Origin of the sequence: Chryseobacterium sp. JUb7 (genome assembly GCF_024806495.1) — a bacterium.
Lineage (GTDB): Bacteria > Bacteroidota > Bacteroidia > Flavobacteriales > Weeksellaceae > Chryseobacterium.
In genome coordinates, this window is sequence record NZ_JANUFF010000003.1 from 230687 (window position 1) to 346029 (window position 115343).

A 115343-nucleotide genomic window follows, 5' to 3' on the forward strand; every position below is an offset into this window, starting at 1 on the left:
TTATACAGCTGTTTATGACGGAACAACAGGAGAGGAGATATTACAGACGGAAGCCAAAATTTTAGATGAAACTTCTTTTGAAGAATTTAAAGATAAAAAAATAGTATTTGTAGGAGACGGAGCAAAGAAAGCCCGAGAAATTTTACAGCTTTCGGATGCCGGTTTTGATGAAACTGTTTATCCTTCTGCACAGTATTTAATTAAGAAAACCTTGGAGAAAATAGAAAATAATGACTTTGAGGATATAGCTTATTTCGAACCATTTTACCTTAAAGATTTTCATGGAGTAAAGAAAAAGAAATCGTCGGATTCTATCTAATCATAAAATATAAACTACATAAAAAAGCGAAGATTAATCATCTTCGCTTTTTATTTTATTTCGTTTTTGCAGGTGCTGCATTAGGATTTTGCGGTTTCATATCCATTTGGACTCCGTTTTCACCAGGCATTTTAGGTGGTTTTCCGGATTGTGGAGTAGAAGGCTGCGAATTCATATTCCCGTTTGGCTGCTGCTGGTTCATCTGATTTTGTTGAGGCTGTTCCGGTTGGCCGGGTTGTCCCGGAACTGAATTTTGAGGGATGGTATTTCCCTTATTATCAGTGGCCTGGAAACTAAGGTCGCTTTTCAGGTAATTGAGCATTTCCTTAGCCTTTAAGCCTTCCGGTGTTTTAGCATAATTAAGAACGATTTGCTCCAATTGAAGAATCATGACTTCTTTTCCACTCATTTTCCCTGAATTAAAGGCATTTAATAAATAGAATTTGGGAATTAAAGCATCTTTCGGATATTTCTGAATAGCCTGGTCCAATAAATATTTACTCTCCTGAAATTTCTCAGATTCAAATAAAGCATAAGCCTGTTTATATTGATTTTCTACTTCTTCCGAAGACTTTACAAACGTGTTATTCTTAGGATTTCTGGCGAATTCAGCATAAGAGGTGTACGGATAATCTTTGATAAGAATTTGTTTGGCTCTTTCTGCAGCTTGCGGTGTTTTTTCATAGTTCATCGCAAATATTTCATATAAAGCCTGGAGCATTACTTTTTCTTCAGGCTTCACATCGATCAGATCATAAAGCGTTTTTGTGGCTAGGGGAGTGTTAGTGAAATAATTCTGATACATAATTCCCAAGCCCAGAGAAGCAGTATCTCTGTCTTTCTTAAGCTGATCCAGCTTTGAGGCATCACTCGGTATTTGTTCAATATAAAAAGCAGGCTCAAAACGTCTTGGGTTAGGAGCTGTCGTTACTCCCAGCGCTTCATTTTTCATATCTTCCAAAGAAGTCATTTTCTTAGAAAAACGCCAGTTGTCTACCAATGCTCTGTCACCCCATACCTGCTTAAAGGTTGATGTTCCCTTAGCAACAGTATTAGTATTCGCAAAATAAAATCCTTTGGTAGTTGTTCCAAAATCTGCAAAAGAATTTGGACCATTCGCAAAAAGTGAGTTCTGGCTGTAATCACCCGTGTCAAAACCTTTGCTTCTCTCGGCACGTCTTCTTTCCAGCTCTTCTTTTTCTTCTTTCAGTTTTAATTTAGCAATATATTTTGTGAAAAAATCTGTTTTCTGTTCAGGAGTCATCTTTGCTAATGAAAGAATACTGTCATTTTTCTTGATTAAATAGTAGTTTCTTGAGATTTTTTTTATGTTGATAGACTGTTCCTTCAAAAGCTCTTTTGAGGGCTCATAGGTCATCGATACAAGTGCCGAATCATAATAGCTGCCCGCTCCGATATAGTCATTTTTTTCAAGATAGCTGTTCCCAATTTCATAGTATGCCAATCCGCGAACCTGTGGATCAGAAACGTTTTCTTTAAGGGACTTTCTGAAAAACTGTTGTGCTTCCTCTTTTTTGCCAGCTTTATTGGCCATTAAGCCTAATGCATAATAAAACTCGTTCTTTCTTGAGCCGTAAGTTCCTTTTTTACTGATTCCTTCAAGATAATTTTTAGCGCCGTTATAGTCTCCTTTTCCGTTGAAAGTTTTGGCGATTTCTATCTGGGATTTAACCTCAAATTCAAAGTCATTGGCATATTTATATGCAGCAGCAAAGCTTTCTCTCGCTTTTTCATTCTGATTAAGACCTTCTAAAATTTGTCCTCTCAGATAGGCAATTCTGCTTTTCTGTTTTCTGTTGGAATTCAGTTCAAATGCCAGGTCGAGTTCTTTGGCGGCTTCTTCTTTTTTTCCGGCATCCAGATAGGTTTCCGCAGTATAGATACTTAATAATTTGCCGTAAGTCTTACTGACTCCGTCACTTTTAAGCTTTGCGAAAATATCCTGAGCTCTATGATAGTCCTTGATTTTAGCATAAGCAACTCCCTGATAGACTCTTGCCAGAGGAAGTCTTTTATCATCTTTCATATGGGTAAAGACATAATTCAGGGCGTCTAAAGCTTCAAGAGGTTTATTCTGATAAATTCTCGATTGGGCAAGGATAATATACGCGTCAAAGATCTTTTTATTCTGTTCTTCTCCGTGTTTTATCACTGAGTATTTGTTAATAGCCTTTAGTGCCTTAGCTTCAGCGATTTCCAGGGTTGTAGCTCCTTTAGGCTGACTCGGATCTGCAGCGTTGCCGTTTCCTTGTGGATTCTGCTGATTGTTTTGCTGGTTTTCACCTGGCATGCCGGGTGGCATTCCCGGAGCACTTCTTCCGGACGGTTTATTCACCTCTGCCATTTTCAGCGTGTTTTCAGCAAAAGCCGAAGACTGTCCTAGATCACTCCCTAAAGGCTGATCTTCGAAGGTAAGAATAGGGATGTAAGGCGCATAAAAATTGTCTTTATGGGCTTTATCTCTGGTTTCAAACTCCGTGGTCAATGCATCTTTAGCATTAAACAAAGTGTTGTAATATGTGGAAAACCCTTTCATAAACTTGGATCGCTGCTCAGGTCTCTTGGGTTTTGAAACACAAGAAAGCAGGAAACACGCTACTAAAAGGAATAAAATATTCTTTTTCATTTACTCAATATAACTCGCTAATCTACTTTTTATTATCAGTAGTTTGATCATTTTGTAAAAATAATAAAAATTTATATTGAAAAAATTTATATTTCTTTCAAAATTTTGTAAACCAAATGGGTTGGAAGACCCATAATGGTGTAAAAGCTACCATTCATTCTTCTGATTTTTGCCATTCCCAGCCATTCCTGTATTCCGTAGCTTCCGGCTTTGTCAAAAGGTTTGTATTGCTGGATATAATAATCTATTTCGGAATCTGTAATCACATCAAATTCTACATCTGCCACGTCTGTTTCAGTAATAGTTTTGTCTACAGTTTTTATGGTAATTCCTGTATATACCTGATGGGTTTTCCCGGATAAAAGTTTAAGCATGTTTAGAGCATCACGTTTATCTTTAGGTTTTCCAAGGAATTGGTTATCAATGGCTACTACAGTATCAGCCGTAAGTAAAACTTCTCCTTCTTCCAGTTTTCTGAACGCATCAGCTTTCAATTCAGAAAGATAGGCAGCAGAATCACTTACTGTTATATGCTCAGGTACAATTTCTTCACAATCAATTTTCACGACTTCAAATTCAAAGCCTAAACTAGACAAAAGTTCTTTTCGCCTGGGAGATTGAGAGGCTAGTAATATTTTCATTATCAGTTAATTAGATAGATTGTGTGTTGTCGTCATGCCAGTTACCCTGAACCTTCATTACCTGTTCTATAACATCACGTACAGCGCCGCTTCCTCCTTTTACCGGAGAAATATAAGTTGCCACTCCTTTTACTTCAGGAACTGCATTTTCAGGACATGCCGCAATAGCTGAGTTTTCCATGATGTGAATGTCCGGTAAATCGTCTCCCATGGTCAGGATCTCCTCATTTTTAAGATTATATTTGGCTTTAAAATCTTCAAAATCTTCAATTTTGTTATGAGATTTAGGATAATAATCCTGAATTCCGAGATAATTGATCCTGTGTTTTACCATTTCATCATTCCCCCCGGTAATAACTCCGATTAAATAATTGTTTTTAAGTGCTTTAACGACTGCATATCCGTCTAAGACATTCATGACTCTGCACATATTTCCACCAGGCATAAGATAAACGCTTCCATCGGTAAAAACACCGTCTACATCGAATACAAATGCCTTAATATCTTTTAATTTCTCTTTATAACTCATACATTTTTTGAATTGAGTGATTCATTGTTTTGTAAATTTCAAGACTTTCGTCTTTTAATAACTGCTCATGTAATTCGAGAATTCTTCTGTCGTTCCTTACCGCAGGCCCGGTTTGGGCTGCTTTAGGCTCAATCTCATAAATTTTTTGTACCGTTTCATCAATTAACGGTAAAAAATAATCGAACGGAATTTCCTGAGAATCCGAAATTTCTTTGGCCCTTGAAAAAAGATGATTGACAAAGTTGCAGGCAAATACAGCCGTCAGATGGATATATTTTCTTTTTTCATGGGTACTTTCCATGACCTTTTTTGATATTTTAGATGCCAGCTCAAAAAGAATTTTCTTATCACCTTCATTTTCTGTTTCTATAAAAAAAGGAATATTGGCATAATCCAGATCTTTTGATTTTGAAAAAGTCTGTAAAGGATAAAAGCTTGATTTTCTATATTCTCCGGTTAAGATTTCTTTGGGTAAAGAGCCGGAGGTATGAGCCACTAGACAGTCTTTTTTAGTAATTAAAGCAGAAACCTTTTCCACAGAATTGTCACTTACGCAAATGAGATACAGATTTGCGTCTTCCAGCTTTTCCGTTGAATAAGGAACTTTTAATTCTTCAGAAATTTTATTTAATTCTTTTTCATTCCTTCCAAAAATCTGAGCTAAAGAAATATTATTTAAAATAAATGCTTTTGCCAGATGATAGGCTACATTTCCGGAACCGATAATTACAATTTGCATAAAACAAAGATAAGATTTTGTGCTGAGTTCGGAAAGAAAGGCGGATGAGGATGAAAGAAGTTTTTTTTAATTGGGGTATAGCCTTCGAATGGGAAGCTCAGAGCGTAACTATCTGATATTATTTTTAATATTTGGACTGAAAATTGAATAAGTAATTTAACTTTCCATTATTTTTGTAATCCAAAACAATGAAAGCATCTTATGAAGATTAAGGACGCGGAAATTATTACGCTGATGCAAAACCCACGAACTCAGGAGAAAGGAGTTCGTGCTTTGATGGACGCTTATCAAAGCAGACTGTATTGGCATATCAGAAGAATTATTGTGGACGGAGATCTTGCTCAGGACACTTTGCAGGAGACCTTTATAAAAGCTTATCAGAATTTTCATCAGTTTAAAAACGATAGCCAGTTGTATACGTGGCTGTATAGAATTGCTACCAATGAAGCATTACAGCAGGTCAACAAGATGAAGAAAATGCAGAAAACTGATGAAGACCCGGAATATCACATGCAAAATCTGGTGGCAGACAATACGGAAGGAGATGCCGAAGAAATACAGATCTTGCTGCAGAATGCTATACAAAGCCTGCCGGAAAAGCAGAAACTGGTATTTATGATGCGGTATTATGATGATTTGCCCTACGAAGAGATATCAAAAATTGTAGATATGTCTGTAGGTACTTTAAAAACAAATTATCATTATGCCAAACAAAAAATAGAAGAATATATCAAAGAGAATTACGAAAGATAATTTTTGAGAAACAACAACATGAAAGATTTTGATCTAGAAAAATTAGAACGCAAGAACATCTATAAAGTTTCTGAAAACATGTTTGAATGTATTCAGAACAAGGTATTGAGCGAGATAAATGATTTTGATCTGGAAAAATTAGAACGTAAAAATATTTACAAAGTTCCTGATAATTTGTTTGAGAATATTCAGGAAAGAGTAATGAATGATGTAAAAGCTAATAAAAAAGCACCTATATTTAAACTAAATTGGGCATACGCTGCGGCGGCATCATTGGCGTTGATTTTTGGAGCAAATTTTGTTTTCAATTCTACCAACGAATCAACAAAAGACAATGGAAATTCTACGACAGCATATGCCGTGAATAACCAGGAACCGAAGACGGAAAGTGAGAAGGCTTATGAAACATTGAAATCTGATTTAACTTCTGTGGAAAATAATAATCAAACAGTTGGAAATCAAGAAAGTAAATCAGGTGTTTATTCTCAGGTAACTGAAGAAAAAAATACAGAAACTAAACAAGTGGCAAAGCCTGCCTCAAAGAAACAGGAAACTCAAATGAATGAATATTTGGATTCTTTTTCAAACTCTGAAATCGCAGAGTTGGCGAGTAATTCAACACAGGATGTTTATTTGGATTTATACAATTAATAAAGAACGATGAAAAAGATATTATTTACACTTTTTATTATTTATGGTTTTGGCTTAAATGCCCAGCGAACGGATTATGACTGGAAGAAGATGGACCCTAAGCAAAGAAAAGAGGTAATAAACAATCTTTCTCCAGAAGAAAGAAAATCACTTCTTACCAAGTTCAGGAATAATATGGTGATGGATAATCTTGAGATTGATCCTAGTGATAAGGCTGAATTTACAGAGATTTATAACGAATATCTGGAAAGTCAGAAGCATATCAAAAGCCAGTTTAATTCAAACTTTAATCCTGAAACCCTCTCTGAAGACGAGGCGAAGGCCAAGTTGCAACAGAGTTTTGAAGTGGGACAAAAATTGTTAGATAACAGGAAAAAGTATGCTGATAAAATGCAGCAGGTGATTCCCTGTCAAAAAGTTTTGAAGTTATTCCAATCTGAGAAAATGATGAAAGATAAGATGGATGAAAGAAAGCCTCACGGAAATCAAAATACTTCGAGACAAAAACAAAACCCATAATAGTTTATTTTTTTAATGTTGGACGACTCTTACAAATCTTTTTTGTGAGAGTCGTTTAATTTTTAAACTAATCTTATATTTTGTGAGAAATTTCTAAATGATGAAAAAAATATTCCTGTTTCTTTTGTTCGCGGTAGGTTTATCTGCTCAGAAAACTGAAACCATTGAGCTAAAGCAAAATATTAAAGACAGAAATTCGCGTACAAAGTCTCTTACATTAATCGATAACAGGACAGATAAAGAAATAGGAAAGGTATCCGATAAAAAAGAAATTACAGAAGTAAAACTTCCAACCGACGATCTGAATACTTTTGTTCAGAATTGGTTTGCAGATGATAATAAAACAAAAGGCAATAATGATATTGTTCTGGTGCTTGAAGAATTAAAAGTTTATGATGAGCAGGCTCCCAATGATAAATTTATGTTTGGAAAAGCCAAGCTTAAAATATCCAGTTTTATTAAGAGAAAGGATAGATATTATTTCATCAACCGTTTTGACAATGTTATCGTTTGTGATCCGAAGAGAGTCGCCCATGTTTCGAGGTATCTGTCTCAAAATATATCTGATGCTGTTGCACAGTTTGTCAATGCTTCTTATACAAACTCTGTTGTGAGTCAATATATCCCTGAAAATGAGATTAGCAATTATGATTCTTATTTAGGAAAAAATAACAAATCTTTGCAGCAGGAATTAAAAGATGGAGTTTATTTAAATTTCAAAAATTTTTCTGATCAGGAACCCGCCTTTGGATACTATATTGAGAAAAATAAAAAGGGTAGAGTAGTAAGATTAAAACAAAAAGAAGAAACCCTTTCTTTGAGTGAAGTTTTCTGTTATGTAGAGGCCGGAAAAGCGTATCGATTCACACCGGTCGGCTTTCTCGAAATGATAAAAGATGATAAAGGATTTTATATTATTTCGGCGAGAACTGAACTTTTTGCTGAAACTAAATCAGGCGGAATAGTAATTGGAGCTATAGCCGGTGGACTGGTAGGAGCAGCTATCGGAGCAGCTATTGAGTCGGGATCGAATAAAGGTGCGATGAATGGCTTCGGTTTTAGATCATCAACTTACACAAATGTATACATCGATTCTTTAACAGGATCTTTCAATTTTCAACAATAATTTATAAAAAGTAAGTTAATATCTTTTACAAAATTTGTAGGAGGCATTTTATATTGTTCCAAATTCATATTTTTGATTGAAATCTATTAATACATGAAAAAAATACTTCAAATTACATTCATTCTTATATCAATCATATCTTTTGCCCAAGGTCAGGAGATTATTAAAGAAAGAGGAAACCTGTCAAATCCTAAAGGGAATATCTATAAATCATTGGACGTAATTGATCAGAGAGAAGACCAGAAAATAGGCCAAATGCCTTTTGGAGATCAGAAAGAAATGAAAGAGATTGTTTTTCCTACTACGGTAAATAATTTTTTAAGTCAATGGTATACAGATAGCAACCATAAAGGAGGGAAGCATGAAATGGTCTTAGTTTTAAAAAAATTAAAGACTTCAGTTGGAGAAACTGTCGGAAAAGAAACTGAAGCAGATATTGACTTCTCGGCGCAAACTTTTCTAAAAGAAGGGGAGAATTATAGATTTTTATATAAAAAAGATACGGTATTCAGCTTTAAAAATAAGAATATCTCTGATGCAGTCGTTAAAAATATTCCTGTGATCATTGCGATGTTTATGAAGAAGACTTATACGATGAAACCTTCTGAAAATAAAGTGACAATTGAGGCACTTACAGATTATGAAACTTATGTGAAAAATAATTCAGAAGCTTATAAAAATACCCAGTTGAAGGATGGAATTTATTTAAATCATATGTCATTTTTGAACCAGACTCCGGAATCGGGCTACATTTTGGAAAAAAATGAGAAAGGGCAGGTTCTGAAGGCTGTTAAAGAAGAAAACGGAAAGAAAGATAAGATTTCCGCGAACGAAATGTTTGCATATGTTGAAAACGGAAAAGCGTATAAAAAGACCTATTCAGGATTTTTGGAGATCAACAGAAATGAAAATGGATTTTATATTGTCAGTAACAGAGGTTTTATTTTGCCAGTGCGAAACTCAGCAGTATTTGTAAGCGTTGGAGGTGCTCAGGGAGGAATGTATGGAGGTATTGCTGTAGGTTTGGTAGGTATATTTGAGCGGAGTCTCAGACAGAATAAAATGAAGAAAGATGAAATGACTGAGATTTATATTGATCCGCTGACCGGAGAATATGATTTTTCAAATGAATAATAAGACAGCTAAAAAGAGAGACAATTTGTCTCTCTTTTGCTTTATTTTTTATCTGTAGAATAAGAATAAGGAAAGCTTTTTTCGTCCGTTCCCCGACTTTTATTCGGCTTATTATCCATATTGAACTGTAAAGCTGCTCCTTTCATGAGTTCTGCATGGCTGAGCCAATTTTTAGAGTAAGGCTTTCCATTCATGTTTAATGATTTTACATAGCGGTTTTCCTCACTGTTATTATCCGCTTTAATTTCCAGAGTTTTGCCGTTTTCCAGATGAATAATAGCTTTTTTAAATAAAGGTGCCCCCAAAACATATTGATCCGTTGCTGGAGTTACCGGATAGAACCCCAACGCAGAGAAAATATACCATGCGGAAGTCTGTCCGTTATCTTCATCACCGCAATATCCATCCGGAGTAGGCTGATAGAGACGATTCATCGTTTCGCGAACCCAATATTGTGTTTTCCACGGCTCTCCTGAATAATTGTATAAATAAATAATATGCTGTGCCGGCTGATTTCCGTGAGCATATTGTCCCATATTCGCATTCACCATTTCCTGAATTTCATGAATGGTAGAACCATAATATGAATCATCGAAAACAGGCGGCATTTCAAAAATCTGGTCCAGTTTTTTCGAAAATTCTTTCTTTCCGCCCATCATTTTTGCTAATCCGTCAATATCCTGAAATACCGACCAGGTGTAGTGCCACGAATTTCCTTCTGTAAAAGCATCGCCCCATTTAAAAGGATTAAAAGGACTCTGAAAACTTCCGTCCTGATTTCTACCGCGAGCCAATTTAGTCTCAGGATCAATCACTTTTTGGAAATTTTGAGAGCGTCTATAATATTCACCCCATTCGGATTCCGGTTTTCCCAATGCTTTTCCGAGCTGTGCAATGGCAAAATCGTCATAAGCATATTCCAAAGTTCTCGCCGCGTTTTCGTTGATTTTTACATCGTAAGGAACGTAGCCCAATTTTTTATAATATTCAATTCCTAATCTTCCTGTTGCCTGCGGACCTTCATTATTGGCTCCGTGAAGTAAAGCCTGATATAATGTTTCAATATCATAACCTCTCAAACCTTTCATATAAGCGTCGGCAACCACCGAAGCCGAATTATTTCCAATCATAATGTCAGAGTAAGAAGGACTCGACCATTCCGGAAGCCAGCCGCCTTCTTTATAATCATTAATTAATCCTTTCTGCATTTCAACATTGATGCTTGGATAAACTAAATTTAAGAAAGGATAGAGTGCCCTGAAAGTATCCCAAAAACCAGTTCCGGCAAAACGATATCCAACCTCTGTTTTCCCTGAATAAGGACTGTAATGCACAACTTCTCCGGTTTTATTGATCTCATACATTTTATGCGGAAAGCATAACATTCTGTACAATGAAGAGTAAAAAGTTCTCATCTGATCGATTGTTCCTCCCGCAACTTCAACTTTCTTTAATTTTTCATTCCATGCGGATTTTGCTTTCTTAAAAGTGTCATCGAATGAATCTTTATTGAGTTCTCTTTGTAAATTTAATTCGGCCTGTTCTAAGCTGATAAATGAAGAAGCTACTTTTAAATTTACTTTCTCACCTTTTTTAGTGGCAAAACCAACTATAGCACCACAATGATCTCCTGTAATTTCCAAGGCATCTTTTACAAAATCTTTATCCTTCCAGGTAGAATATTTCGTGAAAGGTTTATCAGCATGAATCACAAAATAATTTTTAAATCCTACTAATTTTCCTCTCGAGTATTTTGTTGAATAACCCACAATTTTATTCTGAGAAGGAATGATAGTAATGCTCGAACCTTTATCAAAAGCATCGACCACAAACCAAGAGCTTTCAGAATCCGGATAGGTTAAACGCAACTGAGCAGCTCTTTCAGTAGGAGTAACTTCCGCCGTTACATTATGATCAGCGAGATAAACACTGTAATAATAAGGTTTAGAAACTTCTGATTTATGAGAAAACCAACTCGCTCTTTCTTCTTCATCAAAACGCATTTTTCCCGTCACAGGCATTATGGAAAACATTCCGTAATCGTTCATCCAGGGTGAAGGTTGGTGCGTCTGCTTAATTCCTCGAATTTTATCGGCATCATAAGTATATTGCCATCCGTTTCCGTTTTTTCCTGTTTGGGGCGTCCAGAGATTCATACCATGAGGAACAGCAACTGCTGGATAGGTATTTCCATTGGAAAGGGAAGGTTTTGAAAGTGAGCCGATCAACGGATTCACAAATTCTTCAGGATTTTCGGGTGTCTTTTCAATCCACTGCGATTGGAATTGTGTAAAAGGAATGATGAAAAGGAGTAAAAAAGCTTTTTTCATGACTTAATATAAGTTTTGGCTTCTATAAATTTTTTGATGTGAAAAGGTAAGATTTTATTATGAACTACATGGCACGTATACACAAAGTTTGTCATTCAGAGTGGAACATGGAATCTAGGCAAAATGGTGAATGCAGAAAGCTGAATAGAGCTTCGAAATATTCAAATCAAAAGATGAATGAAAATTAAATTTTTGCACTATAAAATTAAGAATGAGGAATTATGCTGCATTTTGTTATCTTTGCAAATTACAAGGTTCTTAAATGAAAAACATACGAAATTTTTGCATAATCGCCCATATCGACCACGGTAAAAGTACTTTGGCGGATCGTCTTTTGGAGTATACCAATACGGTAACCCAGAGAGAATTACAGTCTCAGACGTTGGATGATATGGATTTGGAGAAAGAACGTGGGATCACGATTAAATCTCACGCAATCCAGATGGATTATGAATATCAAGGAGAAAAATATATTTTAAATCTGATTGATACACCGGGACACGTTGACTTTTCTTATGAAGTTTCCCGTTCAATTGCTGCTTGTGAAGGAGCACTTCTTATTGTAGATGCTGCTCAAAGTATTCAGGCACAAACAATTAGTAATTTATATTTAGCATTGGAAAATGATCTTGAGATCATTCCTATTCTGAATAAAATAGATCTTCCATCTGCAAATCCGGAAGAGGTTACCGATGAGATCATGGGGCTTTTGGGATGTAAATATGAAGATGTTCTTAGAGTTTCCGGGAAAACGGGAGAAGGTGTTCATGATTTGCTTGAGCAGATTGTGAAAAGGGTTCCGCCGCCGGTTGGAGATCCAAATGCGCCACTTCAGGCTTTGATTTTTGATTCTGTGTACAATCCTTTCAGAGGAATTGAAGCATATTTTAAAATCGTAAACGGGAGTATTTCTAAAAATGAGAAAATCAAATTTTTCGCAACAGGAAAAGAATACGGCGCTGATGAGGTAGGAACTCTGAAATTAAAACAGGTTCCGAAGAAAACAATTGAATGTGGGGATGTGGGGTATCTTATTTCCGGGATCAAAGATGCTCGTGAAGTAAAAGTTGGTGATACCATTACTTCTTTCGTAAATCCTGCAGATGCTCCGATTGACGGTTTTGAAGAAGTAAAACCAATGGTTTTTGCCGGTATTTATCCTATTGAATCTGAAGATTTTGAAGAACTTAGATTCTCATTGGAAAAATTAAGACTGAATGATGCTTCCTTGGTTTTCGAGCCGGAAAGTTCTGCAGCACTTGGTTTCGGTTTCCGTTGCGGATTCTTGGGAATGCTTCACATGGAAATCGTACAGGAACGTCTGGAAAGAGAATTTGCAATGAACGTTATTACTACGGTTCCCAACGTTTCTTATCACGGATATTCTAAAAAAGAACCTGAAACTGCAATTTTAATCAACAACCCATCTGAAATGATTGATCCCAATCTTTTAGACCGAGTTGAAGAACCTTATATCAAAGCTTCTATCATTACTAAATCTGATTTTGTGGGTGCTGTAATGACGCTTTGTATCGAAAAAAGAGGTGAAATTGTGAACCAAAGTTATTTAACGGCAGACCGAGTGGAATTAACATTCAATATGCCACTGGCTGAGGTTGTTTTTGACTTTTATGACCGTCTGAAATCTATTTCTAAAGGATATGCGTCTTTTGATTATTCTCCGATCGGAATGCGTTCTTCCAAACTGGTAAAAATGGATATCCTGATCAATGGTGATATGGTAGATGCCTTGTCTTCATTAATTCATGATTCTAACGCTTATTATATTGGTAAAAAAATGTGTGAAAAGCTTCGTGAGCTGATTCCTAGACAGCAGTTTGATATTGCGGTTCAGGCAGCATTGGGAGCAAAAGTTATCGCAAGAGAGACCATTAAAGCATTAAGAAAAGACGTTACCGCAAAATGTTATGGAGGAGATATTTCCAGAAAGAGAAAACTTTTGGAAAAGCAGAAGGAAGGTAAGAAGAAAATGAAGCAGATTGGTCGTGTAGAAGTACCACAGTCAGCGTTTATGGCTGTTTTGAAGCTTAATGATTAAGAAATCAAATGATATAAATGATATAAAATGCCGGAATAGTCCGGCATTTTTCTTTTCCTAAGATGCTCATGGAAAATATATTTAACATAAAATATATTTTTAAAAAGATAGCATTCTTTAGTTTAAATTTGCCCAAAATTAATTTCCATGAAAAAACTTTATGCTCTGGCGGGCTTTCTTATATCTGCCACCTTCTATTCCCAAAGTCTCATGGGAAATGTAAACTCAGGGGGAGTATCCAACCAAGATCTTATGTATACGGTAGGTGAAATCTATGTGATACCCGATGATCCGGATCAGCAGAATTCAGGGACACTCGGAATGCTTTATCAAACGACTTTAAATGTTTTAGGAGCTACAGAGGTTATTGTAAAACAAAATAAAATAAGTGTTTATCCCAATCCTACTGCAGATTATATTACCCTTCAGATTTCTTCAAAAGAAAAACCGCGGGAAGTTTCTGTTTATGACCTTTCCGGAAAACTCGTTATGAAACAAGAAATTAACAACGACCGTGTTGATCTTTCTTCTCTGATTAAAGGGGTGTATCTCCTTACCTTTAAAAATTCAGATTTAAAACCTGTTAAAATCATTAAAAAATAAAACAAACATCATGAAAAGATTATACACTTTTTTACTTGCATTAACGACAGCGGTGGTATTTGCACAGGTTCCTCAGGGATTTACTTATCAGGCTATTGCTTTTAATGCTTCGGGAAATCCTGTGACTAACGGAAATGTCTCTGTGCGAATCAGTATCTTAAATAATGCCGTTTCAGGAGCTAACCTTTATACGGAAACACATACCAAAACCACAAATTCAAAAGGATTAATAAATTTAAACATAGGGCAGGGAACACCGGTTTCAGGAACATTTTCCGGAATCAATTGGGCCGTCAATTCTAAATTTATTAAAGTGGAAATAGACCCGACCGGCGGAACCAATTATACCAGTGTCGGAACCAACCAGCTTATGAGCGTTCCTTATGCAATGACGGCATCTAAAGTTGATATTTCTTCTCCCAGTTCTTCTATCGGGGATGATATCGTTGAAGGGAAAAGTACCAATCATTTTTTTACAGATAAATATGACAGTAAAGTCTATGTTTTGAATTCCAGGACAGGGAATTGGTCTTCTCAGATATATAACGTTGCATATACCAATAATAATATCACTCCTGAAGTAACAGCGAAGAATGGAAATATTATGTTTATAGATAAATATGACGGTAAAGTTTACATATTTAGTTCCAGAGCTGGAGTCTGGTCTTCACAGACGTACAGTGCAGGATATACTAATAATAGCATAATTCCTTCAATATTTGCTTTATCCAATGGAAGTACACTATTTATTGACAAATATGATCACAAAATGTATGTTTTTAATTATGCGAACGGAACGTGGTCGGGGCAGGAATTTAATATAGGCTATACCAATAACAATATAGTACCTACAGCCGTTGCTTCAGGAAGTAACTTTGCATTTGTTGATAAATACGAGCATAAAGTAAATGTTTATAATACTAAAACAATGGAGTGGAAATCACAGACGTTTAATATTGCTTACTACAACAATAATTTAAGTGCTCCTGACGTTACTGCTTCCAACGGAAACTTCATATTTACAGACAGATATGATCACAAAATATATGTTTTTAATTCAAAAACAGGAAACTGGACTTCTCAGGAATATAATGTAGGGTACTTAAATAATAATATTGTCCCTGGCATTGCAGGTTCTGAAACCAACTAAATAAAAAACGCTTCTGATGAAGCGTTTTTTTATTATTGACGAGTACATTGAATACCTGCATAATTTTATGTAAGTTATTAATATGTGTCTGGAAGTATAAATTATTTTTTACGCGTGAACTTTATTTCCATAGTTTTAAATTCTTTTCCGGTTTTAGAATCTGGCCCGTACATTTCCAGTTTTTGGGTATTATCATCAACGAATGTGTAAATTTCTCTTACGTCACAATTTTTTCCGGGTCTTGCCGGATCGGTCATTTTTCCTTTAAACTCGATTGATTTTGTTGAACTATTCCATTCACCTTCCATATTCATAATTCCCGTTCCCATATTGTCGATCCAGTTACTTATGAATTTCTTTTTGGCGTTGTCATAACCTGTAATGCTCATTCCTTCGAAAGGCATTCCCATGAAATTTCCTTTGTGCTCACTTACCTGATAACGTCCTCCAAAAATTGTTTTATTGGTCACTTCCGAAGTGCTTGTCATTGGTTTTCCGCCGTTTTCCATCCACATCGTGTTTTCGCCGGCCCATGCTCCGTCGGATTTCGCCAACATTTTGTGCATTTCTCCCGGAGTTGCAAAATCCATCCAAGCTTTAGTTGTGGTTGCAGAATCTACGGGTTTCCACTCTTCGGATTTTGTTGTTTTTACATCCATTTTCACTTTATCGCAAGCTACCAACAGAAAAACAGTGCAAACTGCAAATAATAAATTTTTCATAATCGTTTAGTTTTAAGTTGATTATAAATTTAATGAAAATAATAAAGCAAAGTTTTTTTATTTTAAATTTGATATTGATGGTTCTAAAGCTTAACTTTGTGTATTCATAACGCAAATTAATACAATGGAGTCTCCAAAAAAATTACAGGATATAAAAGTTGCTGTAGACGCAGTTATTTTCGGCTATTTTGATAAAAAAGATCTGCAGCTTTTGTTGATTCAAAGAAAAATTGAACCTTTCAAAGGAGGTTGGGCGCTTCCGGGTGGACTTGTTCTTGATGATGAAAATCTTGATGATGCTGTAAAAAGAGAACTGCACGAAGAAGCCGGCATAAAACCCGATTTTCTGGAACAACTCTATACTTTTGGGAACGTAGGTCGTGATCCGAGAAACAGGGTTGTTTCGATAGCTTATTTGGGTCTTGTGAATCCGTCTTATCATGAGCTTTTTGCTGATTCCGATGCTGAGGATGCGCAATGGTTCAGCGTCAATCAACTTCCGAAACTGGCTTTTGATCATCAAACAATTATTGATATTGCGTTAAAAAGACTTCGAACAAAAATCCAGTATCAGCCGATTGGCTTTAATCTTCTCAACGACGAATTTGCTTTTTCAGATTTAGAAAATTTATATAAAACGATTATCGGAAAAGAAATCGACCGCCGGAATTTCCGTAAAAAAATCATGAGCTACGGATTGTTGAATGACACAAATACTTTAAAAAAAGAAGGCAGCGGCAGACCCGGCAAATTATTTACTTTCAATGAAGAAAAATATAAAGAATTGGAAGAACAGGGCTTTTATTTTGAAATTAAATAGTTTTATTAAAACAAATTTCGCGAGTTTTTTATAAATTTCTACCAATGGATTGCTTCTCCACTGCCATCCAAAATGAAGTGAAGTGGAATGAAGAATCAATAAATTTAAGTTGAGATTCTTCCTGCTTCGTGAAAACAAAATTATATTTTCATCTAAATTTTAACAATAAATATTTAAGTTCGTATCATTTGTAAAAAACATTTGAGCAATTGATATTTCAGGATAGTAATTTTAGTCACTGTAAATCAAAAGTTTGTAATAATTAGTGTAAAATTAACACAAATATATTTGGATGATAAAACTATAATATTTTACATTTGTGTAATAATAACGCAATCATGAAATACACGATAGAAAATACCATTGCAAGATTTCAGAAAAAAGAAAAGCTAGATTTTTTATTTTTCTGGGGACATACAATGAAAGATGAAATTACAAAGGCATGTTTCAGCCAGTGGTTTCCATTTGAGTTTAAAGAAGATGGAATAAGCTATAAAACTGCCGAGCATTATATGATGGCCGGAAAGGCTAAATTATTTAATGATAACGAAATTTTAGAACGAATTTTAATTGCAGAAACTCCCAACCAGGCAAAAAGTTTAGGAAGAAAAGTCAAAAACTTTGATCCTCAACGTTGGAATGAACATAAATATGAAATCGTAAAACAGGGAAATCTGTTGAAGTTTTCACAACATGAAAAGTTTAGAGAATTTTTGCTTTCAACAAATAATAGAATTTTGATAGAAGCAAGTCCATACGATACAATTTGGGGAATCGGAATGTTGGAAACTGATCCAAGAGCAGAAGATCCATCGCAATGGAACGGAGAAAATCTGTTGGGATTTGCTTTGATGGAAGTTAGGGATGAATTAAGAGGGTAAAAACACAAGACCAAACACAAAATATTAATATTAAAAAGAATCTTAGCTAATCTTTATTATTGAAATTCGAAAAGAATCAAAGCAAAACCATGCAGTTTTTAATTAGCGTAAAAACAACACAAATAAAAATGAATTATGGAAGAAGACTTAAAACCCAGATTCATCGAGTCGTTACAAAGAAATAATGACCAGATAAGAGAAGACCGTGCCCGAATTATCGGAGAAGATGCAGAGCTGATTTACAAGCGGAGAGTAGAAGATATCGAACTGAAAATCAAAAGACTGGAAAGAGAGCAGGAAGGCTTGATCGACATCAGTCCTTTAGACAAAAACAGTTTGACATTCGCTGATTTTCAGCCGGAAGCATTCGTTCAGAGAGACATTGAATTATCATTAATCATCAGAAATTTAAATATTCAATTGGAATTAACAAGAACAAGATTCGAATATTTATTTGGTAAAAAATTTTAAGTTATGGGAGGTACAAGATACGACATGGACGCTCGTTTTGACAGAGCAAAGAAAGCAGGATATGCATCAAAATCTGCAAGTGAAATTTTCACTCAGAATGCAAAAAGAAAGGCACATGAATCTATGAATCCACATGGTATTTCTTTCAGAGAATCAAGAGATTCTGCGGTTCATCCAAATTCAGTTCCTATTATTTTAGGACTGGACGTAACGGGAAGTATGGGACATATTCCTTATGATTTGATTAAAGAAGGTCTTCCAAAATTAATGGGCGGAATTATCCAGGGTGGTGTTCCGGATCCGGCACTTTTATTCTTGGGAATCGGAGATCATGAATGTGACGGTTATCCTTTACAGGTTGGTCAGTTTGAATCGGGAGATGAAGAGCTTGATATGTGGTTAACAAGAACTTACATAGAGTCCGGGGGTGGAGGAAATGCAGGAGAAAGTTATTTATTGGCTTGGTATTTTGCGGCTTTTCACACAAGAACAGATGCTTTTGAAAAGAGAAACCAAAAAGGATTATTGTTCACTGTTGGTGACGAACCTTGTTTGAAAACACTTCCTGCTTCTGCGATCCGAGAATTAATGGGAACGGGTCAACAGACTTTCAAACATACGGAACTGTTGGCGGAAGCTCAGAAGAAATATGAAGTTTTTCACATCAGCGTTTTGCATTCCGGACAAGCGGTGAATGCAGATAAAGGCTGGAAAGATTTACTAGGACAAAACTGTTTATCTATCGAGGATTACAGAGATGTTCCGAAAGTGATTAAAGATGTGGTTTGTAGTAAATTTAAAGATAGCTTTACGAAAACCACAGAGAATTTAGGATTAGATAATATTCAAATGTATTAAAAATGAAAACAGCACAAATAATTATAGGCTTGGGATTTGGGGATGAAGGTAAAGGCATCACAACCGATTTTCTGGCTCAGCAACATCCTGAGTCTGTAGTTATTCGGTTTTCAGGAGGTCAGCAGGCGGCGCATACGGTGATAATTGATGATAAAAAGCACGTTCATTCCAGCTTTGCGAGTGGTGCGCTGCGTGGTTTGCCTTCGTATTTTACAGAACATTGCACGATTCACCCGACGTTTTTATTCAACGAAAGGGAAGAATTAATTCAGAAAAATGGAAATATTGAATTGACAATCCATCCTTTGGCAAAAGTAACGACACCTTTTGATGTTTTATATAACAGAAAAAATATCAAAAATTTAGAACACGGAACATGCGGAAAAGGAGTGGGTGCAACGATGAAGAGAAATGAAAGTCCGTTTAAATTATTTGCCATCGATTTAATTGCTCCAAGAACGATGTTGATTGAAAAATTAAAAGGAATTGCCAATTATTACGGTTTTGAAGAAGGAGAAGAAATTGAAAATGCGTTGCAGGATTTTTTAGAAGCGATTGATGATATTGACTGGAAAATAGAAGGTTATGAGTATTTAAAATCATTTAATCATCTTATTTTTGAAGGCAGCCAAGGAATTTTATTGGATATGGATCACGGGGTTTTTCCAAATGTGACTTTTGCAAATACCACTTCAAAAAATGCCTATGAAATCTGTCAGTTATTAAAAGTTGAAGACATCGAAATGTTTTACGTGACGAGGAGCTACTCAACACGACACGGAAGCGGATGGATGAGCAATGAAAAATCATTAAACCTGAAAAATAATGAAGAAGAAACCTGTACTTTTAATGAATTTCAAAAGGATTTGCGTTTCGGAGAGTTGGATTATGATTTGTTAAACTACGCTTTGAAATTAGATGAAGCTTATGTTGTTACTCAAAAGAAAAATCTGGTGGTAACTTGTCTGGATCAATTGGATGAAACATTTAAAATAGAAAATCTAAAGGTGAAATTTGATTCTGTTTTTGGATCTTATTCACCTTATTCTAAGGATTTTAAAAGAATTAATTGAAATCTAATATCATGAAAACTCTTTGAGATCTTAATTCAGTGAAATCGAAGATTCGACGTAGTCAAACGCCTTTGCGTTAAAAATAAATTGAAAGGCTTTAGCCAAAACTTAAATAAAAAGAATATAAAAAACACAACGATGAAAAAAATATATGTATCTGGAAATGGGAATTTGTCGTGGGAAAATTTTCATCAATTTTATCTCGAACCAATAAAAAAATTAAACCTTTCCGAATGTGAATTTATTATTGGGGATTTTTCAGGAACTGATACTTTAATGATGGAATTTTTAAAGGATAAAACTGAAAACGTAACGATTCTTCATGTCGGAAAAAGACCAAGATATTTTGCTAATGCTTTTAAAACAAAGGCGGAAAAATGGAATGTAATTGGAGGATTTATGACGAATTATGAAAGAGACATGTTCGGAATTGATCTTTGTACTCATTTTTTAGCGATTGATTTTAATACCGATGAAAAAAGAAAAAGCGGAACATTAAAAAACATTGAAAAGTGTCTCAGTTTGGGTAAACTAAAAATCACATAAACATGAAAACGATTAAATATTTAAAAGGCGACGCAACAAATCCGAAAACTGAAGGAAATAAGATCATTACCCATATCTGCAATGATATTGGAGGTTGGGGAAAAGGTTTTGTTTTAGCCATTTCAAATCGATGGAAGAAGCCTGAAAATGAATATAGAAAATGGTTTCAAAACGGTGAAAACTTTAACCTTGGAGAAATTCAAATGGTTAAAGTTGAAGATGATCTTTGGGTTTGTAATATGATCGGTCAGCATAAAACGATTTCTAATTCGAAAGGAATTCCGCCTATCAGATATGAAGAAGTTGAAAAGTGTCTTGAAAAATTAGCAGACGAAGCGTTAAAATTAAATGCAAGTATTCATATGCCGAGAATTGGTTGTGGTTTAGCAGGTGGAAAATGGGAAGAAATTGAACCAATTATCGAAAGAACTTTGCTAACAAATAACTTGGAAGTATATGTTTATGATTTTGAATAAAATAATTACTTGAAATTTGACAACATAAAGAATCCTTTGCGAGCTTCGTTAAGTGAAATCGAAGATTCGACGTAGTCAAACGCCTTTCCGAACTTAAAAATCAACAGAATAATTTACAAAAAACTTTGCGCCCCTTGAGTTAAAAAACAAATTAAAAATATAAAAAAAGCACAACCATGAAAACAAGAACACTATACAGACCCGTCGGAGAAAAAGAAATGCTTTTAATTATAGAAAACAATTTCAAAAAATTTCCTCCAAGATTGGAATGGCAACCCATTTTCTATCCCGTTTTAAATGAAGACTACGCTTCCGAAATCGCAGAAAAATGGAACACGAGAGATGAAGCTGGAAATTATCTCGGTTTTGTAACCAAATTTGAAGTGCTGGAAGATGAAGTGAATAAATATCCTGCCCAAAATGTCGGAGCCAAAAATCACAACGAATTATGGATTCCTTCGGAAGAATTGGATATTTTTAATCAGGCAATTGTAGGAAATATTAAAGTGACAAAAGTATTTATAGGGAAAGATTTTAAAGAACCTGCGAATGCTGATGTAGAAAATTTACTATTAAACATAAAAAAACTAACGATGACCAATAAAGGAATGGCAAAAGATACACTAGAAATCCTTGCCAAGAAATATTATATAAACGAACACAACGAAAAAATAAATATAGAAAACGAACTGGAAATTTCCACAAAAGGAACCATTTTGTTTTCACCGGAGGAACTTTCAAAAATAACAAAAAATGAACTTCCGGAAACCAGTTTTGAAACTCAGTTTGAAGTCTGGAGATGCAGTTCTTTAAAAGCAATTTTACAATTAGCCGAAGAAGAAAATCAGGAGAAATTGATGTGTCTGAATTTCGCATCAGCGAAAAATCCGGGCGGAGGTTTCATCAACGGAGCCGAAGCTCAGGAAGAAAGTTTGGCGAGAACTTCCGGGTTGCATGAAAGCTTGCTTCAGGGTTGGGATTATTACAAAATTCATCGCGAAATGGAATCTTGTTTTTATACAGATACGATGATTTACAGCCCGAAAGTTCCGGTTTTCAGAAAAGATAAAGGCGAATTGTTACCGAAACCTGTTCTATGTAATTTTATAACGTCTCCCGCTGTAAATGCAGGTGTTGTAAAACGTCAGGAACCGGAAAGAGCTCATGAGATTTTCGGGGCAATGGATGTGAGAACAGATAAAATGTTGGCTTTGGCTTTAAATCAGGGAAATGAAACCTTGATTTTAGGAGCTTGGGGATGTGGAGTTTTCAAGAATGATCCGAAAGAAATTGCGGAATTATTTAAAAAACACCTTCACGGAAAATATAAAAATAAATTTAAAAGAGTGGTTTTTGCGATTCTCTCGAAGAAGGAGGAAATGATACAGCCATTCGAAGAAATATAATGGAAGTCAAATTAAAAAAATATAAAGAACAATTACTGGATTGGCCTGAAAAAGGGCATCACATCATGGCGCAATATGATGATGAAAAAATCATTGTTTATCAGTCGTATCGAAAAGAAATTGGTGAATTTGCAGTTAAAAATCAATATTTTGGCGGCGCATTCAGCTTAGGAAGAATGACTTGGATAAAACCAAATTTTCTTTGGATGATATACCGAAATGGTTGGGGAACGAAGGAAGGTCAGGAATATGTTTTGGCAATTCACTTAAAAATAGATGCTTTTAAAAAGTATCTTGAAAATGCTGTTTATTCTTCATACAACGACAGATTGGGAATCTCCAGAGAAGAATGGCAAAATCAGGTGAAAGAATCTTCTGCGAGACTGCAATGGGATCCGGATCACGATCCTTTTGGCGGAAAACTGGAAAGAAGAGCGATTCAGATTGGATTGAGAAATGAATTTACCCGTTCTTTTGCTAAAGATGATTTAATTTTAATTGAAAATATTTCAGATTTTGTAAAAGAACAGCATCAATTTGTATTGAATGATGATTTAGATAGTCTGATGATTCCTGAAGAAAAAGCATTGCTTTTTGATGATGAAGATTTAAATAAGAAATTAAGGTTAAAATAATGAAAGATAAACTCTTACTGCCTTCAATGTCACTTATGGGAATTTCCATAGGCGATGCTTTTGGAGAATGTTTTTTCGGGGAAGAAAGTTTGATGAAATCTTATATTCATCAAAGAATCATTCCTGAAAGTTCTTTAGATTTTACTGACGATACGATTATGGCGATTGCTGTTTTCAAATCTTTGGAAAAATTTGGAGAAATCAATCAGGATTTTTTAGCAGAAGAGTTTACAAGAAATTATTATTTAGATATCAACAGAGGGTATGGACCTTCGATGCATCAATATTTCAGAGCGATAAAAAGTGGAGAAAACTGGAAAGAAGTTTCTTACTCAAAGTTTGAAGGACAAGGTTCGATGGGAAATGGTGGTGCGATGAGAGCTTCGGTGATTGGAGCTTATTTTTATAATGATTTTGATAAGCTTAAATTGAATGCAGAGCTTTCCTGTGAAGTAACTCATGCGAACAGAGAAGCGATCGAAGGAACAAAAGCAATAGCATTGGCTGCAGCTTTTGCCGTTCTGGAGAAATTAGGATTATTAAAACTTAATCAGCAGGATTTTATTCGGAAAATTCAGGATGAATTAATTGATTCTGATATGAAAAGTAAGCTGAACAAAGCCTTATATTTAGATGGAAATCCAAGTATTGAATTATTGGTTAAAACCTTAGGAAACGGAATTAAAATGACCGCTCAGGATACTGTTCCGCTTGTTATCTGGATGCTTTCGAGATACAGAAACAATTTTGAAGAATGTCTTTGGAATACCGTTTCTGCGTTGGGTGACAGAGATACAACCTGTGCGATGGCTGGAGGAATAAGCATTTTATGCTGCGATGAAAATTCAGTTCAGGATTGGACGAAAAATGTTGAACAACCATTTAAAACTAAATATTATGAAAATTGAAGTAACCTTAGGAGACATCACCAAAATTAAAGCAGACGCTATTGTGAACGCTGCGAATTCATCCTTATTGGGTGGCGGCGGAGTGGATGGAGCGATTCACCGAGCGGGTGGTGACGCCATTTTGGAAGAATGCAGAGCGATCAGAAACCGACAGGGAAAATGTAAAACAGGAGAAGCTGTTGTAACCACAGCCGGAAATCTTCCTGCAAAGTATGTCATTCACACCGTCGGTCCGGTTTGGAATGATAATGAAGAAGAAAGCTCCGAATTGTTGGCGAATTGCTATAAAAATTCATTACAACTGGCCGATAGTTTAGAGGTGAAAACAATTTCTTTTCCCGGAATCAGTACCGGAGTTTATGGCTTTCCAAAAGAACTGGCCGCAAAAATTGCTGTTGATGAGGTGCGAAAATTTCAGTCGAACAACATTGAAAAAGTAATTTTTGTCTGTTTTGGAGATGAAAATGAAGAGATTTATAAAAAATTATTGGAATAAATTCAAGTATTTCGATTTTAAATATTTCAAAGATGGATTTAATTTTCAGATTAAAAATCTGCATAATTTGCTAAATCTGCGAGAGATTAAAAATTAAACAAATGAAAAAATTAACCATATTAACCGGCGCAGGAATCAGTGCCGAAAGCGGAATAAAAACATTCAGAGACGGAGATGGTCTTTGGGAAAATCATAGTATAACGGATGTAGCAAGTCCGGAAGGATGGCGAAAAGACAGAGCTTTGGTATTGGAATTTTATAACCAGAGACGTCGCCAGCTTCATGAAGTGGAGCCGAATGATGCGCACAAATTAATTGCCGATTTGGAGAAACATTTCGATGTTCAGATTATCACACAAAATATTGATGATCTGCACGAAAGAGCGGGTTCCACGAATATCATACATGTTCACGGAGAACTGTTCAAATCATGTTCTTGTAATAATAAAGGATTGATTTACGAACAAAAAGGAGATATCAATATCGGTGATAAAGCGGAAGACGGTGCTCAGTTAAGACCTTTCATTGTTTGGTTCGGAGAAGATGTTCCATTAATGAAGGAGGCAACCAAAAAAGCTAAAGAAGCCGATATTTTCTTAGTTATTGGAACCTCTTTGCAGGTATATCCGGCTGCGGGATTGCTTCATGATATTAAAGATGATTGTCTTTTAATTGTCATCAATCCCAACGAAACAGGTTTCGGGTACGGACAAAGAGCGGTTGTGATGAAAGAAACGGCAACAAAAGGAATGAAATTATTGTACGATAAATTGTTAAATCTTGCCTAATGGAAAACATTGTAAAAGCAGGAATCTTCGGAGTTTGTATCGGTGATGCGTTGGGTGTTCCGGTGGAATTCAGAAGTAGAGAACAGTTAAAACGTTCACCTGTTACAAAAATGAGAGCTTTAGGAACCCATCGTCAACCTGCAGGAACGTGGAGTGATGATGGTTCTTTAACATTATGTCTGGCAGATAGTCTTTGCAATGGATATTATCTGGAAGATATGGCTCTGAAATTCCTGCAATGGTATAATGCGGAAATTTGGACACCGCATGGACACGTTTTCGATATTGGAATTGCAACTTCACAAGCGATTCAAAGAATCAGTAAAGGAATTTCTCCGACTTTATGTGGAGGAACTTCGGAATTTGATAATGGAAACGGTTCTCTGATGAGGATTTTGCCTTTATTATTTTACATTAAAGATTTTCCGATTGAAAAACGTTTCGATATTGTAAAAGATGTTTCCAGCATCACCCACGGACATATACGTTCTGTTTTGGCATGTTTTATATATTTGGAATTTGCTTTGGAAATTCTGAAAGGAAAAGATAAATGGGAAGCTTATGAAGTAATGCAGAAAACAGTTCGTGAATTTTTGGATAACAATCCTATCTGTTCCCAAGAGGAAATGGATAAATTCCACAGAATTTTAGAATTAAGAATTGGTGAATATGATTTAGTTCCCTTACATACTTTGGAGGAAGAGGAAATAAGCTCTTCGGGTTACGTTCTTCATAGTCTGGAAGCCTCATTATGGTGTTTTCTAAATTCTGATAGCTATTCTGAAGCTGTGTTGAAAGCTGTCAATTTAGGAGAAGATACCGATACTACCGGAGCGATCACAGGCGGAATTGCCGGAATTTATTATGGGGTTGAAGATATTCCTGAGGAATGGGTTTCCGTGCTTGCTAGAAAAGAAGATATAGAAGAACTCTGTATTATATTAGATAGAAAATTAATGAAATAAAAAAACATAAACCATGAACGAACAACAAAAGAAAAAAATAAGCAAATTTATCAGTTTAGTTCTAAGACATAAACCAGAAATCATCAATCTAAATTTAGATGAAAATGGCTGGACAGATGTTGACGAATTAATCACAAAATCAAAAAGAGATGCCCATCAGGGTCTTACCTTTGAAGAACTCGAAGAAATTGTAGAAACCAACGATAAAAAACGTTTTATTTTTAATGAAGATAAAACAAGGATCAGGGCAAATCAGGGGCATTCAATTGATATTGATCTGGCCTTGAAACCGCAACAACCACCGGAATTTCTCTATCATGGAACGGCTCAAAGTAATATCGATTCCATTTTAGAAAATGGGATTGAAAAAAGAAATCGGCAGCACGTTCATCTAAGTCAGGACAAAGAAACCGCAACCAAAGTCGGAATGCGCCACGGAAAACCAGTTATTCTGATTATTAAAACAAAGGAAATGTCTGAAGACGGAATCGAGTTTTATCTATCAGAAAATAATGTCTGGCTTACCGATTTTGTTGATGCAAAATATATTTCAAATTAAATGAAAAGAACATTCGCAATAGGAGATATTCACGGAGGATTTAAAGCACTGAAACAGGTTTGGGAAAGAGCCAACGTCACTGAAAATGATAAATTAATTTTCCTCGGAGATTATGTCGATGGCTGGAGTGAATCTTCCCAAATCATTCAGTTTTTAATCGAACTTTCCGAAAAACAGGAATGTATTTTCATCAAAGGAAATCATGATGCATGGACGGAAGACTGGCTTTCTTTGGGAACCGCCCCTGATGTCTGGCTTTTTAATGGTGGACAAAGCACAGTTGACAGTTATTCTGATTACAGTTTAGAAGAGTTGGAAACTCATCTGGAGTTTTTTCAACGGATGCAAAACTATTACGTTGATGAAGAAAACCGCTTGTTTATACATGCCGGTTATTCTTCTATGCATGGTCCTGAAAAAGAGGTGTATTCCAGCAATTACCGTTGGGACAGAACTTTATGGGAAACTGCAGTCGCTATGGATAGAAAACTGTCTAAAAACTCCGAATTATATCCGAAAAGATTGCTCTTGTACAAAGAAATTTTCATCGGTCATACACCAACTTTACATTTGGGAATCAAAGAGCCTGTCAACAAAGCCAATGTCTGGAATTTAGATACAGGCGCTGCTTTTATGGGTTCTCTTACGATGATGGATGTTGAAACCAAAGAATTCTGGCAAAGCGACCCGCTTCCGGCTTTGTATCCTGACGAAAAAGGAAGGAATAATTAAATTGAAATAATTTCCACAAATTTCACAGATCTTTATGTTTTAACTGTAAAAATATGCATAATCATCTGTGTAAATCAGTGAAATCTGTGGAAAATAAATTATACATCAAGTTTGTCATTCCGTTAGGGATCCAGGCAGAAAAAATAGCTTAGATTCCACGCTCCACTTTGCTCCGCTCTGAATGACAAACATTGTGTTTATTTTTCTTTGCTAAGTGAAGCGCCTTTGCGAACGAAAAATATGCAGAACAACTTTAAATAAAATCTTTGCCACCTCTGCGTTAAAAAAATTCATTGATTTTTCAGTTTTAGAAAAAGAAAGTAATTTTGAAGCTTGAAATATCATCTCAATGAAACTGAAATATCTTTTACTTTTCCTTAGTTCATCATTATTTTTTGCACAAACTCAATTCCAGACACCTTTCGAAAAAGGAAATGGAAATCAGACCGTTATTTACGACGAGATGAATGCGTATTATCAAAATTTAGCGAAAAATTTTAATACCATTCAATATTTAAAAAAAGGAGAAGATGACAATGGAAAACCAATGTATGTGGTTATTTACAATCCATTTCCGGAAAAAGATTTAAATCAGCTAAGAAAAGAAAAAGCAATTCTCTTCGTCAACAACGGAATTCATCCGGGTGAACCTGACGGCATTGATGCAACGATGATGTTGATGCGCGATCTGGCAACAAAGAAAATCAAAACGCCACAGAATTTTGTAATTGCAGCCATTTCTGCATACAATGTAAGCGGAATGCTGAATCGTGGTTCGTTTTCCAGAGCCAATCAAAACGGCCCGGAACAATATGGTTTCCGTGGAAATGCAAGAAATTACGATTTAAACCGAGATTTCATTAAAGCAGATACAAAAAATGCAAGAAGCTTTCAGGAAATTTATCAATGGCTGAAACCGGATGTTTTCATTGATAATCACGTGAGTAACGGCGCAGATTATCAGTACACTTTTACTTATATTTCCACTTTCAAAGAACGTTTGGGAAATGTATTGGGTGAATATTTCTACAATAATTACCAGGCTAAAAATCTTGAAGATTTAAAGAAACTAGGTTACGAAAGTACGCCTTATGTCAATATTCATGGGGATGTTCCTGAGGTTGGTTTTGCTTCTTTCGAAGATTCACCAAGATATTCAACGGGCTACACGACTTTGTTTAATTCTCTGGGAACCGTTCCTGAAACGCACATGTTGAAACCTTACGAGAAAAGGGTAGATGCAACGTACAAATATATGTTGGTGAATCTTCAGAATTTAGATAAAGATTACAAAAAGATAAAACAGCTCCGAATTGAAAATTTAAAACAATATCAAGCCGGAAAACAGTACGGAATTCGCTGGAAAATCGATTCTACAAAATATTCTACGATGGATTTCAAAGGTTTTGAAGGAAAATATAAACCGAGTGACATTTCAGGAAAACCAAGATTGTATTATGACAGAAATAAGCCTTTTACAAAGAACATAAAACTCTTTACAACCGCGGTTCCGACAGGTTATATCACCATTCCGAAATATTATGTAATTCCGCAGTCACAATATCGCGTGATTGAAGAATTTAAAAGAAATCAGATTCAGATGAAAATGATTCAGAAAGACAGTACTATTGGGGTGGAATCGTATAAAATCAATGATTTTAAAACCGTGAAAAATCCTTATGAAGGACACTATCTGCATTTTGAAACAACGGTAGACAAATCAAATAAAAATCTGACTTTCTCTGCCGGCGATTATATTATTCCTACAAATCAAGATGGGGTAAAATATATCATTGAAACTTTAGAACCTGAAGCGTTGGATTCTTTCTTCAACTGGAATTTCTTCGACGGAATTTTAGCACAAAAAGAATATTATTCTGCCTATATTTTTGAAGACACGGCAGCAGAATTATTAAAAAAAGATAAAGATTTAAAACAAAAGTTCGATGCTAAAAAAGCATCCGATAAAAAGTTTGCAGACGACGGAACAGCTCAGCTGGATTGGGTGTACAGAAACTCACCGTATTTCGAAGAAAAAACGCTCAGACAATACCCGATTTACAGAATTTTGTAAGCTTACAGAAGTTTAATAAAAAAATAAGCTACAATGTGCAGCTTATTTTTTATGGTGGATCTAGTTGATGAAATTGGGATTTCCCGTTGCTCCCTGGGGCAGAAAAACAACTTTTCTTTTGATGTTTTTTGCCTTTTCCAGTGCTTTGATTGCTTTTTGCCTCTCAATTTCCCTGTTGAAATGGGAGTTGTTGTTTTCAGATTGTGTAGATGAATTCATATATAATATTTTTTGGTGTGTTAAAATCATCTAATCTAAAAGTGTACCATTTTTAAGACAAAAATTAAAGTGTGGTATCTAAAATAAAAAAGACGTTTCCAGGTGAAACGTCTTTCATTTTATTTTGGTAAGCCTCTTTTTAAAGCTAATTCAGCTCGTTTGATGGCTACTTTTTCTTTCCAGTCCATGTATTTCTTTTTGAAATTGGACTTCATAATATCGTCGAACTTACGCTGAACCGTAAGATTCCATAAAGAATGTGCTTTTACGGCCCACGACTTGTCCCAGGCTCTCAGAGACAGAGAGAAGCTGCCGTCCAGATATTTCATCCAGTGCCACCAGCCTGTCGGCATAAACAGGGTGTCACCGTGCTCAAGATAACAGTCGATACCTTCTATCCCATCCAGTGCAGGGAATTTTTCGAAGTCAGGATTTTCAATATCATAATCTTCCAGTGCGTAGGTTGCGTAGGGAAGCTGATAAAGCCTTTCTTTCCACTTATTCTCAAATAGCATCACATGCTTTCTTCCATTGAAATGAGTATGGAAAATATGAGCTAAATCGATATCAAAATGTAAGAAAGTAACTGAACTCTGGCCTCCGAAAAACATACTTGGGTATTTATCTAAAAACCCTCCCATAAGAGCCTTTGGCGAAATATATTCTTCAAGCAGTTTTGGAGCATGTTTTATAGGGTCAAAAAAGAAAATTCTAAGATCAGTAGGCTCTCTTTGGATGAGATCAATATAATCTGCAAATTTCATTTTTGTGGTAGGCGTGTTAATGGGAGCGGCAGGATCGGCCTTTTTAGAATCATAAAGAGGTACTTCTACATCCCCGACTACCTCCTTCATATATTCCATTGTCCATTTCTGGTAAGCAGGCCATTTTCTTGCCATGTTTTTGATCACAACAGGCTTTCTTGGCTTTAGATATTTTTCGATAAACTCTTCCTGAGTAATATCATCTACAACATCTATAGGCTTTAAGTTAATTCCCATTTTATAAATTTTATGTTACAAAATTATTAAATAAAAGATTATGATACAGAGTTTAAGTTTATTTTAATCTATGATTCAAATCATTATTTTGAATATTTAGACTAAATAAAAAATATTTGAATAAAAGTTTTTGTATTAAATATAGAAATACCCTGTAAGAATATTACAGGGCAAAAACACAAATTGATTGAATAAAAATTCATTCTGTTGCTAAGATAAAACTTTTATTTTATTGAAAAATTTTGTAAAAGTTGATATTATAGGGTGTTATGTGTGCTTCATATTTATTTTTTTCTAATAAATGACTTTGAATGAAATACACTTTAAGAAGAAGATATTTTTTGTAGTATTTTTTTAGGAACAATTAAAAAAAGCAAATTTTTTCAATAATTTATAACTATGTTTGTAGTGATAAGTGGGCTTTAACTTTTTATCCTAAAATACATCTCTATAAAAGTGTAACAAAAAATGGTTAGTATTAACTAATTAGGCAAATAATAAATTATGAAAAAGAATATTTCTTTATTTCTGATGCTTCTTTTCTCTGTGCTCACTTTCGCACAAAAAACGGTTTCGGGGAAAATTACAGACTCAGATGGAGAAGCTGTGCCGAGTGCAAGTGTCACGATTGAAGAACCTGGAAAAGATGCTATTCTGGCTTATGGAATTTCTAATTCCAAAGGAGAATATAAAGTAACTTTTACATCATCAGAGGCTAAAGTAGATTTGAAAGTGAAAGCTTTCAACCAAAAACCTCTGACCCAGCAGATATCAAACAGCGACCAGACGCTAAGCTTTAAAATGCAGTCTGAAACAACAGAAATAAAGGAAGTTCAGTTAAAAACAAAAATGATCACCTCAAGAGGGGATACCATTGCTTATGATCTGAAGGCGTTCGACAGTAAAAATGACAGAACACTTGCTGATGTTATGAAGAAAATTCCTGGTATTGAAGTGAATACAGACGGAACCATTCTTTATCAGGGAAATGCGATTAATAAATTCTATGTCAACGGAAAAGACCTGATGGAAGGAGGATACGGAACAATCAACAACTCTCTTCCGAAAGATGCCGTATCGAAAGTTGAAGTACTGGAAAATCACCAGCCTGTAAAAATTCTTCAGGATAAAGTGCCTTCTGATCAGGCAGCCATCAATATCAAACTGAAAAACTCAGTGACCATGACAGGACGTGGTGAGGTCGGAATAGGCGCAGATCCTTTACTTTGGAATATAAAACTAACCCCAATGTTCTTCGGACAGAAAAGTCAATGGGTGGTTAATTACAAAGCTAATAATGTGGGTGAGCAGGTGGAAAATGAAGGGAACATTCTAGCTTTCGGAAGTGGCTGGGAAGGAAGAAGAATCAATGCTTCCCAAAATGACTGGCTGAATGTGGAAACGGCAAGTACACCGAATACCCCGGTAAAAAGATATTTGATGAATAATGTTCATTATTTGTCTGCAAATTATCTGACGAATATCGACAGTAAAAAAGAATGGGAGCTGAAAGCAAACGCCAATTATACAAACAACGCTGTAGAAAGAGAAGATTATAGAGAAACAACTTATTCAGATGGTTCCAAAGTAATCAATAGCACAAGAAATAATTTCTATACAGATAAAATAAAAGGTGAATTAATTTTTACCAAGAATGCAAAAAAAGGATTCTTTAAAAATACAACAAGTTTCAGCCAGTTTTGGAACGGAGACAGAGCGCTTGCCATAAGAGAGGGAAGAACAGGAAACGAATCTGTACAGTCTCCAACTTCATCTTTTCAGAATTCATTAAGTACAATCATTCCGTGGAAAGAAAAAATGGTGAATTTTAAGTCATTTATTAATTATCAGGATGACAGCCAGACGCTTCAGGTTTCTCCTGCCAGCTATATGCAGATTCCTTTTAAAGTAAGTGCAGATTTAATCGGAAGAATCAATTTTGCACCGGGATCTATCGCCGAACAAAGATTCAGACTGAAAACTTTAGACACTTCTCATTCTGCAAATATTAGTTTTTCAACAAAAGGCTGGACTTTTACTCCACAAGTAGGATTTGATTTTTCATCAGATCAGTTAAATACAAATTTTGACGGATTAGCTGTTCCTTTGAATACGGGAGATATACAACCCGACTTCAATAGCTCTGCTTATGAAAATGATTTAAGATTTACAGAAATCAATCCTAATGCATCATTAGGGGTTAACTATAAATCTGAAAACTGGAGTTTATTTGCCAACTTCCCTGTAAATTTCAACAATATTAAAGCCGAAGATGAGCTTAGAGGTGTTTCAAAATCTCTGAATAAAACGACTTTTACCCCTAACGTTTTTGCTCAGTATTCATTTGCATCTTTCTGGAAAGCAAGTGTAAACGGAAGTATCAGCAATAACTTCGGAGACATTAAATCAGCTTATGCAGGATACATGTTACTTTCACCAACAGGTTTTAACGTAATGGATCCGAATAACCCGATCCCTCAAACGACTACGTCAGCTGCAGGATCAAGAATTGAATACAGAAACCCGTTAAACAATCTATTCTTTAATGTGAATTACTCATTAAGTGACAGCAAAAGAAACCTGCTTGGAGCTCCGATCCTTGATCCTACAACAGGATTTACATTAATGCAGTATAAAAACCAGGAAAATCATTCAAAAAGCAACAGATTCAGTGTTGAGGTTGGAAAATATTTTCCAAAGTTCAAAACAAACGCATCACTTAGCTATGGTAATACAACATCAGTTTCAGATGCATTTTTAGATGATGAAGAATTTAAAAATAAAAACAATGCTCAGACCTATGGTTTCAAGCTTAATAATACATATTTCAGCTGGATGAGTCTGGATTATAATATGAGTCTTTCAAGAACTAAGCAGGACAGCCGTGGGGGAACATTGGGTACAAATAAGGGATACAATCATAATTTAGGAGTATTCTTTTATCCGATTGAAAACCATACTATAGGATTCAACTGGGATCAGGTGAATACAACGAACGGTTCTGCTAAATATAATAATCCGTTCTACGATATATCTTATCAGTTCTCATGGGCTAAAAAGAAAATTGATTTTGAACTGAAGTGGATGAATGTCGGAAACCGCAGAGTATTTGAAACGTATGATCTGGACGGACAGTATAATGCTATTCGATACACCAGAATCCAGCTTCGACCTAGCCAAGTTATGTTCACTGTAAAATTTAACTTTAAATAAAAGCAAACCCAACCTCACTGAGGTTGGGTTTTTAATTATAGATAATGAGAATTATATTAAGTTAAAATCCGGGATGATCAGCAGACGGACCGTAACTTCCCGGTAACGGAATATCATTAAGACGGTAATAAACACCTAGCTGTGCTCTGTGATGGGTGATTTGGTTCAGACTATGGCGTATTGATCCGTATTTGGTCCATTTTGCGAGTTCTTCACCATTATTTTTCAAAGCCCAATATTGATTGAGGTCATCTTCATTGGCATTGCTTAAAGCATTCTGGCTTGATTGATGGTTTTCATCCAAAACTTTTAGTAAGTCATCTTTTGTTGAAAGTTGTTTGGGTTTATAATCTGTGTTTGCAAAATCCAGATCAGAAGTGTTGAGCATTGTATCTGCCCAGCCGAAAACTTCCCCGATATGGGTGGCAAGAGGCATCATTTTCATGCTTTTTTCGTGAGGAGCAAAGTCATTTTTGGTGTCAGGATAGATTTCAAAAAACTTTCTGGTCGTCTGATACTCTTCTTGAAGTTCATTTTTTAATTGAGATAAAGTGTCCATATAATTTTGTTTTTTAGGTATCTTAAAGATAAAATTTTTAGGAATGAAATTTTTTAAAAGAATCATAAATTTTAATTGATCTATAGTTTTTAAGAGACGTTTCAAATGGACTGTCACAAAAAAAATAAAAAAAATCTGTAACAAAATCTACAAACTATAAACTAATAACAATAAACATTAAATAAAAATGAAAAAACTATTCTCTTTATTTTTTATCGTTGTTCTGGTTTTTGCAAATGCCCAGGAGTCTAAAGAAACAGCCAACCGCTTTTTTTATGAACTGACTTTTAAGCCCAAGAAAGATTCTGCAAAACTGGATAAAGTAATTGCGATATTAGATATCACAGGAAAAAAATCAATTTATCAGGATTATACAGTCCCTGCACAGGACTCAATTATTAAAGCTGCCGTGGAGGAAATGGAAAAAACCAAATCTTTTAAGGATATGAGCAAACTGATAAAAATGCCGAAATTTTCTTACAAAATCATAAAAACATATCCGGGAATGAAACAACAATATATTGATAGAATCAGTATGAATTTGTTTGGATTTGATGATGATGTTAAATTAAACTGGAATATTTTACCTGAAAAAGAAAAGGTAGGAGAATATAACACTCAAAAGGCAACAACAGAATTCGGAGGAAGAAAATGGACGGCATGGTTCAGTACAGATATTCCATTTCAGGACGGGCCGTATAAATTCTATGGTCTTCCGGGGTTAATTGTTAAGGTTGAAGACTCTGAGAAAAATTATTCTTGGAAATTAAGCGGAAACAAGAAAATTGAAAACTATGAAGAATTGACTTATTCTGATAAGATCAATGCAAAGTATGGAATTCCTACAACGGTTACTCCAACAACGAAAGAAAAATTTGATAAAGCTTATGTAGGATTTAAGCAGGATCCAATGGCAGAATTCCGCCAGAAAGTGACGCCGGAAATGATGAGTATGAAAATGCCGGGCTCAGATCTTACCATCGGAGATTTTGCTAAGAAACAGGAAAAAATGGCGAAAGATTTTTTCAACGCTAACGACAATCCTATTGAAAAAAATCAGGCTCAGGATAAAAAGAAAAAATAGCATTCATATCAACTAAATTATATTTAAGTCACCCCAAATGCATTTTGTGTTTGGGGTGATTTTTTTCTCAATTAGTATATTTAACATAATATGATAAAAACGCAGAAAAACACCATGAATAAAGAATAAATTGATGAAAAATATGTCGAAATATTTGGATACTTATTTAAATTAGTTTATTTTTGATAAAAACATTTTAAAAAAATTATTTCGTCATGAAAAAACTCATTTTCGGATCATTACTAATGATCTCTATGGTTACATTTGCAAAAACTGCAGAAACAAATCCAACATCAGATTTCTTAAAAAAAGAAGACAAAGTTTTAGTTGCTAAAAAAACAATTCAAAGCGAGGGCAATGAAGTTAAAAAAATTACGGTAACGGCAAAAAAAGCGATTGACCCTTGCGTGATTGCTGTTGTAGTTCCGCCACCAACAAATTTGGATGCTTTATTAGCCTGTCTTAAATCAATATCTGATTCTGTACAGCCGTAAAATATAAAGAACTATAGAACAAATTTAAGAGACTGGATATTTATATTCAGTCTTTGTTCATTTAAACCGTTATTTAGATTAAATTTAAATAACGTATATTTGCAGACACAAAAAGTAGGCTTTGAAAGAGAAGGATTTACATAAGTTGAGCGGATTTCCCAAAAACAAAATGGGAAAAATTTTGGGGTATGATAACGATCATCTGAAGATGCCCAATAAGATCATTGAAATGGGTCTTCTTCCGGAGACATCGTTCAGGATTTTGTATCAGGCGCCCTTTAATGGACCAATGTATGTAGAGTTCGGAGATGAGAAAAGCCGTATCGCCCTTCGTGAAGAAGAAGGAGATTTTATTATTGTTGAAGAATTGAATTAATGCAGGAAAACAAGAAAAAACAGGTACTTTTAGTCGGAAATCCTAATGTAGGAAAGTCAACGGTTTTCAATGCGCTTTGCAACAAAAAACAGAAAACCGGAAATTATGCGGGTGTTACTGTGGCGAGCCATTCGGGACATTATGCATATAAAAATGAGGAAGTTGAGGTAGTCGACTTACCGGGCTCTTACAGTTTGTATCCAAGTTCGGAAGATGAAGCCATTTTTTCTAAATTTCTTATTGATAACCAGAAGGACTATGCTGGTGTTATCTATATTCTTGAAGCATTAAGTTTAAAAAGAGGCTTGCTTTTATTTCAACAGATTCAGGATCTTGGAATTCCGATGATTTTGGTGGTAAACCAGATTGACCAGGCGGAAAGAAGGGGAATCACAATTGATATTCAGAAATTTTCAGAGTCTTTAGGGATAAAAATCATTCAGACCAATGCCAAGGAACAGATTGGTATTGATGAAATTAAAGAGGCTGTTTTAAAAAATAATTTTGTAAAAACCGATAAAGCTTCATTCGAAACCCCGGATGAACATAAAGATTTTATACGAAAAGTAGCAGCTCATAAAGGGCTTGATAATGAGTATAAAGCCTGGATGAGTCTTTCTTTGGGAACAGATTTGGGAAGAATAGGGGCTGTTGTTGAGCAGATGAATGAGCCGGATTCTAAAAGTCTTGTTCCGAAAAGATTACAGGTTCAGGAGACTGTTAGGAGATATCAGAACGTTGATAAAATTCTATCTAATGTCATTACCAAAAAACCACAGTTCAAAGAGTTATTAACAGAGAAGCTTGATAAGGTTTTAGTACATAAATTCTGGGGATATATTATTTTTATGATGATTTTACTCATCATTTTCCAAAGTGTTTTCTTTCTGGCGGAATATCCGATGAACTGGATTGATGATTTATTCGCATGGCTCTCAGCTTTTACAGGTGAGCATTTGCCGGAAGGTCCGTTGAATTCATTGATTTCAAACGGAATCATTCCCGGGCTGGGCGGAATTATTGTCTTCGCTCCTCAGATCGGGATTCTACTATATTTTCTTTATTTGCTGGAGGATTCCGGATATATGGCAAGGGTCGTTTTTCTTATGGACAGGCTTTTGAGACCATTCGGATTAAACGGAAAAAGTATTGTTCCGTTGGTTTCAGGGACGGCTTGTGCGATTCCGGCGGTAATTTCTACAAGAAATATTGAAAATTTAAAAGAAAGATTGTTAACCATACTCGTGACGCCGTTTATGACATGTTCTGCAAGGCTTCCTGTGTACAGTATCATTATTGGGTTAATTATTTCAGATAAAACTTTTTTAGGAATACAGTATAAAGCCTTGGTCCTGATGGGAATGTATTTATTAGGATTCTTTGTGGCCCTGCTTTCTGCAGCTATTCTTAATAAATTTATTAAAAGTAAAGGTAAAACGTATCTGGTAATGGATTTGCCAACTTATAAAAAACCACTTTTCGGATATGATCTGAAAATGGTTTTAGGAAAAGTTTGGGACTTTATTACAGGAGCGGGAAAAATTATTTTCATTGTAAGTATCATCATCTGGTTTTTGAGCTATTTTGGTCCGAAACAAAAGCCGGATCAGTTTGTGGCAACAAATGTGGAACTTGATCATTCTTATCTCGCTAAAATGGGGAAAGGAATAGAACCGGTAATTGCTCCTTTGGGGTACGACTGGAAAATGGGGGTCGGAATCCTAACAAGCTTCGTGGCACGAGAAGTTTTTGTAGGAACAATGTCAACTTTGTACAGTTTGGATGATGATGCTCCGGAAGTGAAAGTGATTGATAAAATGAGACACGACGTAAAGCCAAATGGAGAAAAAGTCTTCAATTTTGCAACGGGGGTGTCAGTGCTTTTATTTTATGCATTTGCAATGCAGTGTGTTTCTACACTTGCAGTAGTCTACAGAGAAACCAAAAGCTGGAAATGGACCGCTTTTCAGGTTGTGATGATGACAGGTTTGGCATATTTTGTGTCGATGTTTGCTTATCAAATATTAAAATAATGGACTCTTCATTAATTTTACAGTACGTAATTGTTTTACTGATCGTTGGATTTGCCTGCTATTCTTTATTCAGAATATTGAGAAAGAATTTTGCGCCGAAAAAATTCAGTTCAAAAAGAACCAATTGCGATAAAGATTGCGGGTGCTCGTAATTTACCCTCACTAAGTCTGTATTAAAAAAAAATGTGGTATTTTCATTTTCTGAAATTTAAACACATTTGGATTGATATCAGAAAAAATACCTTTTATCTTTACTTTTTCTGTGGGCTATCCATGGAAAAGCACAACAGGATACTGCTCGGATCAGGTCTTACGCAGACCGGGTGATGGTTCGTGTCAATTTAGATACCAATATAGAGAACTATACATTTTATGAAGGAGAAGAAGGAAATCAGAAGGAAACGGTACTTTCTATCAATAATAAAATAAAAACATCTGTTTCTATAGATTACAGAATTATAAGTGCCACCCTGTCTTTTACCCCTAAATTCATTTCCTGGAATAAATACAATCCTCTGAAAGGAAACAGTTCTTACACCGATTTTACCTTCAGGTTTTTCCCTAAAAGATTTATCCAGACTCTGTATTATAAAAATGTAAAAGGTTTTTATATTGAAAATATGCAGGATATTCTTCCGGGATGGCAAAAAGATAAAGATGCTTATATTCAGTTTCCGGATCTGCGGGTACAAACTTTCGGAGGGTCCACAGCTTATGCGCTCAATAAAGATTTTTCCGTAAAAAGTATTTATACCCAAGGTGAATGGCAAACGAAGAGCAAAGGAAGCTGGACGCCTTTTTTAGATTACGATTATACTATTTTCAGCAATACCATAGAAGGACAGAAAAGCAAAGAAACTCAGTTTAATATTGGAGCCAATATGGGCTATTTTTACAATTGGGTAATTGCTGAGAAAGTTAATATTGCTCCTTATGTTGCCTTAGGATTTGGAGGAAAATTTTCGAGTTTCAGAGATACATTAACGGATGGGTCAAAAGGGGCTAAAGAAAATACTCAATTTGTAACCGTAAAATTTGCCAGTGGTCTTCACGTAGGATACAATACAGATCATTTCCTGTTTGGCGGAAAGCTCAATTTTAATGCAAATGCCTACAATCAGGAAGAGAATTATACGGTTGAAAACAGCAATTATTTCGGTCTGATTTATGTAGGATATCGTTTTGCTCCTCCAAAGGTGGTAAAAAGCAATTATGATAAGCTTCAGAAAAAAATCCCCATCTTATAAGTAAAGTCTTTTTAAGTATCTTTGCTACGGAAAAAATAATACATAAACCAATTAAATATATATAAAAACATAATGTCGTTAATCAAGTCTATTTCAGGGATAAGAGGAACAATAGGTGGAAAAGTGAATGATAACTTGACGCCTCTTGATGTGGTAAAATTCGCTTCGGCGTTCGGAACCTGGCTTCAAAATAATAAAAATAAAAAAGATTTAACCTTAATTATCGGAAGAGATGCCAGAATTTCGGGTCAGATGGTTTCTTCTTTGGTAACAGCAACGTTACAGGGACTGGGAATCAATGTTGTTGATCTGGGACTTTCTACAACACCTACTGTTGAGATTATGGTACCGGAACTGAAAGCTGACGGAGGGATTATCCTTACTGCTTCTCATAATCCAAAGCAATGGAACGCACTGAAGTTATTAAATGAAAAAGGAGAGTTTATCACCGGAGAAAATGGAGCGGAAGTTTTAGCGCTGGCTGAAAATGAAGATTTCAACTATGCAGAAGTAGATGATTTGGGTCAATATGAAACAAGAGATGATGCTTTTGATATCCATATTCAGCAGATTCTGGACCTGCCAATGGTAGATGTCGAAGCAATTAAAGCGAAAAACTTCAAAGTCGTTTTAGACGCCGTAAATTCTACAGGAGGGATTGCAATTCCGATGTTATTGGATAAACTAGGTTGCGAAACCGTAAAATTATATTGCGAGCCGACAGGTCATTTTCCTCACAATCCTGAGCCATTGAAAGAGCATTTAGGAGATATCTGTGAATTGGTGAAGAAAGAAAATGCTGACTTAGGAGTGGTAGTAGATCCTGACGTTGACAGATTGGCTTTGATTGATGAAAAGGGCGAAATGTTCGGGGAAGAATATACTCTGGTTGCTGTAGCAGATTATTTACTGAAAAATAAAAATGGGGCAGCTATTTCAAATCTTTCTTCAAGCCGTGCGTTGAGAGACGTTGCACATACTCACAATTCAGAATATTTTGCAAGTGCAGTTGGAGAAGTGAATGTGGTTACTTTAATGAAAGAAAAAAATGCCGTAATCGGAGGTGAAGGAAACGGAGGAATTATCTATCCTGATTTGCACTACGGAAGAGATTCTTTAGTTGGTGTTGCCTTATTTCTGACTCATCTTGCCAAAGAAAATAAAACTGTTTCCGAATTGAGAGCGGGGTATCCAAGCTATTTTATGGGTAAAAAGAAAATCGAACTGACTCCGGAGATCAATGTAGATGATATTTTGGCTCAAATGGAAAAAGAATATCAAAATGAAGAAGTTTCTACGGTAGACGGTGTAAAAATAGATTTTGAAAACAACTGGGTTCATCTTCGTAAATCGAATACCGAGCCGATTATCAGAATTTATACTGAAGCTAAATCACAGGAAGAAGCAGACAGGCTAGGAGACGATATCATTGCAAAAATCAAAAGTTTGATTTAAAAAATATAACAGGAACGGGACTTTTGGTCTCGTTCTTTTTTTACAATATGTTTGAACACTTACAAAACAGATTTTCTTTCCCGAAAGATACCTGGGGAAAATACAGAAAGAACTTCACGCGTCTGGAAGTCCCTGCAAGGACAATCCTTTTAAAAGAGCATGAAATCTCACAAAATGCCTATTTTATTGAGAAGGGAATTGTAAGAGCCTGGTATAATAATGACGGGAAAGATATTACGTTTCAGTTTTTCATGGAAAATACAATGTTTTCATCACTCGAAAGCTTTCGTAAAGGATTACCCAGCATGGTTTCGTTTGAGACCATAGAATCTTGTGTTTTGTGGCAGATTGATAAGCCGACTGCAGATAAAATTTTAGAAGAAGTCTACGAAGACCCAAAATTGAGAGCTGAATTTATGGATTCTGTTTTTGAGCGGGTTTTCGACTATATGAAACATTTTTTTTCGTTTATTAAAGAAAGCCCACAGGAGCGTTATCTCAATCTTTGCAGAGAAAAACCCAATATTATCAAAAGAGTTCCCCAGCATTATATTGCATCTTATCTGGGTATTACAACCGTTCATTTAAGCCGAATTAAAAGCAAGATTTTGAAAGACAGGCTTTGAAAAGATGGAAGATGGAGGTTTCTTTGCGACTGCAATATAATTGAATGAATAAAGAACTTCTTCATTTTTAAAAGCAAAGTTTAAAAGCCTGTTTAAATTTAGTTCAAAAAATATCTAAGATTTCGACAAGCTCAGTCTGACACCGCCAAATTATACATCTAGTATCAGGATTGTCAGTCTGAGCCTGTAGAAGACTAAAGTTATTATTTGCTAAAAATCAGGATACTAAAAATATTAGAAAGAAATTTAAACAGGCTCTAATTCAAAATAAAAATACATTCAAGTGAGCAAGATCAATCAACAAGTTGATTTGATAAAGCGATGTTTTCAAGCTTCGTGAAGCAAATTTATTTGCCTTGGCCTTCTAAAAAATAATACAGAAAGAGTCACAATCTTTGCGGCAAAAAATTATTATTTCCTAAATCTTCAACTCTCAACTTCCAACAACTCATAACAAATGTTATTGCACTTTGAGTCGCTTTCAAAATAATTTTGTATTAAAATATAAAACAAATGAAAGCAGCAGTAGTATTTGAAAAAGGAGGTATTCCACAATATGCAGATTTCCCTGATCCGATAATTAATGATGATCATGAGGCTCAGATTTTTGTAAAAGCAGCATCTATCAAACACCTCGACAGAGCCCGGGCCAGTGGTAAACATTATTCCACAGAAAATAAAGAACATCAGCCAGCTATCATCGGCAGCGATGGAGTAGGATTTCTCGAAAATGGATCTAAAGTTTATTTTTTTAGTAAAAAAGGTACTGTTGCCGAAAAAGCAGTGGCTGATAAAAAGATGATCGTTCCCATTCCCGAAGAACTTGATTTTGCGGTTGCGGCAGCATTGCCGAATGCTGTGATGGGATCAGCAATGGGGCTGAAGTTTAAAACGAAATTAAAGGCCGGAGAAACGGTTCTTATCAATGGGGCAACCGGAATAACAGGGAAAGTAGCGATACAGATCGCTAAGTTATATGGTGCTGAAAAGGTGATTGCTACAGGAAGAAATAAGGAAGCTCTGCAATCTTTACTTGATTTGGGAGCAGATGAGGTGATCTCTTTGGAGTTAAATGAGGAAGAATTTAAGCGAAAAATTAAAGAGATACATGATAATACACCTATTGATGTGATCGTAGATTATATCTGGGGTCGTTCCGTAGAAAATATTTTATCCGCTTTAAAAGGTGACGGCACTTTTTCTCATAAAACGCGTTTGGTTTCAGTAGGAGGAATGAGTGGTGATACCATTCAGCTGTCATCACAGATTTTAAGAGGCACAGATATTCAGATTTCAGGTTCGGGGTTGGGAAGCTGGACTCAGGAAGAGATGAAATTACTCCTTTCGGAGACTATTCCCGAGATGTTTCAGGCTGCCGTTAACGGAAAATTAAAAATAGATACAGAAACAGTTTACTTAAAAGATATTGAAAGAGTTTGGGAAAGCGAAATTCCGAACAGAAAACGATTAATTGTGTTAATTTAATGATAACTCCTCTTTTTTTATCCACAATGGTTTGATTATAATCTTCTTTTCACTATCTTTAAGATAGAAATTTACGAAGATGAATGTCAAAAAAAATTCGCAACTTTGCATACATTTTGAATTATAAATTTCAGAAGTAATATTAATTTAAACAAGTTTGTCGAGGTTTGTAAGCATATTCAAACATTGGCTGACGAAGGATAAAAGTATTGGAAGAATATTTTGGAAATGAACTTGTAAAAAAGTTCGAGGAAATGATGGAAAATAATGATGAATTCTACTTTGATACAGAAGAGTTAGAAGACATTATTGTTTATTATCTGGAGCTGGGTGACTTTAATTACGCTGATACAGCGGTGAATTATGGTCTGAAGCTTCATCCCAATTCTCTGGATATCAAGATTAAAAAACTTGAAATTCTTCTGGAGTGGGAAGACTATAATACGGCAAAAGAGCTTATCGATGAGTTGAAGGGTTCGTCAATGGAGAATACCGACTTCCTGGTTTGCTATGCGAAGTATTATTCGAATTTAGGAAATCCTAAAAGATCCATAGAAATTTGTAAAAAAGCATTGGAACTGAAAGAAGAAGAAAACTTCCTTCACAACTTCATTGCGGATGAATATGTAAATTTAGGAGATCCTTTTAACGCTCTTAAACATTATAAAAAAGCTTTGAAAGAAGATCCAACGGATGAATATTCGCTGGAGAACAGTATGATCTGCTTTGCCGATTTGAATAAGAGTGACGAGGCCATTGCGTTTCTTAACGAATATCTGGATGAATTTGCCTATTCGGAAGTCGCATGGTTTGAATATGGACAGTTTTATTTCAACAGAAAGAATTATGAAGAGGCTATAAAAGGGTACGATTACCTGTTGGCCATTAACTCGAGTTCTGTTGGAGTATATGCGAATAAAGCAGCTTGCTATGAAGCATTAGGACAATACCAAAAAGCGATTGAAGTTTATGAAGAAATGCTGGAGCTTGAATATACTAAAGCTTTCACATTTTATAAAATCGGTCTTTGTTATAAAGCATTAAAACAGCCGATTGTAGCTTTAAATGCTTTCCAGAAATCATTGAGGGAAGATCCTCAGTTTTATCTGGCGATGATGGAGCAGTCTTATCTTTATGAAGAGATGGGCGGAATGTCTGAGGCATTACACTTTGCAAAAGAAGCCACTCATTTGAATGAAAATAATCTTGATTATCAAAAAAGATTAGCATTTTTATTCATTGATTCAGGGAAATTTGAAGAAAGCCTTTCTTGTCTGAAGAAATTGGTTGATGCAGAACCCTCAAGGTTCTATAACTGGTATGCTTTTTCAGAAGTACTCATGTTATTGGGTGAGTATGAAGAGGCTGTTACGATCTTAAACAGAGCTTTAAGAGCGCACGACAGGGCAGAATTGTACTATCAGCTTAGCAATTGCTATTTTAATTTAAAAGATCAGGAAAAAGGGATCGAATCTCTTCAGAAAGCTTTAGAACTGGATCCTTCTCTGGCTACGGATATGCAGAAAAAATATCCTTACATCAAAGATGAGGTGAAAAAGGTTAAGGCGAAAGTGAAAAAGAAAAACTAAAGGGTTGTAAGCTTGTGACGGAAGTCTGAAATTTTACAGCTAGACTGTTTTTTTTAAATTTAACTTAAATTTGACTCACATAAAAATCCTGCAGCAATGCAGGATTTATTTTTTTATAGTGCTTGGCTTACTTCTTAAAAAGATCAATCCTGCGATAATAATACCGGCGCCGACAAATTGCAGGATACTGAGTTTTTCACCATCCAGGAATCCCCAAATAATAGCTACAATAGGCATCAATAGAGTAACGGTCGATGCAAAAAGAGGCGTGGATACTTTTAAAAGTCTATAATTCATCATCATCGCCAGCCCTGTTCCGAAAACAGAAAGCAAACCGACAAACATAAGTCCGGTTAAATTATTTTCACTAAAACTAAAGGTTGAAAAGAAGCCCGTAAAGCTTAAAGCAATTAATGAGGGAAAAAATAATACGAAAGAAAAGACAAAGGCAGATAAAACCGTTGATGAGACTTCCATTAATTTAGATTTTACGGTGGTTGTACTTAAAGCATAGCATAAAGTGGCCAGCAGTAATAATAAAATCGGAATCAGTTTGAATTTTCCGCCTTCCCCGTCGCCTCCAAAAGCTAATAAACATACTCCGGTAAAGCTTATCATGGTCCCGATAATCTGTTGTTTCGTGGTTTCAAATTTCCATATCAAAGCACCGACAATAATCACAAAAATAGGCATCATGGAGTTGATAATTCCGGCGATGCTGCTACTCACTTCTGTTTCGGCAATCGGAAATAAAAACATAGGAATAAAGTTCCCTGTAAACGCTGCAAGCAGAAGCCATTTTAGATGCTTTTTCGGGAATAATTTATACTTTGAAATCGCAACTGGCATTAAAATAATTCCTGCAATTAAGACCCTTAAAGCGCCAACCTGATACGGGCTGAAATGCTCAAGTGATTTTTTAATCAAAATAAATGATGATCCCCAAATAATACTCAGGACGACCAAAAGAATCCATTTTTCTTTATCTGCGTTCATTGTTTTTATGTAAAATTTTTAAAAACTCCATTTTAGGAATCATTCTGGCGCCCAGACTTTCTAGGTGCTCTGTATGAGATTGACAATCAATTAACTCTATGTTGTTTTTGTTACTTTCAACAAAGTGTATAAATCCTGCTTTTGAGGCATTACTCACTTTTGCAAACATACTTTCACCGCAGAAAACATTACCGATCTGAAGCCCGTAAAATCCACCTACCAGTTCGTCATTTTGCCAGACTTCAATACTTCGTGCCAGTCCATATTCGTGTAACTGAATGAAAGTTTCCATCAATTCATCCGAAAGCCAGGTTCCTGTTTGTCCTTTTCTGTTGGTCTGCTGGCAGTTTTTAATGACTTCTCTGAAGTTTTTGTTTTCAGAAAAGGTAAATACATTGCGCTGCAGTATTTTTTTCATCGATTTTGAGATCTTCAATTCCTCCGGATGCAGTACAAATCGCGGATCCGGGCACCACCAAAGAATTTCTTCCCCGGGATTATACCAAGGAAAAATTCCCAACTGATAAGCAAACCAGATTCTTTCTATTGACAGATCACCGCCAAAAGCGATCAGGCCTTCATGGCCATCATAAATTTCCGGATCGGGGAATGAAATCTCGTTTTCGTCTAATCGAACCATTTTTTAAGGAAAAAAAATCCCACTTAAGAAAGCAGGATTAATATTTCAAGTATTATCTTTTAATTAAAAAGGTAAATCGTCGTCATCGTCTCCGGCAAACGGATTTTCGTTGGATACTGGAGATGCCGATTGTGAATGGGCAGCCTGTGTAGGTTCTGAACCGTTATCAAACACCTTTTCTACTCTCCAACCTGTAATTGAGTTGAAGTATTTAGTTTCACCTTGAGGAGAAACCCATTCTCTTCCTCTGATGTTGATTCCCACCTTTACATTCTCTCCTTCTTTTAAATTATCCAATAAATTGATCTTATCAGACAAAAATTCTATGTTTATCGGCTGAGGATACTGCTCCTGCGTCAAAATCACCATTTCTCTTTTCTGGAAACCGCTCGCAAAAGTCTGAGCATCAAATATTTTCTTTACCGTTCCTTGTAATTCCATATCATAATAATTAACGATGTAAAAGTAAGAAAATGAATCGTAATAAAGGCTACGAGAGAAAAAAAATGTAAAAATTTTAATTTTTTTTGCTAAAAAGTTTGGAGGTAAAAGAATTTATCCTATCTTTGCACCACTGAAAACGGAAAAACGAAACAAGTTCTTTTAAAAAATAAGTTTTCAGAATTAGCAACGCGGATGTGGTGTAATTGGTAGCCACGCCAGACTTAGGATCTGGTGCCGAGAGGCGTGGGGGTTCGAGTCCCTTCATCCGCACAGTATGCGAAAATAGCTCAGCTGGTAGAGCACAACCTTGCCAAGGTTGGGGTCGCGGGTTCGAATCCCGTTTTTCGCTCCACTCCATGCCCTGGTGGTGGAACTGGTAGACACGCAGGACTTAAAATCCTGTGCCTCTTTTGGCGTGCGGGTTCAAGTCCCGCCCGGGGTACTAAAACCCTCTGTAATTTTTTACGGAGGGTTTTTTGTTTTTAAGCAGGTTAAAAACAGGTGAATCTATTTCATTATCAATACCGGTTTTCTATGGTATTCCTTCATTAATAATTCAATGAAAATCTATATAAAAAAGAGAAGATATAAAATCAATGAGATTTTGTAGATTGATTGAAATAATTTTTTAAAATTTATTCTATTTCCACATGTATCCTGACTTTAAGAATTATAAATAGAATGATGGAAGTACATCTTTTATACTTCATGTGTTTTGTAAGCTGTTGTAATTGAGTATTTTGTATTTTTAAAGTGTAATTGCAGTAGTATATTTTTAATCTATCTGCAGTAAATTTGCTAAATATTTAATACAAGTAATATATATCTATTGATAATATCATTCTTGTTGTTTCGATGGATATTTCTATTAATCTACACTCAATATTTATGCAACATTTAAAAGACATCCATATGGGTTCTTTGATCCGACAGAGGGTCATTGAATGTGAGCTCGATATTTTAAGAATTTGTAATTTCCTTAAATGTGATGAAAAAGCCATAGACGAAATGTATGTAAGCAGCTCACTGGATTGCGATCTGCTCTTGCAGTGGAGTAAGCTTCTTGAGTATGATTTTTTTAGAATATATTCTCAACATCTGATCTTTTACGCGCCCCAGGCGTCTTTCAAAAATAATACTTCTACATCGGCTAATACAGCTTTACCGCAATTTCGAAAAAATATTTATACAAAAGAAATGATCGATTTTATTATAGATCTTATTCAGACCAACAGGAAGACAAAAATTCAGGTTATAAGAGAATATAAGATTCCTAAAACCACCCTTTATAAGTGGATGAACAAATACAATCTATCTGAAAATTTTGAAAAAGTAAATTCGTGATAAAAAAATCAAATCTATGATAAAACAAGACCCGAATCATAAAACGACTTCGCCGGATTATAAAAGGATTTTTAAGGATATGATAGAAATGAAGTATCCTGAAAAAAAAGAGATATGCAAAAATATACTCAGTAAAAAAGAACTGTCAAGTTTGGATATTTTAAGCCTTAACAGAAAAATATTTGGGAATGAAGATAAAGAAACGGAACAGTTTAATCAGTCTCATCGTTCATATGACAAGGAAACTATTCTTGAAATTCTTGATCATCAGAAAAAAAACAAACTGAATAATTCTGAGCTGGCAAGAGATCTCAAAATGAGTAGAAATACGATTGCCAAATGGAAAAAATTATTTTGTTCGAATTAAATATTCAGTCGAAATAATGATTAGATTAAATTTTATAGGATAAGATCTCTCAGATTTGAGGGATCTTTTATTTTTACCCATTTTCTTGTTTTCTATTAAAAAAATAAATTCTGTACCCATAAAAATACAAACTTCTGTATCTGTATCCTAGATTAATTAGGTTTTACCTTTGTTTACATAAAAGCAGGTAATATGGAAACGACTCTTCAATATCAGGATCGGCTTCAATTTGCTGAAGTCTATATATCAGACATGTCGGAGCTGAAAACTATTTTTCTTCAAAAGTTCAATGTCAGTAAGGTTAATGAAAACTTTGGAATTCCTTTTCTATTGGTGAAAAAGAATCATAAAACGGTGGCTTTTGCCAGTTTAGTGATTAATCAGGATGATGAAATTGATTTTGAAATTTATGAAACCGAACGCTGTACAAAAGAAGAAACGGATAAATTAAAAGATCAGGCAAAGACTTATTTTGAAAGAAAGGATTCAGAGAATTTTACAAACAGAGAGCAGCTTATAAGCAGTATTGCCAGAATGATTCACTGGCTGAATTCCTGATGGTATAAATCTGATCTGATTTTGTTAAATTGTACATGTACTTAAAAAGAATTGTATGTCAAGGGATGTTTTATATCTTAAAATTGCAAAATCCGTAACGGAGCAGATCCAGAGTGAGACTCTTCAGTTTGGAGACCGGCTGCCATCACTCAGAAGTGCGCAGAAACTCTATAATGTAAGCTTAAACACTGTTAAACAAGCCTATATGGAGCTTGAAAGCAGGTCTCTGGTAGAATCAAGACCCAAGTACGGTTATTTCGTGAGTCAGACTTCTCAACGTAAGTTAGAGCTTCCTTCTGTTGCTAAAATGAAAATATCTGAAGGGAAAAATACGCCTCAGGATTTAGTGGATAAAGTATTCGGAACAATTGCCGGAACAGATGTGACTCAGTTTGCCCTGGGAATTCCCGGGAAAAGTTTTCTGCCTTTAGCCAAGCTTAAGAAATCGATCGTCAATGTTATAAAAAATAAAAATGACAGCGGTACCGATTACGAACCCGTGCAGGGAAGTGTGCATCTTCGACGCGAAATGGCAAAATGGGCATTGGTTTTAGAAGGTAAAATTACGGAGGATGATCTGGTGATCACTTCCGGAGCAATGAATGCAGTGTATAACTGTCTGATGGCTGTTACCAAACCCGGAGATTCTGTAGCCGTGGAAAGCCCTGCATATTTTGGGATATTGCAGGCTATTCAGTTGTTGGGATTAAAGGTGGTGGAAATTCCTACTCACCCTATTTTGGGTGTAGATTTGGATGAATTAAAGAAAGTTCTTCCCACATTATCGGCATGCTGTTTTGTGACCAATTTCAACAATCCGTTAGGCTTTCAGATGCCGGATGATAACAAGAAAGAGCTGGTAAGGCTGATTACAGAATATAATGTTCCTCTGATTGAGGATGATATTTACGGAAATCTTTATTTCGGGGCAGAAAGACCCAAACCATGCAAATATTATGATGAAGCAGGTCTTGTCATGTGGATAGGATCTGTTTCAAAGGCTTTGGCGCCGGGATATCGGGTCGGGTGGGTAGCTCCCGGAAAATTTAAAGAGAAAATAATCCGTCAGAAAATTGTACAGACGGTTTGCAGCCCTTCACTGTATTCTGATGTAATTGCAGATTTTCTTGAGCATGGCCGTTATGATCATCATTTACGAACTTTCAGAAATAAATTATACGCCAATTATCTTCAGATTCAAAAGTCTGTAGCGGCTTATTTTCCTGATAACACAAAGGTTTCAGGACCAAAAGGTGGGTTTATGCTCTGGCTGGAGCTTGATAAAAGAATCTGCACAGAAGATCTTTATGATGAAGCCTTCAGTCAGAAAATTAATTTTGCCCCCGGGAGAATGTTTTCTCAATACAACCAATATCAGAATTGTATGCGTCTTAACTATGCCTTAGAATGGACAGATCGCGTAGAAAGTGATCTTGAAAAACTGGGTAAAATGATAAAAAACAGAATTTAATATAAAAAACAAAGCAATGAGTGATTCTAATAATGAAGTGATAATTGTGGAATATGAATCAGGATATCAAAAGGATTTCAGAAGATTGAATGAAGAATGGATCAGTAAATTCTTTAAAATGGAGGCAAGTGATTATAAGGCACTGGATCATCCTCAGGAATATATTCTCGATAAAGGAGGAAGAATTGTTTTTGCTCTTCTGAATAATGAAGTAGTGGGAACCTGTGCATTGATAAAGTCCTCTGCTGAACCCTTGATATTTGAATTGGCGAAAATGGCAGTAAGCCCGAAAGCGCAGGGTAAAAAGATTGGATATTTAATCGGTGATGCATTAATTGATAGGGCTGAAAAGATGAATGCTAAAGAAATTTTTCTTGAAACAAATTCTTCTCTTGTTCCGGCTATAAAACTCTACGAGAAACTGGGATTTAAACATGTTCCTACGGTAGACTCACCTTATGAGCGCTGCGATACAAGAATGCTTTTGAAGCTGGACCAATAGAAACAAAAAAAGATATTAGAACTTGGACCGGATGATCTTTGTTCTAATATCAAAAATGTAAATCTAATAATTACTTTAATGCGATGTATCTATTTTTTAATAAAAGTTTTTGAAAGAGATTTTGATGCCCCGATGATTTTGATAAAATAAAGACCGTTTGATAGCCCGTTGATGTCAATTTTTTCATCATAACTTCCATTGGAAGACTTTACTTTTTTTGATAAAACCAATGATCCTTTTGCGTCAATAATTTCAGCTTTCATTTCCTTTTCTTCAGATTTGAATTGAATATTGATGTTCTGAGAAGCAGGATTGGGATAAATTTTAAAATCATTAGCTGTAGCCTTGATGTCGCCGGTAGATAAGCTTCCGTTTTGACAAACAGGAATTCTATTGACTCCATCTATACCCCATGAAGACTGAACGGGGATGCACAACCAGTTTAATACCGTTGGGAAATGATCTGTTTCTCTTGTTGTGGTCAGATAATTATAAATTTTAAAAGTATTTGCAGTATTGGCACTATAAGTTGGAGATCCAGTGATTGCTGCATTATTGTTATTTGGACTAGAGTCAACCAATGTGTTTCCGGAAGTCTGATCGCACTTATAATTGGCCAGTAACTGATTATAATAAGGATGTGAAGAAGTAACATCCTGGTTGGCCCAGTTGATAATCACATCATTCGGAAGTGCTGAATTCCAGATTCTGATATCTTTAAAAGAAGCTGCTAAATTTAGATTGTAAGTATTCGTTCCATCCTGATTGATGGTTAATGGCAGCCCAGAGTCAATATTTCCGATCATATTCATTTTAGCAAAAGTTACCGGAACACCGTCTTCGTACATTGTTACCAATCCGTCTCTGTCAAAGCTTACAGCGATATGTTTCCATTGGTTGGTTTCTACTTTTCCGCCTACCAGATCTATTCTGTTGGTTCCGTCACCGATATTCATTTTAAAAGTTTGCCCTGAATATCCTGAAATGACAAAACCTTTATTTTTTCCGTTAGCCCAGTTTTTATTGCTCAGCATCACCGGATCGCTTGAATAGGCTGCATTCGGTTTTACCCAGAATTCAATCGTGAAATCCTGACCAGCCCCAAAATTGAAAGGTGTCTGATTAGCAGGCTTTGCGTAGGTTCCTGCCGGAAAGCTCAGTTGGCTGAATGTTTTGCTGGATTCTAAAACCGTTTTACTGATCTGCTGAGGCGTAAATCCGGGATTGGAATATACTGTGAAAATATCTCTTTCAGAAAGGCTTCCTCCACCATGTGAAGAATCTGTAGCTCCGTGGTCTGTCGTTAAAACAACCAGCCAGTCTTCATTATTATAAGTAGATCTTGCTTTCATAGCATTTACAATTTCACCGATATAAGTGTCTGTGGTCTGCATAGATGATACATATTGAGGCGTATTCGCATTAAATCCATAGGAGTGTCCCGCATGGTCTACATCATCAAAATCAACGAATAAAATATCAGGATTGTCATTTTGTAAAGCATTTACAGCTGCATTTTTTACCGCCAGATCACTTGCTAAATTGGTCTGTATGTCTGCATTTTGAATAATCTGGTCATTGATCGGAGCCCAATGAGCCAAAGAGATCGTTTTTAAATTCGGATTGTACGTTTCTGCTCTTGTCAGAAAATCGGGATAGTTTGTATAGTTTGGACTGGTAAAATTATTGTCCTGAACATTGTGTTTCGTATGCCAGACTCCTGTCAGCATGGTACTCCAGCCGTTTCCGCTCCAGGTTGTAGCGGCACAAAGCCCATCCAGAGAATAAATAGATTGATTGATCAGATTGTGAATGTTGGGTGTATTGGAAGACATCATGACATCCGCGCGGCAACCATCAATACCGATAAAAAGAACTTTTTTAGTCTGAGCTCCAAAAAAGCAGCTCATTAAAACAGCCATTGAGAATAGTTTTGTTTTCATAAAGTAAGAGTTTTGAAAAAAGAAAAAGTTTACAAATAGTAATTTTAATTTAATAATTGTAAAATTAATTTACTATTTGTAAACATGTGTGAACCCAATATTAATTATTTGATAATTAAATAGTTCTGATATATAAACTAAAATTGAGGCTGAATAAGTAAGCTAAAATTGAAAGAAGTAGTTTAAAGAATGTCTTCAGCCTCAGAAATTGTATTTAAAATATAATCGGGATTTGATTTTTCGAGTTCCGTTCGGGTTTGAGCTCCCGATAATACGGCGATAGTAAGCCCGCAGCCTGCATTTTTCCCTTCTTCAATATCTATGACGGAATCTCCGGCCTTTAAAACCGATTCGGGTCTAGTGATATTAAATTTCTCCATTGCAAGATGGATCATGGCGGGGCTTGGGCGGCTTTCTGAAACATCATCTGCAGTGATCATAGCATCAAAATGGACATTTTCTTTCCAGTTTAATCTATCTAAAAGTTGCTGTGCGATTTCACCGGTATATCCTGTATTCAGCACCACTTTTTTATTTTTTGACCTCATGCTCAGCAAGAAATTTTCAACTCCATCGATTGGTTTTACATCAAGATTCTGATAGGAAAGTTTTAACTGATCTGAAAAATTTTCAAAAATAGCGGATGCATCTTCTTCGTTTCCTCCAATTTCCTTTAATAAGCTGGTAATAGCTTCCAGTTTTTCCATACCGGCACAGACAGATAAAACTTTTTCTAAAGTGACATGGTAACCATAATCATTTACAGAATTCATCACTGTTTTATACACCACATTATCTTCATCGATCGTTGTTCCGGCCATATCCAGAACCAATAATTCTATATTTTTCATTTAATTTATGCGTAAATTTTATCTATATTAAATTTTGAAAAGCCTCCGCTTCCTGTCATTCCTTTCCCTCCGATCCCGGTTATAATGTGAATATTCGGAGAAGGCATATGTTCAAAAATATCCTGGGTTTTGCATTGTGAATAAATTCCAAACCATCTTCTCTGAATTTCGTAAGTAGGTAAATCGATAATTTTTTTGGCTTCATTGATCATAAATTCATCAATTTCCATATTAAGATCATAGCCAAGGTCATCAGCGTTTTTTGCATCAGCATATTCGTGTGAGTCGCCCAAAATAATTGATCCGTCAAGTGCCTGTTTGAAAAGAATATGAATTCCGAACTTCTTCTCGAAAGAATTTTTTTCCTCTGAAGCTTTAATGGGATGAAAAGAAGGACATTCTTCAAAAGCCTCGTATCTTCTGATGGAAAGACCTGTTAAAATATTTCCAGGAAGAGAATAAATTCCCTGTGGTTTTGTCTGCAACATCTGTAGCTTGCTGACTTCCAGATCACTTTCATTAAATACAGTTGGGTACAATGTTTTAAACTCATGACCGCCGCAGATGATGATTTTTGAAGCATTAAATTCGGTTCCGTCTGACGCGATAGCTATACATCCGTTATCATTTTCATAAGTTTCGGAAACAGTGGTATTGTAGAAAATTTTTAATCCTGATTTTTCCTGCAAAAGGCTGTGGAGTTTTACAATCATTTCTGCAGAATCCACGGATATTTCGTTTGGAAAAAACAGGCCTCCTTTGCAATAGTCAGAGCGTAAGCCATCATATTTTTGAATACAGTCGTTTTTTGATAAAAGAATTGATTTGTAATCGTTGTTCTTATTCATTTCATAAAGCTCTTCAATAAGCTGAAGTTCTTCATCGTTGGAGGCAATATACACAGAACCGTTTTTTCTTATCGTTAAATCTGCCTGAGCATGAAGTTCATCATAAATTTTTAAACTTTCTTTTCCGAAATTCTGCCATTTAATGTCCATTCCGGAAGGGACAACCTGTCCGAAATTTCTAACCGTTGCTCCCTGAGGTACAGAATTTCTTTCCAGCAAGGCTACTTTAAGATTTTTCTTCAGCGCATGATAGGCATGGAATGTTCCTAATATTCCGCCTCCTACAACGATTAAGTCAAATTTTGTTGTCATTTTTTAACTATAATTTTTAATTTTCGATGAATCGAAATTGATATATTGATTATTACCCGATTTGGGTTTTGCTTTTCTTCGGAATGCCAGAAAAGCAATAACCGAAGACGTTAATACAATGGCTACAATGATATAATTCAGTTTAATATAAAAATTAAGCCATGAAGTATGGGCAAATCCGAAGTTTTTGTACAGTAAAATTAAAACGCTTCCCAGATAACCAAAAGAATCCACGACGTACACCAGAAAGCCTACATTTCCTTTAATATCAAAAGCGGCGATCATTCTGTCAAAATAAATTCCGTTAAAAGGAACATAACAGATATACATCCCAAATCCGGAAAGAACCATCCACATAAACGGTGAAACCGACCCCGTCTGAAAAAGATAGGTTGAAAAGCCAACCAGAGAAACTCCTGCAAAAAGAATATAATGGTAATAAGCGAAAGCTTTTTTATTGTTTTTAACTTTCACCATGAAGCTCAAAATAAGGAGAACCATAATTGCAATGGGAATTTCCGTGAGGGTGAAGATTGAACTGTCGAATTTGATGTGCAGCCCATCCCAGATTTCACGGTTGAAATTGTCTCTGAAATCTCTTAAAATAGTTAAGCTCACATATAAAAAAGTAATGCACACGATCGGAATAAAAAACTGTTTGATGAGCTCTTTCCTGCCTTTTTTATCAAGTGGTTGTCTCTTATTTTTCAGTAAAATGTCCTCTTCCGTCGGCTGAGGGATTTTCTCAATAAGAAAACCAAATAATATTAACGGGATAATGAAAATCAATCCGGCAGAAAATGGCATCCAGAATTCTGAAATATTAAAGGTATCCATTAAAAATTTCCCGACAGATTTTGTAAACCCCGAAGAAACTACAAAGCTTGAGCATAAAAACAATCCGATAATTTCAGTGGTTTTTCTTCCTTCGATATAGGAGAAAACAATTCCCCAGATCATTCCGAGTGGTACACCATTAATAAACATAAAAATAATGTTGTAAGGAGCCGGAACTACAGCAAATCCTAATAGGGAAAGCTCTGCAACCGCAATGAAGGTGAATAAATAGAAGATTCTTTTTTCAGGTTTTAATTCTGAAATAAATTTTATTCCGATAAATTTTGAAATAAAATAGCCGACCGCCTGAGCAATTATAATTAAAATCTTATAATCGATCCCGAAATAAGAAAGACTTTCAAAAGAAGCTACTGTAAATGGTTTTCTAAAGCCATACATGCAAAAGTAGATCCCAAAAGCAGCGAATGCTGCTTTCAGGGTTACCTGTGATTTTTTATTAATGGATTGGGCCATTTTTAATTAATTTAGAAATTTAATTTTATTCCCAGATTACATCTTACACCATAATATTCAACCTGTTCCGGGCGCGTTTCATCTTTTCCGAAATGATAAATCAATGGTTTGTTCAGGATGTTATTGACATCAGCGTACAGCATCAAGTGTTTTGTAAACTGGTAAGATCCTCCAAAGTCTAAGCTGCTGTATTTACCATAATAAGAATCGTTTAAATCTTCTTCGGCATATTCAACTGCGTATTTCCCTTTATGGTTATAGGCCAGTCTGGCATTGAATCCCTTTTTCTCAAAGAATAGCTGAATATTATACAATTCTTTCGCCTGATAGGGCAGTTTTACCTTTCTTCCACTTGGTTTTTCCATTTCTGAGGTCATGAAAGTGGCGTTAAGCTGTGTTCCGAAATATTGTAAGAAGCCAGGCAGGAAATCAAATCTTCTGTTGATCCCCAGCTCAATTCCTCCCAACCAGGCTGCTTTACCATTATTCGGAGCGGTAAACTGTACTCCGTTCATTCCGTTATATGTCCCGATAAAAGAATCCTGAAAAATAGGATCTGTAATCGATTTGTAGAAAACACCACCACTTAAAATCCCGACATTTGAGAAATAATATTCGCCCATCAAATCAAAATTCAAAGAATAGGTGGGATTAAGGTTAGGATTTCCTCCTTTAAATTCGTTATCAGCTTCTATATAAGTTCCTCCCGGAGTCAAATCTCCAAAATTGGGTCTTGAGAACGTTCTGGTTGCTGCAAAACGAAGGTTTGTTTTATCGTTTAAAGCATACTTAAGGTGTAACATCGGCAACACGGCAAGATAATTTTTAGTGTTTTCAACCGGAGTTAAAACATCATCAATTACACTATAGCCTTTTACTTTTGTATGGGTATTTGATAATCTGATTCCTCCCAAGATGGTAATTTTCTCATTCACTTTGTAGGTTCCCATACCATAAGCGTCAGCATGTTTTTCGAATACGTCAAAATTTCGTCCTAATGCTTTGTTGTATTCCAGTGCTTCTGAATCTGCGGTGTTTATTTTCAAACTTCCGTTATTCTGAAACCAGAACTGATCCATTCCTCCGGTTGAGAGTACAGGTCCGAACGTATTGCCGATGTGGGCGTTCATTTCGCTTAAATATTTCGTTCCGTTCGGTTGTGAGGTGATGTATTGAGAATAGTCTGATAAAAGTGGGGCAGTTCCATTCGCCCAGGTATAGAAAATATCGGAGAATCTTGCATTACGTTCTTTGTCACGATATTTAAAACCATATTTTAAAGTTAATTTGTCGGATGCATTAATTTCGTGATTGAAAGCAGCTACAATTTTATCTTTTTCTTCAACGAAAACTTTGTAAAATTCAAGATCGGTGAATCTCATTTGTGAAGCATCCATTTTGAAATTAGGATCGCTGTAGAAACCAAATAATGCATCAGGATCTTTATAATCCAGTTTTCCGCCATCAGCTTTCCAATAAGCTCTCGGTCCGTTTCCATGATCTGCAATATAATCAGGATTGATACCGACACCAGATTGAGTATATTTAATGACATAATAGGAATTGTTCTGCTTATCAGGAATATTTCCATACTTAAACCGGTTATCGTAATAAGACAGGTCCCAGTCTATTTTTCCTTTCTTTACGGTGTGAATTCCGCCTAATGAAATAGACGTCAATTCTGTAATTAATAAGTTGTGAATATTTTGCAGCTCCACTCTTGCTGTGCCATTTCCGGCATTGAATTTATCAAATCTTATTCTGTGCTTGTAGTGGGTTTCATCATCAGAGAGAGTTCCGTACATTCCTTTTAAATATATTGTGCTCTTGGGTGACAGCACATATTCGAATGCTGTATTGATTCCTGTTGTTTTTCTTACCCCGTTATAATCCCGGAGTTCCAGTCTGAATACTCCTTCATCACCACTTCTTCTTGCTTCAAAGTTATCCGTCGACCAGTTTCTGGTGAAATGTGCAAAGTTGAATAAATAGCCGAATTTTTTATCCTTTGTCCTGCCTCCGTAAAGCAATCCGATGTTGTAAACTCCTTTATCAGATTTTGCATTATAGCCACTTCCCAAAGTTGCTTTGAATTCGGTTTTCATGGGTGGTGTTTTGGTGATGAAATTTACACCTCCACCTATTCCGTCTGCCTCCATATCGGGCGTGAAAGATTTATTAACATGAACGTAAGAAATCAGCTCTGTAGGAAAAAAGTCAAAAGCTGTAGCTCTGGAGGTGGTTTCCTCTTCTGCGGTTGGCAGCCTGTTTCCGTTAATAGTTGTCGATGCCCAAAATGGAGGAAGTCCTCTTAGAGAAACAAATCTTCCCTCTCCCTGATCTCTTTCAATTGAAACTCCCTGGACTCTCTGAACGGTTTCTGCAGCATTTCTGTCCGGTAACTTTCCGATTCCGTCTGAAGCAATGACATTGGAAATATTGATTGCATTTTTCTGAATGTTTAATGCTCTGGCTTCCGTATTTTTCATCGTTCCGGAAACAACTACTTCATCGATGTTTTTTTGTTTCTGGGAAAGCCTTATACTTCCTAAATCTACTGTTTCTCCTGTTTTTATATCTAGATCGATATTTGAGGGCTCATAACCAATATAACTTATCTGTAGAATATATTTTCCTGTTTCCAGGTCGTTGATTGTGAATTTTCCGTCAACGTCTGTCGATGTATTTTTGGAAGTTCCGTTGATTTTTATGGAAGCTCCCGGAAGAGGCTGGCTGTCATCCAGCACAGTTCCTATGATTAATTGTTTTTGTGCTGATATAAAGGTGATGCAACAGACAAAAACAAGGATAAGCAAATTCTCTAAATTTGTTTTCATTTTTACAAATATTAAATTTTTTATGCAAATCAACTTAATAATTTTAATATATGTAATAATTTTATGTTAAGTAATGATTAATAATTGATAAGAGTTTGTTAAGCAGATTTTACGGACGAATTTTATCTGTAAAAATTAAAAATCCATATCAAATGGGCATTTAAAAGGGGTTTTGGTGAATTTTAAGAATAGCTTTTACGTTTAAGTAGTGTATCGCTTTTATTGAAAATAGTAGAATTTTTGATTAACGATACGTTAATTTTAACCTTGCTCAAAAATGAGAAAGTTGAATATTTGTAAACTTTTATGCTAAAACAAAGTTTAGTTATTGTAAAAAATGAAAGGAATTAAAGATCAAAAAATTACTTTGAGTACATTATTAATTTTGATTGGAATAGAAATAAAGAACAAGCATGACACAGCTTTCTTCACTTATGCTAACTGGGACATGTGGAAATTTTCCGTTAAAATATAAAGAATCGCCTTCTTTTAAAATAACCTCCTCATTGTCAATGATGTATTTAACTTCGCCTTTTAAGATGTATTTAAATTCCCAGGCATCGGTGATTACTTTTTCTCTTTTAGAATTCGGTTCAAGAGTTAATAAAACAGCTTCGAATCCCAATGAGTGCAGGCTTTTGCTGAAGATATGCATGTATTTAAATCCTTCAGCTTCCACTTCTTTTTCGATGAGCTGCTGATTTTCTTTGGGAAGATGGATGAATTTGGCATTTGATTTTTTTTCAACGCCTTCAAAAAAATAGCTGGCATCAATTTCCAGAGACTGAATTAAATCCAAAAGTACAGGAAGAGAAGGGATGGTCCTTCCGTTTTCAATCCGCGAAACTAAACCGTTGCTTACATTGGCTCTGAAAGCCAGTTCATTGATGGTTAAATTATTCTTTTTTCTGATGTCTTTTAATCTTTTGCCGATACCTATTAAAAAATCATTCATAATATTCTATAATTTAACCAAGTGTTTCACTTATTTTTATTACTGACAAATGTAATATTATTCTCAATAGGTTTACAAAGATTAAAATCAATTAATAAAAATTTATTGCAGCGGAAACGGATAGAGTAAAGGCTAAAAAGGGATGGTGAAGAATTAATAAATGATATTTTGTAAGTTTCCGTCACCCGGCTTCCTTCTACCGGTAACTCTCTAACCCAAATAATTTTTCTATTTTTGTCTAATTCCTTATTTCAATGAAAAAAATTATTCTGATCGAAGACGAAACGAGCGTTGTCTCTTTTATAAAAAAAGGACTTCAGGAAAACGGCTATGAAATTTCTGTTGCTTTTGACGGACGTACCGGTGTACAATTGGTGCAGTCAAATGATTTCGATCTTGTAATTTTGGATATCATGCTTCCTGAAATGAATGGACTGGATGTCTGTAAAGAGATCCGAAAAACCAATAAGCATGTTCCTATTTTGTTTTTAACGGCTTTGGGAACTTCAGAAAATATCGTTCTCGGACTGGAAAGCGGAGGCGATGACTATCTGGTAAAACCTTTTAAGTTTATAGAATTGGTAGCCCGCGTAAAATCCTTATTGAGGAGAAGTAATGGAAGTGGAAATATTCAGGAAGTTGCAGAGCCGGAAATTGATAATGAACATGTTTTTCAGTTTTCAGATCTTATACTGAATGATTATACAAAAAAAGTGACCCGTGGAGGAGAAGAGATTTCCCTGACTTCTACAGAATATAAACTTCTGATGTATTTTCTTAATAACCCTGAAAAAGTAATTTCAAGGGCTGAAATTCTAGATGCTGTTTGGGGGGTGAATTATGAACTGGGAACTAATGTCGTGGATGTATATGTCAATTACCTAAGAAAGAAATTAGATCATCAGGACGATAATAAATTGATTCATACGGTGATAGGGATGGGCTACGTGTTGAAAAAACCATAATGGATGTTTAATAAAGTGATCACAAATCAGACCAAAACGATGGTGCTTTTGATGTTGGTTTTTACCGCCATCATATTGTTGTTTAGCGGATTGGTTTATTTCTCGATCGTTAATTTTTCGCATCAGAGGTTTTATGAGTTGCTGAAAATCCGTACGACTACGATTGTACAGATTGAAAAAAGCAAAGAAGATCTTGATTTGCCTGAAAACTACGTCTTAAACAGTCTTAATGATGAGGAGCTTCCGATGGAAAAAGACTATGTTTTTGCCGTTCCTACCGATTCCAATTTTAAAAAAATCTCCCATGAGGTTCATATTCCCGATTATTTTTTCAAAAGCATTGTAAAAAATGGGGAAGCCAATTATAATGACAAAGAGTTCTATTATATCGGGCAGACTTTTAAATATGATGATAAAGATTATATTGCCATAGCCTCGGCCAAAAACCATTATGTGGTTTATTATTTGGGATTTTTAAAGAGAACATTGATTACCTGTATTGTGCTTTCACTCTTCTTTAGTATGATTTTTTCTTTTTATTTGTCTAAAACTTTATTCAGACCGATTTTAAAAATTACCGGGAAGGTAAAAGAGATAAGCTCGGAAAATCTCCATTTAAGACTTGAAGCTCAACCGGATAATAAAGAACTTAATGAGTTGGTAGATACCTTTAATGATATGTTGAATCGTATCGAAACCTCTTTTGAAACTCAAAATCACCTGATTGGAAATGTGTCTCACGAGCTGAGAACACCGCTTACTTCTATCATGGGCGAAGCAGATGTTGCACTTTCTATCAGCAGAACCGCTGATGAATATAAAGAAACTCTGGAAGTCATTCTGGATGAAGCGGAAAAGCTTGATAAGAAAATCAAAGCATTATTAATGATCGCCCAAACCGGTTTTGACGGAAAGATTCAGAAAATTGACAAGGTAAGAATCGATCAGCTGCTTTGGGATGTTATTGAAACTTTAAGAAGGCTGGATTCAAGAAACAATATCTATCTGGATATAAGTATGTTGCCGGATAACCCCAAAAAACTTAAAGTTCAGGGAAATGAACAGTTGCTGCATCTTGCCGTGACCAATATTATTAACAATGGCTGCAAGTATTCTAATTTTCAGCAGGTTAAAGTTTCATTGGGAGCGACAGATACCGATGTATACATCATTATAAAAGATAATGGCATCGGAATTCCGGAAGTGGAAATGAATAAAATTTATGATCCTTTCTTCCGGGCCTCGAATACCAAAAACTACGAAGGCTACGGAATCGGTCTTCCTTTGGCGAGAAATATTGTGAGGATGCACCATGGTGAATTGATTGTAAGTTCTCATGAAAATCAGGGGACAACGGTTCAGATGCGTTTTCCGAATTTTTACAGTATGATGATGCAGGAAGGAAAAGAAGTCTGATTTGGCTTCATTATCCCGATTTTAGGGCAAAACTTATTATTGCAGTATAGATAAACGGCTTTTCTTGGCTGTATTAACTGCTGTTAACAATTTTCTAATCTCATTTTAATCTCTTTAATCACATTTTAATTCTATTCCAAAGAGCTTCTAATTTGGTCAGTATAGTTTTGTATTATCAAAATAAGATAACACGAAACTAAATATTACATCATATGACCAGAAAAATTTTAATTGCCACAGATTACTCTCTTGAGTCATTGAATATATTGAAAAAAGTACTTAAAGAGAAAGATGCGAATGAAGACCCGAATCAGTATGACATTCTTTTGGTTTCGGGATATGATATGGGAGATTCTATCAGAGATCTTCTGTTTACAACTAAAAGTACCGTCTTTAATAAAATAAGACCACAGGAATTTAACGATGCTTTTGGAATTATAAAAAATAAATACCCTCATTTAATTAATAAAATCATCTGCGATATTTTTACAGGAAGCTTCCAGAGAACTTTTAATAATTATGTAAAAGCAGAAAATATTGAAGAGGCTTATTATTCGCCTTCCATTAAAAGCAGAGGTAAAGGGAAATTCGATATTATTCCTTATGTCAAAAAATGCAAAGACCTTCCATCTCACGAAATTAAAGTTGAGATTCCTGAAAGACTTCCTGAAAGAGGAAGATTGGCCGAGATCTTTGTTGAGGTCTAGAAAATAAACCCACTATTAAAAATTAAAAAATGTTAAGAAATTATAGTAACAGCAGGACGTTGGGAGACAACATTAGACTGGGAACGCTGACTGCCTTCACGGCAGGTACTATAAATATAGCATCCTTGTTAATATTTCTCTCTTTTACGTCAAACGTAACAGGACACTATGCCATTTTAGCGGCAGAAATCAGTAAAGGAAACTGGACACAGGTAGCCGTTGTAGGACTTTGGATTTTCCTTTTCTTCTTCGGAAGCTTCGTATCAAATTTTATTGTGATTAATTTCAATAAAAAGAGTAAATATTTCGCGCACGCCATGCCTATTGTGTTGGAGATCATCTGTTTATTATTTGTAGGGGTGTACGGACAGTTTTTTTATCAGAAAACCCTTGAAGAAACAGAATATTTAGTAGCCTTAATGCTATTTGCGACAGGTCTTCAGAATGGTTTGACGGCAAGTATCTCGAACTTCTCCGTGAAGACCACCCACCTTACGGGTACCACGACCGATTTGGGGATTTTATTTTCCATGTTTACCCAGAAAAAATTTAGAAAAAACGGGGAGCTGATCGGAAGAGCAAAACTCTTGTCAAGTATCATGGTGGCCTATGTTTTGGGTGCGGTGTTCTCAGGATTAACGTATTATTATCTGGAATTCAGAGTGTTTTATGTTATCAGCTTTTGTTTGTTGGTCGTTATTGGTTATGATGCCTATAAAATTCATATCAGACACTTCAATACGCAGTACAGATACAGTAAAATTTATAAGAAGCCGAATTTAATGGCATACTTATATGATAAAATCCATGGGATTCCTGAAATTAAACCCAAAAGAGAAAAGAAGCGAAAGCTTGTATTTGATGAATAAATATTCTGATGATAATAATCTGAAGAATATATTTTAAAAAGACAATGTTAAATAAGAGATATAAATATCAGTATTAATTTTGTGTAAACTAGCTGTGAAACACCTCTTTTCTGTCATGGGAAAGGGGTGTTCTTTTAAAACAGGGCGATGAGTAGTGATCATCTTTTAAACTCAGGCTGATCATGGTAATGGGGATAAAGTGGCAGAATTGTTGATAATTAAATTTTAATTCACGGTTTTATTGTTTTAATTCCCGTTTTCATTAACTATTTTTGTAAGTTGATTTACTTATTTTATGTCAGATATTATTCAGCTTTTACCGGATCATGTAGCCAACCAAATTGCGGCAGGAGAGGTGGTGCAGAGACCAGCATCTATCGTGAAAGAACTTTTGGAAAATGCTATTGATGCAGAAGCTACCAAAATAGAGTTGATCCTTAGAGATGCCGGAAAAAATCTGATACAGGTTGTAGATGATGGGAAGGGGATGTCTGAAACAGATGCCAGAATGGCGTTTGAAAGACATGCGACATCCAAAATCCGAGGTACAGAAGATATTTTTAAGATTATAACGAAAGGATTTCGTGGTGAGGCACTGGCTTCTATTGCCGCGGTTTCTCAGGTTGAATTACGAACAAAACAGAAAACTGCTACAATTGGCACCAATATCTATATTGAAGGAGGTGTTTTTCAGTTTCAGGATCCGATACAAACTGCAGAAGGTTCTAATTTTTTAGTTAAAAATCTGTTTTATAATGTTCCTGCCAGAAGGAAGTTTCTTAAAAATAATAATGTCGAATTCAGACATGTAATTGATGAATTTCAGCGTATTGCATTAGCTCATGAAAGTCTTGAGTTTTCTTTGTTTCATGATGACGAAGCGATTTTCAGACTGAGAAAAGGAAGCTTAATGCAGCGTATTGTAGATGTTTTCGGAAGAAAATTACAACCGCAGTTAATTCCTATTAAAGAAGATATTATCTGGTGTAAGCTTCAGGGATTTGTCGCCAAGCCGGAAGGTGCTAAAAAGACCCGGGGAGAGCAGTTTCTTTTTGTAAACGGCAGGTATTTTAAAAGTCCATATTTTAATAAAGCGGTTCAGGAAGCTTTTGAAGGATTATTGTTGCCGGGCTATGTTCCGACATTTTTCCTTTATTTAGATCTTGATCCTGAAAAAATAGATGTTAATATTCATCCGCAGAAAACGGAAGTAAAATTTGAGGATGAGCACCTTATTTTTGCTTTAATCCGTTCTACGATAAAAAGATCTTTAGGGATTTATAATGTAGCTCCAAGTCTTGATTTTGAGAGAGATCCTGAATTGGACAGCATGATGAATTCTTCTCCAAGTAAAAGCAATGGTGGAGGAATGATCAAAATGCCTGAGATTATCGTCGATAAAGATTACAATCCGTTTTTGGAAGAAAGAGAGGTTTTTAATCAGGGAGAAATTCAGAACCTGACAGAGATGTACCATACCAATATCACGGCCGAGCCTTCAAAAATCAATCTTTTTGAAGATGAAGATTTTGATGAAGATCTGATGAGGTTGCCCAATGGATATTGGTTATTCAATAAAGGGGACAGAACGTTGATGCTGGATTTAGGAAGAATGCACAGACTGATGGTTTCTGAAAGCAGTAAGCCTACTAAAAAAAGTGCGACAGGCAGTCATGCACTGCTATTTTCTTTGGAATACCACATGAATGAGATTGAGAATACAAAGTATAAATCGATCAAGAAATATCTTCCGGAGCTGGGCTTTGAGATGAGTGTGGCTCATGAAAGCGTATTGAGAATAGATGCCGTTCCTGAAGGATTGAAAGAGACTCAGGTAATGAAATTCCTTGAAAATCTTTTTGAGATTCTGGAGTACAAAACGGAAGAAGAGTTTATGCAGTTTTATCAAAATCAATGGGGTAAGCTGCAGTCGAAATCGAGATTTGATTTTATTTATAAAAAAGATGCGGAACAGCTTATCAAAGATTTTACGGCATTAGGTTTCCCGGAGTTTTTACCCAACGGAAAAAGATGCTTCTTTGAAGTTCCTTTTAATGATTTTAAAAATAAATTTTAAAAGATGTTTAATAATATACCACCGGTTACAAGAAATATCATCATTCTTAATGTTATTGTTTTTATAATAGCAAATTTCTTGTTTCCGCAATTATATAATTCACTTTCCGGATTTTATCCATTTTCACCGAATTTCAAATCATGGCAGATTATTACCCATATGTTTATGCATGGTGGGTTTATGCATATTTTGTTTAATATGTTTACGCTTTGGAGCTTTGGGCCGATTTTGGAGCAAACATTAGGTGAGAAAAAATATTTAATACTTTATTTTGCAAGTGGGTTAGGGGCATTCTTTTTGTTTAACCTTTGGAATTTTATTGAGGTACAGCAAATTGTTTCTACTCTGGACAGCTTAGGAATTAATGCTGCTGAAATTTATCCTAAAGCAGCAATTGGATATTCTGGAAATTTAAATATTAGTGCGACAACACAGGAAGGACAAGAATTGTCTCAACAGCTGTATATTGCATTAAGAACGCCGATGGTGGGTGCTTCTGGAGCTATTTTTGGTGTAGTGACTGCTTTTGCAACATTGTATCCAGATTCTAAGATTGCGATGATGTTTATCCCTGTTCCTATTAAAGTTAAATACCTGATGCCGGTTGTCATTGCTGTTTCTGTATATTTAGGAGTATCAGGAAACGGAGGTGGAATTGCGCATCTTGCGCACGTAGGTGGTGCTCTGGTCGGCTGGGTTTTAGCAAGAATCTGGAAGAAACATTTATACCGATTTAATCCGTAACAGATATTCATGAAGGTTCTTCGACTTGTATTTTTAATATTCCATATAGGTATTTTTCTGCTTCTGTTAGGAATGTTGATGAATGCCTATGTTCCGCCGAAGATATTCCCATGGTTTAATTTGCTTTCTCTGGGCTTTCCTGTTTTGGTGATAGGATATGTTCTGCTTACTTTTTTCTGGATTTTCAGCTGGAAAAAGAGAGCATTTCTATTTATGTTTCTGGGATTAATCTTTATAGGTCCTGTTAAGAGATGGGTCAATTATTCGTCGGATAAAAAACAAAGTGCCGATTTAAAAATTGTTTCTTTTAACATAAAGGCAGGAGGTTTCGGTGTTGAAAATATTGAGAAATATATAAATAGCCTTAATGCTGATGTTGTTTTGCTGCAGGAATACGGAGGTGATAAAAAATATGAATTCACAGGATTGAAAAGTGGCCAGGAAACCCAATTGATTTCAATCTATTCAAAATATAAGATTATTGATCAAAAACAGCTGATCGACAGCAATTATGAATACAATAATGCCTATGCCAATCAGACTGATATTGAGATAAAAGGAAAGATTTACCGCTTTATCAATGTATATCTGCAGCCTTTTAAGTTTGAAAAAAGCATGGTAAAGCTGAATGGAAATAGTGATGCCGATGAGGAAAAGCTAAAAAATATCGTCAAAAGATTAATTCCTACCTTTAAAATGCATCAGGAACAGGTAGAAAAAGTCCGAAAAGGAATAGATAATTCACCTTATCCTGTGATCTTAGTGGGTGATTTTAATTCGGTTCCCAATTCTTATGAATATTATCATTTATCTGAAGGTTTGAAAGATGCATTTGTTGAAGTTGGAAAAGGAAGTGCTACAAGTTTTCACGATTATAAATTTCCAATTAGAATTGACTATGTTTTTTCGTCAAAAACAATAGAGCCAATAAGTTATAAAGTAGACCGCTCTGTAAAGCTTTCAGACCATTATCCTGTTATTTCGACCTTTAAACTCAATCCTTAAACTCATAAAAAAACGTTAAAATATTGATCTTGGTAGGGTTTTTGCTTAAAAATCAAAGTACCTAGACTGTTTTTTCATGAAGTTTCGCCAGATTCTGTTATTTGTTCATATTACCGTTGCTGTATTACTGTTGTGTACACTCGGAAATGCATGGGTTCCTCCTAATCTTTTGGGGGCTCTGAATCTGTTGTCACTAGGTTTTCCTTATTTAATATCATTATATATCCTATTAACTTTAGTCTGGGTCGTTAAGCGGAAAAAAATTGCCATTGCTTTTGTCTTAGGAATATTTCTTTTTTACAATCCGATCAGAAGATGGGTAAATTTTACCCCCAAAACAGCTAATGTTAAAAGTATAAGAGATATCAAAGTACTTACTTTTAATGTAAAGTATGGAGATTTTGGATGGGACAAGGTTAAAAAATATATCACAGATCAAAATGCAGATATTATTCTGGTACAGGAGCGTGATACCAACAGGGCTTTAAGACAGGATCTCGTAAAATATCCTTCGGTTATTCTAAAAACAAAACATAAAATCGTAAGACAGGAAGAGTTGATCACAGATAATTCCCGTGGAAATTCCTTTTATGCTGATGTAGATATCAATGGTAAGATCATAAGAATTGTAAATGTATATCTGGAACCATTCAGACTGCATAAATCAATGCTTCAGTTTAATGGTTTCGGAAAACAGGCGGGGAAAATTAATGATCTTCTCTCTCACATGATTCCTACTTTTAAGGCGCATGAAGAGCAGATCAGAAAAATCAGAAAGGTAGTGGACCTTTCACCTTATCCTGTAATTCTTGCGGGAGATTTCAACTCTGTTCCCAATTCTTATGAATATTATAATTTAGGGAAGGATCTTCAGGATGCTTTTTTAGAAGCCGGAAACGGAAGTTCTACAAGTTTCCACGATTATAAAGTCCCTTTAAGAATTGATTATATTTTCAGTTCAAAATCCATCATTCCACTAAGCTATAAAGTAGATCAGTCTGTAAAATTATCGGATCACTATCCTGTAATTGCAGAATTTCTGCTAAATTAGTTCCATGAAAAATTTTCTGTTTTTAATTATTACTTTTTCTCTTTTTACCCTTTCCTGTTCGAAAAAAGAACCGGATGATTTCTACCCTACGGATACGGCGAAGGCGAGCTATGATACTGTACCAAAAGATTCTTTTTCAGCGGGTGCCACTTCTGTTGATATCGTGCGCCAGATAAGAATGTCTTCACAGAAGTACAAGGATTCTTTAAAAGAGGCCTTAAAAGCTCAGGAGCAGGAGAAAAAGCTAAAAGAAGAATTAGAAAAAGAAAACAAAAAGAAGCAGGAAGAGGAAAAGAAAAAAACTGAACAGGAAAAGAAGCCGCAAAAATCTGAAACACCAACTTCTTCTGAAACAAAAACGGAATAAATTATTTTAAATTATATAGTATGAAAAAACACATTTTAACAGCAGGTATCATTTCTTTTTTAATTGTATCATGCACGAAATCAACAACCAAAACCGAGCAGACTGAAAGTCCGGATGGATCAGTTACGACAACTACAACCACGGTGTCAGAAAGTGGGGTAAATGTAGATACTTCAAAAATTAGCAAGACCAAAGAAGAAGTACAGACGAAAGTAGATGAAGCAGGAAACAAGATCGATGATGCTGCTCAGAAGGCAAAAGATAAAATAGATGCTACGGCAGATAAAACAAAACAGGACCTTCACAAAGCAGGACAGGATATAAAAACAGAAGCCAATAAAGTGGGCAAAGATGCGAAAGCCGCCGCTGCAAAAGGGGCTTCAAAGGTAGAAGATGCTGCTAAAAAATTAAAAGACGATTTAAGTAAATAAAAGTAAAACCGCAGATTTCTCTGCGGTTTTTTTTATTTGTTGAGCTCCAGTAAAGGATCAATATATTCTCTGTCGTTGCTTAATCTCGGAACTTTATTCTGACCACCGAGTTTTCCTTTAGATTCCAGCCAGTGGTAAAAAAGATTGGGCTTTGCAATATGGACAATAGGCCTTTTTAAGGTCATGTTGTTGTATCTCTTTGCTTCGTAGTCTGAATTGATAGACTTTAAATGCTGATCAAAAATATCAACAAAACGCTCTAAGCTATCCGGTTTTTCACAGAATTCAAAAATCCACTCATGAGCTCCGCCTTCATTTTCTTTCATGAAAACTGGTGCTCCTGTGAAGTCAGAGACCAATGCATTGGTTTCTTCACAAGCTTTTGAAAGTGCAGATTCTACATTGGTGATCATCAGCTCTTCTCCAAAAGCGTTAATATAATGCTTGGTTCTTCCTGTAATTTTAATTCGGAATGGACTGATAGACGTGAAAACCACTGTATCGCCAATTAAATATCTCCATAGACCGCCATTGGTTGTAATAACCATTGCGTAGTTTTTTCCGATTTCCACATCTTCCAGGCTTACTACTTTAGGATTTGAAAAGTGGAATTGATCCATTGGAATAAACTCATAAAAAATGCCGTAATCGAGCATTAAAAGCATTTCATCACTGTTTGACCTGTCCTGGATTCCGAAAAACCCCTCAGAAGCATTGTAAATTTCGTAATAATTGATGTTTTTTCCGATGATTTGTTTGTATTGCTCTTTGTATGGTTTAAAGCTGATACCGCCATGGAAAAAAACTTCGAGATTAGGCCAGAGCTCGGAAATATTTTTAACATCAGTTTCTTTTAAAACCTTTTGCAAAAGCACCATCATCCAGCTGGGGACACCTAAAATACTTCCGACATCTTCATTTTTAACCTCCGAAACGATTGCTTTTAGCTTGCTTTCCCATTCACCCATTAAAGAGACCTTTTTACTTGGAGTGGTGGTAATTTCTACCCAAAACGGAAGATTGTCAATCAGGATGGCGGATAAATCCCCAAATTTTGTGTTGAAATCCGCATACAGCTCCGAGCTACCGCCCAAACGTAGATTTTTATTGGTGAAAAGTTGATTTTCAGGATGGTTATTGGCATAAATGGAAACCATATCTTTTCCTGCCTTCATGTGACAGTATTCAAGACTTTCTGCCGAAATAGGGATGAATTTACTTCTTGCATTTGTTGTCCCTGAAGACTTGGCAAAATGTTTAATATATCCCGGCCAGCTTACGTCTTTGTACCCCTGTCTTGCTCTTTCAATATAAGGTTCAAAATCTTCATAAGTAACAATAGGAACCTTATTTTTAAAGTCCTGATAACTTGATATAGAATTAAAGCCATTCTTCCTCCCATACTCGGTATCTTCCGCATGAAAAAGTTGTGAAAATAGAATACCTTTCTGAGTTTCAATAGGATGGTCTATGAAATTCTGGATCTGATCTATTCTCTGACGAATAAACCAGTTTACCACAGTATTGAAAAGTGCTTTCGTTGCCATTTCAACAAATATAACAATATTTGGATTTTCAGAGAATTTTTTATTCTGTTAAATAAAAAAACCGCTACAATTTGTAACGGTTTAGTATGTCGATTTATTGTTTCTTAGCAATACTCATCATAAGCAGCCTGAAGATTCGCAGCAATAGCTCCTGCAGGATTTCCTTCAATGTGGTGTCTTTCAAGCATATGAACCAATTCTCCGTCTTTAAAAAGTGCTACACACGGTGAGCTTGGAGGGAATGGTGCTAAATGCTTTCTTGCCTCTACCACAGCTTCCGTATCAAAACCTGCGAAAACAGTCGTTAAATGATCCGGCTTTTTATCTCCTGTTAAAGAATATACAACTCCCGGTCTTGCAGCTCCTGCAGCACATCCGCATACAGAATTGATCACCAATAGAGTAGTTCCTGATTGTTTTAAAGCTTCTTCTACCTGAGCAGGTGATGTTAAATCTTCGAAACCTTTATCTGTAAGTTCTGCCTTCATTGGCAGTACTAAATCTGTTGGATACATATTTTTGTTTTTTAATCTATGCAAAGTTAAACAATTCTTGTCGTTTGTTCAATACATAAAAACTATCAGAAGATTTAGAAAATAGAATTAATTGAATATTAATAATTTAAATATATTCAAAAAAAAGTGAATTAAAAACGTTAATATTGAAAAATTATTATTAAATTTGAAATGATTCTGAAAAACAAACGACCATGAAAAAAAGATTTACAACCTTCCCTCTTCAAAATGAAGCATTGAGCTCTGTATAAAAGCAGATTGGATGAAAGTAAAATAAAATGAAGCCCGAAACGTATACGTTTCGGGCTTCTTTAATCAAATCGATATGCAAAGGATGAATATCCTGGTAAAATAGTTTGTTTGGGTTGCTTATTGATGCTAAAAAATAGCCAACAATCAACCAACAGCTACGAAAGCAGCTTTTTCGCCATTTCGGAAATACTTTTTCCGTCAGACTTTCCAGCAAATGCTTTGGAAGCAACCCCCATTACTTTTCCTAAATCTTTCATAGATTCAGCTCCGGTTTCTGCGATAATCTGCTTCATTTCAGCCTCCAGTTCTTCCGGTGAAAGCTGTTTTGGTAAAAACTGCTCGATCACTTTCATCTGAGCTTCTTCCACTTCAGCAAGATCGTTTCTTCCCTGAGCCGTAAATTGCTCATAAGAATCTTTACGCTGCTTGATCATTCTCTGAACAATGGCAATTTCCTGCTCTGCAGAAACTTCAGCGCCTCTGGCTTCCGTTTTTAATAATAATATCTGGGATTTTACAGCACGGAGAGAGTCCAAAGCAACTTTATCTTTTGCTCTCATTGCTGTTTTTATAGCTTCGCTTATTGTATTTTCTAAACTCATGGTTTTTTTCTTTAGGCTTTAGGCAATAAGCAGTAGGCTTTTAAATATTGTTTTCAAGGCATTTATGCCTATAACTTACTGCTTATCGCTTATTGCAATTTAATCAACATCTTTATTTAAAAATCTATTCTCTCTGATCTGCATGTTTCCATTGTTGTCAGAAAGATAGGTATTGATGTTCTGTTCTGAAGCATTATTTCCATCAATAGAAATATTTTTTCTTTTGAATGCCGGAACAGATTCGAATTCACTTGTGCTGTCAAAGCTCTGATAGCGAGAGTTGAATTCCTTTAATTTATTTCTTCTTTCAATGACTCTTTCCTGATCTACAGTTTTATTAACAAACGTAAATTCTGTATCTGCAGGTTTTGAAGTTTCAATTTCTGCTTTGGCTTCAAAAGCGGGTTTGGTCTCTTCTTTTGCCTGAAAGAAAGTTTCTACTTTTTGAGTTGTTTCTTCTGTTGTCTGAACTGCAGTATTGGTCGGAGTCTGAAACTCAGCTTTTGGCTGTCCATAATCAGATTTAGGCTCATTGGTAGTATCGTTTACAAAGAAACTGAATTCCACAGGTTTTGATTCTGAAAAAGTATTGCTTGGCGTATTATCTGTCCTAGGCTCTTCTTTTTTATCAAAATCAAATGTGAAAGACTGAATTTCCAAATCGTTCGGATCCTCACCTTCGTCTTCGTCTGAAGAAAACAGACTGTATGATTCTTCCTGCTCCTCTTCCTGTCTCCAGTTCTGAGCTGGTGTATCTTCTTCGTTATCAAAGAATTTTATTTCAGCTTTTTTCTCTTCGTTGTCAATAATCATTTTTTTTTCAGTAGATGTCATACCAAACTGAGGACTGTCGTTGTCTTCGTCATCCAATCTGAAATGATTTTTATCTCCGAAATTGTAATTATATTCTGGGGCAGCAGATCCTCTTTCCTCTCTTGTCTTAAAAGGAGATTCTTTTGGAGTATCAAAGCTGTCGTTTAAGCTGATCTTGATTTTTTCTGTAGGTCCTGCAAATTTTTTGTCTTCGTTTGAAAAACCTGTTGCGATGACAAGAACACTTACTGCGTCTCCTAATTCGTCATCTGCTCCAACCCCGAAAATAATATCAGCAGTATGTCCCGCTTCTTTCTGGATATGATCCATGATGATACCGATTTCGTCCATGGTTACTTCTTCAGCACCACTTCTGATCAATAACAGAACGTTTTTAGCACCTGTGATCTTATTATCATTCAACAATGGAGAGTCAAGTGCCTTTCTTACCGCTTCTTCTGCTTTATTTTCGCCAGAAGCTGTTCCTGTAGACATTAATGCTGTACCCGAATTCTGAAGTACAGATTTCGCATCTCTAAAGTCAATGTTTACATCGAAATACCCGGTAATAACTTCCGCCATCCCTTTGGCAGCATTCGTTAAAACTTCATCGGCTTTTGAGAAGCCCTGTTTGAATCCAAGGTTTCCAAATTGTTGTCTTAATTTATCATTATTAATGACAATTAATGAATCAACATTATTTCTTAATTTATCAAGACCGTTTTCGGCTTGTTCTAGTCTTCTTTTACCTTCAAAGCTGAAAGGAACAGTAACGATCCCCACCGTTAAAATTCCCATGTCTTTTGCTACTTTAGCAATAACAGGAGCTGCACCGGTACCGGTTCCACCACCCATTCCGGCAGTAATGAAAACCATTTTGGTGTTTTGTCCCATCGCAGCCTTGATATCTTCGATGCTTTCGATAGCTGATTTTTCACCAACTTCCGGATCGGCACCTGCTCCAAGACCTTCTGTGATGGTAGTTCCCAACTGTACTTTGTTGGCAACGGGGTTATTATCTAAAGTTTGAGCATCCGTATTACAAATTACGAAATCTACTCCGTGTATCCCTTTCTCGTACATGTGCTTCAGGGCGTTGTTTCCACCGCCTCCTACACCGATTACTTTGATGATGGATGAATTTCCCTTTGGCAAATCAAATGAAAATCCTTGTGTTCCTATATTTTCCATACTTATATTTTTAATAATTGATAACCGACTTATGATAATAGATAAGAAAGTCATTTATCGATTACCATTCATCATTTATAATTTTACTCTACTTCTTCAAAGAATTTTTTTACTTTTTCCATCAGCGACTGACCAAATGTTAATCTTGCCGCTTTTTTACTCTCTTGCTGTTCGTTCACAATTTCTTGCTGCTGAATAGGCGCTGCCTGCTGAATCGGCTGAACGGTTTCTGCCGGGGTAGTAGCTTTTACAGCTTCCGGCTGAGGTTTTTCCTGAACAATTTCTTCTTCTTCGACAATAATAAGTTTTTTATCTCTAATTTTTAAACTTTCCATTAATAAACCAATAGAAGTCGCAAATTCAGGTCCTTTAAGATACTGATTTTTATCATTCGCAATGTATTCGTTTGCAAATCCGATTCTGCTGTCGAAACCAGTTGTATAATTAGCAAGCTGACGAAGATGCTTCAAGTTTGAACCACCACCTGTCAGAACAATTCCTGCGATCAGTTTTTTCTTCTGTTCGAAAGCTCCGTAAGCTTTTAATTCAGTATTGACCATTTCAAGAATTTCTTCCACTCTAGCATTGATAATCTGTGCTAAAGTTTTTAAAGAAATTTCTTTATCCGGTCTTCCGTGAAGTCCCGGGATGGTAACATAGGTACTGTCTTTTTCAAGCTCAGGAACCGCAGATCCGAATTTTACTTTCAGTTGCTCTGCATGTTTTTCGATAATTGAACAGCCTTCTTTGATGTCTTCCGTAATAATCCCGCCTCCGTAAGGAATTACACAAGTATGACGGATGATATTATCTTTAAAGATTGCGATATCCGTAGTACCGCCACCAATGTCAACAATAGCGACTCCGGCTTCTTTTTCTTCTTTTGTAAGCACTGCTTCAGATGATGCCAATGGCTCTAAAGTAAGGGCTTCCATTTCTAATCCAGCTTCTCTTACACACCTTGCAATGTTTCGGATGCTTCCCATTTGGCCTACAACGACGTGGAAATTAGCTTCCAGACGTTTTCCGTGCATCCCAACGGGTTCTTGAATTTCACCTTCTGAATCCACCTTATATTCTTGTGGCAGAACGTGAATAATTTCTTCTCCAGGAAGCATGACCAGCTTTTTTACCTGATCTTTTAGTGCTTCAATGTCGTCGTCCGTGATGAATTTATCAGGATGTTCACGCATAATATAATCAGAGTGCTGCAAAGAACGGATATGTTTTCCTGCAATCCCCACCGTGACTTTACGGATGGGTACTCCTGCGCTTGACTGTGCCTCAGACACAGCTGCTTTGATTGAATTAATGGTTTGTGAAATATTATTCACGATACCTTTGTGAACCCCAAGACTTTTCGCCTTTCCTACACCGAGAACTTCTATTTTCCCGTGTGCATTCCTCCTTCCGACAATCGCAACAATCTTTGTTGTCCCGATGTCCAGACCTACTGAATACTCTTGATTATCCATTTTTATGTCGATTTGATTTTTTTTCTGTTTATCCCTGTTTTACTATTTAATAAGTTTAATAGGATTTTACCCTTCATATAGCTGCCCGTACGGACTCTTTTTCATTATTCTATTTTGACTTTTGCTTTTGTTTTCGGTTTTGACGCCGTCTGTTTCTCTGTTTTTTTTGTGTCTTTGGGTTTGGCTACTGTTTTTGGCTTTGTACTTTCCTTTGGTTTTGGTGGTGTGGAGCTTGCTTTTTTTACCTCAGTTGTTTTCTTCGGTTTTACTTCCGTTTTCTTTACAACTGCTGGAGCCAAGGGCTTTGCCAATACTTTATTTCCTGCTTTTAAGATACTGTCGTTTTCTTTAAAATAAGGATTTAGAGTCGCTACAATCTGGTTCTGATATTTTATAGATACCATATTGTATTTTTGAGGATCCTGATATACAAGATATTTTTCTACAAATGCTTTAAAACCTTTTACTTTTAAATCAATATTATCCAAATCTCCCAATTCTACTTTATAATTTCCTTCGCTCGTCAGAAGATTATAATCACCATTGTTATCTTTCGATATTCCAATGAAATATTTTTTACTGAAATCGTCTTTATCAATTTTTTCAACGAGCTCTGCCAGTTTTTCATATTCATCTTTTTTTACATTTCCCGTCACCAGCATGCAGGGATGTGAATATGTTCTTGAAATGGGAAATTCAATTCCTTTTTCATCCACATAAAAGTCTTTTCCATCTTTATTTAACCTGAAAACAGGAACTCTCTGTTTGATGTCTAAATTTAATTTTCCATTTAAGTTCAGATAAACATTGGCACTGTCAATAGCCGGCAATGCATTAATTCGTTTTTCCAAAGCCGGAATATCGAGATCACCTACTTTTTCTGAAGGGTTTTCTTTTTTTACAATCTCTCTGATATCTTTTTCGTCAACAAAATATACCGGAGTTTTTTCATTCATTTTTACAGAAATCTTATTATCCGTAATCTTCTGACTGTTGAATCTCTTCAAAGAGAAACTCAACAGAAACCCAAGGAGGATTACTGTGATAGCAATTTTTAATATTCTGTATTTATTTTTCATTATTTTAATTAATTTCCAAGCCACTCACAAATAGGGTCGTACAGCGTATCAATATTTCCGGCACCTACTGTGAGAATGATATCAAAATCTTTTTCTTTTATTTTATTAAAAGCATCAGCTAAAGTGGATACTTCCTTTTTATCTAATGCTACTTTTTCCAATAACCAACTTGAGTTTATTCCTTCAAAGTTTTCCTGAAGCTCTCTAGCCGGATAAATATCTAGCAAAATCAGTTCATCAGACTGGCTTAAGCTTTCTGCAAATCCGTCTGCAAAATCTCTCGTTCTGCTGAAAAGATGAGGCTGAAAAACCACCAATAATTTTTTTTCAGGGTAAAAAGTCCTGATAGAGCTCATCACCACGTTAATTTCTGTAGGATGGTGAGCATAATCATCAATGTAAATTTTACCGCTTTGGTATCTGTGCTTGGTATATCTTCTTTTAATTCCTTTAAAATTGGCAATTGCTTTTTTCAAAGTTTCAAAATCCACCCCTAAATTGTTTAAAATCGCCAGTGCAACCGTTGCGTTTTCAACATTATGGATTCCCGGAATTTCCCAGATAACATCTTTTACAGTCTCTCTTGGAGTGTGAAAATCAAAATAGATCTTATCATTTTCCATTCTAAGATTATCAGAATAGTAATCAGCAACTTCATTCACGGCATACGTGATATGAGGTCTACCTATATCAATTCCTTTTCTTACAAAAAGCTGTTTATCACTTGGGACCAGCCCTGCAAATTGTTTGAATCCTTCTTCAATGGTATTTTTATCACCATAAATATCCAGATGATCTGCATCTGTAGAGGTGATCACCGCCCAGTCCGGAGAAAGATTCAGGAAACTTCTGTCGTATTCATCTGCTTCCACTACAGAATACTGTGATCCATTATACAGAAAATTCGACTTGAAATTTTCTGAGATACCTCCTAAAAAGCATGAGAAGGGCAAATCGGCCTCTTTGCATAAATGGGCAACCAAGGTAGACGTTGTTGTCTTTCCGTGAGTTCCTGCAACGGCAATACAATCTGTGTTTTCTGTAATTAAACCTAACACTTTTGCACGCTTCAACACTTCAAACTCATGAGCATTAAAATAATCCAAAATCTCCAATTTTTTAATAGCCGGAGTATAAATTACCAAAGTATTTTCTTTCTGAAGAGAAGTGATTCTTTCATCAATGATATCTTCAAAAACAATATCAATTCCCTCGTTCATCAGAGCCGTCGTCAATTTTGTGTTGGTTTTATCGTAGCCCAAAACTTTTTTGCCCGAAGCATGGAAATAACGTGCCAGAGCACTCATTCCTATACCTCCGATTCCAACGAAGTAAAAATTTTGATATGTTTCTAAATTGTTCATTTTATATTTAATCTTAATGCTTCTATAAAAAAATTTCGTTTTGATGCCTTTCTATAAGCTCAGGGTGACATTGTTAATACTATTCGCTTATCTTCTTATTTTGTCAGGCTGAGCCTGTCGAAGCCTTTTTAATTATTTTATTACTTTAAAAATCTCGTCTACAATCTCTTTTGCAGCATTTGGCTTGGCAAAATATTTCAGATTTTCAGACATTTCTTTTCTTACACTTTCATTTTCGCAGATTTCTGAAAGAGTATTCCAGAATTTTTCCTGCATTTCAGAGTCTTTTACCATTCTGGCTGCATTTTTTTCAACCAGATTCATAGCATTCTTGGTTTGATGATCTTCCGCTGCAAAAGGGAAGGGAACCAATAAAACAGGCTTCTGTGCTACGGCCAACTCTGAAATGGCAATCGCACCTGCTCTGGAAACAATCACATCCGCTGCAGAATAGGCTGTTTCCATATCTTTGATGAATTCTTTCAGTTGTACGGAAGCTGGAAGCTGGAGGCTGGAAGATAATTCGTTGTAATCCAGCTTTCCGGTCTGCCAGACCAATTGATAACCTTTTTCCTTAAGGTTTTCTAAATTGTCTTTCCAACCATTATTTAATGTTCTTGACCCTAGAGATCCACCGACAGATAAAATGGTCAGTTTATCTTTGTCAAGTCCCATTTTTTCTTTTGCTTGAGTGGTCTCCTGCATTCCTGAAATGATATTCTCGCGAATAGGATTTCCCAGAAATTTTATTTTTTCAGCCGGAAAACCTTCCACTTTCGGATAGGCCGTAAATACAGCTTTTGCTTTTTTACTTAAGATCTTATTCGTTACGCCTGCGTGTGCATTCTGCTCCTGAATAAAAATCGGAATTCCCATTTTGCTTGCTTCATATAAAGCCGGACCACTTGCAAAACCTCCTGTCCCAACAGCGAAATCCGGAGCAAAGTTTTTAATGATCTTTTTAGATTTAGATAAACTCTTTAAGATCTTAAATGGCAATCCCAAATTAGATAACATATTTCCTCTGTCGATTCCGGCGATATCAATACCTTCGATTTTATAGCCTGCCTGCGGAACCTTTTCCATTTCCATTTTTCCGTTGGCACCAATGAACAAAAACTCTGCATCAGGAAATCTCTTTCTGATTTCATCTGCAATAGCGATGGCAGGGAAGATGTGACCTCCTGTACCTCCGCCGGATAATAATATTTTCAGTTTTTTGTTCATTTTAAAATCATTTTTCTTAAAAAATAATAGTGCTTTGTCATTTCATTGTTCGAAATGGCCTAAGCGATATCGTTTATTTCGGCTATGCTTTGTTTTTTTCCCATTCCTTCTTCATCATAAATCTGGATCCTGGAGCTGATATTTAAGATAATTCCTAACTGCAAATATGTTACCAGCATTGATGTACCTCCATAACTTATCAACGGCAGCGGTTGCCCTGTAACAGGGATTAAATTCACTGCAACTGCAATATTTACAGCAAGTTGTATGAAAATCATCACTCCGAGACTGAGAACGAGTAAAGACCCGAAAAAAGCGGGCATCTTACTGGCTATCATCACGATACGGATCATCATAATTAAATATAAACTTATGAGAAAAGCGGCACCAATTACTCCATATTCTTCAACAATTACGGCGAAAATAAAGTCGGATGCAGACTGTGGAAGCATTTGTTTTAAGGCGCTTTTTCCTGGTCCCATTCCTGTAATTCCACCATGTACAATGGCAGCTTTTGCCTGCATTACCTGATAATTTTTTGCTTTCAGGCTTTCATCGTCGGTATCTGCTGATTTGGCTTTCGTTGATGTAAAAGTTTCAATACGGCTCATCCATGTGTGAACACGGTTTCCTCCGATCATATTTGTATTCAGGGCAATCAGTAAGAAGAAAACAATGGCGATGAATGAGGCTGAAATAAAGCCTGCAATATATTTCCAGTGTAGCTGTCCTATAATCAAAACCACCACGGAAACCATTAAAATCATTAATGCTGTAGAACCGTTATCTTTTGCTACCAGTACAAAAACCAATAAAATAGGCCCGAAAATGTACATAATATTCTCAATCGGAAGCCTTTCTCTCGTGATTTTCTTGGTCAGATATCTGCAGAGGTAAATAATCAACATTAAAAAGGCAAATGAAGAAGGCTGGAATGAGATAGGGGTTCCCGGGATTTTCAGCCATCGGGAAGCACTCGCCCCGTCAATGGTTTGTCCTGTAAACATGGTGACAATCAATAGAACTACCATCAAACCGAGCAAAATACTGCTGAGCTTTCCGATATATTCGTACTTCACCATTCCGACCACTCTCATGATTCCCAAACCTAAGACTACAAAGAACATATGCTTGATAACGTGACCGGTCGTGGTCCCGTTATTTACAATGTATTCCAGATTCGAACTTGCAGAATATACAGGGAAGATAGAGAAAATGGAGATCACAAGAATGACCATCCAAAGTACTTTATCGCCCTTTAGAAATTCAAATCTGTTTTCTGTGTCTTGTTCGTTCATATTATTTAATGAATAATGAAAAATTAATAATGAAAAAATAGAATTTCACTTTTAATTATTCATTGTTAACTCTTAATTTTTCAGCACCTGTTCTTTAAACTGATGGCCTCTGTCTTCGTAGCTTTTGAATAAGTCAAAACTCGCACAACAAGGAGAAAGTAAAACGGTATCTCCTTTTTTAGCTAATGATTTTGAAATCTCAACCGCTTTTTCCATGCTTGAGGTATCATAAATAAACTCTTTTTTATCTTTAAAGAAATTGATAATTTTTTCATTATCAATTCCTAAGCAGACAATTGCTTTTACTTTTCTTTTGACTAATTCTTCAATTTCAGTATAGTCATTTCCTTTATCTAAACCTCCAACAATCCAAACGGTCGGAGTTTTCATACTTTCCAGTGCGTAATAGGTTGCATTGACGTTGGTTGCCTTACTGTCATTGATGTATTTGACACCTTCAATTTCAGTTACAAGCTCTAATCTGTGCTCAACAGCCTGAAAAGTCATTAATGAATTTCTGATACTTTCATTATTGATCTGTAATATTTTACCGGCAATTGATGCCGCTAAACTGTTGGCTACATTATGCGTTCCTAAAAGAGACAATTCTTCAATTTTCATGGAGAAATCATCCTTTAGCTTCACTTCAATCTTATCCTGATCTATGAACCCCCCTTCGGACAACTTTTCTTTTGTTGAAAAAGGAATCATTTTGGCTTTGATCTCTAATTTTTCAAGAATGTTTTTGCTCATTTCGTCATCTTTATTATAGATGAAGAAATTATCATTTTCCTGATTTTCAGCAATCCTGAACTTTGCTAATGCATATTCTTCATAGTTGTAATTGTACTGGTCCAGGTGATCCTGCGACAAATTCAACAATAAAGAAATATAAGGTCTGAAATTCTGAATATCATCCAACTGGAAGGAACTTACCTCCAATACGTAATATTCGTGGTTTTCATCAGCAACCTGCTTGGCAAAGCTGTAGCCTATATTTCCGCCTAAACCTACATTTAGTCCATCATTTTTCAGGATGTAATAGATCAAAGACGTAGTTGTTGTTTTTCCGTTGCTTCCTGTGATGGCTATTATTTTTGCATCGGTAAATTCTGAGGCAAATTCAATTTCAGAAGAAAGTCTGATTCCTTTCTCATGAATTTTATGAATAATTTCTGCCTTTTTAGGAATTCCCGGGCTTTTTACAATCCAGTCGGCATTTAAAATTTTTTCTTCGTTGTGGTTTTCTTCTTCAAATTCAATTTCATTTTCAACAAGAAACTGCTTATAGTTATCCTTAATGGCTCCTTTGTCTGAAAGAAAAACTTCCAGACCCTGTTTTTTAGCCAAATAAGCAGCTCCGCAACCGCTTTCTCCTCCTCCTAAAACAACTATTTTCATATAATTTTTGATTTAATGATTGAAATATTTAATAATTCAAAATGTTTAAATGCTTAAATAATTCAATTTTTTAAATTAATTTTTATCTCATCTTCAACGTAATCAAGCATACAATGGCCAGCATTACTCCGATGATAATCATTCTGTTAACTATTTTACTCTCATGAAAGCCTCCCTTCTGATAATGGTGATGTAAAGGGGACATTCTGAATAGTCTATTATTTTGAGCATATTCCAGCCCGTATTTTCTTTTTCTATATTTGAAAACTACAACCTGCAGCATCACAGATAGGTTTTCGATTAAAAAGATTCCACATAAAACAGGAATCATTAATTCTTTTCTTAAAATAATGGCTAAGACAGCAATAACACCGCCTAGCATCAAACTTCCGGTATCACCCATAAAAACCTGCGCCGGATAGGTGTTGTACCAGAAAAAACCAATAACAGCACCCACCATGGCCACTACAAAAATGGTGGTTTCACCCATATTGGGGAGGAACATGATGTTGAGATAATCTGCAAAAATAATATTCCCGGAAAGGTAAGCGAACAAACCTAAGGTGAGCAAAATGACGGTACTTGTTCCGGCAGCGAGGCCATCAATTCCATCGGTAATATTGGCTCCGTTGGATACCGCTGTTACAATAAAAATAACGATAGGGATGAAGACAACCCAAGCCCATTCATGAGCATCTTTATCATTCATCCAAAAAAGCATTCCACTGTAATCAAATTCATTATTTTTGGTGAATGGAACGGTAGAAACAGTGATTTTCTCAGTAGGCATAAAGTTTTGTTCTACATTATTTCTGTTGACTACTTTTGCGTCCGCATATTTTCTTTTAACAGTAATGTCCGGGTGGAAATACATTGTAACTCCGATAATTAACCCTAGCCCGACTTGTCCTACAATCTTAAATTTACCGCTTAAGCCATCTTTATTTTTTTTGATTTTCTTTAAATAATCATCTAAGAAACCAATGGCACCCATCCAGATCACAGAAACAATCAGAAGGACTATATAAACATTTGTAATTCTTGTAAATAACAGAACAGGAATAAGAGTCGCCAAAATAATGATAAGACCTCCCATCGTAGGAGTTCCTTCTTTTTGTTTTTGTCCGTCTAATCCAAGATCGCGAACCAATTCACCCATCTGTTTTGCTCTCAGGTAGTTGATGATTCTTTTTCCGTATACAAGAGCAATGGTTAAAGAAAACAAAACTGCCATTCCTGCACGGAAAGAAATGTATTTCAACAGTCCTAATCCGGGAACATGTATTCCATGGGCGGTTAAATATTCGTATAGATAGTATAACATTTTCTATTTAATTTAAAGGTTAATAATTTAGAGATTATACATCTTCATAAATACATCCCTTCTATATTTACATATTGTATCAATTTTGCTTCCTTTATTTTTTATAATTGATTCAGGAATCATTTTATATTTATGTTTTTGATACAGCTTTAAAATTTCATTTTCATAAAGAGGGCTTTTATTTTTCATATATTTTTCACAAAGGCAGATTCCAATTTTCGCTTCTGTATTATTATATACCAAACTTTCCGGCTCTTTAAATAATTTTGAATAGTAAACCCCTTCACAATCCAAAATTTTATATTTTTTTTCAAATACATTTGTGAAAATATAGAGCATAAATATTCCCAGACCAATTATTAAAAGTATGATGGCGGATATATTTATTGCTTTCATTTTCCCATTTATTTACTCATAAGCTTCCAAAGCTCATTAATTACTTCTTTGTCATCAAAATGATGTTTTACACCATTGATCTCCTGATAGTTTTCGTGACCTTTTCCGGCTACGAGAACGATATCTTTCGGTTCTGAGAATTTTATTGCCATTTTGATGGCTTCTCTTCTATCTGGTATTGAAGTGTATTTGCTGAAGTTCTGAGGTTCAACGCCTGCTTCAATTTCTTTTATAATAACTGCAGGATCTTCCGTTCTCGGATTATCTGAAGTGATGATGGCCAACGTAGATTTCTTCGTGGCAATATTTCCCATTTCAGGTCTTTTTGAATGATCTCTGTCGCCTCCGCAACCAAAAACAGTGATTAATCTTTCATTTTTTGTTCTGATATCATTAATGCTGTCCAGAATGTTTTCCAACGCATCGGGAGTATGTGCATAATCTACGATGAAGAAAATCCCTCCATCTGATTTGAATGTTTCAAACCTTCCTGAAACTCTTTTAAGCTTACTGATGGCCTGTAAAATTTCATCCTGTTCAAAATCAAGCTCCGCAGCAATTCCGTAAACCAGCAATAAATTGTAAACATTGAATTTTCCCGTCAGTGTTGTCCAGAATTCTTTTCCGTTAAAGTTCAGCAGCATTCCGTTAAAATCAACTTCCAGAAGTTTTCCATGAAAATCTGCCATTGTTTTCAAGGCATAAGATTTTTTTACCGCCTTTGTATTCTGAAGCATTACATTTCCGTTTTTGTCATCAACATTAGTGATGGCTACAGCTGTATCCTGAAGTTGATCAAAAAATCTTTTTTTGGTTTTTAAATACTCATCAAAAGTTTTATGATAATCAAGATGATCATGTGTCAAATTGGTAAATCCGGCTATTTTAAAATGAAGACCTTCAATTCTGTTTTGGGCAATTCCGTGAGAGCTTACCTCCATAAAAGCAAAATCACAACCTTCTTCAACCGCCTGAGCTAAAATTTTATTAATGGTGATCACATCCGGAGTTGTGTGTGTTGCCGGAATGATTTTGTCTCCAATTCTGATTTCTACTGTAGAAAGTAAAGCGGAATCGTAGCCTAAATTTTTGAAAACATCAAAAAGCAGCGTTGAAACGGAAGTTTTCCCATTTGTTCCTGTTACACCAATTAATTTTAATTTTTCAGAAGGATTACCATAAAAATTGGATGCTAACTGGCCTAAGGCTTTAGAAGAATCTTTTACTTTAACATAGGTGATATATTCATCTAAATGTTCAGGAAATTCTTCACAAATGATTGTTTTTGCTCCTTTTTCAACTGAAGATGCAATAAATGAATGTCCATCTACAACCGTTCCTCTCATTGCGATATACAAAGAGTTTTCCGTAACCTTTCGGCTGTCGAATGTCAATTCTGAAACGTCACGAGTGTCATCACCGTGAATTTCTAATACTGGAATTCTGTTTAATAATTCAATTAATTGCATTTCTTTGATGCTTTATATTTTAATCTTTGACATGGTTTTATCCTGTCGTTATTCATATTATATTTTCGGATTCCATAAGTTTCACTTATGGCTATTAATATTGAACCCTTCGGGTTCTTTTCTTCCTTTAATTCTGCAGAGATAAATAAATTCTCTGATTCTTACTAATTGTTGTGCCTTCCAGTGGGAATTGTTCTGTAATTCTTCCAACACCCTTAAAATCAACACGGTATCCTAGGTTTTCCAGTTGCGGGATCACGTTTTTACCGATCAATCCTACTACACTTGGCATTTGTTTATTATTTACTTCTATTTTTACATTAGGCTCAACCATTTTATTTAAGTTGACCTTTTTGTCTACAAGCATTTCTTTTTCAACATTTTGAGGAGTCTTTAAGAATGTTTTTCCTGCAATTTCCTTAAAAACCGGAGCGGAAACTGTTCCTCCATAAAATCCTTTCGCTGTATTCGGTTCACTGATCATTACATAACAAGTATATTTCGGATTATCAGCCGGATAGAATCCTGCGAACGATGCTCGATACTTCATCGGACCAGGCAACCAATATTCAAATCTAGCCGTTCCTGTTTTTCCTGCCATTTTTAGATTTGGGGTAAAAATACTTCGTCCTGTTCCTTTTTCAACGGCCTTTGTTAAGGCATTGGTCATCATTTTAATGGCTTTTTCAGAAGCCATTCTGTTGACCATTACTTCTGGTTTTGCATTATACATTACCTTGCCGTCTTTCATGATTTTATCGATGAATAAAGGCTTAAGCATTTTTCCGCCGTTAGCAACCCCATTATAAAAGGTCGTTAACTGTAATAAATTAATGTTTGATGAATATCCGTAAGCGATTGAAGCCAGTGTTGCAGCATTCCATCTTTTGTTCTGAGGCGTTACAATTTTAGGTTTTGTAATCCCCGGAAGCTCAATATCCATTTTGTCAAATAACTTCCAGCGTTTCAGGTGGTCCAGGAATATCTGAGGTTTTTCGGCATAATACTTTGTAATCAGTTTTGCTGTTCCTACGTTACTGGATTTTGCCAAAACATCACTAATGTCGTAGGTCCCACCGCCGTGTCCGTCTGAAATTCTTTGCTTTGCATATACCCAAACTCCGTTTCCTACATTTACCGTTGTATTTTCGTCAATAAAACCATCATCCATTGCCGCCAGAAGCGAAATAGTTTTAAAGGTAGATCCGGGTTCGATATTATCTTTTAGAGCATAGTTGTAAGAATCTTCGTAATCTCCATCTTCAGTTCTGCGCAGGTTAACCATTGCACGAACTTTTCCTGTTTCAACCTCCATCACAATCACGGTTCCGTGTTTTGCTTCAAAATTGATCAGTTGTTTTTCCAAAGCTGAGTGTGCAATATCCTGAATTCTAAGGTCTAATGTCGTATAAACATCTTCACCGTCAACGGGTTCCTGAACTTTCCAGAAGTCAATAGGTTTCCATTGAGAAGAATTGATTCTCTGTTCCAATCTTTTGCCATCAGTTCCTCTGAGATATTTTGAGAAAGCACCTTCAAGTCCGGCTGTATGTTCTCCGTCATCCATACCAATGGTTCCTGCTCCGATTTCTGAAGTGGCAAGCTCTCGCTTATAATTTCTGTCGACAATAAAGCCTCCTTTATTTTTACCTCTTTTAAAAATCGGAAACTGTCTGATTCTGTCGTACTGATCAAAATCAAGACCTTTTACCAAAGTGTAATACTGGTTTTTCTTTCCTCTCTGTTCGTCAAATTTCTTTCTGAATTCACCTCTTGGCTTTCCAAACATTTTGCTTAAAGAATCTGTTAATGCGCCAATGTTGTTGGTGTAAACAGTGTCCTTCATTGTTTTGAAATCAAGATAGATGTCGTAGCGCATCACGGTTGTTGCGAGAATAGAACCGTCTGAAGCGAATAAATTTCCACGGGCAGCTTTTAAAGTAGCCTCGCGATAGTTTTTATTAATGTAGTCGTCTTTAATTTCCTGAACATTAGTGTTTTGTAAGATTACAATTCTCGCAAGGAACATTACAAATACGCACAAAGCCACCACTGCGAAGAGGTAGCCCCACCTTAACGTTTTTTTACGTTTGTTATCGTATTCATTTTGCTTTTGCATCTGTGCTGTCCAGTTTTATTAGCAGTTTATGAGGATGATTTTCCAGGGTCATTAAAGAATCCCTTGCTACTTCTTTCCCCAACTCCGATTCCATTTTTACTTTGATCAGCTTACTTTGGGCGTAAGCGTTTCGTGATTTATATTCTTCTGTTTCTTCTTTTAAGGCGTTAACAATTTTAATCTTCTTGTTGACGAGATGATTGCTGTAAATCATGGCCATCATTAAGATAAACAACAGGAGAAAATACTTGTAATGTATTTTGATCTCATCACGGTTCAGAAAATTCCCTTTTATAATATCTATAAAAGTTAATCTCTTCTGGGGACGATTTGTTGTTACTCTTTTTGCCACAGACTTTGTCTGATTTATTATTTATTTAATTGTAGTTTTTATAACCACCCCGTCAAAAATTCTTTGAATTTTCGCCACCCCTCCAAAGGAGGGGAATTTGTGGGTGGAAAATTTATCCTACCTTAATTCCTGTTCTCATTTTAGCACTTCTGGCTCTTGAGTTTTCTTCGATTTCCTTGTCGTCAGGAATAATCGCTTTACTCTTTACCAGTTCAAATGCTTTGGTATAATTTCCGTAAATGTCTCTTTGAGGTTCTCCTTCAAACATTCCGTTTTTCAAAAATCTTTTTACCAGTCTGTCTTCTAAAGAATGGTAAGAAATAACAACCAATCTGCCTTCAGGTCTTAAGACATTATATGCCTGAACAAGCATTTCTTTTAAAACTTCCAGTTCCTGGTTGACCTCAATTCTTATCGCCTGAAAAAGCTGAGCATAAAATTTATTAACCTTATGCGGAGGAAGATAGCTGAATAATTTTTTCAAATCTTCCGTGGTATTAATGCTTTTATTTTTTCTGTGATGAACGATGTCTCTTGCAAGTTTTCTTGCTTCTCTGAGTTCACCGTAGTAATAAAAAATATCAGCAAGCTGCTCTTCTTCGTAATCATTGATCACTCTTTTGGCATCAAGACCCTGCATGACATTCATCCTCATGTCCAAAGGTGCATCGCTTCTCGTTGAAAAACCTCTCTCAGCTTCGTCAAACTGATGCGATGAAACACCAAGATCTGCCAGAACGCCATCAATCTGAGAAATCCCATACATTAGCAGAGAGTTTTCCAGAAATCTGAAATTCTGATTAATCAATGTGAATCTCGGGTCATCAATTGTATTTTTAAGAGCATCTAAATCCTGGTCAAAACTGAACAGTCTTCCTTTTTCCGAAAGTCTGCTCAATATTTCTCTTGAGTGGCCACCGCCACCAAAAGTACAGTCCACGTATGTTCCGTCTGGATTCGTCACCAAATCATCAACACTTTGCTTCAACAAAACGGGGTTATGATACATGTCTAAATTGTGTTTTTTTACGCTTTTTATCAGCGTGGTTATTCTTCATCGAAAGCGCCCATTACATCTTCAGCCAGGCTTGCAAAATCAAGTTCATTGGTGGAAATTACCTTTTCATAGGCTTCTTTATCCCAAATTTCAAACAGTTCTCCTGCGCTTGTAATCACAATGTCCTTCTGAAGGGTTGCGAAATGCATGAGGTCTTTTGAAATCTGTAATCTTCCAGCATTATCCAATTCTACCGTTTTTACTCCTGCCGTAAACATTCTAATGAAATCAGCATTCTTTTTAATGAATCTGTTTAGCTTATTAATTTTGCCCATCATTTTGTCCCATGCATTCATAGGATAAACTTCCAGACAAGGTTGGAACACAGATCTCTTGACTACAAACGCCTTATCATCGAAGTTCTCCATCTGTTTAATTAAAGATGAAGGAACTTTTAAGCGGCCTTTGTCGTCAATTTTACACTCATATGTCCCAATGAAACTTTTCATTTGGAGCAAATTTATATAATAATTTCCAAAAATTCCCACTTTTTCCCACTTTTTGACTCAATGTTAATAAGTTTTATTAAAGATTTAGATTTTAAGGTGTAAAATACTGATATGTTGTAGTTTGTGAAATGTGTTGTTTAAGCCATAATAAAGAGATTTTCAAAAAAAGAGTTAAAAAAACGGTTATTATATTATTTTTATTTTAAATTAGGGTAATCAAAATATTTTTGAGGTTTAATTTGTATTTTTGCAAGGCTTTATTAAGGCATTTTATGATATTTAGTACAAAAAAAGAAAAGAAATATACCTTTGTAGAAGCGGGGGAAGGACATCCATTGGTGCTATTGCACGGTTTAATGGGTGGTTTGAGTAATTTCGATAAGATGGTGAATTTTTTTTCAGAGAAAGGATTTAAGGTCTATGTACCTCAATTACCGATCTATGATTTGCCGGTACTCAATACGAATCTTACCACGATTGCAAAATATATTATAAAGTTTATTGAAAGCCATATTGAAGGGCCTGTTACCATTGTCGGAAATTCGATGGGTGGTCATGTAGGGCTTATTTTAACATTGGCGAGACCCGATTTGGTCAAGAATCTTGTCCTTACGGGAAGTTCCGGTTTATATGAAAGAACTTTCGGAGACAGCTTTCCGAGAAAAAATGACCGTTCTTATATAAGGAAGAAAACGGAAGAGGTTTTTTATGACCCTTCTGTGGCTACTGAAGACCTGGTAGATGAAGTTTTTGGTGTTGTGAATGACAGGATGAAAGGTATAAAAACGGTAATGCTGGCAAGAAGTGCCATCAAACACAATATGCTGAATGATCTTCCGAAAATCTTAACACCAACGTGTCTGATCTGGGGGAAACAGGATAATGTAACGCCTCCTGAAGTTGCGGAAGATATGCACAAGTTTATTCCGAATTCAGACTTGTTCTGGATTGATAAATGCGGTCATGCTGCGATGATGGAAAAGCCGGATGAATTTAATGAAATTCTCTACAGCTGGTTAAAAGATAAAGTTTAAAACAAAATATAAATGAACCATTAAGAGCTTTTCTTAATGGTTTGTTTTTCTAAAAAATTTTCTAAAAAATGGTTATTAAAACTGCAAATTTTGTAAAGAGTAGCGGAAAATGGCAAGACTGCCCGGAACCTACAATTCCCGAATATGCTTTTATCGGAAGGTCCAACGTGGGAAAATCTTCATTGATTAATGCAATGATGAATCACAAAGATTTGGCTAAAACGTCTGGAACTCCCGGAAAAACTCAGCTTATTAATCATTTTTTAGTGAATGAAAATTGGTATTTAACCGATTTGCCGGGTTACGGATATGCGAAAGTCTCTAAATCAATTAGAAAAGATTTTGAAAAACTGATCACAAATTATATCTTAAACAGACGAAATTTAGTGAATCTTTTTGTTTTGGTAGATTCAAGACATACACCTCAAAAGATTGATCTGGAATTTATTCAGTGGTGTGGTGAAAGTGGGGTGCCATTCTCTATTGTATTTACGAAAGTAGATAAGCTGAAACCGAATATCGCCATTAAAAATGTAGAGAACTATAAAGCGGAGCTTCACAAAACATGGGAGGATCTTCCGGAGATTTATGTGACTTCTGCGGAAAAGAAAGTGGGTGGAGAAGAGATCCTGAATTTTATACAAAAAACCAACGAATTTTTAATCAATAATAATGTAAGTTTCGATGAGTAATATTATCTGGAAGATTAAGAGCTTCGAAGAATTCACTGTTCCTGAGCTTTATGCTGTTTTAAAAGCCCGTATTGATGTTTTTGTCATCGAACAGAATTGTCCGTATCCTGATTTAGATAATTATGATCAGAAAGCCCTTCATATCTGGGCAGAAGAAGATGGTGAGATACTGGCTTACTGCAGAGTTTTTGATAAAAGGATAAAATACGATGAAACCTCTCTTGGAAGAGTATTGACAACGGAAAAAGCAAGAGGAAAGAGCCTTGGAAAACTGCTGATAAAATATGCTGTTGATACCATAGAAAACAGGTTTCAGACTTCCGAAATCAGAATTTCTGCACAGGATTATTTATTGAGATTCTATTCAGGTTTTGGATTTGTAGATACCGGGAAGAAATATTTGGAAGACGACATTCCTCATACGGAAATGTTGAGAAAATAAAGAAAAGCGAAGAACTCAGTTCTTCGCTTTTTTAGTTATATGTGGAGTGTTTTTATGGTTTTAGTTATTTTACATCCTTATAAAATACGTATCCTATTTTACCTGTTGTTTTGATTTGCACTTTAATCCAAGAACCTTGTTTGGAAAGTTGGATCAATTTTTCGCTTTTAGGGACTGCTGCTATTATTTTGGATTTTACGGTTGGTTTTTCGTAAATATTTGTTGTTGCAATTCCAGCAATGTATTTGGGAGAGTTGATATTTACATTTACTTCATCTATTGAAACCTTTGGAGTCTTGGTAGACTTTCCTTTTGGGGATTTATAGGATTCCGAAGTTGACGTTTTTTTAGAAGTATTTTTTTTCTTAAAATATCCCGAAGATCCTCCTCCACAGACCCCACATGTTCCACCGCTACTGCAATGCCCACAACGTGAGCAATTTGAGCAAGCAGAGCAATTTGCAGAACCAGTACATCTTCCGCCATGACCCACATTATCGTTGGCTTTAAAACAAGAATTCAATATAAATGAGCTGAATGTAAGTATGATGAATAGTATTAATTTTTTCATGAGAGTTAATTATAATTTTCTAATGTTTGGTGAAGTTGATTTCTAAAGTTATAGATTTCGTCAAGGCTGTTTAATAGAACTTTTTCTCCAGCTTCTTTTCCGTTATGGAAGGTTTCCAGATATTTATTAGATGTATTAAAGTGAAGTCTGCAAAGCGGTTTTCTGTTATTATCGTCTAATAAGATTCCAAAGTAGGATAAGGTATCTCTATAAGCAATTCTTGCAGAAGGAATTCTTTCTCTTAAGATAGCTTTTACAATTTGGAAGCCCTCAAGTTCCTCTTCGGTAGTTACAATTTTGGAATCGTTATTTTCATCAATAGGTTGAGCTGTTTTTATATCTTCATCTTGTTTTTCAATCTGCTCGTTAATACTTAATGCAGATTTTAGTCTGAAGCTGATGGATTCATTGATCGATGTTGTTAAAGCTTTTTTGGTATATTCTTTAAATGAAACCAATCTGTTGGCGGTCATTGGTTTTTCGAAAAATCTACTCACCAAAAGTTTTACTAGTTCATCAGAAGGATTTTCAATTTCTTTTTCGAACTCTTTTCTGACTGCTTTGATGTATTTTAAAGCTTCTGCTGAGTCCAGAATGCTTTCCAGATTATAATCCTTTTTAGTAAAACTTTCCAGAATTTTGATTGAACTATCCTTTAAATCTTCAATATTAATCGTGAAAAAAGGCTTTTCATCCATAATATTGGGTTTCTCAAGATCGGTGTAGAAATTATAAATAATTCCGTTGGTGAGAACTCCAAATCTCGTTTTAGAAACATGATAATATCTGTGAAGCTGAGAATTATGAGCATCAGCACTTTCTTTCCAGTGTTTGCACTCGATAATGAAAATTGGCTCATCATTATTCTTGATGACATAATCTACCTTTTCTCCTTTTTTTGTACCGATGTCGCAAACATGTTCGGGAATAACTTCGGTCGGGTTGAAAATATCATACCCTAAAATTTGTATAAAAGGCATTACAAAAGCATTTTTCGTTGCTTCTTCTGTTCCGATTTGTTCTTTTAAGCCTACGACCTTTTGGTGTAGTTGTTCAAGTTTTATTTTAAGATCCATGATTTTTTATTTAGCAAAATCTCTCCGAAATTTCTTGTTCATCGAGAATTTGATTATTGGGTAAAATGATTTGAAGTTTTCCTGTTATTGGATTTTCAATGAGATGAGCTTCTGATCTGCAGTTTTAAAACCTATATCGAAAAGCTTTCAACCCTGAAATAAAACCATCATTCATTGTTTTTTCATAAACATGCTTTGAGCAACTTTGTCTGAAAATACATTTCCTCCTTTTTTGGGGAGGAGTGGTAATCCAATAGATTTTAATTAGAAAAATTAATAGTTTTTTCATTTTCTTCTCTGCTAAAGACAACCATTTGATAAGAAGTCATATAGCCCGGTTGGGTTGTATTTCCAAAACAACCTTCAACAGGTTGTATGTATGTAGATATACTTTCTACTCTTATATATATTCAACCATTATTTGTATGAACTTTTATTAAGTTGTCAAGTTGTTCTGCAATATTTTTTGCTCTCATATTTTGTTGATTTGCGGTAGCTACAAATGGGATTACTTTATACTCCATGATTTCGTTTTTATTTAACACTCCAAAAATAGATCTATAAAAAATCCAATCCTTACGGCTTTCCGTAAAAACAATAAAACCTCTCAAAATTGAAAGGTTTTTATTGAAGAATATTTTTATAGGGTTTAGATGATTCCCAGATCTTTACAAAATGCAACCAATTGCTCATTGCTGGTGACTTCCAGATCTTCTTTTAAGCTGTTGAGCTTTTTCTCTACGCTGCTTAAACTATTAGGTCTGATGTCTTTTTCCTGAAGGTGCGTAGGAATATTTTTCTGCAGAATCCCTTTAGAAAGAAGAGATACTAAGGTAATATCGTAGGCGGAAAATTCATAACTGTTGAGTTTTTTGACTTCCTGTTTCAGATCAAGGGATAAATAATTCTCATTGATAAAAACAGAGGCTATGGATTTTTTTAGTTCCTTGGAATCATTTCGGGCTTTACGTACGTACCCGTTGATTTTATAATCAGAAAAAAGAGAATCTATAACTCCGGATTTATGCTCTGCTGAAAAAACAATTACTTTCAGAGAAGGCTGTAATTCTTTTACTTTTTCGATCAGATCTCTTCCGTCTTTAAGGTTTTGTTCACGGTGATCTTCTTCATAATAAAGATCGGTAATCAAAAGATCATAAGGTGAATTTTCGCGAATGGATTTTTGAACTTTTGCTAAGGCATCATCACAGTAGTACACATAATCAACATCCGGAATATGAAGTTCTTCCAATGTTTTCTGAACAGAAATACTGATACTTTCGTGGTCTTCGGCTATTAAAATTTTTTTGAACATTCTTTTTTCTTTTTTTTATGAAGCAGGAAATGAAATAATAATTCTCAACCCTTTTTCGGTTTCGGTGTCAAAAATAATTTTCCCACGGATGTTTTCTATACGGGAAACCGTAGATTTAAGGCCATTGTTAAAAATAGGTTCACCGGAAATTCCAATTCCATTATCTGTATATTGGACTGTAACGGTATCGTTAATTCGCTCAAATTTAAATGCGACTCTGTCTGCTTTGCTGTGTTTTTTCATATTCACGAGCAATTCACGGGTGATCTGAAAAATTTCCTCCTGTATTGAAGATTTAAGATCTTTCCAGATTTCATGATCATTTCCGGCAATATAAGTATTCACGGAATCATTTTTAAATGAAGCGATAAGATCCGAAATTTTCTTACCAAACTGTAGATCTCCATGTTTAGAATCTTCTTTTTCGTAAGAGATATCTCTTGATTTTTCATACACAAATTCCAGTTCGTCAAGTGCCTCGTTTTTGTCGAAATGTTCCTTATTTTCAATCTTCGTCATTACCTGATAAATTCCGTTGGCAACGACATCATGAACTTTTTTGGATAGCTTGAGTTGCGTGTTTTTGACTTCCAGTTCTTTTTCCTGTTCTAGTCTTTTCTTTCTTTTTTTATACAGGAAAAAGCCACCGATTAAGAGAAAAAACAATGTGACAATACCAATATTACGTAGGATAATGTGGTTTTCTCTTTCAGCTACATCGGCTTTTAAGCTTAAGTTTTCAGTTTTTTCTTTTTCAATACCATAGCGGAAATAGGCAAATTGATTTTTTGCTTTGTTTCTAGAAATAAGAAGACTATCATTAAGAAACTGATATTCCTTAAAATATTTTGAAATATTATCTGGATTAAGCTCTATCAGCTTAATTAATGCCTGAAGTTTATCTTCTGGATTTTTCACGGCTATAGCAGTTTGTAGCATTTTTTTTGTATAGAAAAGTGCTTTGTTTTTATCTTTTGTTTTAAAATATTCAGATAATGTGTAATAGCTCGCATTTAACCCTTCTGTATCATTGTTTTCCTCTCTTATTTTTAATGCTTTGTAAAATTCAGGAAGAGGGTTGTAATTGTTATCTCTCATGTACTTAGCCTTAGCTAAGTTATTTAAAGCTCTTGAGTATTCCGTACGATCTCTAATAGCAATAGCTTGTTTGAGATATAAAATAGCATTTTTCGGATCATTTTTTTTTAAGAAAGCAACACCCAAGTTATTGTAATAGGTAAATTTTGTTTTATTGTTAATAGCATAGTTAATAGCATTTTTATAAAAAATAATAGCATTATCATATTCGTACATAAAACCATAAGCCACTCCCATATTATTATAACTAGAAGCTAAATCTCTTTTGTTGATACTATCTTTTATATTGGTAAGAAACTTATTTGCCTCTAGAGAAGTTTCAATTGAACCGTAAAAATCTCCTTTTCCAGTTTCAATAATAGCCATATTGACTAAACACTGTCCGACTCTTAATGAATCGTAGCTTTTAATATATTCATCTTTAGCTAAAACATAATAATAGAAGGCTGAATCAGTTATTTTTGAATTTCTGAAAGCTCTTGCTTTTTCATGAAATAAATTTTCTTTTTTAGTACTTTCTGATAATAGTTCCTGTTTAGAGCAGGAATAGAGAATGAATAATATTATTAAAAATAGTATTTTTTTCATGGATCAAAATATTAGTTTGTAGTGCAAAGTAAGAAAAAGGACAGATTTATGCAATCTGTCCTTTATATGATTAAGGATTTGTGTATGGAGGAGGTGTTTGTCCCGTATCACCTGTTGTTCCTCCGCCAGGACCTCCTTCGCCGGTTCCCGTTCCACCACCTGGATTACTCGGTCCGCTTTGAACGGTTACCGGATTTTGGTTATTATGACATGCTGCTGTATTTGCGTTATTATTCCCGAATGCTAGTGAAATTAGCATCAATATTAAGTTTAACATTTTTAAAAAATTTTGAAGTTGAAATTGTTTTTCTTCCTCTCGTAATCTTGATCACGAGCTGTACACGATTTGAAATTTCGAAGCGCTTCTTAAATTTTTTGGGAAGTAGAACCTTCAAAAACGGAAGAGAAACATCTGCTTCCCAACCCGGAGTTTTCTTCCGTTTTATCTGGTGATTTTTGAAATCAGTTTTGTAAATTTGTTTTTGTCTTTTGTTTTAATTGTTTGTTTATCAACTGATTTCTGAGTACAAATTTCTAGGAATTTTAGGAGTCAATTGCAGACAAAACATTGACATCGATTGACAAAATATGGACAGGAACTTGTTACGGAAACCCGTAATGCGACACGATAGAAAATCAAGTATTTTGTAATTGCTTTAAAAACTAATTATGTCCAAAAGAAAACTACTAATTCATGAGGTATTCGAACAAGCGAAAAGAGAGTCCGGAAGAGACACAAAAAGTGGAATAGCAACTTATTTATGGACTTATTTTGAAGAACATCTGAACTATATTATTTCGGATAGGACTTTTATTAGGTATTATGAGACTTTTATAGAAAATAATAGAGAGACTAATATTAGCCCTGATAGGCTAGATAAGTTAAGTCAATATATAGGATATGAGAATTTTAGTGACTTTAATCCAACATTTGAAAAGAAAATAGAAAATGAAGAAGAGAGTACAACTTCAGTTAAGTTTCTTTTAGATGGTGAAGAGGTCTCTGTACCGGAAAAGATTTTTAATATCATTATTAAAATTACCAATAATCCCAATTTTAATGTTCCCGACTTTATGAAGAAAAATGGTTTGGGTGTATTGGAATTTGTGTTTGTTGCACTACTTGTAACTGGTGGCGTTGTTTTTTCAAATCCTATAGATAAGAATAAAAGCAATATCTTTAGTTTTACGAGTTCAATAAAACAAACAAATAAGAATTATATGTATTGGGATGGAGAACAGTATAATGAAACGGACAGTAGTTATATTGGGCCTGAATATGAAGTTATTGCAATTGATGAAAAATTAGTTAAACATTTTAAAAGAATCACAAGAAAAGATACAATGACAGTTGATAACTCTCTTGGAAGAACTTGGTATTCTAAATATTATGGAAATGTTGAATTTTTTACATCAGACGGAATTGATCCTGACAATAAAAGAGAATTAAAAAAATCTACTGCTACCATGATTGAAAAATATGCAGGAAAAAATGCAGATTCAATCCAAGCACAATAATTTTCCTTCACAATAATTTAAAGTTCAATTAAAACGATTCACGTGATATTCCTTTACTTTCGTCTTATTTTAAGATGAATAAAGGAATATTCTCATTTTTACTAATTACGTTTTCGTTGTTTTCAGCTCAGCAAAAACCGACGCAGATTGCTTTTCTTTCAGATGTGCATTTTCAGGATTTGTATGGAAGTTTTTCGGATCATGATTTTAAAGGGATCATCAATCCTAAAACTGGAAAGCCAACTATTTTGAGAACGATGGATTCTCAGCTGTATTCGACCAGAATTTTTAATGAAAACTATTTTGCTTTTCTGAAAGCATTGGATGATATTGCCGCAAAAGGAATTAAAATTGTCGCCATGCCTGGTGATTTTTCGGATGATGGACAAGCGTATAATCTTCGGGGACTTCACAAAATTTTGGATCAGTATCATACAAAATATGGAATTGATTTTTACATCACAACAGGCAATCACGATCCTGTGGGACCATTTCGACAGGATGCCGGAAAAGATGATTTTTTAGGAGAAGATGGAAGCCCGTTAGGAATTTACAGCCAAGAGAAGCTTGGGAAAACAAAACATAAAATCATTACAAAAGACATTGCAGAATCTGGTTATCTGGAAATTTTGGAGGAATTGAAGAGTTTTGGTTTTTATCCCAAAAAAGGGAACATGTATTGGAGCACTCCATTTGACTCTAACTCATTTAAAGACTATTCTTTCGAAAAAGCACTTCATAATGCTGATTATTCAAGGAGGATGTATGAAGTTTCAGAAGGATTTTCTGTTCCGGATTTAAGTTATGTGGTTGAGCCCGTGAAAGGAGTCTGGATGATGGCAATTGATGGTAATACATATATCCCCAAAAGCCTTAAAGAACATTCCGGTGATCCTGGCAACTACCGTGGGGCAAGTATAGGATACAATAATGTTTTAACCCATAAAAAGCATCTGATCGATTGGGTGAAAAAAATTACTCAGGAAGCCAAAATTAACGGAAAAATAGTCATTGCATTTACTCATTATCCCATGATAGATTTTAATGATGGCGCAACAGGAGAAATAAAAAATCTGTTGGGTGAGAAAAAATGGCAACTGGAAAGAGTCCCTGATGAACAGGTTGCGAAAGTTTTTGCAGAAGCCGGTTTACAAATCCATTTTGCTGGGCATATGCATATTAATGACACTGGAATTCGGTCAGTTGACGATCATATGCTGGTAAACGTTCAGGTTCCTTCATTGGCGGCATATCTTCCGGCATATAAAATTCTTACTGTAAAATCTCCTGACATTATGGAAGTTCAAACGGAAGTTTTAAATGATGTTCCCCGTTTTGATGAGCTGTTTCCACTATACGAAAAGGAATATAAGACCTTACAAAAAGCTAAAAACAAAGTGATCTGGAATAAAGATATTTTGAAGTCGAAATCATACCATGATTTTATGTTGTTTCATTTAAAAGAGCTCGTTCGTCTGAGAATGATTCCCGACGACTGGCCAAAAGATTTCATCGAAAAAGCAGAGAAATTGAATGGTGAAGATTTGTTATTATTAGTTCAAAGTAAAGAACAACTAAGGGAAAAAGGAATTAACTCAAAAGCCTTTAAAAATTGGAATTTTGAAGATCTTTTATTGGATTTATACAAGTTTCAATCTGCGGATGAATTAGCGAAAAAAGATATTTCAAAAGAAAGATTACAACAATATCAAGCTTTAGAAAAACTCTATCAAGAAAATGAACCGCAAGATCTGTTGATTTTACAAATAAAATCTGTTTTTAAAATTCTCTCTTTGCTTTCGAACAGCGATCCGGCAGACCATTTTGAAGTTAATTTAGAAAAACAAGAAATTAAAAGATTGTAATTTTTTTTATTTCCCACGCAGATCTGCACAGATGTTTGAGTATTAAGTTAAACGCAAAGATTTTATTATTGAATTTTTGATTTTTAGAATAGCAAAGGCAAATAAATTTATTTCGCGAAGCTTGAAAATACAGCTTCATCTTTGCTTCTTAAAGTATTAATTACAATAAAATAGATCTTTGCGTTAAGAAAATTTCTCATAGATTTGGCGGATTAAGCAGGTGTTTTTTGTATTATTTTTCCGTGTTTATTCGTGAAAAATATTTGTGATAAAAAAATTAAAAAAACAGAAAAGACCATCAATATTCTGACAGCCTTTTCTTATCAATCTAATCGTAAAAAATGTTCTATTTTCCGTTCACAGGATTTTTTCTTTCGTAAGTATTATTATCAAAACTAATTTTATAGTTCGATTTAAACAAATTACTTGGCTGATAATAATCCGTTGTAATCACCTGTGCACCGCTTTCTTTTGCTTTTTCAAATCTTGAATAATCTTCTTTTCTCGCTTCCATCGTATCCGCATCGGCTCTTGTTCGGATGATGTAACCTTGCTTCACCAAATCATTGATTTTCGGACTTGGATCGTTCATAAATAAAACCGCAGACTCAGGAGTTCCTGGCACTGAGTTGGTGAAAATCATTCTTCCTTTCAAAGACGGGTGATCTTTAATGTATAAATCTCTGTTTTCACTGTTGTTATCGAGTACAAAAAGAAATTTACCTTTAGCATCTTTCACTTTTGGCCAATTTTGATGTAAAACAGCTTCATGTAACGTTTTATAATTACCGCGGATATCATCAGGAGTGATGATTTTACTTTTTCCTAAATACTTTTTAAGCTCGTTATCCAGTTGATCAAAAAGCACGGATGTATAATGCTCAGGTTCTGTTCCGAATTGATTGGCCTTTCCGTCTTTGGGTTCGAGTGTAATAAATACAGGGTCGTGGTCGGGATGTGCATCAGACCATTTTTTCAGATCTTTCAGACAGTCCTCTAATGTATAGTACCAGGTCTGATAATCAATATCCGTAATATGAATCATTTTATAACCCGGCTTTTTCATTTTTCCTTCGGGATCAAAAGGCTGTGTTGTTTTTACCAGATCCAAAATTTTCGGATGAGCATATTTTCCGCCTTTACTGTCTGCATAGACATCAATTTCAAGATTTCTTAGCCCCAGGTCCAGTTGCTGGGGAATAGGGATATGTTCATATTGAATTCTCGGAAGAAGATTCAGCGTGTCTTTTTGGGACAGATAGCTGTAAACTTCCGGAAGAATAGCCTTTTTATAAGAGTTGTGTGAGCCGATCACCTGAATCTGGTTGATCTTAAGATCATTTAACTGCTGAGCCTGTAACCAGGAAACTGAGAATGAAGATAAATATAAACCGAATAAAACTGCCTTTTTCATGCTATCAAATTTGTATCTGCGAAATTAATGAGTCCGGACCGCTTGCAAATTATATATTATGTTAAGTGTTTTTTAAGATTATGTAACGGATGAAAAATTTAAACTTATAACTTATTGATAATTAATTATATTCTATTTTCTCGATTTGGGATATTTATATTTTGTTGATTTTAACATAATACTCTGTTAAAATGATTTCAGTATAAACGAATTTACTTTGTATGCCGAAAAACTAACAATGTGCTGAAATGAAAAACCACTGTTGCGGGAACAACAGCGGCTTTTATCAAGCAATGTAATGTCTTGCAATTACTTTACTTAATGATATGTACCACAAAATTAATTTTTTTAAGTTTAAAAAGCTAATTCCAATTGCATTAATCTTTCTCGTATCGGGAAATGTTTACGCAGAAGAATTTACTAAAAATGCCCCTGTGCACTCACAGGTCAATGAAACGATCACCGGAAAGATCCTGGATCAGGAAGGTAAGGGTATTAAAGGAGCTGTTATCACCGTTGTTGAAAGCGGAGTGACAGCCACTACTGATGCTGAAGGAAACTTTACGGTCGAGGCATCTATCGGTCAGAATTTAATGATTTCCTACGATGGATTCGAAGATCAGAAAGTCAGAATTTCCAACACGACTATTTCCATTAATCTGCAGTCAAAAAAGGATACTTCTATTGCTGAGGTGACTTTAGTGGGGTATGGATCTCAGAAAAAATCGGATTTAACAGGAGCAGTAAGCCAGTTAAAGGCTGAAAATTTTAAAGATGGAATGAATATCTCCGTAGATAATCTGATGCAGGGTAAAATCGCAGGTGTCCGTATCGTTCAGTCGAGTGGAGAGCCGGGAGCGGGAGTGAATGTTACCATCAGAGGGATCGGATCGATCAGGAGTGGGAGTACTCCTCTGTTTGTCGTAGACGGCGTTCCTTTGAGTAATGATGCAGTAAGTGCACAAAGTCCAAACGTTGGTTTAGGAAATGCACAGGCAAAAAACCCATTAAACTTCCTGAATACATCGGATATAGAATCAATCACAGTGTTGAAAGATGCTTCTGCAGCTGCCATTTATGGAGCCAGAGGTTCCAACGGTGTTGTCTTGGTAACAACAAAAAGAGGAAAAAAGGGCGAGCCGATGTTTACATATGACACGTATTTAGGATTTTCTTCTGTAATTAAAAAATTGGATTTAATGACGGCCGATGAATACAGAGCGGCAGGAATCAATAAATTATATGACCACGGGGGAAGCACAGACTGGCAGGATGAACTTTACAGAAATGCCGTTTCATCAAACCACTCGGTTTCATTCTCAAAAGCTACAGAAACCGGAAACTATTTTGCATCCCTTTCTCATATGGATCAGGATGGTATTGTGCTGAACAGTGGTTTCAAAAGAACGACGGCCCGTTTGAACGCAGAAGAGTCTTTTTTTGATAATAAAAGATTAAAAGTTAAGGTAAATCTTACCGCAAGTGATATTAAAGAAACCGGAATTCCGAACGGTGGTAACGCAGGATCGGACGGTCAGGTAATTATCCACGCTTTAATGGCCAATCCTACCCGTTCTGTATATGATGAAAATGGAAGTTATACCAATTTCAACATGAATGCTCACTATAATCCTTTGTATTTATTAAGTGTTTATAATGATAAAACCAATACCTTCAGAGTATTAGGGAATACAGAAGCTACGTTGAGAATCTTACCGGGACTAAATTATAAATTCAATTTAGGAATAGACAAAACAATGTCGGAAAGGAATACAACGATGTATCCGAATGTTACCGACAGAACGCCAAAAGGGATGTACGTTCAGGCAAATCTTGATTCTTATAATGTGCTTCTGGAACATTATTTAACATATGACCTTAGCTTAAATAAGCATAATTTCAGCTTATTGGGAGGTTTTTCTTACCAGAAATTCAAATCTACAGGAACTTATTTCGGAGTAAAAGATATTGCCGCTCAGGGAGCAGGAATCGCACCGGAAATTAATCCTGGATATTCAGGAACGGCATTTGTTCCGGGGGCAGGATATGCTCAGGAAAATGAGTTGCAGTCATATTTCGGAAGGGTAAATTATAATTTCGACAAAAAATATTTAATAACCGCTTCATTAAGAGCTGATGGTTCTACGCGCTTCGGTCTGAACAACAAATACGGATATTTCCCTTCAGTTGCTGTGGGATGGACGATGTCTAATGAAAATTTCCTGAAGGATTCTCAGATTGTCAATGAGTTGAAACTGAGAGGAAGCTGGGGGCAGACCGGTAACCAGGAAGTAACCAATAAGATTACTCAGGCAAGTTCTTCATTGGCACAGTCTGCAGGCTATTATTTATATGAAAACTTAAATCTGATCAATGGAGTAATCATCAACAGAACCGCTAACCCGGACCTTAAGTGGGAGGTTGTGGAACAAACCAATGTTGGAGCAGATTTCAGCTTATTTAAAAACAAACTGTACGGATCATTGGAATATTATCATAAAACAACAAAAGATCCGATCTTATTTATTACTGCCCCTCCATTGAGCCCGACCGAAAAATATTGGGTAAACGCAGCGGGGGAAATTGTTAACAAAGGTTTTGAATTCTCGTTGGGTTCAGAAATTATTAAAAATGAAAATTTTACATGGAATCTTGATGTCAACGGAGCAACAGTAAATAACGTTGTTAAAAATCTTCCGGTTTCAGCAATTTATTCCGGTGAGGTTTCCGGTCCCGGACTTTCAGGGGTTACCGCTAATATTTATAAAAACGGATATGAAGCGGGATCTTTCTATATGCTTAATTATCAGGGGATCGATGCCAACGGAAAATATATCTATGAAGATATCAACGGTGACGGAAGAATTGATCAGAATGACAGAAAAATTTTTGAAGGAGCTGTTCCCAATTTCACGTTCGGAATCAATTCTTATATGAAATACAAGAAGTTTGATTTTTCATTCTCGTTTATCGGTCAGACAGGAGGTTATTTAGTTAATAATACGGCTCTGAATTTAAATATCAACAATTTAGCTTCGGACAGAAACGTGTTGAAAAACTTCTACGATTCGGGAGCGAGCTTTACCAATCAGCCACAGCTATCTTCTTTATATCTTGAGAAGTCAGACTTTTTACGCTTGAATAACGTAAGATTAGGATACACTTTCGATATCAATCAGCTGAAATTTCTTAGAAGCATCAATCTGTATGTAAGTGCACAGAATTTATTTACCATTACCAATTATACAGGCTATGATCCACTTGTGGATACCAACAAACAGGTTGGGGGGAATCAGTCTCTGGGAATTGATTATACAACGTATCCGTCTGCGAAGACATTTATTTTGGGAGCAACCGTTAAATTTTAATTAAGTTAAAAGAAATTATGAGATCTAAATTTTTAAATATAAATAGAATCGTTTTATCTGTTGCTACATTGGCTTTAGTAGGATGTACCAACCTGGATGAAAAAGTAATTGATGAGGTATTAGGATCTGAAAATATAGATCCTGAAGCGGCGCTGACTGCTGCTTACAGTCAGTTGGGAGAAGGAACTTTTGTAGACCACGGAAACGTGTTTGCGTTACAGGAATATTCTACTGATGAGGCGATGTTGCCAACAAGAGGAAGCGATTGGGGTGATGGTGGAAAATGGAGAGCGATGCACGAATTTACCTGGGATGCAGGTAACGATGTGGTAAAAACAACCTGGAACAACCTTAATTTCGGTATTACCAAGTCTTTGACAGCAATTTCCAGCATTGAAAGGAGTTCTATTGCTAATAAATCCCTGTTTTTAGCAGAAGCAAAAGGATTGCTTGTTTATTATACCTATACAACGCTCGACCTTTTCGGACAGGCTCCTTACAGAGATCCGGGAAATCTCAGCGCACCGATTGAGATCCGAAAAGCAGAGACCACTATTGATGCTTTAATTACGGAGGTTGAGGGTCTTATTCCGTCATTGGCAGATATTAAAACTCAAAATACACATGCCGGAAGGTTTACAAAACAGGCAGCTTACGCTTTATTGGCGGATATGTATCTGAACAGGGCTGTTTTGAAGAATAAAACAGGAAGCAGCTTCAATTTTACGGAACCGGCTGTGAATGGAGGTGGAACGGATATGGATAAGGTGATTGAATATTCTAATTTACTGATCAACAATCCGAATTTCAGCTTAGAATCAAATTATTTCCACAATTTTGATATTAATAACGACACGAGTAAAGAAATGATCTTTACGGTTGTCCAGAAGAAAATTGCGAATTCAGACAAAGGTTCAGATAATGATCTGGCTTATATGTCAATGGAAAGAATTCAAAAGCCGTCGCCTGATAACAGGGGAACAAATGCCAATTGTGTTACTCCTGAATTTTATTATTCATGGACCGGAAATTTTAATGATCCCCGTTTCCAAAGAACATATCAATATGAAGACGGAACATGGTTCAGAAATGACGGAACAGATATTAGTGTACCCTCAACAAGTAAAGTGGAAGGAACAGGGAAGCCTTGGTTCCATTTCAACAGAGGACTGCAGGTTGGTCAGCAATATGGTCCTAAAATTCTTGCGAGCGGAAATTTTGATATGACCGCAGACGGAAGAATTAAAGTCTATAAATTATTCACAGAAAAAAATACAACACTTGCTGCTGATTTTACCCCTGAATTAAACTTTGATAATCCTGCAGAAGCGGTACTTACACAGGCTCAGATCAACAGAGGAGTAAGGAATTTCAAGTTTGAATTTGATCCTGGGTACGGAAACAACGGAACCAGCGGGATGGATGTTCCTTTGTACAGACTGGGAACAGTTTATATGATGAGAGCAGAAGCGTATTTCAGAAACGGAAATGTTGGAGCGGCTTTAGCTGATGTCAATAAACTGAGAACGAGCAGAACGAATGATTCATTAAAGGGTAATACCTCTGGTGTTGCTATCGGTTCTCTGGATGCCAATACATTATTTAAAGAAAGTGGGTATGAGCTGTACTGGGAAATGTACAGAAGAAAGGCGATGATCAGATTCGGAAAGTTTGATCTTCCGGGAACTGCAAAACCTGCTTCTCAGCCTTACAGAAGAATTTTTCCGATTCCTCAGGCGACAATCGATGCTTCAACAGATTTCAAGCAGAACCCAGGATATTAAGTTACTTTATATCAAATTAATTTTTGTACACAGAAGCGAAGAGATATTCTCTTCGCTTCATTTTTTGTCTTGAAATTATAAGTTTTGCTTACATCCGCACCTGACCAATGAAGAATAAATCTAGTCTTCATTCAGCATACCCAATTCTCCGAAATATTTTTTAAATTTCTGGATTTTCGGACCTACAACAGCACTGCAATAAGGCTGTGTCGGATTTTCGTTGTAATATCCCTGATGGTATTGTTCTGCAGCCCAGAATTTTTCGAACTTTGTTAATTCTGTTACATATGTTCCTGCCCATCTTCCGGATTCCTGAGAAGTTTTAATGGCTTCTTCAGCTTTTGCTTTTTCAGCATCATCTTTATAATAAATGACAGAACGATATTGAGTTCCGATGTCATTTCCCTGTCTGTTTAATTGAGTAGGATCATGAAGGAAGAAAAATACATCCATTAACTGCTTGTAAGAAATAATTGCCGGATCATACGTGATCTGTACCACTTCTGCATGGCCTGTTTCTCCTGTGCAGACCTCTTCATAAGTAGGATTGTCTTTATGACCTCCAGAATATCCTGAAATTGCAGACTGTATACCTTTAAGCATATTGAAACAGCTTTCCACACACCAGAAACATCCGCCTCCGAAAGTGATCTGTTCTAATTTATTGTTATCCATTCTAAGTTGATTATTGTATTTAAATATTTTCTCTTTTGAGGAATAATTTATGGAGAAAAAACTAATCAAAAATATGAAAAACTTTTTCAAATAAGGTCTTCTAAACTCGTCTAAACGCAAATTATGATGATAGATGAGACAAATTAATTTATGCATAATCATGTGCATAATATGAAATATAAATTTCCAGATGAAATTAGGGAGATAGTATTAGGAATGTCATCCTGAGCGCGCAGCAGTCGAAGGATTTCAACAAAGCTACATCTTATATGGAAGACTTTAAATATTCTCAAAGATCCTTCGAGAGCCTCAGGATGACAGCGTTATAAATTTCCAGATGAAATTAGAGAGATAGTATTAGGAATGTCATCCTGAGCGCGCAGCAGTCGAAGGATTTCAACAAAGCTGAATCTTATACAGAAGACTTTAAATATTCTAAGATCCTTCGAGAGCCTCAGGATGACAGTGTTATAATTAAAACGTAAAAATGAAAAAAGCACCCTAAAAAAAAGGATGCTCAATATGATTCAATATTACTCTCAGTTATTTTTCCCAAACCAAAGCACTTGCTCCCAAAATAGCAGCATCTGCTTCGTCCAGTTCACTGAAAACCAATTTTACTTTATTTCTGAAAATAGGAAGAAGGTTTCTTTCCATATGAAGTTTTGTAGGCTTTAAGATAAAATCTCCGGCTTTAATTACTCCTCCAAATAAAAGAATCGCTTCCGGCGAAGAAAACATCACAAAGTTAGCCAATGCTTCTCCTAATTTCTGCCCTGTATATCTGAAAACCTCAATCGAAATCGGGTCTCCTTTTAAAGCACATTCGTGTACTGTTTTAGAATTAATTTCCTCTTCAGGAAACTGGCTCAGCATAGATTCAGGAAACTCGGCTCTCATTTTCTTAGCAGTGATTGCGATTCCTGTTGCAGATGCATACGCTTCAAGACTTCCTTCAGAACCTGTGCTCCAGTGTTTTCTTCCGCCTGGTTTTACAATGGTGTGTCCCAGTTCTCCGGCAAATCCGTCATGTCCGTAGATCAATTTTCCGCTGGCTACAATTCCGCTTCCGACGCCTGTTCCCAGAGTGATCATGATAAAATCTTTCATGCCACGCGCTGCTCCGAAAAGCATCTCCCCAAAAGCTGCTGCATTAGCATCATTGGTGATTGTACACGGCATGCCAAATTTATTGGTCATCATCTCCCCGAAAGGAATAACGCCTTTCCAGGGTAAATTGGGAGCCTGCTCGATGGTTCCTTTATAATAGTTTCCGTTGGGTGCACCCACTCCAATTCCGTCAAAATTTTTTTCGGTACCGTGGCTTTCAATGAGAGGGTTTACCTTTTCATATAAAGCATCGATAAAATCCTCAACCTTTTCATAGGCGTCTGTTCTTAAGTTTCCTTTTTCAAGAACTTCTCCGCGGTGGTTTACTACTCCAAATTTGGTATTTGTACCACCAATATCAATTCCAAGGGCAACGTGTTTTGATAAATCTATTAATGACATTTCTATTCTTAAATTCTAAAAGGTTAAAATTATAAAAAAGATTGGGATTAATGGATTATTAACTAAACATTTATTTAAAAAAAAATTAAGCAGCTTTTACCGTTTTCTTTTTTCTTCTTCCCCACCAAACCAGAAAGCCAGTAACTGGTAATGAAGCACATATGATACTTACGACGAAAGCAATGATCTTTGTTGGAAGCCCTAAAATAGATCCTACGTGAATATCATAATTGGCTCCCACCGTTTTTTCACCAAAATTTTTGTCTTTCATGTCGTGAGTATGAAGCAGCTCTCCTGAATTTTCATCGAAAATTAAACTGCTGCTTTTGTGATAAGAATATGATAAGTGTTTCACATAAACTTCAAAATTCGGATGTTCGTGATCATCCATATGTTCGTGTCCCAAATCAATGGAGAATCCATAAGAATCAGGATACTTTGCCTTAACGGTATTGCTTATTTTATCTAATGTACCTTCTGTTCTCAATTCAATGGGAGCTTTTGTCTTAATGGATGAGAAGTCCGGATATTGAGTGCTTCCGCCCGAGAAGATAAAATAGAATGCTGCCTGAACTGCAAAAAACGCATAAAATAGTCCCGTTAATGAAAAGATTAATGCAAAAATCGAAGCATAAAACCCTAATACATTATGAAGGTCATAGTTTTTTCTTTTCCAGCTTTTTACATTTTGCCATTTGAAAGAGAAACGCTGCTTCCTGGCTGCTTTATTTTTCGGCCACCACAAAATAATCCCCGAAATCAGCATAATAACAAAAATAATCACAGGAATTCCCACCAGATAAGTTCCCCAATCCTGCTTTAAAAGATAGCTCCAGTGGATCATTTTTACAATCTGAAAGAAGCCGTTTTTCTCATCGTAAGTTCTTAGGACCTTGCCATTATAAGGATTTACATAAGCGACTTTATAGATTGGGAATTCATCAAAATAATTCCAGCCTTTCGGATCATGCTCATACCAGTAAAAAAGATAAGACATTTTTTTATCAATCGGGATATTGACCCAGTGAATAGGATATTTTTCCTTTACCTGCTCATCGACCGCTTTTTCTAAGGTACGAATCGGAAGAATATGCTTCTGATCGATATTTTGCTCGTTGTGATAGATAACATCTTTTCTTGTGAAATTTTCAACCTCATCTTTGAATACGTACAATGCTCCGGTAATGGAAATGATAAAAATCAAAAATCCAATGCCCAGACCAAACCACAAATGCAGTTTTCCGGTCCATTTTTTAAATGCGCTCGGTTTTTTCTTCTGGTGATGCTTTTTCTTCATGTTTTCCTTAAGTTCGGCAAAGATAAGCCTTTAATTTTTATTTAGAATGCTTATAAATTGATTGTTTGATTAGTCAATAATTTAACTGAAAAAAGGCACCTCATTTAATTCTCAAATACCAATTGCATTATCTTATTAAATGAAACGCCTTGTTTAATCTAATCCTGAAAGTTTTAGATTTAATTAAAATTTATATTCAACCATAAATGTTCCTCTCATTCCCAGAGAATTCGTAAAGTCGGCATCTCTTGCTCCCCACCACGCAATTGCGGGCTGATACATTTTGTTGAAAACATTTTCAATACCTAAAGAAAGCTTCCAGTTTTTGTTTACATCATAGCTTGATTTGAAATTGAAAACGGTGTATTCAGGAACTTCGCCTTCTCCATAAACATAGAGGCCTGTTTTTACATTCGGATCGAATCGGTCCTGCTTAAAGGCATGAAGCATATCCAATCCTACAGACAGACTTTTTATTGGTTTTATCTGAACATAGGCTAAAACTTTCGGTGCTGAAATTCTGCTGTTGTTGATTCTGGTAGAATAATCTCCATCGTCTTTTGGTGATGTAATCCCTTCCATCCAGCTGTAGCTTCCTCCAAAATTGATCCATTTTGTGGGATTGAAATGTAAGAATCCTTCCACACCGTACACCACTTCGGGTGCCCTCTGAATGGTTAAAGCTCTGTCGGGGCTCTGAATAAACGTGGCTCCCAATTTTGATGTACTTACATAGGAAGTCACTTCATAATTCAGCCATTTTGTGATATTTCCAGTAGCCCCCAATTCGTAATTGTTGACGATGATTGGCTTGGTTTCAAGGTTGTTGATCGTATCGGCAGTTGAAGTTCTTAATATTCGTCCCAGTTCATTGATAGAGTAGGCTTGAGAAAAACTTCCGAAAAGATTGATCATCGGGTTGATGTTGTAACGAAGGCCTAAATTGGCAACTAATGCATTGTATTCCAGCTCTCCGCCCGTTACAAAAATACTTTTGGTGAATGTTCCGTCAGATTTAATAGTTGAAAGTGTGTTGAAATCTCCAACTTTTACTTTCATATTTTCATAACGGAGACCTCCTTTAATAGTTAATTTTTTTAATAAATCAATTTTAACCAACATAAAAGGGGCAATGTTTGTCATATCCATATCCGGAGTCCAGTATCGGCCGTCTTCCAGCTTCTGAACGGTTTGATCATTCAGAATGTCCACTCCGTAGATTACTTCTCCCTGAGAGTTTTGAGCATTCCATAGTTGGGTATCAAGATTGATTCTTGCTCCTTTTTTATTGGAGATTACGTTTGACTGACCTCCGTTCAGGAAAGTGTCACTGTAACCGTATACGGTTCTGAAATCCTGTACATAGAGGTTTACGTTTAATGAAGTTCCCTTCCAAAGATTTCTGTTGTCGTAGCTGATTTTGAAATTATGATTTCTCGGCGTTCCCTGGGGAGTTGTTTCAAGATTTTTTCCTTCTCCTTCCCCAATGGTTGGTGTTAAACCGTACTTTCCTGTTTTTAACCCTAAATTTAGATCAGATTTTGAAGCGTAGCCAATATAAGAGGCCTCAATTCTTTGATTATCGTTGATGTTGTAGCCCAGCTTCAACATACCGTTGTAGTTGTCCATTTTTGCTGTGCTGTAAGTAGGGCTAAGATTTACCCCGTCAGCATCTTTCATATAGCCTGTTCTCTCGTAAGCCAATGATACTACATAATCAAACTTATTTGTAATTTTTCCTGAAAGTAACTGACTTGCTCTGAACCCAAGTGTTCCTCCGTAAGGCTGTCCTGTGATGCCAAATTGGGAAATCCCTGAGATCTTTTTATCAGAATTGCTCTTTCGGGTAATATAATTGATAATTCCCCCATCGGCACCATTTCCATAGATAGAAGAAGCTCCTTTGATGACTTCAATTCTTTCAATAACGGATGGATCAATAGATCTTAAATCTCTTGCACCGTTTCGAAGAGGTGTCGATTGCGGAATACCGTCTATTAATACCAATACCTGGCGTCCTCTCAAGGTTTGCCCCGTATTTGAAGTCTGCCCCGAACTTGTCGCCAAACTCGGAACCGTATATTGCAGAATACTGGTTATATCTGAGTTTACCGTTAATTGTGACTGAACCTGTTTTTCGCCCACAATGGTCACGGAGCTTGGAATTTCTTTGATGCTTTCCCTTTTTCTGGAAGCTGTAAGCACAACTTCGTCTACATTCTTGGTATCTACGCTGTCTTTAACCTGAGCAAAAACAGTAACTGTTCCGAGACAAGCTACTGATAAAAGAGCCTTTTTCATTATATTTTCTTTCCTTGTTTATTACGTTTTCCCCACCAGATTAAAAATCCTGTTACGGGTAGTGAGGTACAGATCAATCCGGTAATGAACCAGATAATTTTTCCGAATAATCCAAAATATGATCCTGTGTGGATGTCATAGTTGGCATTGGCATATTTCTCTGCGTTGTTGAGTTCCTGATGAGGCTTATTCGATAAGAGCTTCCCTGAATATTTATCAAAAGCCAGCTGATTTCTGATGGCAAATTTCCCCTCTTCACCATAAACGGATACAGGAATGTTTTTTAATTCTTTCCCTTTTTTATTTTTTCCGTTTAAAGGAATTCTGAAACTTGAGGATGTGGAATAAAGTTTTCGGGTTTCGGCTGCAGTAAGATCAAAAACCGAATTGTTCTTTGCTAAAAGAGAATCGGGAGATTTGATTTCTTTTTCTTTAGGCAGTTCGGCAGATCCGGATAAAGTAAGATTAAAAGCATTTTTTACCCATGGATATGCGAAATATATTCCCGAAATGCTCATTAGCAGAGCGATAAATGATGCATAGAAACCTAAAACATTATGAAGGTCATAGTTTTTGCGTTTCCATGTTTTCACGTTTTTCCAGTCGAATGAAAATCGACCTTTCCTCATTTTTTTGTTCTTCGGCCACCAAAGAATGATCCCGGTGATCAGCATGATGATAAACAGGACAACAGGAATTCCCACGACATATTTTCCCCAGTCTGTCTTTAATAATAAACTCCAGTGAATGGATTTAAGAATAGGGAAGAGGTCATACTTTTCATTATAAATACCCAGAATCTCACCGGTGTATTGATTGACATAAACCAGTTTATTGATTTTGACCTCATCAAAATAATTCCATGCCTTTTTATCTTTTTCATAATAAAGAAATTCATAGGATTTATTTTTATCCAAAGGGATTTCAACAGAGCTTATCGGAAATTTTTCATTGATTTCCAATGTAACTTTTTCACGTAGAACCACAATTGATAATGGTTGCTCGGTAATGGTTTCCTTTTGCACATAAATGGCATCTTTGCGAAGCTGATTTTGAATCTCATCTTTAAAAACGTACATCGTTCCTGTTAATGAAACAATAAACACAATAATACCAACGGACAAGCCAAACCACAAATGCAGTTTGGCAGACCATTTTTTTGTTGAAGAAACTTTCTTCTTATGATGATGTTTTTTCTTCATAGTAAAAAGTTAACCTTTTAAGGGGTTAACTTTTGTATATTAAAATTTGTATCCTATTGAAAGTCTGAAGTTTCTTGGTGCATTATAGATCCATGCATAAGAACCATCATCAGATCTGTAGCCACTGTATAATTTTCTGTTTAAAGCATTGTTTAAAAGTAAATTAACATCGAATTTTCTAGCGGTATACGAAATTCCAAAATTGGTGTCGAAATAATCTTCTAAGCGTTGATCGTATTTTGCTGTAGTTCCGAACCATGATTGTCTACCTCCCTGATATTGATATCCTGCTGAAATTCCGAATCCTTTTAATGTTCCATTCTCGAATCTGTAGCTTACCCAAGTATTTTGAACATTTTTAGCATTCCCCGGAGATTGAACTCCAATTCTTGTAGGATCTGTATCTTCTACAGTTTTAGCATCTGTATATGCATAATTGATAACTACATTCAAACCTTTTACGATTTCTCCTTTGATATCAGTTTCAAAACCTCTCGCTCTCTGTTCGCCAGTAGCAATTTGGAAAGCATTTCCATCATTTTCATTAGGATTTCCTGCAACAAGTATATTTTTTCTTCTGATTTCATATACCGCAAATGTGGAATTCCATTTTCCTCCAAACCAATCTTTTTTCAATCCAAATTCAATATTCTGACCTTTAAAAGGATCTGTTATTGAAATTTTGTTCTTACCAATTCCAGATTGAGGAGCAAAAGTTTTATCATACACTCCATATGCTGAAAAATCATCTTTTATCGAGTAGCTGACGCCTACTCTTGGTGTAAATTCTCCAGCTTTATCTTTTTGAACGATATTATTTTCTGAATAAAATGGATATCCCGCGTAAGTGGTACCGTTAGTATATCTTCCAGCTAATGTTACACGTAATTTATTGTTGAACATTTCTATTTGATCTTGAGCATAATAAGAAGTATATTTTACTCCCTGATCATTATAAAAAGGTGCAGACGGATTTAAAGTGTAAAAATCACCAGATGGCAATGTAGAAGGATCTACGCCATATTGAGGATTATAAATATCTATTGGATAAACACCGCTGGCATATCCTGAAAAATCTGCATTATATTTTCTGTCTCCGTAATCGAATCCTCCAATAATTTTGTGAACGATATTTCCGGTTTTTAAACTACCTCTGACATAAGTTTGAAAAATGTGGTTTTTTCCAACTGCCTGCCAGTTGCTTAATGTTCTGTTGAATATGTTGCTGTTATTTGTGTCAAAACTTCCCCACCAAGAACCACCATCGTAGTTCATGTCCATATAAGCATACTGTGTGCTCCAAACCCAGTCTTTAAACAATTTCTGATCTAATGTTAAGAATAAGCTCTGGTCTTTGACTTCTGTTTCTTTAAAGTTTTTATCATTAAAGTTGGTATGAACATTTAATGATGCATAACCGTCCTGAGACATTAAATAGGCTCCAGGCTGAGAAAATTTTAAGAACTGATAATTATATTGAGCCGTTAATGTCGTAGTTTTTGTTGGTCTGAATGTTAATGAGGGGGCAACAATAATTTTTTTTGTCTTATCATTTTCGGTCCAAGACCCGTTTGTACTTCCCATTAAGTTTAAACGATAATCCAATACGCCGTTTTTAATAATAACACCATCAAGATCTGCCTCACCTCTGAATAGATT

The 115343-nt window shown here is 35.6% G+C and carries 105 protein-coding genes and 3 tRNA genes (2 of these 108 running past the window's edge); 60 read left to right on the top strand and 48 right to left on the bottom strand.

The window, feature by feature from the left end; all coding sequences use genetic code 11:
* On the top strand, positions 1-319 hold the 3' end of the coding sequence (gene tsaB, locus M2373_RS07955; protein WP_259109322.1) for a tRNA (adenosine(37)-N6)-threonylcarbamoyltransferase complex dimerization subunit type 1 TsaB. Its footprint begins 368 nt before the window's first position; the window shows 319 of its 687 coding nt (coding positions 369-687); its start codon lies off the left edge, out of view; its stop codon occupies positions 317-319.
* Between the two features lie 55 nt (positions 320-374).
* Here tsaB and M2373_RS07960 read toward each other — a convergent pair whose 3' ends face one another.
* From M2373_RS07960 to M2373_RS07975, 4 genes are all read right to left on the bottom strand, one after another.
* A complete protein-coding gene (locus M2373_RS07960; RefSeq protein ID WP_259109324.1) occupies positions 375-2966 on the bottom strand; it encodes a tetratricopeptide repeat protein in 2592 nt (863 codons plus the stop codon).
* A gap of 86 nt (positions 2967-3052) precedes the next feature.
* Positions 3053-3607 (bottom strand): nucleoside triphosphate pyrophosphatase, encoded by a 555-nt coding sequence (locus M2373_RS07965; protein ID WP_259109326.1) that lies wholly within the window; start codon positions 3605-3607, stop codon positions 3053-3055.
* 10 nt (positions 3608-3617) lie between these two features.
* A complete protein-coding gene (locus M2373_RS07970) occupies positions 3618-4136 on the bottom strand; it encodes an HAD family hydrolase (protein WP_259109328.1) in 519 nt (172 codons plus the stop codon).
* On the bottom strand, positions 4126-4875 hold the full coding sequence (locus M2373_RS07975; RefSeq protein ID WP_259109330.1) for a Rossmann-like and DUF2520 domain-containing protein: 750 nt from the start codon (positions 4873-4875) through the stop codon (positions 4126-4128). Before M2373_RS07975 ends, M2373_RS07970 begins: the two co-directional genes overlap by 11 nt.
* Positions 4876-5076: 201 nt before the next feature.
* Here M2373_RS07975 and M2373_RS07980 point away from each other — a divergent pair, with 201 nt between their 5' ends.
* The 5 genes from M2373_RS07980 to M2373_RS08000 all read left to right on the top strand — a co-directional run bounded on the left by M2373_RS07980 (position 5077) and on the right by M2373_RS08000 (position 9058).
* Positions 5077-5628 (top strand): RNA polymerase sigma factor, encoded by a 552-nt coding sequence (locus tag M2373_RS07980; protein ID WP_259109332.1) that lies wholly within the window; start codon positions 5077-5079, stop codon positions 5626-5628.
* A gap of 18 nt (positions 5629-5646) precedes the next feature.
* Entirely contained in the window at positions 5647-6279 is a 633-nt protein-coding gene (locus tag M2373_RS07985; RefSeq protein ID WP_259109333.1) for a hypothetical protein, read from the top strand.
* Between the two features lie 9 nt (positions 6280-6288).
* Entirely contained in the window at positions 6289-6798 is a 510-nt protein-coding gene (locus tag M2373_RS07990; RefSeq protein ID WP_259109335.1) for a hypothetical protein, read from the top strand.
* A 100-nt stretch (positions 6799-6898) separates the two neighbouring features.
* Complete coding sequence (locus M2373_RS07995) at positions 6899-7924, top strand: hypothetical protein (RefSeq protein ID WP_259109337.1); 1026 nt, start codon at positions 6899-6901, stop codon at positions 7922-7924.
* A gap of 93 nt (positions 7925-8017) precedes the next feature.
* Positions 8018-9058, top strand: a complete 1041-nt coding sequence (locus tag M2373_RS08000; protein WP_259109338.1) for a hypothetical protein — start codon at positions 8018-8020, stop codon at positions 9056-9058.
* Between the two features lie 41 nt (positions 9059-9099).
* Here M2373_RS08000 and M2373_RS08005 read toward each other — a convergent pair whose 3' ends face one another.
* Positions 9100-11388: a GH92 family glycosyl hydrolase gene (locus M2373_RS08005; RefSeq protein ID WP_259109339.1), complete on the bottom strand. Its 2289-nt coding sequence runs from the start codon at positions 11386-11388 to the stop codon at positions 9100-9102.
* A 262-nt stretch (positions 11389-11650) separates the two neighbouring features.
* Between M2373_RS08005 and lepA the strand changes: the two genes are divergently transcribed.
* The 3 genes from lepA (at position 11651) to M2373_RS08020 (ending at position 15200) form a co-directional block, all read left to right on the top strand.
* Positions 11651-13447 (top strand): translation elongation factor 4, encoded by a 1797-nt coding sequence (gene lepA / locus M2373_RS08010; protein WP_259109341.1) that lies wholly within the window; start codon positions 11651-11653, stop codon positions 13445-13447.
* 147 nt (positions 13448-13594) lie between these two features.
* Positions 13595-14050: a T9SS type A sorting domain-containing protein gene (locus M2373_RS08015; protein WP_259109343.1), complete on the top strand. Its 456-nt coding sequence runs from the start codon at positions 13595-13597 to the stop codon at positions 14048-14050.
* Between the two features lie 10 nt (positions 14051-14060).
* Complete coding sequence (locus M2373_RS08020) at positions 14061-15200, top strand: hypothetical protein (RefSeq protein WP_259109345.1); 1140 nt, start codon at positions 14061-14063, stop codon at positions 15198-15200.
* A gap of 101 nt (positions 15201-15301) precedes the next feature.
* Here the strand turns inward: M2373_RS08020 and M2373_RS08025 are convergent, their stop codons facing one another.
* On the bottom strand, positions 15302-15922 hold the full coding sequence (locus tag M2373_RS08025; protein ID WP_259109348.1) for a DUF1579 domain-containing protein: 621 nt from the start codon (positions 15920-15922) through the stop codon (positions 15302-15304).
* A 124-nt stretch (positions 15923-16046) separates the two neighbouring features.
* Here M2373_RS08025 and M2373_RS08030 point away from each other — a divergent pair, with 124 nt between their 5' ends.
* The 16 genes from M2373_RS08030 to M2373_RS08105 all read left to right on the top strand — a co-directional run bounded on the left by M2373_RS08030 (position 16047) and on the right by M2373_RS08105 (position 29610).
* Positions 16047-16742: an NUDIX hydrolase gene (locus tag M2373_RS08030; protein WP_259109350.1), complete on the top strand. Its 696-nt coding sequence runs from the start codon at positions 16047-16049 to the stop codon at positions 16740-16742.
* Positions 16743-17080: 338 nt separating this feature from the next.
* A complete protein-coding gene (locus M2373_RS08035; protein ID WP_259109351.1) occupies positions 17081-17623 on the top strand; it encodes an NADAR family protein in 543 nt (180 codons plus the stop codon).
* Positions 17624-17758: 135 nt separating this feature from the next.
* Positions 17759-18094, top strand: coding sequence for a hypothetical protein (locus M2373_RS08040; RefSeq protein WP_259109353.1), 336 nt, complete (start codon positions 17759-17761; stop codon positions 18092-18094).
* A gap of 3 nt (positions 18095-18097) precedes the next feature.
* Positions 18098-18952: a hypothetical protein gene (locus M2373_RS08045; RefSeq protein ID WP_259109355.1), complete on the top strand. Its 855-nt coding sequence runs from the start codon at positions 18098-18100 to the stop codon at positions 18950-18952.
* Between the two features lie 2 nt (positions 18953-18954).
* A complete protein-coding gene (locus M2373_RS08050) occupies positions 18955-20025 on the top strand; it encodes an adenylosuccinate synthetase (protein WP_259109357.1) in 1071 nt (356 codons plus the stop codon).
* 138 nt (positions 20026-20163) lie between these two features.
* Entirely contained in the window at positions 20164-20571 is a 408-nt protein-coding gene (locus M2373_RS08055; protein ID WP_259109359.1) for a hypothetical protein, read from the top strand.
* Between the two features lie 2 nt (positions 20572-20573).
* Positions 20574-21047 (top strand): macro domain-containing protein, encoded by a 474-nt coding sequence (locus M2373_RS08060; protein ID WP_259109361.1) that lies wholly within the window; start codon positions 20574-20576, stop codon positions 21045-21047.
* Positions 21048-21223: 176 nt separating this feature from the next.
* Complete coding sequence (locus M2373_RS08065) at positions 21224-22453, top strand: TIGR02452 family protein (RefSeq protein ID WP_259109363.1); 1230 nt, start codon at positions 21224-21226, stop codon at positions 22451-22453.
* Positions 22453-23088 carry a DUF4291 domain-containing protein gene (locus tag M2373_RS08070; protein ID WP_259109366.1) on the top strand — a complete coding sequence of 212 codons (636 nt, stop codon included), beginning with the start codon at positions 22453-22455 and terminating at the stop codon, positions 23086-23088. Before M2373_RS08065 ends, M2373_RS08070 begins: the two co-directional genes overlap by 1 nt.
* Positions 23088-23996: an ADP-ribosylglycohydrolase family protein gene (locus tag M2373_RS08075; protein WP_259109368.1), complete on the top strand. Its 909-nt coding sequence runs from the start codon at positions 23088-23090 to the stop codon at positions 23994-23996. The genes M2373_RS08070 and M2373_RS08075 overlap by 1 nt, the downstream gene beginning before the upstream one ends.
* Complete coding sequence (locus tag M2373_RS08080) at positions 23986-24492, top strand: O-acetyl-ADP-ribose deacetylase (protein ID WP_259109370.1); 507 nt, start codon at positions 23986-23988, stop codon at positions 24490-24492. The genes M2373_RS08075 and M2373_RS08080 overlap by 11 nt, the downstream gene beginning before the upstream one ends.
* Positions 24493-24593: 101 nt before the next feature.
* A complete protein-coding gene (locus tag M2373_RS08085; protein WP_259109372.1) occupies positions 24594-25280 on the top strand; it encodes an NAD-dependent deacylase in 687 nt (228 codons plus the stop codon).
* Entirely contained in the window at positions 25280-26245 is a 966-nt protein-coding gene (locus M2373_RS08090) for an ADP-ribosylglycohydrolase family protein (protein WP_259109374.1), read from the top strand. The genes M2373_RS08085 and M2373_RS08090 overlap by 1 nt, the downstream gene beginning before the upstream one ends.
* 13 nt (positions 26246-26258) lie before the next feature.
* The gene (locus M2373_RS08095; RefSeq protein WP_259109376.1) at positions 26259-26804 is read left to right on the top strand and encodes an RNA 2'-phosphotransferase; all 546 of its coding nucleotides are present in this window, start codon (positions 26259-26261) and stop codon (positions 26802-26804) included.
* Positions 26805-27536 carry a metallophosphoesterase family protein gene (locus M2373_RS08100; RefSeq protein ID WP_259109378.1) on the top strand — a complete coding sequence of 244 codons (732 nt, stop codon included), beginning with the start codon at positions 26805-26807 and terminating at the stop codon, positions 27534-27536.
* Positions 27537-27885: 349 nt separating this feature from the next.
* Positions 27886-29610: a hypothetical protein gene (locus M2373_RS08105; protein ID WP_259109380.1), complete on the top strand. Its 1725-nt coding sequence runs from the start codon at positions 27886-27888 to the stop codon at positions 29608-29610.
* 60 nt (positions 29611-29670) lie between these two features.
* Here the strand turns inward: M2373_RS08105 and M2373_RS08110 are convergent, their stop codons facing one another.
* Both M2373_RS08110 and M2373_RS08115 read right to left on the bottom strand, forming a co-directional pair.
* On the bottom strand, positions 29671-29829 hold the full coding sequence (locus M2373_RS08110) for a hypothetical protein (RefSeq protein ID WP_259109382.1): 159 nt from the start codon (positions 29827-29829) through the stop codon (positions 29671-29673).
* 119 nt (positions 29830-29948) lie between these two features.
* Positions 29949-30830: a cupin-like domain-containing protein gene (locus tag M2373_RS08115; RefSeq protein WP_259109384.1), complete on the bottom strand. Its 882-nt coding sequence runs from the start codon at positions 30828-30830 to the stop codon at positions 29949-29951.
* Positions 30831-31334: 504 nt separating this feature from the next.
* On the opposite strand from M2373_RS08115, the gene M2373_RS08120 reads away from it, so the two are divergent.
* Entirely contained in the window at positions 31335-34043 is a 2709-nt protein-coding gene (locus M2373_RS08120) for a Plug and carboxypeptidase regulatory-like domain-containing protein (RefSeq protein ID WP_259109386.1), read from the top strand.
* A 61-nt stretch (positions 34044-34104) separates the two neighbouring features.
* On the opposite strand, the gene M2373_RS08125 is transcribed toward M2373_RS08120, so the two are convergent.
* A complete protein-coding gene (locus tag M2373_RS08125; RefSeq protein WP_259109388.1) occupies positions 34105-34602 on the bottom strand; it encodes a DinB family protein in 498 nt (165 codons plus the stop codon).
* Positions 34603-34789: 187 nt separating this feature from the next.
* Here M2373_RS08125 and M2373_RS08130 point away from each other — a divergent pair, with 187 nt between their 5' ends.
* The 9 genes from M2373_RS08130 to M2373_RS08170 all read left to right on the top strand — a co-directional run bounded on the left by M2373_RS08130 (position 34790) and on the right by M2373_RS08170 (position 44991).
* Positions 34790-35686: a GLPGLI family protein gene (locus tag M2373_RS08130; protein WP_259109390.1), complete on the top strand. Its 897-nt coding sequence runs from the start codon at positions 34790-34792 to the stop codon at positions 35684-35686.
* A 215-nt stretch (positions 35687-35901) separates the two neighbouring features.
* On the top strand, positions 35902-36180 hold the full coding sequence (locus tag M2373_RS08135; protein ID WP_259109392.1) for a hypothetical protein: 279 nt from the start codon (positions 35902-35904) through the stop codon (positions 36178-36180).
* Between the two features lie 121 nt (positions 36181-36301).
* Positions 36302-36556: a FeoA family protein gene (locus M2373_RS08140; protein ID WP_259109394.1), complete on the top strand. Its 255-nt coding sequence runs from the start codon at positions 36302-36304 to the stop codon at positions 36554-36556.
* Complete coding sequence (gene feoB / locus M2373_RS08145) at positions 36556-38589, top strand: ferrous iron transport protein B (RefSeq protein ID WP_259109396.1); 2034 nt, start codon at positions 36556-36558, stop codon at positions 38587-38589. The genes M2373_RS08140 and feoB overlap by 1 nt, the downstream gene beginning before the upstream one ends.
* Positions 38590-38858: 269 nt before the next feature.
* Positions 38859-39836 (top strand): DUF4421 domain-containing protein, encoded by a 978-nt coding sequence (locus tag M2373_RS08150; protein WP_259109776.1) that lies wholly within the window; start codon positions 38859-38861, stop codon positions 39834-39836.
* Positions 39837-39908: 72 nt separating this feature from the next.
* The gene (gene glmM, locus M2373_RS08155) at positions 39909-41291 is read left to right on the top strand and encodes a phosphoglucosamine mutase (protein WP_259109398.1); all 1383 of its coding nucleotides are present in this window, start codon (positions 39909-39911) and stop codon (positions 41289-41291) included.
* A gap of 47 nt (positions 41292-41338) precedes the next feature.
* On the top strand, positions 41339-41917 hold the full coding sequence (locus M2373_RS08160; RefSeq protein WP_259109400.1) for a Crp/Fnr family transcriptional regulator: 579 nt from the start codon (positions 41339-41341) through the stop codon (positions 41915-41917).
* A 513-nt stretch (positions 41918-42430) separates the two neighbouring features.
* A complete protein-coding gene (locus M2373_RS08165; protein ID WP_259109402.1) occupies positions 42431-43402 on the top strand; it encodes a zinc-binding alcohol dehydrogenase family protein in 972 nt (323 codons plus the stop codon).
* 209 nt (positions 43403-43611) lie between these two features.
* A complete protein-coding gene (locus M2373_RS08170) occupies positions 43612-44991 on the top strand; it encodes a tetratricopeptide repeat protein (RefSeq protein ID WP_259109405.1) in 1380 nt (459 codons plus the stop codon).
* Between the two features lie 105 nt (positions 44992-45096).
* On the opposite strand, the gene M2373_RS08175 is transcribed toward M2373_RS08170, so the two are convergent.
* From M2373_RS08175 to M2373_RS08185, 3 genes are all read right to left on the bottom strand, one after another.
* Positions 45097-45987, bottom strand: a complete 891-nt coding sequence (locus M2373_RS08175; protein WP_259109407.1) for a DMT family transporter — start codon at positions 45985-45987, stop codon at positions 45097-45099.
* Complete coding sequence (aat, locus tag M2373_RS08180; protein WP_259109409.1) at positions 45974-46627, bottom strand: leucyl/phenylalanyl-tRNA--protein transferase; 654 nt, start codon at positions 46625-46627, stop codon at positions 45974-45976. Before aat ends, M2373_RS08175 begins: the two co-directional genes overlap by 14 nt.
* A 63-nt stretch (positions 46628-46690) precedes the next feature.
* Positions 46691-47068, bottom strand: a complete 378-nt coding sequence (locus M2373_RS08185; RefSeq protein ID WP_259109411.1) for a DUF3127 domain-containing protein — start codon at positions 47066-47068, stop codon at positions 46691-46693.
* 191 nt (positions 47069-47259) lie between these two features.
* Between M2373_RS08185 and M2373_RS08190 the strand changes: the two genes are divergently transcribed.
* The 8 genes from M2373_RS08190 to M2373_RS08225 all read left to right on the top strand — a co-directional run bounded on the left by M2373_RS08190 (position 47260) and on the right by M2373_RS08225 (position 51313).
* Positions 47260-47341: transfer RNA gene (locus tag M2373_RS08190), tRNA-Leu, on the top strand.
* Between the two features lie 6 nt (positions 47342-47347).
* Positions 47348-47423 (top strand) — tRNA-Gly (locus M2373_RS08195).
* 6 nt (positions 47424-47429) lie between these two features.
* Positions 47430-47513 (top strand) — tRNA-Leu (locus tag M2373_RS08200).
* Positions 47514-47959: 446 nt separating this feature from the next.
* Entirely contained in the window at positions 47960-48415 is a 456-nt protein-coding gene (locus M2373_RS08205) for a transposase (protein ID WP_259109413.1), read from the top strand.
* A gap of 16 nt (positions 48416-48431) precedes the next feature.
* Positions 48432-48782: a helix-turn-helix domain-containing protein gene (locus M2373_RS08210; protein ID WP_259109415.1), complete on the top strand. Its 351-nt coding sequence runs from the start codon at positions 48432-48434 to the stop codon at positions 48780-48782.
* Between the two features lie 192 nt (positions 48783-48974).
* A complete protein-coding gene (locus tag M2373_RS08215; protein ID WP_259109417.1) occupies positions 48975-49340 on the top strand; it encodes a hypothetical protein in 366 nt (121 codons plus the stop codon).
* A gap of 55 nt (positions 49341-49395) precedes the next feature.
* Entirely contained in the window at positions 49396-50811 is a 1416-nt protein-coding gene (locus M2373_RS08220; RefSeq protein WP_259109419.1) for a PLP-dependent aminotransferase family protein, read from the top strand.
* A gap of 16 nt (positions 50812-50827) precedes the next feature.
* Positions 50828-51313 (top strand): GNAT family N-acetyltransferase, encoded by a 486-nt coding sequence (locus M2373_RS08225; protein ID WP_259109421.1) that lies wholly within the window; start codon positions 50828-50830, stop codon positions 51311-51313.
* Positions 51314-51402: 89 nt separating this feature from the next.
* Here the strand turns inward: M2373_RS08225 and M2373_RS08230 are convergent, their stop codons facing one another.
* The 6 genes from M2373_RS08230 to M2373_RS08255 all read right to left on the bottom strand — a co-directional run bounded on the left by M2373_RS08230 (position 51403) and on the right by M2373_RS08255 (position 60370).
* Positions 51403-53256 (bottom strand): LamG-like jellyroll fold domain-containing protein, encoded by a 1854-nt coding sequence (locus M2373_RS08230; protein WP_259109423.1) that lies wholly within the window; start codon positions 53254-53256, stop codon positions 51403-51405.
* 182 nt (positions 53257-53438) lie between these two features.
* Positions 53439-54107 (bottom strand): HAD-IA family hydrolase, encoded by a 669-nt coding sequence (locus M2373_RS08235; RefSeq protein WP_259109425.1) that lies wholly within the window; start codon positions 54105-54107, stop codon positions 53439-53441.
* A 5-nt stretch (positions 54108-54112) separates the two neighbouring features.
* A complete protein-coding gene (locus tag M2373_RS08240) occupies positions 54113-55267 on the bottom strand; it encodes a TIGR03364 family FAD-dependent oxidoreductase (protein ID WP_259109427.1) in 1155 nt (384 codons plus the stop codon).
* Positions 55268-55270: 3 nt separating this feature from the next.
* On the bottom strand, positions 55271-56578 hold the full coding sequence (locus tag M2373_RS08245; RefSeq protein ID WP_259109429.1) for a DUF5690 family protein: 1308 nt from the start codon (positions 56576-56578) through the stop codon (positions 55271-55273).
* Positions 56579-56589: 11 nt separating this feature from the next.
* Entirely contained in the window at positions 56590-59415 is a 2826-nt protein-coding gene (locus tag M2373_RS08250; protein ID WP_259109431.1) for a TonB-dependent receptor, read from the bottom strand.
* Positions 59416-59794: 379 nt separating this feature from the next.
* Positions 59795-60370, bottom strand: coding sequence for a helix-turn-helix domain-containing protein (locus M2373_RS08255; protein ID WP_259109433.1), 576 nt, complete (start codon positions 60368-60370; stop codon positions 59795-59797).
* Between the two features lie 254 nt (positions 60371-60624).
* Here M2373_RS08255 and M2373_RS08260 point away from each other — a divergent pair, with 254 nt between their 5' ends.
* From M2373_RS08260 to M2373_RS08305, 10 genes are all read left to right on the top strand, one after another.
* A complete protein-coding gene (locus M2373_RS08260; RefSeq protein ID WP_259109435.1) occupies positions 60625-61335 on the top strand; it encodes a response regulator transcription factor in 711 nt (236 codons plus the stop codon).
* 3 nt (positions 61336-61338) lie between these two features.
* Positions 61339-62751, top strand: coding sequence for a HAMP domain-containing sensor histidine kinase (locus M2373_RS08265; protein ID WP_259109436.1), 1413 nt, complete (start codon positions 61339-61341; stop codon positions 62749-62751).
* A gap of 212 nt (positions 62752-62963) precedes the next feature.
* Positions 62964-63458, top strand: a complete 495-nt coding sequence (locus tag M2373_RS08270; protein WP_259109438.1) for a hypothetical protein — start codon at positions 62964-62966, stop codon at positions 63456-63458.
* A 29-nt stretch (positions 63459-63487) separates the two neighbouring features.
* The gene (locus M2373_RS08275; protein WP_259109440.1) at positions 63488-64327 is read left to right on the top strand and encodes a YoaK family protein; all 840 of its coding nucleotides are present in this window, start codon (positions 63488-63490) and stop codon (positions 64325-64327) included.
* 295 nt (positions 64328-64622) lie between these two features.
* Positions 64623-66404, top strand: a complete 1782-nt coding sequence (gene mutL / locus M2373_RS08280) for a DNA mismatch repair endonuclease MutL (RefSeq protein ID WP_259109443.1) — start codon at positions 64623-64625, stop codon at positions 66402-66404.
* A 3-nt stretch (positions 66405-66407) separates the two neighbouring features.
* Entirely contained in the window at positions 66408-67148 is a 741-nt protein-coding gene (locus tag M2373_RS08285) for a rhomboid family intramembrane serine protease (protein WP_259109444.1), read from the top strand.
* Between the two features lie 9 nt (positions 67149-67157).
* Positions 67158-68153 (top strand): endonuclease/exonuclease/phosphatase family protein, encoded by a 996-nt coding sequence (locus M2373_RS08290; protein ID WP_259109446.1) that lies wholly within the window; start codon positions 67158-67160, stop codon positions 68151-68153.
* A gap of 76 nt (positions 68154-68229) precedes the next feature.
* Positions 68230-69204, top strand: coding sequence for an endonuclease/exonuclease/phosphatase family protein (locus M2373_RS08295; RefSeq protein ID WP_259109448.1), 975 nt, complete (start codon positions 68230-68232; stop codon positions 69202-69204).
* A gap of 4 nt (positions 69205-69208) precedes the next feature.
* Entirely contained in the window at positions 69209-69571 is a 363-nt protein-coding gene (locus M2373_RS08300) for a hypothetical protein (RefSeq protein WP_259109450.1), read from the top strand.
* Positions 69572-69591: 20 nt separating this feature from the next.
* Entirely contained in the window at positions 69592-70002 is a 411-nt protein-coding gene (locus M2373_RS08305) for a hypothetical protein (protein ID WP_259109451.1), read from the top strand.
* A 32-nt stretch (positions 70003-70034) separates the two neighbouring features.
* On the opposite strand, the gene M2373_RS08310 is transcribed toward M2373_RS08305, so the two are convergent.
* The 17 genes from M2373_RS08310 to mraZ form a co-directional block, all read right to left on the bottom strand.
* Entirely contained in the window at positions 70035-71549 is a 1515-nt protein-coding gene (locus tag M2373_RS08310) for a GH3 auxin-responsive promoter family protein (RefSeq protein ID WP_259109453.1), read from the bottom strand.
* 104 nt (positions 71550-71653) lie between these two features.
* A complete protein-coding gene (locus M2373_RS08315) occupies positions 71654-72064 on the bottom strand; it encodes a BrxA/BrxB family bacilliredoxin (RefSeq protein WP_259109455.1) in 411 nt (136 codons plus the stop codon).
* A 407-nt stretch (positions 72065-72471) separates the two neighbouring features.
* A complete protein-coding gene (locus M2373_RS08320; RefSeq protein WP_259109458.1) occupies positions 72472-72918 on the bottom strand; it encodes a GatB/YqeY domain-containing protein in 447 nt (148 codons plus the stop codon).
* 99 nt (positions 72919-73017) lie between these two features.
* A complete protein-coding gene (gene ftsZ, locus M2373_RS08325) occupies positions 73018-74922 on the bottom strand; it encodes a cell division protein FtsZ (RefSeq protein ID WP_259109460.1) in 1905 nt (634 codons plus the stop codon).
* An 83-nt stretch (positions 74923-75005) separates the two neighbouring features.
* On the bottom strand, positions 75006-76397 hold the full coding sequence (ftsA, locus tag M2373_RS08330; protein ID WP_259109462.1) for a cell division protein FtsA: 1392 nt from the start codon (positions 76395-76397) through the stop codon (positions 75006-75008).
* Positions 76398-76501: 104 nt separating this feature from the next.
* A complete protein-coding gene (locus M2373_RS08335) occupies positions 76502-77476 on the bottom strand; it encodes an FtsQ-type POTRA domain-containing protein (protein ID WP_259109464.1) in 975 nt (324 codons plus the stop codon).
* A gap of 8 nt (positions 77477-77484) precedes the next feature.
* Entirely contained in the window at positions 77485-78840 is a 1356-nt protein-coding gene (gene murC, locus M2373_RS08340) for a UDP-N-acetylmuramate--L-alanine ligase (RefSeq protein WP_259109466.1), read from the bottom strand.
* A gap of 132 nt (positions 78841-78972) precedes the next feature.
* A complete protein-coding gene (gene murG, locus M2373_RS08345; protein ID WP_259109468.1) occupies positions 78973-80067 on the bottom strand; it encodes an undecaprenyldiphospho-muramoylpentapeptide beta-N-acetylglucosaminyltransferase in 1095 nt (364 codons plus the stop codon).
* 59 nt (positions 80068-80126) lie between these two features.
* Positions 80127-81365 carry an FtsW/RodA/SpoVE family cell cycle protein gene (locus tag M2373_RS08350; protein WP_259109470.1) on the bottom strand — a complete coding sequence of 413 codons (1239 nt, stop codon included), beginning with the start codon at positions 81363-81365 and terminating at the stop codon, positions 80127-80129.
* 72 nt (positions 81366-81437) lie between these two features.
* Positions 81438-82766, bottom strand: a complete 1329-nt coding sequence (murD, locus tag M2373_RS08355; protein ID WP_259109472.1) for a UDP-N-acetylmuramoyl-L-alanine--D-glutamate ligase — start codon at positions 82764-82766, stop codon at positions 81438-81440.
* An 82-nt stretch (positions 82767-82848) separates the two neighbouring features.
* Entirely contained in the window at positions 82849-84090 is a 1242-nt protein-coding gene (gene mraY, locus M2373_RS08360; RefSeq protein WP_259109474.1) for a phospho-N-acetylmuramoyl-pentapeptide-transferase, read from the bottom strand.
* Between the two features lie 27 nt (positions 84091-84117).
* Positions 84118-84486, bottom strand: coding sequence for a hypothetical protein (locus M2373_RS08365; protein WP_259109476.1), 369 nt, complete (start codon positions 84484-84486; stop codon positions 84118-84120).
* An 8-nt stretch (positions 84487-84494) separates the two neighbouring features.
* Positions 84495-85955: a UDP-N-acetylmuramoyl-L-alanyl-D-glutamate--2,6-diaminopimelate ligase gene (locus M2373_RS08370; RefSeq protein ID WP_259109477.1), complete on the bottom strand. Its 1461-nt coding sequence runs from the start codon at positions 85953-85955 to the stop codon at positions 84495-84497.
* A gap of 127 nt (positions 85956-86082) precedes the next feature.
* Entirely contained in the window at positions 86083-88074 is a 1992-nt protein-coding gene (locus tag M2373_RS08375) for a penicillin-binding transpeptidase domain-containing protein (protein ID WP_259109479.1), read from the bottom strand.
* Entirely contained in the window at positions 88058-88426 is a 369-nt protein-coding gene (locus M2373_RS08380) for an FtsL-like putative cell division protein (protein WP_259109481.1), read from the bottom strand. The genes M2373_RS08375 and M2373_RS08380 overlap by 17 nt, the downstream gene beginning before the upstream one ends.
* 112 nt (positions 88427-88538) lie before the next feature.
* Positions 88539-89435: a 16S rRNA (cytosine(1402)-N(4))-methyltransferase RsmH gene (gene rsmH / locus M2373_RS08385; protein ID WP_259109483.1), complete on the bottom strand. Its 897-nt coding sequence runs from the start codon at positions 89433-89435 to the stop codon at positions 88539-88541.
* Positions 89436-89473: 38 nt separating this feature from the next.
* A complete protein-coding gene (mraZ, locus tag M2373_RS08390) occupies positions 89474-89932 on the bottom strand; it encodes a division/cell wall cluster transcriptional repressor MraZ (RefSeq protein ID WP_259109485.1) in 459 nt (152 codons plus the stop codon).
* A 272-nt stretch (positions 89933-90204) separates the two neighbouring features.
* Between mraZ and M2373_RS08395 the strand changes: the two genes are divergently transcribed.
* From M2373_RS08395 to M2373_RS08405, 3 genes are all read left to right on the top strand, one after another.
* Positions 90205-90966, top strand: a complete 762-nt coding sequence (locus tag M2373_RS08395) for an alpha/beta fold hydrolase (protein ID WP_259109487.1) — start codon at positions 90205-90207, stop codon at positions 90964-90966.
* A 68-nt stretch (positions 90967-91034) separates the two neighbouring features.
* Positions 91035-91658, top strand: coding sequence for a ribosome biogenesis GTP-binding protein YihA/YsxC (gene yihA / locus M2373_RS08400; protein ID WP_259109489.1), 624 nt, complete (start codon positions 91035-91037; stop codon positions 91656-91658).
* Positions 91651-92100 carry a GNAT family N-acetyltransferase gene (locus M2373_RS08405; protein ID WP_259109491.1) on the top strand — a complete coding sequence of 150 codons (450 nt, stop codon included), beginning with the start codon at positions 91651-91653 and terminating at the stop codon, positions 92098-92100. The genes yihA and M2373_RS08405 overlap by 8 nt, the downstream gene beginning before the upstream one ends.
* A 64-nt stretch (positions 92101-92164) precedes the next feature.
* Here M2373_RS08405 and M2373_RS08410 read toward each other — a convergent pair whose 3' ends face one another.
* The 6 genes from M2373_RS08410 to M2373_RS08435 form a co-directional block, all read right to left on the bottom strand.
* Positions 92165-92671 (bottom strand): SH3 domain-containing protein, encoded by a 507-nt coding sequence (locus M2373_RS08410; RefSeq protein ID WP_259109493.1) that lies wholly within the window; start codon positions 92669-92671, stop codon positions 92165-92167.
* 5 nt (positions 92672-92676) lie between these two features.
* A complete protein-coding gene (locus M2373_RS08415) occupies positions 92677-93747 on the bottom strand; it encodes a type I restriction endonuclease (protein WP_259109495.1) in 1071 nt (356 codons plus the stop codon).
* A 124-nt stretch (positions 93748-93871) separates the two neighbouring features.
* On the bottom strand, positions 93872-94036 hold the full coding sequence (gene yidD, locus M2373_RS08420; protein ID WP_259109498.1) for a membrane protein insertion efficiency factor YidD: 165 nt from the start codon (positions 94034-94036) through the stop codon (positions 93872-93874).
* A 360-nt stretch (positions 94037-94396) separates the two neighbouring features.
* Complete coding sequence (locus M2373_RS08425) at positions 94397-95062, bottom strand: response regulator (protein WP_259109500.1); 666 nt, start codon at positions 95060-95062, stop codon at positions 94397-94399.
* A gap of 15 nt (positions 95063-95077) precedes the next feature.
* A complete protein-coding gene (locus M2373_RS08430; RefSeq protein WP_259109502.1) occupies positions 95078-96748 on the bottom strand; it encodes a tetratricopeptide repeat-containing sensor histidine kinase in 1671 nt (556 codons plus the stop codon).
* A 70-nt stretch (positions 96749-96818) separates the two neighbouring features.
* On the bottom strand, positions 96819-97007 hold the full coding sequence (locus M2373_RS08435) for a hypothetical protein (RefSeq protein ID WP_259109504.1): 189 nt from the start codon (positions 97005-97007) through the stop codon (positions 96819-96821).
* Positions 97008-97417: 410 nt separating this feature from the next.
* Between M2373_RS08435 and M2373_RS08440 the strand changes: the two genes are divergently transcribed.
* Both M2373_RS08440 and M2373_RS08445 read left to right on the top strand, forming a co-directional pair.
* Positions 97418-98266 carry a hypothetical protein gene (locus M2373_RS08440; protein WP_259109506.1) on the top strand — a complete coding sequence of 283 codons (849 nt, stop codon included), beginning with the start codon at positions 97418-97420 and terminating at the stop codon, positions 98264-98266.
* 74 nt (positions 98267-98340) lie between these two features.
* Complete coding sequence (locus tag M2373_RS08445; RefSeq protein ID WP_259109508.1) at positions 98341-100131, top strand: metallophosphoesterase; 1791 nt, start codon at positions 98341-98343, stop codon at positions 100129-100131.
* Positions 100132-100477: 346 nt separating this feature from the next.
* Here M2373_RS08445 and M2373_RS08450 read toward each other — a convergent pair whose 3' ends face one another.
* Positions 100478-101545, bottom strand: a complete 1068-nt coding sequence (locus M2373_RS08450) for a phosphatidylinositol-specific phospholipase C1-like protein (RefSeq protein ID WP_259109510.1) — start codon at positions 101543-101545, stop codon at positions 100478-100480.
* Positions 101546-101871: 326 nt separating this feature from the next.
* Here M2373_RS08450 and M2373_RS08455 point away from each other — a divergent pair, with 326 nt between their 5' ends.
* Together M2373_RS08455 and M2373_RS08460 are read left to right on the top strand one after the other, a co-directional pair.
* On the top strand, positions 101872-104913 hold the full coding sequence (locus M2373_RS08455) for a TonB-dependent receptor (RefSeq protein WP_259109512.1): 3042 nt from the start codon (positions 101872-101874) through the stop codon (positions 104911-104913).
* A gap of 17 nt (positions 104914-104930) precedes the next feature.
* On the top strand, positions 104931-106697 hold the full coding sequence (locus tag M2373_RS08460) for a RagB/SusD family nutrient uptake outer membrane protein (protein ID WP_259109514.1): 1767 nt from the start codon (positions 104931-104933) through the stop codon (positions 106695-106697).
* A gap of 120 nt (positions 106698-106817) precedes the next feature.
* Here M2373_RS08460 and msrA read toward each other — a convergent pair whose 3' ends face one another.
* The 6 genes from msrA to M2373_RS08490 form a co-directional block, all read right to left on the bottom strand.
* Positions 106818-107372, bottom strand: coding sequence for a peptide-methionine (S)-S-oxide reductase MsrA (msrA, locus tag M2373_RS08465; RefSeq protein WP_259109516.1), 555 nt, complete (start codon positions 107370-107372; stop codon positions 106818-106820).
* A gap of 543 nt (positions 107373-107915) precedes the next feature.
* Positions 107916-108884, bottom strand: coding sequence for an ROK family protein (locus tag M2373_RS08470; RefSeq protein ID WP_259109518.1), 969 nt, complete (start codon positions 108882-108884; stop codon positions 107916-107918).
* An 85-nt stretch (positions 108885-108969) separates the two neighbouring features.
* Positions 108970-110181, bottom strand: a complete 1212-nt coding sequence (locus M2373_RS08475; protein WP_259109520.1) for a PepSY domain-containing protein — start codon at positions 110179-110181, stop codon at positions 108970-108972.
* Between the two features lie 183 nt (positions 110182-110364).
* Positions 110365-112482, bottom strand: coding sequence for a TonB-dependent receptor (locus tag M2373_RS08480; RefSeq protein WP_259109522.1), 2118 nt, complete (start codon positions 112480-112482; stop codon positions 110365-110367).
* Positions 112482-113684 carry a PepSY domain-containing protein gene (locus M2373_RS08485; RefSeq protein WP_259109524.1) on the bottom strand — a complete coding sequence of 401 codons (1203 nt, stop codon included), beginning with the start codon at positions 113682-113684 and terminating at the stop codon, positions 112482-112484. The genes M2373_RS08480 and M2373_RS08485 overlap by 1 nt, the downstream gene beginning before the upstream one ends.
* 39 nt (positions 113685-113723) lie before the next feature.
* Positions 113724-115343 carry the 3' portion of a TonB-dependent siderophore receptor gene (locus tag M2373_RS08490; protein WP_259109526.1) on the bottom strand. It continues 537 nt past the right edge of the window, so 1620 of the gene's 2157 nt are visible here — the last part of the coding sequence; its start codon lies beyond the right edge, outside the window; the stop codon is at positions 113724-113726.

Bases quoted from the DNA above. Each gene is read 5' to 3' on its own strand.
- M2373_RS07960 (WP_259109324.1), bottom strand. From the start codon at position 2,966: ATGAAAAAGAATATTTTATTCCTTTTAGTAGCGTGTTTCCTGCTTTCT.
- M2373_RS07965 (WP_259109326.1), bottom strand. From the start codon at position 3,607: ATGAAAATATTACTAGCCTCTCAATCTCCCAGGCGAAAAGAACTTTTG.
- M2373_RS07970 (WP_259109328.1), bottom strand. From the start codon at position 4,136: ATGAGTTATAAAGAGAAATTAAAAGATATTAAGGCATTTGTATTCGAT.
- M2373_RS07975 (WP_259109330.1), bottom strand. From the start codon at position 4,875: ATGCAAATTGTAATTATCGGTTCCGGAAATGTAGCCTATCATCTGGCA.
- M2373_RS07980 (WP_259109332.1), top strand. From the start codon at position 5,077: ATGAAGATTAAGGACGCGGAAATTATTACGCTGATGCAAAACCCACGA.
- M2373_RS07985 (WP_259109333.1), top strand. From the start codon at position 5,647: ATGAAAGATTTTGATCTAGAAAAATTAGAACGCAAGAACATCTATAAA.
- M2373_RS07990 (WP_259109335.1), top strand. From the start codon at position 6,289: ATGAAAAAGATATTATTTACACTTTTTATTATTTATGGTTTTGGCTTA.
- M2373_RS07995 (WP_259109337.1), top strand. From the start codon at position 6,899: ATGAAAAAAATATTCCTGTTTCTTTTGTTCGCGGTAGGTTTATCTGCT.
- M2373_RS08000 (WP_259109338.1), top strand. From the start codon at position 8,018: ATGAAAAAAATACTTCAAATTACATTCATTCTTATATCAATCATATCT.
- M2373_RS08005 (WP_259109339.1), bottom strand. From the start codon at position 11,388: ATGAAAAAAGCTTTTTTACTCCTTTTCATCATTCCTTTTACACAATTC.
- lepA (WP_259109341.1), top strand. From the start codon at position 11,651: ATGAAAAACATACGAAATTTTTGCATAATCGCCCATATCGACCACGGT.
- M2373_RS08015 (WP_259109343.1), top strand. From the start codon at position 13,595: ATGAAAAAACTTTATGCTCTGGCGGGCTTTCTTATATCTGCCACCTTC.
- M2373_RS08020 (WP_259109345.1), top strand. From the start codon at position 14,061: ATGAAAAGATTATACACTTTTTTACTTGCATTAACGACAGCGGTGGTA.
- M2373_RS08025 (WP_259109348.1), bottom strand. From the start codon at position 15,922: ATGAAAAATTTATTATTTGCAGTTTGCACTGTTTTTCTGTTGGTAGCT.
- M2373_RS08030 (WP_259109350.1), top strand. From the start codon at position 16,047: ATGGAGTCTCCAAAAAAATTACAGGATATAAAAGTTGCTGTAGACGCA.
- M2373_RS08035 (WP_259109351.1), top strand. From the start codon at position 17,081: ATGAAATACACGATAGAAAATACCATTGCAAGATTTCAGAAAAAAGAA.
- M2373_RS08040 (WP_259109353.1), top strand. From the start codon at position 17,759: ATGGAAGAAGACTTAAAACCCAGATTCATCGAGTCGTTACAAAGAAAT.
- M2373_RS08045 (WP_259109355.1), top strand. From the start codon at position 18,098: ATGGGAGGTACAAGATACGACATGGACGCTCGTTTTGACAGAGCAAAG.
- M2373_RS08050 (WP_259109357.1), top strand. From the start codon at position 18,955: ATGAAAACAGCACAAATAATTATAGGCTTGGGATTTGGGGATGAAGGT.
- M2373_RS08055 (WP_259109359.1), top strand. From the start codon at position 20,164: ATGAAAAAAATATATGTATCTGGAAATGGGAATTTGTCGTGGGAAAAT.
- M2373_RS08060 (WP_259109361.1), top strand. From the start codon at position 20,574: ATGAAAACGATTAAATATTTAAAAGGCGACGCAACAAATCCGAAAACT.
- M2373_RS08065 (WP_259109363.1), top strand. From the start codon at position 21,224: ATGAAAACAAGAACACTATACAGACCCGTCGGAGAAAAAGAAATGCTT.
- M2373_RS08070 (WP_259109366.1), top strand. From the start codon at position 22,453: ATGGAAGTCAAATTAAAAAAATATAAAGAACAATTACTGGATTGGCCT.
- M2373_RS08075 (WP_259109368.1), top strand. From the start codon at position 23,088: ATGAAAGATAAACTCTTACTGCCTTCAATGTCACTTATGGGAATTTCC.
- M2373_RS08080 (WP_259109370.1), top strand. From the start codon at position 23,986: ATGAAAATTGAAGTAACCTTAGGAGACATCACCAAAATTAAAGCAGAC.
- M2373_RS08085 (WP_259109372.1), top strand. From the start codon at position 24,594: ATGAAAAAATTAACCATATTAACCGGCGCAGGAATCAGTGCCGAAAGC.
- M2373_RS08090 (WP_259109374.1), top strand. From the start codon at position 25,280: ATGGAAAACATTGTAAAAGCAGGAATCTTCGGAGTTTGTATCGGTGAT.
- M2373_RS08095 (WP_259109376.1), top strand. From the start codon at position 26,259: ATGAACGAACAACAAAAGAAAAAAATAAGCAAATTTATCAGTTTAGTT.
- M2373_RS08100 (WP_259109378.1), top strand. From the start codon at position 26,805: ATGAAAAGAACATTCGCAATAGGAGATATTCACGGAGGATTTAAAGCA.
- M2373_RS08105 (WP_259109380.1), top strand. From the start codon at position 27,886: ATGAAACTGAAATATCTTTTACTTTTCCTTAGTTCATCATTATTTTTT.
- M2373_RS08110 (WP_259109382.1), bottom strand. From the start codon at position 29,829: ATGAATTCATCTACACAATCTGAAAACAACAACTCCCATTTCAACAGG.
- M2373_RS08115 (WP_259109384.1), bottom strand. From the start codon at position 30,830: ATGGGAATTAACTTAAAGCCTATAGATGTTGTAGATGATATTACTCAG.
- M2373_RS08120 (WP_259109386.1), top strand. From the start codon at position 31,335: ATGAAAAAGAATATTTCTTTATTTCTGATGCTTCTTTTCTCTGTGCTC.
- M2373_RS08125 (WP_259109388.1), bottom strand. From the start codon at position 34,602: ATGGACACTTTATCTCAATTAAAAAATGAACTTCAAGAAGAGTATCAG.
- M2373_RS08130 (WP_259109390.1), top strand. From the start codon at position 34,790: ATGAAAAAACTATTCTCTTTATTTTTTATCGTTGTTCTGGTTTTTGCA.
- M2373_RS08135 (WP_259109392.1), top strand. From the start codon at position 35,902: ATGAAAAAACTCATTTTCGGATCATTACTAATGATCTCTATGGTTACA.
- feoB (WP_259109396.1), top strand. From the start codon at position 36,556: ATGCAGGAAAACAAGAAAAAACAGGTACTTTTAGTCGGAAATCCTAAT.
- glmM (WP_259109398.1), top strand. From the start codon at position 39,909: ATGTCGTTAATCAAGTCTATTTCAGGGATAAGAGGAACAATAGGTGGA.
- M2373_RS08160 (WP_259109400.1), top strand. From the start codon at position 41,339: ATGTTTGAACACTTACAAAACAGATTTTCTTTCCCGAAAGATACCTGG.
- M2373_RS08165 (WP_259109402.1), top strand. From the start codon at position 42,431: ATGAAAGCAGCAGTAGTATTTGAAAAAGGAGGTATTCCACAATATGCA.
- M2373_RS08175 (WP_259109407.1), bottom strand. From the start codon at position 45,987: ATGAACGCAGATAAAGAAAAATGGATTCTTTTGGTCGTCCTGAGTATT.
- aat (WP_259109409.1), bottom strand. From the start codon at position 46,627: ATGGTTCGATTAGACGAAAACGAGATTTCATTCCCCGATCCGGAAATT.
- M2373_RS08185 (WP_259109411.1), bottom strand. From the start codon at position 47,068: ATGGAATTACAAGGAACGGTAAAGAAAATATTTGATGCTCAGACTTTT.
- M2373_RS08205 (WP_259109413.1), top strand. From the start codon at position 47,960: ATGCAACATTTAAAAGACATCCATATGGGTTCTTTGATCCGACAGAGG.
- M2373_RS08210 (WP_259109415.1), top strand. From the start codon at position 48,432: ATGATAAAACAAGACCCGAATCATAAAACGACTTCGCCGGATTATAAA.
- M2373_RS08215 (WP_259109417.1), top strand. From the start codon at position 48,975: ATGGAAACGACTCTTCAATATCAGGATCGGCTTCAATTTGCTGAAGTC.
- M2373_RS08220 (WP_259109419.1), top strand. From the start codon at position 49,396: ATGTCAAGGGATGTTTTATATCTTAAAATTGCAAAATCCGTAACGGAG.
- M2373_RS08225 (WP_259109421.1), top strand. From the start codon at position 50,828: ATGAGTGATTCTAATAATGAAGTGATAATTGTGGAATATGAATCAGGA.
- M2373_RS08230 (WP_259109423.1), bottom strand. From the start codon at position 53,256: ATGAAAACAAAACTATTCTCAATGGCTGTTTTAATGAGCTGCTTTTTT.
- M2373_RS08235 (WP_259109425.1), bottom strand. From the start codon at position 54,107: ATGAAAAATATAGAATTATTGGTTCTGGATATGGCCGGAACAACGATC.
- M2373_RS08240 (WP_259109427.1), bottom strand. From the start codon at position 55,267: ATGACAACAAAATTTGACTTAATCGTTGTAGGAGGCGGAATATTAGGA.
- M2373_RS08245 (WP_259109429.1), bottom strand. From the start codon at position 56,578: ATGGCCCAATCCATTAATAAAAAATCACAGGTAACCCTGAAAGCAGCA.
- M2373_RS08250 (WP_259109431.1), bottom strand. From the start codon at position 59,415: ATGAAAACAAATTTAGAGAATTTGCTTATCCTTGTTTTTGTCTGTTGC.
- M2373_RS08255 (WP_259109433.1), bottom strand. From the start codon at position 60,370: ATGAATGATTTTTTAATAGGTATCGGCAAAAGATTAAAAGACATCAGA.
- M2373_RS08260 (WP_259109435.1), top strand. From the start codon at position 60,625: ATGAAAAAAATTATTCTGATCGAAGACGAAACGAGCGTTGTCTCTTTT.
- M2373_RS08265 (WP_259109436.1), top strand. From the start codon at position 61,339: ATGTTTAATAAAGTGATCACAAATCAGACCAAAACGATGGTGCTTTTG.
- M2373_RS08270 (WP_259109438.1), top strand. From the start codon at position 62,964: ATGACCAGAAAAATTTTAATTGCCACAGATTACTCTCTTGAGTCATTG.
- M2373_RS08275 (WP_259109440.1), top strand. From the start codon at position 63,488: ATGTTAAGAAATTATAGTAACAGCAGGACGTTGGGAGACAACATTAGA.
- mutL (WP_259109443.1), top strand. From the start codon at position 64,623: ATGTCAGATATTATTCAGCTTTTACCGGATCATGTAGCCAACCAAATT.
- M2373_RS08285 (WP_259109444.1), top strand. From the start codon at position 66,408: ATGTTTAATAATATACCACCGGTTACAAGAAATATCATCATTCTTAAT.
- M2373_RS08290 (WP_259109446.1), top strand. From the start codon at position 67,158: ATGAAGGTTCTTCGACTTGTATTTTTAATATTCCATATAGGTATTTTT.
- M2373_RS08295 (WP_259109448.1), top strand. From the start codon at position 68,230: ATGAAGTTTCGCCAGATTCTGTTATTTGTTCATATTACCGTTGCTGTA.
- M2373_RS08300 (WP_259109450.1), top strand. From the start codon at position 69,209: ATGAAAAATTTTCTGTTTTTAATTATTACTTTTTCTCTTTTTACCCTT.
- M2373_RS08305 (WP_259109451.1), top strand. From the start codon at position 69,592: ATGAAAAAACACATTTTAACAGCAGGTATCATTTCTTTTTTAATTGTA.
- M2373_RS08310 (WP_259109453.1), bottom strand. From the start codon at position 71,549: ATGGCAACGAAAGCACTTTTCAATACTGTGGTAAACTGGTTTATTCGT.
- M2373_RS08315 (WP_259109455.1), bottom strand. From the start codon at position 72,064: ATGTATCCAACAGATTTAGTACTGCCAATGAAGGCAGAACTTACAGAT.
- M2373_RS08320 (WP_259109458.1), bottom strand. From the start codon at position 72,918: ATGAGTTTAGAAAATACAATAAGCGAAGCTATAAAAACAGCAATGAGA.
- ftsZ (WP_259109460.1), bottom strand. From the start codon at position 74,922: ATGGAAAATATAGGAACACAAGGATTTTCATTTGATTTGCCAAAGGGA.
- ftsA (WP_259109462.1), bottom strand. From the start codon at position 76,397: ATGGATAATCAAGAGTATTCAGTAGGTCTGGACATCGGGACAACAAAG.
- M2373_RS08335 (WP_259109464.1), bottom strand. From the start codon at position 77,476: ATGAAAAATAAATACAGAATATTAAAAATTGCTATCACAGTAATCCTC.
- murC (WP_259109466.1), bottom strand. From the start codon at position 78,840: ATGAACAATTTAGAAACATATCAAAATTTTTACTTCGTTGGAATCGGA.
- murG (WP_259109468.1), bottom strand. From the start codon at position 80,067: ATGAACAAAAAACTGAAAATATTATTATCCGGCGGAGGTACAGGAGGT.
- M2373_RS08350 (WP_259109470.1), bottom strand. From the start codon at position 81,365: ATGAACGAACAAGACACAGAAAACAGATTTGAATTTCTAAAGGGCGAT.
- murD (WP_259109472.1), bottom strand. From the start codon at position 82,766: ATGAAAATAGTTGTTTTAGGAGGAGGAGAAAGCGGTTGCGGAGCTGCT.
- mraY (WP_259109474.1), bottom strand. From the start codon at position 84,090: ATGTTATACTATCTATACGAATATTTAACCGCCCATGGAATACATGTT.
- M2373_RS08365 (WP_259109476.1), bottom strand. From the start codon at position 84,486: ATGAAAGCAATAAATATATCCGCCATCATACTTTTAATAATTGGTCTG.
- M2373_RS08370 (WP_259109477.1), bottom strand. From the start codon at position 85,955: ATGCAATTAATTGAATTATTAAACAGAATTCCAGTATTAGAAATTCAC.
- M2373_RS08375 (WP_259109479.1), bottom strand. From the start codon at position 88,074: ATGCAAAAGCAAAATGAATACGATAACAAACGTAAAAAAACGTTAAGG.
- rsmH (WP_259109483.1), bottom strand. From the start codon at position 89,435: ATGTATCATAACCCCGTTTTGTTGAAGCAAAGTGTTGATGATTTGGTG.
- mraZ (WP_259109485.1), bottom strand. From the start codon at position 89,932: ATGAAAAGTTTCATTGGGACATATGAGTGTAAAATTGACGACAAAGGC.
- M2373_RS08395 (WP_259109487.1), top strand. From the start codon at position 90,205: ATGATATTTAGTACAAAAAAAGAAAAGAAATATACCTTTGTAGAAGCG.
- yihA (WP_259109489.1), top strand. From the start codon at position 91,035: ATGGTTATTAAAACTGCAAATTTTGTAAAGAGTAGCGGAAAATGGCAA.
- M2373_RS08405 (WP_259109491.1), top strand. From the start codon at position 91,651: ATGAGTAATATTATCTGGAAGATTAAGAGCTTCGAAGAATTCACTGTT.
- M2373_RS08410 (WP_259109493.1), bottom strand. From the start codon at position 92,671: ATGAAAAAATTAATACTATTCATCATACTTACATTCAGCTCATTTATA.
- M2373_RS08415 (WP_259109495.1), bottom strand. From the start codon at position 93,747: ATGGATCTTAAAATAAAACTTGAACAACTACACCAAAAGGTCGTAGGC.
- yidD (WP_259109498.1), bottom strand. From the start codon at position 94,036: ATGAAAAAACTATTAATTTTTCTAATTAAAATCTATTGGATTACCACT.
- M2373_RS08425 (WP_259109500.1), bottom strand. From the start codon at position 95,062: ATGTTCAAAAAAATTTTAATAGCCGAAGACCACGAAAGTATCAGTATT.
- M2373_RS08430 (WP_259109502.1), bottom strand. From the start codon at position 96,748: ATGAAAAAAATACTATTTTTAATAATATTATTCATTCTCTATTCCTGC.
- M2373_RS08435 (WP_259109504.1), bottom strand. From the start codon at position 97,007: ATGCTAATTTCACTAGCATTCGGGAATAATAACGCAAATACAGCAGCA.
- M2373_RS08440 (WP_259109506.1), top strand. From the start codon at position 97,418: ATGTCCAAAAGAAAACTACTAATTCATGAGGTATTCGAACAAGCGAAA.
- M2373_RS08445 (WP_259109508.1), top strand. From the start codon at position 98,341: ATGAATAAAGGAATATTCTCATTTTTACTAATTACGTTTTCGTTGTTT.
- M2373_RS08450 (WP_259109510.1), bottom strand. From the start codon at position 101,545: ATGAAAAAGGCAGTTTTATTCGGTTTATATTTATCTTCATTCTCAGTT.
- M2373_RS08455 (WP_259109512.1), top strand. From the start codon at position 101,872: ATGTACCACAAAATTAATTTTTTTAAGTTTAAAAAGCTAATTCCAATT.
- M2373_RS08460 (WP_259109514.1), top strand. From the start codon at position 104,931: ATGAGATCTAAATTTTTAAATATAAATAGAATCGTTTTATCTGTTGCT.
- msrA (WP_259109516.1), bottom strand. From the start codon at position 107,372: ATGGATAACAATAAATTAGAACAGATCACTTTCGGAGGCGGATGTTTC.
- M2373_RS08470 (WP_259109518.1), bottom strand. From the start codon at position 108,884: ATGTCATTAATAGATTTATCAAAACACGTTGCCCTTGGAATTGATATT.
- M2373_RS08475 (WP_259109520.1), bottom strand. From the start codon at position 110,181: ATGAAGAAAAAGCATCACCAGAAGAAAAAACCGAGCGCATTTAAAAAA.
- M2373_RS08480 (WP_259109522.1), bottom strand. From the start codon at position 112,482: ATGAAAAAGGCTCTTTTATCAGTAGCTTGTCTCGGAACAGTTACTGTT.
- M2373_RS08485 (WP_259109524.1), bottom strand. From the start codon at position 113,684: ATGAAGAAAAAACATCATCATAAGAAGAAAGTTTCTTCAACAAAAAAA.